This window comes from Hahella sp. NS-SX17 (genome assembly GCF_057367735.1).
Genome location: NZ_CM170632.1, coordinates 1,965,001 through 2,080,343, shown reverse-complemented (window position 1 = coordinate 2,080,343; position 115,343 = coordinate 1,965,001). Strand labels below are relative to the sequence as shown.

The following is a 115,343-nucleotide window of genomic DNA, read 5'->3' as shown; positions in this document are numbered from 1 at the left end:
CAGGTTTGACGCTGATTTCTTTCACTTTGCTGCATTTTTGGCAAATCAAGAATTGCGGGGCTGCATGAGCATGATCACAACTAATATGCGCACACACGACATACTTGTTTGCAAGGTTGAGCTTATGCACCAGATTTTCCCCTTTCAAAAACTCTAGAATGCGGTAGACCGACATTGCAGGTATAACCTCGCCGTAACGCTCCTTGCAGAAATTGATCAGTTCATATGCGGAAAGCGCCTTTTTGGATTGAATAAGCCCGGCTAAGACTTGTTTTCGTTTTACTGTTAAGCGTGCGCCATGAGCTTTGCATTGCTGCTCTGCTTTATGAATGATGTTATCAACGTGATTCATGATCACCACCTAATCTCGATCCCAAGTTTATTCCGTTCCAGCGAGACTACGTCTTGCCGAGCTTGACTCACCGCCCTGTTCGTCGCCCTCCAGCTGCCGGCTCTCTCTAAGCGCGCGATAAAATGCATCCATTACTCACTTCTATTGTTTTCTGTTTCTTTGTAGACCGATTACTTTTTCACCATCAGGATACGTTATATCATATCTTTTTATAAGTAAAGTGCGCCATCGAAACAGCGATGGATCAATTATTCGCCTATTCGCCTTAACATGAGCGCCGCACGTAAAACCGTTCTGGAAAGTAACCACGAAAGCCGGCAGATCCGGTGAAGCTTGAATGAAATGCCGCCCAATGGGAGTTCATATACACTTCTATAATCTAGAAATGGGCTGGCGGCCTTGGCCTTCCCCCCTGCGCTCGCCTCGAGTCGTTAAGAGATTCAGGATTGATAAGATGCATGAGTTCATCGCCACGTTTGTATTCTTCTTCGCTGTGATAGATCCAATTGGAACCATTCCCGTATACATGGCTGTGACCGCAGGGATGACGGAACCGGCTAAACGGAGAGTGGCGGCCAAGTCCATCGCCATTGCAGCCGCTGTGCTGGTGTTTTTTGTTATCGCAGGAGAGCTGATCTTAACCAGCATCGACATTCCTTTGTCCGCTTTTCAAGTGTCAGGGGGGATCATTTTATTTCTATTTGCGCTAACCATGATCTTTGGCGAGAGCAAGCCCGAAGAAGAAATCAAAATGATTAACAGAGAGTCCGAGACTGCGACCTTTCCGCTGGCTATTCCGTCAATCGCCAGCCCTGGAGCTATTCTGGCGGCGGTATTGCTGACAGAGAATAATCGATTTGATCTATGGGAGCAGTTTCTGACCACCGCAATCATGTGCCTGGTATTGTTCGTTACTCTCATCTTGATGCTGCTTTCAAGCTTCATTCACAAGTTTGTCGGCACACTGGGAACGAGCATTATTAGTCGGGTGATGGGAATGATTCTTGCGGCGTTGGCCGTGACGAACATTTTGTCTGGAATTCAGGTATTTTTCGGCTTGTAGGAGCGCCATGCCTAGTTCAATCAATTTCAAGCACTTATATTACTTCTGGGTGATAGCCAGGGAGGGTTCGCTAGTAGCAGCCAGTCGAGAACTGAGTCTGGCGCCGCAGACGTTGAGCGGTCAGCTGGCGTCTCTGGAAAGCCAACTAGGAGGGCTTTTATTCAAGCGTCAGGGCAAGCAACTGGTGTTGACCCATCTAGGTCATACTGCGCTGAAATACGCCGATGAGATGTTCAGGGTCGCTGAGGAGCTGAAACATGTGACCTCAATGATTACAACTCAGCAGGCCATCAAGGTTTCCGTGGGTATTTCAGCATCAATTCATAAGCTGTTCGCCTATCGGATGCTGGAGCCGGCAATGAAGCTGGAGCGTCAGGTGGATTTCAGCTGCCAAACAGGACAGGTTGAATATTTAGTGCAGGAGCTGGATCACCATCGGTTCGATATTGTCCTGGCTGACCGCTTGCCAACGATACAGCGAAGCAGCTCCATCCACTGGTACAAACTTGAAGAGTCGACCATCAGCCTGTTTGCAGCGCCCTCTCTTGCAAAGGATTTGCGCTCCCGGTTTCCTAAGAGTCTTCACGGCCAGCCTTTCCTGGCGGCTACGCTGGAATCGCCATACTTTCATCAGTTGATGCAATGGTTAAATAATCAAGGCATCAAGCCTGTTGTGCGAGCAGAAATTGATGACAGCGCTCTGATAAAAGTTTTTGGCGCCCATGGCTTGGGAGTCTTCGCCGCTCCCACCATCGTAGCGGACGAGGTATGCAGACAGTATCAGGTTGAATCGATCGGCAACATAGACGTGGTAATGGAAAATCTGTTTGCGATCACCAGAAGTCGTCTTTCGGGCAATTTGGCTGTCGAGGCGATCTGTAAACGCTACCAGCGCTGACGCCCTTGCAGTGGGCTCGAACGATATTTGAGTGAGTCATTAGCGTCGTCTACTTCATCATGAGGTTCTCACCTGCAAATAGATCGAAAAAGACGTATTAACGATACCAGATAATCTGATTTTATCTGAGCATGAGTTATCGCAGACTGCCTGTGTCGAACACATAGGGGAGAATCCGAGATGAAAACGATTCATAAATATCGATTGCAAAGTGGAGCGGTCATTAACACCCTGAATTTACGTCAAGGTTATCGTATCGTTCGCTCAGAGTACTTATTGACAGAAAAAGCTGTTTTTATTTGGGTGGAAGAGCCACTTTCCGTCGCTGTGCCTTTCGTTGCTACAGAGTTCGTTGTCGTTCTAACCGGGGAGCCTGTGCCAATGAACTACGTATACAGAGATACGGCACTGGATACCTTCGGCCCCGAGGCCTTCCATGTTTATGAAGTTCCTTCGGGAGAGCAGCAAACCATAGGCTCCAAAGAAAGGGGCAAACTACGAGCAGCCTGAAAAGGCTGCTTTAACGACTTCGAGGATGAGGTGAGTATGAAGATCGACAATAACGACAGGCTGATTGGTTACCTGCAGCATATTATCCACTGGTCTGTTCGGGTATTGGCAATTCTCATGGTGTTTGTGATTGTCATGGGGGTCGTGGATGTTGCCTGGACGCTTTACCAGAAGCTAAATGCGCCGCCTCGCTTCATACTCACTATCTCAGATATGCTCGCCACCTTTGGCGCTTTTATGGCGGTGCTCATCGCGATTGAGATCTTTATCAATATTACCGTTTACCTGCGGGAAGATGTCATTCACGTCAAAATTGTATTGGCGACAGCTTTGATGGCCATTGCGCGGAAAGTAATAATACTGGACACGGAACAAGCCGACCCCATGTACATTCTGGCTTTGGGGGCAGTTGTTCTGGCAATGAGCGTCGGATACTGGCTTATTCACCGATTACCCGACTCAAGGCATGTCGGTGAGTAATGTTGTGGACAAAGGCACCCAAGGACCCGATGTAAGTCTGTGTTTATTCACAACGCGGCTGACGCCTTATCATTTCTACGCGTGAAAGTATTGGTGCGCCAGGACGGAGTCGAACCGACATTGCAAGGTTGAAAACCTTGAGTCCTCACCATTAGACGACTGGCGCAATGGAACGTGGATATTTGCGTATTGGAGAGGTCGGCGGGATTTGAACCCGCGATCGTCAGCTTTGCAGACTGATGCATTACCGCTCTTCCACGACCTCTATTTGATATTAACTTGTCAATGATATTGGCGTGTTAATCATCAGGCGCATGGATGCGCCTGCGCGGCGGCTAGCCGCGGGAGACAGGGACTGACATGTGCAAGCCCTGTCGTTGCAGACAAATAGAAGGAAGCTATTTGTCTGCCTGATTAATAGTGCCGCCTGTCGGACTCGAACCGACAACCTATGGCTTATGAGGCCAGTGCTCTAACCGATTAAGCTAAGGCGGCGTAAAGTGGCTCTCTTTCGCAGACGAGCCGGATTCTGAAGGTATGGCTGCCAGCCAGAATCTATGGTTGTTATAGCGAGCGGCGTGCCAACTTATTTTTACCTCACCAAATCGCATCATAAGAAATTGTTTTGTAACGACTTATAAAATTACCGAGCAAAAAACACAGCATTGGACGTAGCTTGTACGCGCCGCAATTAATATCATGCTTGATATCAAAATATTGCCTTGGATACGCCCCAAATTTCGATGAACAGCAAAAATATCGTCCTATCCATTCTCGGCACGACTTTGGATGTCGTGTCCAAGCGTCGCGGTAAGTTTGAGAAGCGCTGGGAGCGCTGGCGGCCGAATGTCTCCATCACTCAACGCGCCGAGGTCTTCCCGGTGGATGAGCTGCATTTGCTCAGCGCCGGTAAAGACATGGCGCTTGCCGAAGAAGTTTCTGCGGACATCAATGTCGTTAGCCCAAATACGCATGTCGCCATCCACGATGTTAGCTTTACTTCCCCATGGGAGCTGGAGGTCACCTATCTGCAGTTGCGAGACTTTCTTTCCGACTTCAGGTTTGACCCCAGCGCCAATTATTTTTTCCACATCACGACCGGCTCGCATATTCAGCAGATTGTTATCTTCCTGTTGCACGAATCGCGACTTTTTCCTGGCAAGCTGTTGCAAACAGCGCCACCGAAAGAAGGTTCGACCGAGCCGCGCCACCAGATCATCGACCTGGATCTTTCCAGATACGACGCAATTGCGGAGCGGTTTCGTAAAGACCATCTTGAAGGCGAAGATTTTCTCAAATCCGGCATTCAGACCCGCAACCCGGCGTTCAACCGGATGATTCAGCAAATCGAACTGGTCGCACAGCGCTCTATCGCGCCCATGTTGATCACCGGTCCGACCGGCGCCGGTAAGTCCCATATCGCACGCCGTATCTACGAGCTGAAGAAGAAACGCAATCTGGTAAGCGGCGACTTTGTGGAAACTAACTGCGCCACCCTGGTGGGCGACAATGCTATGTCCACCTTGTTCGGCCATAAAAAAGGCGCATTTACCGGGGCCGTGGATAAGCGGGACGGCTTACTGAAACGCGCGGATAAGGGCATGGTGTTTCTTGATGAAGTCGGCGAGCTGGGGCTGGATGAACAGGCCATGCTGTTACGCGCCATCGAAGACAAATGCTTTCTGCCCATGGGCGCGGACCTGGAGGAGAAAAGCGACTTTCAGCTGATCGCCGGCACCAATAAAGATCTTCGCAAAGAAGTACGAGAAGGTCGCTTCAGAGAGGACCTTTTTGCGCGCATCAATTTGTGGACTTACCGCCTCCCCGGTCTGGCGGAGAGGAAACAGGACGTTGAACCCAACATCGAGTACGAACTGGATCGATTTGAGCGTAACCATGGCGAGAGAGTGGCGTTCAACAAAGAGGCTCGCGCCCGCTATCTTGAGTTCGCATTGTCTCCTGAAGCGCTTTGGCCCGCCAATTTCCGCGATCTTAACGCCAGCATCGTGCGCATGGCCACCCTGGCGGACAAAGGGCGCATTAAGACGGACCATGTGGACGAGGAGCTACAGCGACTGCGTTATTTATGGTCGCATGCAGAATCGCCGGCGATGGCGAGCAGCTTATCTCTGGATGATTTTCTGGCCCAATATCTCGACCTCGAACAGCTTGAGCACGTTGATTACATTGAGAAAGTGCAACTGAAAGCCGTCATCGAAGTATGCAGAAACTGTCGGGATGGCGCAGAGGCGGGACGCACTATTTACAATGCATCCCGGCTTCGCAAAAAACAGACAAACGACTCCCACCGATTGCGTCAATATCTGGCCAAGTACGGCCTTCACTTTGACAGCATCAGGCAAGTCAATTCAGTCTGAATGGAAATAGCGGCAGCTAGGGTTTACGCCAACTGGCGGTAACGCTGACGCCACGATAGCTATGGCGTCCGCGCAACCCGATAAACCATACGCCGGGTTCGGGATTGGGAAACACGCATTGCTCTTCATTGCCGTCTATAAAAGGGCGGCAGTCATATTTATTCGGTGTGGGACGCACATCGTCGGCGACATAAAGGTCCACATCCCCCGTCCCACCAAAGCTCCTGACCACCATTTCGATGGCGCCGCGCGGTACTTCAAAGCGATAGTAGTCCCATTCGTTCTCACCTCCTCGCAGATTCTCCAGCCTTAACACGCCCCGCTCCGGCAGCGGCAGATCGCCATTCAGCGCCGCCAGCGCCCGTGCTGCGTCAGCGATGCCTGCGCCGCATCCACCGTCGCAATCCCCAGGCAATGGCCTCGCCCCCAATTTGATTGCGCTTTCGATCCGCCCCGGCGTGGCTCCAGGGTCAGCTTCATACAGGAGAGCCGCTATCCCGGCCACATGGGGCGTCGCCATACTGGTGCCTTGATAGAACTGATAGGACTCCTCCCCCGGCACAGTCAGGCCTGCATTCCAAATGGACAAAACCCCATTGCTGAGCACCTCAGTTTCGCCGCCCGGCGCAGAGACGTCGACTTTGCGGCCAAAATTGGAGTACCAGGCGCGTGCGCCCGCTTTGTTATTCGCAGCGACCGCTACAACGCCCTTACAGTTCGCTGGCAGAAACTGACGAACATCCGCATTGGCGTTACCAGCGGCGACGACCACCGTGACATTACGCTGACGCGCCATGTTAATGGCCGACTGCATGGTCCCGCCACAACGTCCCTGCCCTGTCAGGCTCATATTGATGACTTTGGCGGGATGCAGGTTCTCCGGCGCGCCATCCACCGAAACGCCTACAGCCCAAACCAGAGCGTCCGCAATATCCGACAGATAACCTCCGCATTTGCCCAGTACGCGGACCGGCAAAATACGCGCGTTAAACGCCACGCCAGCAACCCCGACCTGGTTATTGGTGACGGCGGCGATCGTTCCAGCCACATGCGAACCATGCCAGCTTGAGTCTTCCGCTTCCGCTCCATCGTAACATTCGTTTTGCGCCACCCAGTCCCCTGGGTCGCTGGCGTCAGCGTCGCGCCCGTCGCCATCATTGGCGACAACTGGATCGCTGATAAAGTCGTATCCGGTAACGACATTGGCGTCCATATCCGCATGGGTGACGATTCCCGTATCCAGCACCGCCGCCACGACGCCTGAACCGGTCGCCATGCTCCATGCAGCAGGCGCGTTGATGCCCGCCACTGCATCAAAATATCCCCATTGCTCACCATACCGCGGATCGTCAGGCGCAGCCGCCTTATGCAGCAATATGTCCTCCTCTACATCCAAAATGCTGGCGTCGCTGAGTAAATCTTGTTGCAACTGCGCCAGCTCAGTCTGCGTCAGCCGGCGTTTAGCCTGATACAAGCGTCGAGAGCCAACCGCGAGAGGGCGTAGATAATCAATGCTTTGCAAGGCGCTGCGCGCAGCGGGGGAGATTAAAGAGAAGGAAGCAGAGGATGGGGACGTCGAAACGTCGCCTGCATAGTGAATAATAAGTCGCTGCGGTCGGAGAGCGGAGTCTTGCGCTAAAGCGCCCTCTCCCTGAAGTCCTGTCAATACTACTGCCGTCATCAACAACAAAGCTAATCTCATAACAATCATTCCTTGACTCAAGTTGCATAAAATACTGCAGTGAACAGCCAGCGCTTCCCTACTTCCGAGGATGTACAGTAAACCCGACGCCCGGAAAAGCTGACAGTTCGTTGACTCTACGAAAAACTTATGACGCGCTCAAGGCGACGTCTGAACGCCTCGCAGGAACTGAGAATATAAGAATCTGTTTTTGCGCCAAATATTTCTTTATGACCTTAAAACGGCGCGACTTATAACCGAAACAAAGCACCCGATCACGATAAATTATTAGAGATTAATTTTCCGTTACCTATAATCTTTCGCCTTTTTATAGTCCGCGATCTGTATCTGTACAGAACGGGTTGGCTCTTAATCATTCGTGGAATACAGAAGTAATATGTCCCAAGCATCTCCCTTAGCTTTGCTTCCGCTGGCGCTGTTTCTGGCGCTGTTTGTCGGCAGCGGCCTCTGGTATCAGTCAGAGGGCGTTGAGTACGCCTTTTATCAAATCTCCGCGCCGGTCGCGATCCTGCCCGCTATTCTACTAGCGGTAATGATGGCGCGCGGAACCTTGAATGAGCGCATAGAAACCTTTATCAAGGGCGTCGGCGACAACACAATCATCACCATGGTTCTGATTTATCTGCTGGCGGGCGGTTTCGCCAGCGTCGCCAAAGCCGTGGGCGGCGTGGACGCTACAGTTAACTTCGGACTCAGCGTGATACCGCCTTCTCTGGTATTGCCAGGGCTGTTCATCATCACCGCTTTCGTCGCTACCGCCATGGGCACCTCCATGGGCACCATCGCCGCTATCGCCCCTATCGCGGTGGGCGTTGCTGACGCAACGGAACTCCCCATGCTACTGACTATCGGCACCGTAGTAGGGGGCGCCATGTTCGGCGACAACCTGTCTATTATTTCCGACACCACCATCGCCGCCACTCGCACCCAAGGCTGCGAAATGCGCGACAAGTTCAAACTGAACTTTATGATCGCAGCGCCAGCGGCGGTGCTGACCTTAATCTGGTTGTACTTCCAGAGCAGTAACGCTGTGGTGGAAGCGCCCAAAGACTATGAGTTGATCCGCATCCTGCCCTACGTCGCCGTACTGGCGCTGGCGGTATTGGGCGTCAACGTCATGCTGGTGCTGTTCAGCGGTATCGTGCTGGCAGGTGGAATTGGTCTGTTCATGCAGCCTGACTACAGCGTGGCGTCCTGGTCCAAGGACATCTACGCCGGCTATACCGGCATGCAGGAAATTCTGATCTTATCGCTTTTGATCGGCGGCCTGGGAGCCATGATGAAGTCTCAGGGCGGCCTGGACTGGCTGGCGAAAACCATCGACCGCATCAGCAGACTGGGCGGAGCCAAACAACACACCAGCCGCGCAGGCGAACTGAGCATCAGCGCCACCGTCGCCCTGACCAACGTCTGCACCGCCAATAACACCGTCGCGATTCTACTATCCGGCAGTCTGGCGAAAGATATCGCCGACCGTTATCAGGTCGACCCACGCCGCAGCGCCAGCCTGATGGACATTTTCTCCTGTGTCGTCCAGGGCGTCATCCCCTACGGCGCACAGGCCCTGCTGGCCTCATCCCTGGCCAAAGTCTCTCCAGTAGAACTGATCGGCAACATCCAATATTGCTGGCTACTGGGACTCATGGCGCTGATATCGATTGTCATCGGATTGCCTAAAGGCAAAGTCCAAAGTTAATGACTTGAATTGGAAGCCCGCTGTTGCGGGCTTTTTTTATTAGGCCATCGCTTTACTCAACCCAAGACTCTGGGGGCAAACCTAGAATTACCACATCAGAATAGTAAGATACCACTTTGTTTACACGCACTCATGACCGTTACATCAAGTCAGGCAGAGGCTCAGGCTTCAGTCGCCCATCATTATTTCTAATCAAGCATTTATTTTGCCACCCTCTCCGTCCAATCCCGCATCATTTTTGTCAAAAACCACCAACGGCCTAACCTGCCTCTGCGGGTAAACTGGGTTTATTGGCTGAGTATATTTGGCTGTTGGTGATTGATAATACGAGGTAGGCATATGTTGAACTACAAAGCTCCGCAGCGTGATGTGGCGTTTGTGATGGATGAACTGTTGGGTTTCTTCGAGCATTACGAAAAGCTGGGATTCGCGGATGCGACGCCGGATATGGTGCAGGCGATCCTGCAGGAGGGCGGTAAGTTTGCGGAGAATATCCTGGCGCCGCTGAATGCGGTGGGCGATACAGAGGGCTGCTCCTGGAATGACGGCGTCGTGACAACGCCCAAAGGGTTTAAAGAAGCTTATCAACAGTATGTAGAAGGCGGCTGGCCAGCCATGTCGCAGCCGTTGGAGTACGATGGTCAAGGCTTACCCTATTCGCTGTCGAGCATTCTGTCCGAGTGGTTCTCTGGCGCCAATCACGCCTGGGCCATGTACCCCGGACTGAGCCAGGGCTGTGTTGAAACCATCCTCGCCCACGGTTCGGATTCACAAAAGCAGCGCTTCTTACCTCATCTGATTGCAGGACGCTGGACCGGCACCATGTGTCTGACTGAACCCCACTGCGGGTCAGATCTGGGGCTGCTGAAAACCAAAGCTGAGCCGCAACCTGACGGCGCTTACGCCATCACCGGAACCAAAATTTTCATCTCCGCCGGCGACCATGACCTGTCCGATAACATCGTCCATGTCGTCCTGGCCCGTCTGCCTGACGCTCCTGCGGGCACTAAGGGGATTTCCCTGTTTATCGTCCCCAAGTTCAATGTGTCCGATAGCGGTGAAATCACGACGCCCAACACCTTATCCTGCGGTTCCCTTGAGCACAAAATGGGCATCAAAGGCAGCGCCACCTGCGTCATGAATTTTGACGGCGCGCGCGGTTATCTGATCGGCGAGCCTAATCGCGGCCTCAACTGCATGTTCACCTTTATGAATGCAGCGCGCGTCGGCGTAGGACTGGAAGGTCTGGCCGCCACGGAAGCGGCGTTTCAGGGCGCGATCAGCTACGCTCGCGATCGTTTGCAGATGCGCTCGCTCAAAGGCCCCGTCAACAAGGATAAACCCGCCGATCCAATCATCGTGCATCCTGACGTACGACGCATGCTACTGACGCAGAAGGCGATTCGTGAAGGCGGGCGCGCCCTGGCGATGTACTGCACCCAGCAGATCGACCTGACGCTATACAGCGAAGACACTGAGGTAAAAACCGCCGCCGAGGCGAAACTGGCGCTGCTGACGCCAATCGTCAAAGCCTTTTTGACGGAAACCGCGCAGGAGTGCACAAGCTACGGCATGCAGGTCTACGGCGGCCACGGCTTTATCAAGGAATGGGGCATGGAGCAGCTGGCCAGGGATACCCGCATCTGCACCATGTATGAAGGCACTACTGGCATCCAGGCCATTGATTTGCTGGCTCGAAAAATCATTGGCAGCAAAGGAGAGTTGCTGCGTCAGTTCACCGATGAGATACGCGCGTTTTGCGAAACTCAGAACGCCGCCCGCCACTTCAGTGTCTGGACGGACGCGCTGCTACAGCACTTGGATGAATGGCGGCAAATTGCTCAGGGCGTTGCGGAAAAGGCGCAGGCCAACCCGGATGAAATCGGCGCGGCGTCAGTCGAATTTCTGATGTATTCCGGCTACGTTTGCCTGGCCTATTTCTGGTTGCGCATAGCAGTGACAGCCAAAGGCAAACTGGAGGCGCACAGCGGCGACTCTGACTTCTATCAAGCCAAACTGCACACGGCGGAGTTTTACTTCGAACGCCTGTTGCCCCGCACTCGCTCACTCGCAGCCAGCGTCAAAGCTGGCGCGGACAGCCTGATGGCGCTGCCGGAAGAGTTGTTCCACCTCGACTGATAAGCGCATCCGGGCGCAATACGCGCCCGGTTTTATCAGACCCCGGACGCCTCGTCTTCATCGACGAAGGTCTCTTCTTCGCCGTTATTGAACTCTTCCATAAAAATCTGCCAGAACGCCAGGAACAACGCGGTCAGTACTGGCCCCAGCACGAATCCATTCAAGCCGAATAACGATAAACCGCCCAGGGTCGACAACAGCACGAGATAGTCAGGCATTTTGGTGTCGCGCCCCACCAGAACCGGGCGTAACACGTTGTCCACCAGTCCTATGACAAAGAAGCCGAACAGCACCAGCACAACGCCTTTGAAAACATCGCCGCTGAAAAACAGATATGCCGCCGCCGGCCCCCATACCAGGGCGGACCCCACCGCCGGCAACAAGGACAGCACCACCATTACTACCCCCCACAAGAGCGCGCCTTTGATCCCCAGCGCCCAGAAAATCAATCCTCCCAGCGTACCCTGCACAATGGCCACCACCAGGTTACCTTTCACTGTCGCCCGGGAAACTTCCGCAAACTTCTGAAAGAGGTGCATTTCGCGGGTGTCGCCCAACGGCAGAGCTCGGATTAAAAGTTGTATCAGACTGCCGCCATCCCGCAGAAAGAAAAACGTCAGATATAACATCAACACAAAACTGACAGTGAACTGCAGGTACTCTTGACCAAAGTTGAACGCTTGCGTGGCGAAAAACTTACTGCCGGTCAATGCCGCTTGCGACAACATCTGTTTGACGTTGCCGAGGTCAATCTCGAAACGCTCAGCCAGCTCCTGGATCACTGGCATGGCCGCCCGCGCCTTGTCCACCAAAGCCTGCAGCTGGATCTCACCGGAGCTTACCTGCTGATACACCCTGGCTCCCTCCTTCGCCAGCATCGTCATCATTACCGCCAGCGGAATCACCACAATCAAGAGACTGGCCAGGAGCGTCAGCAGGGCGCTGATATTGTCCCTCCCTGGAAATCGCCGAATCAGCCAGCGATGCAGCGGCGCGAACAGAATGGCCAACATCGCCGCCCAGAATATGGCGTAAAAGAACGGCATTATCAGCAGCCCGAACCCAAAGGTCACAGCCAGCAACAGCAGCAAAAAGGATCGGTCTTCGAGTTTTCGTTGCATTCAGGAAATTCTCTTAATGGGCATTTCGAAAGATGGGCGCTGATAATCTCATGTTTTTATTGCCTGCGCATCCAAGGGAACACTAGGCGCACCCCACTCTCCCCATCAAAATATGACATATTTTTACTTTTTTGACGGGATTCACCGAAGAAGGCCGCTACTGAATGTAAGCAACAATAATTACGGGATACGACATCATGTTCAGCAAACTTCTTAAAGCCCTTATCCAAAAAGACGATTCCGTGACCACGCTGCCTTTCGACAGCCTGCGCAAAGTGGCGGCGGCCCAAGTAAAGGTTATCAGCGATCAACAGAAGCAAGCTCCTTTAAGCTTTTGCACCGTCAGCACTGGCGAAGTCAAAGACCTCGCCAGTCTGCAAGGTTTCTAAACAAGTTCCAGATAGCGCTGAAGCCGACATCAGTTAAGCCTGCGGCTTCAGCTCCGCACACAGCGCCAATAACGCAGCCGCCAAGGCTGGCTTCTCACGACCATGAATGCGCGCCGTACAATTAATTCGATAAAGCGTCCCGCTTGGCTTTTGCTGAATACTCTCCAACGTCGCTTCCAAGCGAATTTCATCGCCGCTCCGCACTGCCTCAAGAAAACGTACTTGCTCCAGGCCATAATTAATCAGCGCATAACCGTCCTCTGGCGGAGAGATCAACTCATATAACAACCCCGGCAACAGCGACAACGCCAAAAAACCATGAGCGATGGGCTGGCCATATGGACTCTCCCTCCGACAACGCTCCTTATCCACATGAATCCACTGCCTGTCACGAGTGCAATCAGCAAACTGATCAATTAACGCCTGATCTATTTTCACCCATCGACTTTCTCCCAAACTTTCACCAACGAGTAGTTCCCGCATCGATTTCGTCATGGTCCAAACTCCTTTTCACCTCTCATGTAGACGAACATGTAGACATAGTCTAGCTGCGACGCCGGGATTGCATAGAAAAGTGAAAAACTTTCTCTTTGTTCGTCAATCCGTCGCACAGCTCTCAATGGGAAGCGGGGGATTTCATTCATAACGCCCGTTATGCGCAATTCACTCCCCTCATTCACAACTTTCGTCATAATTCGAAATTTCATCAAATTTTCATTGACAGATAATTAATGACGCCAATACAGTAAAAAATACGTGCAATTTAGAAAATTTACGAAAATATTCAACCAAAGACGAATCTGAATATTTTCCGTTATGTCTGACGACAAGCGCCCTTTGGATAATGTCAGAGAGCGCATTTCTTCACATTGAACGGACAAGGAAACCACCACACTAAAGGGAGCCAGCATGGAGCCGGTTTGTATTGAGGATTGGGAAGAACTTACCAAACGCCGCCTAGCGCCACCCTGGAACACCCGCACGCTGGCCCAGATTTTCGCCCGCAGATTTGGAAGGATTAAACCATGAGCGCGATGCAACCTCAGGATGAGCGCGAGGAGCTGCCGCTGCATGCTTCCCTGGCGGACCCATGCCTTAACTCCACAACCTTACTCAACGATATCGCCAGACAATATCCCGATGCGATATCGTTCGCGTCCGGACGCCCTATTGAAAAGGACTTTGAACTCAACGATATCGGCCGATATCTGCAACGCTACGTCGAGCATCTCACTCATCATGAGCATCGACCGGAAAACGCCATCATTACTCAGCTGTTTCAAGCCGCCCCGCCGGAAGGGCATATTCGCGAGCTCATCGCCGATATGCTGAAGAAAACCGACGGCGTTATCTGTCGTCCCAAAGATATCGTTGTCACCTCTGGCGCACAGGAAGGAATGATTCTGATGCTGCGCGCCCTGTTCGCCGCCCCTCAGGACATCTTGCTGGTTCCACAGCCGGCGTACGTCGGTATTATCGGGGCCGCCAGACTGCTGGACATTCGGATCGAAACCTTCAACGTCCGCGATCACGGCGTGGAGATCAGCGAAATCGAGAATAAAATTCAGGCCCTGGAGGCGGAAGGCCATAAGGTCAAAGCGCTGTATATCAACGCCGATTTCTGCAACCCAACCGGCGTTTCGCTACCACTCAGCCAGCGCATGGATCTGGTCTGGCTCTCCCACACCTACAACTTCAGGGTGCTGGAAGATAATCCTTACGGTATTTTCGGCGCGGCGAGCGCCATCAAGCCGACACTGGCGTCGCTGGATAGGCACGGCCGCTCAGTGGCGTACCTGGGCTCGTTCTCAAAAACCCTGTTTCCCGGCGTACGCATGGGCTTTATTGTATCCCGGCGACTGGCGGAAGCCCTTACTAGAATCAAAAGTATGCTGACGCTCAACACCTCGCCGATCTGTCAGGCGGTGGTCGGCGGCATGTTGTTGGAGTGCAAAGGCGATCTGCGGCTGCACTGTGAGAACCGGATTTACTTCTACCAGAACAATCTGAAGCACCTGTTACAGCAGCTTGAGGCTGCTTTTCCGAAAGGTTCGTCATTGCGTTCGCAAGTCACCTGGAACAGGCCGGATGGAGGTTTTTTTCTAGTGCTCAAGCTACCGTTCACTGTCAGCCTGAAGCAGCTTAGAGCCTCCGCGGAACAATACGGCGTACTTTGGACCCCGATGGACATGTTTTACTCGTCGCCGCGGAAGTCCAATGCAATCAGGCTCTCATTCAGTTACCTGACGCCGGAGCAGATCAGCGAAGGAATTTCCCGCCTGCGAGACTTTATCAAGGAATGTCTGGCCCAGCGCGCGCCTGACCTTCACACGGTTTGAAGACTATTGTTCGGGCGCCACAACGCTATCAGATGTCAGCGTCATCCTTTTCGGTAATGACTTGATAGCCTCGAAAATTTAGTGGCGTCCTGCCTTCGCGGGCCAGACAGCAAAGCTGATGCGTCGATTTTTCACTCATAAGTTTATTTGCAGGAGTCAATTATGCCCGTCGTCACCATCGCGCAATCCCCCGGCCGAACCTTGGAGCAGAAACGGGATTTAGTGAAAAAAATTACCGACGCCTTTGTGACCAGCTACGGGATAAAGCCGGAGTCGGTCACGATATTTTTACAGGACTATGACGACAGCAATTGGGGAAAAGCCGGTTTGTTGCACGTTGACGCCAAAGCCGGCAAAGACGGTTAAAGGCTTCTCCGACCAAGCCACATAACTATCTATTTTAGCGGCGTTTTTCTCCCCCCCGACCAGCCTATTGCCAACAACGGGCAAAAAGGTTAAAAATTCACCAACTACTATAAAAAATCTCCGCAGTATCAGGTCTGATTCCCCGCTCCCCGCAGCGGATTCGACCCGCAAACACTGACCGTGCGCCGGTCCAGCACGGGTGCGCTCGGCCACCGCTTGGCGACGCCATTTTGGTGGTATGACAGTTGGCTGACCCAGGATTGTTAACCAACCACACGAGAGAAATGGACCATGAAAAAGCTATTGGCCACGCTCTTAATTGGCGGCGCTTGGACCATCGCCGCCAATAGCTACGCTTATGACTGCACAGGCGTAGCCCCTTTTGAAACCGGCGCTATTGGCGCCAGCGCCATTCGTCAACATCACGACAACGCTTATCGCTGCAACGTCGGCGGCTGGTGCGGATTAGGCGGTGCCTATGAACCCGGCGTAGGCTGGGCCTGGGAGCAGGCCTGGAACGGGCTCGGCGCCTGCGATGGCAGCTCGCCTCCCGATGATGGCGGCTCCGGTGACGACCCCGGCGCCTGCGACGCACCGCAGTATTCCGCCGGCGCCAGCTACAGCGCAGGTCAAATCGTGCAGAACATTGGCAATGACTACCGCTGCGACGTCCCAGGCTGGTGCTCATCCGCCGCCTGGGCGTATGAGCCTGGCGTCGGCAGTAGTTGGAGTTCCGCCTGGACATTAATTGGGCCTTGTGGAACAAACGACCCCGACAACCCTGATGATCCCGGCCCAGGGCCGGATACGCCATTCTGCGCCAGCGCCTGGAGCGCCAGCAAAATCTATCGCGCTGGAGCCGTGGCGGCTTATCAGGGCGGCGTTTACCAGGCCCAAGTGGATGTCTGGGGCATTCCCCCTAACGATCCTACTTATCCTGATCGCTGGAAACTGGTGGGCGTCCCAGATGACAGCCTGTGCCCAGTGCCTATTCCCAACGACATTGACTACGGCGATCCACAGCCTGTCGACGGCAACCCCAACGCCAGCGTCAGCTTTCCTGGCGGCGCCATCGGCGCAGCGCGCATCTCCAATACGCCGTCCACCGGTACGCCGCGCTCTTCTGTTCCGTCCACCGATCCGGGTGGGGATCATCCCGGCTTCGACGCGGATAACGGGGCCAGAGTCTCCAAACTGCCTCCCGGAACCGTGCCGTTACAGCACAATACTTATTCCCTGCGCGCGGGAACGGAAGTTGTCACTTACATCGGCGATTGGGCGATCTATGGTCGACGCTATGATTTCACCAAACTTCCTGTGAAAAACCTGCATCGTATCGTCTACGGTTTTTCCGGCATCTGTTATCCAGACGCCTCCGATACCCAGGACCCCGGATTCCCCACGTCCGCTCCCGCAGCGGTGAATCGCACCTGCAATCAAAGCAGTCTGCCTGACGGCGCCATGGCCATCGCCGATTTCGAAGCGGCCTTCGTGCGCAATGTCGGCGTTCCCGGCAGCGTAACGGGAACGGAGAGCATGTATGAGCTGGAGCCGGCCAGCGTCGGCGGCGTATTCGGCGTGCTCTATAAACTGAGAAAAGAAAATCCGCACTTGAAGCTGGATCTCTCCGTCGGCGGTTGGACCTTGTCCGAAGGCTTCGGCTGGATGTCGCGGGATGACGCCAGACGCAAAGCCTTCGTCGATTCCTTGATCCACTTCTTGCAGCGCTTTGACTTTGACGGCATCGATATTGACTGGGAGTATCCCGCTTCCGATGGCGCTGTTCCTGACGCGGATACGCCGGAAGACGCCGCCAATTATGTGCGCCTGTTGAAGGAAATTCGCGCAGCGATGGATTGGCTGGGACAGAAAACCGGCAAACATTATCGCCTGTCCTCGGCGATTCCTGCAGGAACCGGTCGTCTGGACCTGATTGACTGGCCCGCCGTGCATCCCTACATGGATCGCTTGTATGTGATGACTTACGATCTTACCGGCGCCTGGGAACGTGAGCTGAGCAACCACACGCCCATGCAAGTCAACCCGAGCGCACGGGGCTCGTCCGCCAATACATCCGTCACCACCGCGATGTCTTATTTGCAGGGCAAAGGCGTCCCCAACAACAAACTGATGGTCGGCGTCGCCAATTATCATCGCGCCAAACGCCTCAACAGCGCAGCGGATATCACCGAGTACAGCAACGGCGTCGCCGGAGCCACTACCCACCAGCCCAATCAGGCGCCGGGAACGACCAATTTCATTCTCGCCATCGCCGGATACGGTAGCTGGGAGGCAGGGGTCCTGGAAGGGTACGATATGTATCAAAGCTTCCTTGATCCCTCTTTACGCCCCTACAATGGATACAAACTGTATACCGACCAGGCCTCCAACACCGACTATCTCGTACAGCCCGCCATCGGCTCCTTCATCACCATAGAATCGCCGCGAACCGCCGCCCTGAAAACGCAATACGCCAAAGACAACGGCTTCGCCGGCGTTTTTTTCTGGATGGCGGAACAGGATAACGGCTACAACCTCAACGCCGTCAACCACGTTCTCGGCAATACTCTGGTGAACGACGTCGCCAACGGCAAACCGCAAAACCAAATCCCGGTCTGCGGTGAAAATATCAGCGCCAGCGAATGTGAAAACTTAATCAAAAGTCTGCGCTGACCAATGTGACCAACGGCCCTCGCAAGAGGGCCCTGCAAAGGCTTTATTCTGTTTAAAACAGCATCCAAATAAACCGGATCACTCTGATCAGAATCGCGAGAGGAAGGATCACCATCAATAGTTGGAGGTGGATAATGAATGCGATTCCGCCCTCGTTTACATGAGAGGTGCTGACAATAAACAGCGCCGTGTAGATCGCCATGAAGATCAGCCCTGGCTGCACAAAATCAGCGCCCCAGACGGCCATTACAGGTAGTAGGAATTGCAGTAACAGAAGCAGGACAAAGTTTGCAGTAGACAAATAATCATACGTCCTTGTCCGCCGCCAGAATATCTCAAACATCCCAAATATAACCGTGTAGACGCCACAGGCCAGCAACGCCCAATCGGTCCAGTCCGTCAGCCAGGGCGCAAGATATTGTTCATAGATATTCATGGGGTACTCATCCTTAGGCAAAGATAACGACAACGCTCGTCTGAGTCGCTCGCAATGCTAACAATTGCAAGGGCCGGCCACTTTACTCGATAGCTATCAGGGCGTACATCCACGCATTGGACTATTCGATCATCACTCTTACTTTCTCTTTCCTGACTCTCTCCGCCTCTCACAAACTGAGAGGAACCGCACATTTTGTATATAAAGTTCAGGATTTAACCCGATTCGCCATTTTTTTGACGATTTGAGTTGACCAGGTGTGACGTTTTACAGTCTTTTTCATCTATAGCCATCTACTATTGATCATAAGTTGACATATAACGAAGGAAGTGACCGATGGCTGCTCAAATCCCCCAAACCAGATTACTGTCCACCGCGATTTTAGCCGCGACGCTGGCGTTACATGGCTGCGGCGGCGGGGCGGCGGGTGAAAGTTCCGACAGTGGCTCCGTTTCAGTTCAAGGAACCTCATCCTCACAAACGGAAAGCACAAACTCGGCGTCTGATTCCAGCTCACAAACATCCACTCAAACAGACGACACCAGCACAACGACCACTGACGACAATACCGTGGACAATAGCCAGGCCAGCTCCGGCTCTTCCACACAAACTCAGCAGGACACACAACAGACAGACCAACAAGATCAGGCCCAAAACGATTCTCAAGACGCTGGCCAGGAAAACAGCGTTGAGCTGGATATCGTCATCAGCCTGCAACCTGGCTCACAGAGCGCTGACAAAGGCGGCGACGTGACGCTCAACGTTAGCGCGTCAGGCAGCGGCGCTTTGAACTATCAATGGCGTAAAGACGGCGTCGCGATCACTGACGCGGTCCAGTCGCACCTGACTCTGTCCAACCTGGAAGATGAAGACGCTGGCGTCTATGACGTCATCATCAGCAACGCCACAGGTTCAGTTACAAGCAGCGCCGCGACCTTGTCCTTGACAGTCAACCGCAGTGTGCGTCTGGCCTGGAGCATGCCGAACACCCGCGAAGACGGCAGCGTATTAGCCCAACAGGAAATTTCCGCCTACCGCATCTACCACACAACTGAAGACGGCTCTTGGGGCGCCAGCGTGGAAGCTCAAGCGGATGCGACAGACTACACCTTCGGCGGCCTGGGCAGCGGCGTTCACTACTTCGCAGTCACTGTAGTGGACACCTCAGGCATCGAGAGCGACTTCTCCAACATCATGAGCAAGCAGATTTTCTGAGCCCTCGCGAGCTCGCCTTACCGACTTTTCCCAACGATGTCATTAGGGGTCTTTGGCCCCCTTTTTTGTTTGCGTCTGCGATTGAAAACGATGCCCGCTTTTTACAAGTCAAACTCTTCCCGCCGATTTACTCTGGCCCCACATCATTCCTCCGCACCTGGGACATTCTCGGTTAAGCAGAGTGCATTAAATTTCTGTAAAGAGTGCGCTTATTGACTAATCAGCGATTGCCATGGAGGCCTTTGAAGCCGCTTGAAGCCCTTCTGTAAATCCCTGCAAACCCTGGGTTTCATGACCAAATTGAAACTTGCTGACGATGGCTTTCAGCGGCTAAAAATAGCGTGACCTTAAACTGTCATTTTCTTCGATTAGTTTGTACTCTACTGATTGTGAATGAGAAATCTAATTAGGGATATAACGATGAAACAGTATTTCACTTGGCCGAAGTGTCTACCCTGGATCGCCGCGGCCGCGCTCAGCGCAGGAGCTACCGCAGCGCAGGCCAAGCAACCGGCGGTCGCCACCGCAGCCGCCGACCACCCTATCGTCATCGGCCATCGAGGCGCCCCCGGATACCGTCCTGAGCACACGCTCGCCAGCTACTGGCTGGCCATTCGCCAGGGCGCGGATTTTATCGAGCCCGACCTCGTGCCAACCAAAGACGGACACCTGATCGCCCGCCATGAAAATGAACTTGGCGGCTCCACTGACGTAGCGGATCACCCTGAGTTCGCCGATCGCAAAACCACCAAAATGATCGACGGCGTCGCCATGACCGGCTGGTTCAGTGAAGACTTCACCCTGGCGGAAATCAAAACCTTGCGCGCCAAAGAGCGCATTCCAGATGTGCGTCCCCGCAACACGCGCTTCGACGGTAAATTCGCTATTCCTACACTGGAAGAGATTGTCGGAATGGTGCGCCTGATCGAGCACAACACCGGCAAAAAAGTCGGCATTTATCCAGAAACCAAACACCCCACCTACTTCGCCAAAGAAGGCGAGTTTCTGGACGGCGGCAAAATTAATATGTCCATCGGCCGCAAGCTGATCGAAACCCTGGTCAGCGAAAACTTCACAGATCCCACGCGGGTTTACATCCAGTCTTTCGAGGTTGAGAACCTGATGGAGCTGCAGAAGGACATCATGCCCAGCAACAACGTGGATTTGCCGTTGGTGCAGTTGTATGGCGACTTTGACGACATTTACGTGCAGCCGGACAGCAACTTCTCCCGCCCCTACGACATGTACTACAACGCGAAAAGCGGCGCAGACGTAGCCTCTATTTACGGAGAGCTGAACGACCTGATCGCTGGCGGCGTCACCGACACGACAGGTTACGGCAAACTGGTCACCCCGGAAACCGTCTCCTTTATCGCGAATAATTACGCAGAAGGCGTCGGCCCTTGGAAAAACAGCTTCCTGCTGCGCGCCAGCCTGGATGAAAAGCAGGACCCCAATGGCGACGGCGTGCCTGAAGTCGGCAGCAAACTGACCGGCGGCGTTCACCCCTTCCTACAGGAAGCCTTGGCGAACGGGCTGGAGGTTCACCCCTACACATTACGTGTGGAGGAACAGTTCCTGACCATGCATCCGAACGATGAGCCGCAGACGCTGACTGGAGAAGCCATTCAAATGCTTGGCCTTGGGGTAAGCGGATTCTTTACAGATAACCCTGACCTGGGCGTCAGAGCGCGAGATATGTTCCTGAAGATCAACGAAGAAAGGCCGAGACGCGGAAATAAGAAGTAAGAAGTAAGAAGTAAGAAGTAAGAAGTAAGAAGTAAGGCTAATCATTTCAGGGGAGGATCAGCCTCCCCTCTCCCATGGCCAGCTAGTCCCTGAATTTGGGTTCACGCTTCTGCATTTGCGCCATCATGGCTTCCTGAATATCCTCGCTGATCAACATCGCCGCATTCCAGGTAGCAACGTAATTCAGGCTGTCCGCAACACTGTGATCCCGGGTGTACTTGATCATCTCTTTTGTGCCGCGGATAGCCAGCGGCGACTTGCTGGCGATAACCTGGGCCGTTTCCATGACGCCCGCCATCAAGGCTTCAGGGGATTCATAGACGCGATTAACCAAACCAATGGCGCGCGCCTCTTCCGCATCGACTTTACGACCGGTATACGCCAGTTCCCGCATAACGCCATCGCCAATAATATGAGGCAACCTTTGTAAAGTACCTACATCCGCGGTCATGCCGATATCAATTTCTTTGATCTGCAGATAGCCTTCCGCGGAGATATAGCGCATATCGCAACTCGCCACCATGTCGACGCCACCGCCAATACAGCCCCCGTGCAAGGCGGCCAGCACTGGCTTGCGGCATTCTTCAATGGCGGAGAGACAGCCCTGCAGTTTGAGAATCAGACGACGCAGCTCTTCACGGCGACGACCGTCGCACTTTTCCTTGCCGGTCATCACGGAGGCGAAGTCCATCAGGTCGATACCAGAGCAGAAGTGTTTACCCGCCCCCTTGAGCACGACCACTCGTACAGAACTTTCCTGGTCCGTCCGGCGAAACGCCAGACCAATTTCCTCCCACATCGCCATGTTCAGCGCATTGGCTTTGTCAGGACGATTCAGCTCAATGATGGCGACGCCGCCTTCCTGTGTAACGCTAAGTGTTGAGTATTCTGACATTATTAGTTATCCACTCTCTTTCTATTATTGATGTCGCCAGTTCTCCGAACTGGCCAGAAGCCCTGGCTGAGTCTGGGCGAACCCTCGACCCGGCAAGCCTTCAAAAAAGCGCAATGGGCGCGGCGTGCTTAGAGCCACCCCCAGCATTTGTTCTTCACGCCACTGAAATAGTCCGTACGCACAATGAGCGCCTTCGGCGAACTCCGCCATGGCTTTGTCATCGCGCAGACTGAAGGGCGCCCCGGACAGCAATTCCGACATGGTGGCCCCACGTCGTTTCACTTCCGCCTCTTTCAACGTCCAGATGCGAAAGAAACAATGAGCCTGCCTCTCTTCAGGTTGTCCGCACACCCACTGATATTCCTGCTCTGTATAAAAACGACGCGCCAATGCCTTGACGTTGCGTCGCTCCGCCCGCTCAAGATCGACCCCCACTGGAGACTTAGCAATCGCAAGCGCCACCCACGCGCCAGCGTGGGCGATGCTGAAGCACCACCCCGCGTCTTTGTCACTCAGAAAAGGCTTGCCCTTCTCGCTGATGGCGATAGCCACGCCTGAAGGTTTGCAGTTTAGCCTCTCCGCCAGCAGGGTTCGGGCCATCGCCCTCCCCAATAAGTAGCTCAAACGTCCCTCGGGAAAGCGAAATGAAGACAGGCGAACATCTTCCCCCTGAGCCAACATAGCGCTGTAACAGGCGTCAAGATCCGGGTCAATCTGACGAATGTCTGCAAGGTAGATGGCGCAATCAGGATGGTCGGCAGTAGACACGTTAACTAATCCGGGAGAATAAAGGCCTGTTATATAACAGATTTAAAGGCGGGTGTAAGGGCTTGCGCCAAACTTTCCAACATTTCCGTCTGGGCGGGCCCGTGTTCGCCGCGCCTTTTCGATAATTGAAGAGGGTAGAGAATTGTTTTGCAGAAGGGATAAAAAACAGGGACCATCCAGGTCCCTATTCACACAAAAGAAAGCGTTCAGCTACCTCTTTTGACGTTATGTTGTTTTGTGCGGCTGACCGCTAAAGGCGGCGGGTTACGGTGGAAACGCGCAATGCTTCTAGAGCGCTCATTTCAAATTCCACTGGAGGAGCTTTGGCTTCCGCCTTTTTCTCCTCAACTTGCTTACCGGAACGTTTCTCGCCGACGATCCGTCCCATCAATGTTTCACGAAGACTTTTCAACATGGACTTACTAGCTCACTACCGTATCAATACAACAACGCTTAGCTTTTCGCGAACGTTTATATTGCCACTGAGTCGGCTCGTTTTCCGTGAGAAATACGGCGTTATAAACCCTAACCACGTCACATTTCCGCCCGAATAGGGCAGAATGTGACCATTTTGGGCGCCCCCGTCAGGCTGCCGAAGAAAGATCAAGATAGTCTTCAAGCTCCTTGCGGAAGGCGGCTTGCACCCCTAAACGCATCATCATCCAATAATGACCGGCGATCATCCTGTCGATAAACAGGCTTTCCACCGGCGGCTGAAAGAAGTCCATATACTTGAATACAGTGGTGGCCTTGGACGCCACTTGCTTGTGCAGATTGGAGTTGGCGAAGTCGAACTCTTCGTCACTACTGCGAAACGGGCGAATGAAAATATCCCGCCACATCGCGTAATAGTCCTGCTCCACCGCCGGCTTTCCACTCACCCTGACGCCCAAATCAACCAGATAATTATCGAGCGCGTCATAATCCGCATTCAGTCCTGCGGTTAAAGCCTGACTGTAGGCATGAACAATTTCCGGCTTGAGCCGTTTTACGCAGCCAAAGTCATACATGATGATTGAGCCATCGGAGCGAAACGCAAAATTGCCAGCGTGAGGGTCGCCATGAATCGCGTTAAACTTGAACAACTGATCCGCCATGATGCGAAACAGACGTCGGCCGATCAGATTAATGACCTCCTGTCCATAAGCCTCAGCGCTGACGGCGCTGATATGATCTCCTTCCACGCACTCCATCGTCAGTACGCGCTTACTGGTGAGCTTGCGCACCACACTGGGTATGATCAAGCCCTCGTCTTTAGCATGAAAGCGCTGGAAGTCAGCTATGTTGCGGGCTTCATTCTCGTAATCCAGCTCTTCGTTGAGGCGTTCGCGAATTTCCTCGAACAACTGATCCACACTTTCTTTCGGCAACTTGAGTAATCCGCCCAGCTTCAGCGTCAACTTGAGCTGTTTGAGATCAGAGTCTACAGATCGGTCCACGCCCGGGTACTGCACCTTGACGATAACCTCATCGCCCTCCAGAGTAACCGCCTTGTGAACCTGTCCTATAGAGGCTGCCGCGTAGGGCTCCTTGCTGAACTCTTTGAACAACTCTTCCGGCGGCGCCCCCAGCTCTCTTTCGATCTGTTTGGCGATCACCTCGTAATCCATAGGCGGCGCTTCTTTTTGCAGACGTTGTAACGCCTGAGAGAATTCTTTGGGTAAAAAATCCTGGGTTTGGGAAGCAATCTGACCCACTTTCATCACCGCGCCTTTAAGTTCGCCCAAGGTGTCGGCGATCTGATTGGCCATCTTGTCGTAGGCGCGAGCCTGGCGCTCTTCCTTGTCTTCCTCATTGAAGGCGCGTCGAACCCGTTCCGCCGCATAACTGCCCGCCACGGACGCCGTCATGCCGGCCAGCTTCAGAAACCGCTTGGTCCTGGTAGCCGGCGCTGTTTTTTGCTTGCTGTCGTCCTTTGTCCGCTTAGCCAAAATTTACCTCCACGGCGATTAAACTCTCTGGCGGAACTAGCATACTCCATACGTTAACCCGGGTTAACAAGGTTTGCTTTACAAGTTTTTCAGACAATAGTGGAAGACGCCAGTTCTAGCCTGATATTGCATTAAAAAGAGAATGACTGCTGCGCCGATTGGCGGGCAGGAAAGATCAACCGGGATTATTGCTGGACAGCGGGCCGTTGCGGATTTTATTGATCAGGGAGTCGTAGCGGGAAAGAAGAGATTCGATCTGCTTAAGGTCCTTACGGATCTTGTCGCTCTGCAACATGTTTCCACCCAGGTTGAATTCAACCTCATAGTCAAAACAGCTACAGACCTTCTGGCGGTCTTTGACATTGATTTCGACTTTGTTGATCGCGATGTCGCCGAAGTCCATGGGCAGCTTGATAGAAATCACCGCCTTGCCTCCGACCTGAAGGTTTTCATCGGTGCGCAACAGCATGCCTTCCGCGGAAAACTGCAGAATCTGCACCTTTACCCACTCCCGCGACAACAGTCCTCGCTTGATTTTCAATTCAGCATGCAGGTGGGTAGCTGGATTTTTCAACCGACTCCTTGGGGACGCCTTCATTTCTGGTTCTCGCGACAAACGACCGCCGAAACTCTAACCAAACGACCGTTTAAAAGCAAAAAAATGTTGATAGCGCCCACTTTCCCTAGCGGTGACTTTTTATCACGTCAGAACTCCGGCCTAAGCCTTTAGGGACGCGCACTTCGCTGAAATCGCTCGTTATTTTTCATAGGTCGTTGCGCGGTTGCGTCCGCCTTGTTTAGAAGCGTACAACGCGTTGTCGGCGCGCTCGATCCATTCTTTATGATCTTTAATCTTTTTATCCAGTCCAGCCAGACCAAGACTGATAGTAAAACGGATGTCGCGCCCCTCATGAGTCACTTCGAGCCCTTCGATTCGGGAACGCAGACGCTCAGCAAAGTTCATGGCGTTAGTGCAGTCCGTGTTCACCAATATCACGCCGAATTCTTCGCCGCCGTAGCGACCGGCGATATCGGTACTGCGCATGGTGTCCCGCAATGCGCCAGCCACCACGCGAATGACTTCATCGCCCGCCGGATGGCCAAAGGTGTCGTTGACCTTCTTGAAATGGTCGATATCGAACATAATCAGGGTACTGGCTTCATTGGTGCGTTTCACCCGCTGAAACTCTTTCACTAATTGCTCTTCCCAATAGCCGCGATTATTAAGCTGAGTCAGCCGGTCGATGCGACTGAGCTTTTCCAGCTTGGAGTTGGCGGCTTCCAACTGACGACGGTTACTGGCGATATCGGTAACGTCGTAAATGATCAGACAGATGTTCTGCACCTCACCGTTGGGCGAGACCAAAGGCGTGATCGTAATGTTCTGATACATGAACTCTTCCGTCCCGGTGATCGGACGGTAGTTTTTAAATCGAAACAGGAAGGGACGCTGCTCCCAGGTAGTAAAGGTGCGGTTCTTGAGCAGGAATACGGATTGGGTTTTATGCTTGAACCACTCCTCAGGGATTTCCTTGAAGATATCGAACAACACCTGGTCCTTCACCACATGCGGCCTCATCCCGCTATGGTTTTCCATGAAGCTGTTCCAGACGTTGATGCGGTATTCCGTGTCCAGCACCACCAATCCGACATCGATGGTCTGGAGCATATCCATCACCCAGTGAAATTCAGTAATGTCGAAGTGATTCTCAGCCATGGACTTATCGTTTTCCTTATATTTTTTATTACATACGCCAGATATTACGTACGCCTTTATATTAAGTACGCCACTTTATCGCGAAATACCGGGAGCGAGTCTTCCGTAAAAAGCAGCAGCAGGTCGCAATTGATGTTGTAGTTCTCAATGCTGTAGCAAATCTCAATGGCCAGGGTTTTGGTCCAGCGCCAGTTGTTGTTGCTCAACAGATCACCGACGTTGACATGCTGCCCCAGCACCACGGGATGCCCCTGACTGAAAGCGATGTCCAACTGCTCGGCGATGCCTTTAATACAGGCGCCAATGAGCACGGAGGACACATCCATCAATAACTCCAGTTCGACCAGTTCATTCAGCTTGCCGTCATAACGCATCAGCTTCGCCATATCCTTGAAGCTGGAGTCATGGAACAGCAGAAAAGCTTCTCCCGCGATGCCAGAGCCAATGAACCCCTGACACACGGCGGAGTAAGTGTCATTATCCTCCGTGGCCTGCAGCGCCATTTGCAGCTCGGATATTTCCAGCAGGTTCACGCGCGGTATCGGCAGCAAAACAAACACATCCAGTAAGCGCGCCAGCAGGTCAGCCGCCTGCCCCATGGCGACGTTAGCCACTTCCTGGAACGCGTCGAACATGGAAATGGCGCCCTGATGAGCTGCGGCCCGGTCGATCACGGGAGCGGCAGGTTTGGCGGGCTTGTCGGTTTCAGTATAAAGGCCGGTCTTCTGCAGGATCGCCGCCAACTCATCGCCGTTGATCGGCTTTTTAATGAAGTCGAAGGCGCCCAGCCCTATGACGCGTTTTTTAGCATCGGGCTGAATATCGCCGGAGACGACGATGACAACCGTCGGCAACTCTTCCTTGCTGATCACTTCCAGTGTCTGATAGCCGTCCATAACCGGCATATTGAGGTCAAGAAACAGCACATCCCCCAGCCCCTGATGAATCAGATCGATTGCTTCCTGGCCGTTGGCTGCAAAACTGACTTCAACATCCCAGCCCGCCGGCAGCGACCTGGCCATCTGCTTGCGCGCCACGCCTGAGTCATCGCAAATAAGAACGGGAATGGTCATGTATAAGTCCAGTTAAAGTTGTCTGGGTGTTCGATAGCGGTTATTTGAATATGATTACTGATTCAAGTGAACGGTTTCCACCTGTCTTTCGTCAGCAGCCAATTTGCAGGCGGTGAAAATATCCCTCAGGTTGGCTCGTGATTTCGAAATTAAAGGCGCGCTCTTGCCGATATCCTGTAGTTAAGTAAAGATCATCTTGCCCTTATTGGCAAAAAAGAGCCGTCCACGACTGCTTGGAAAATTTAGAAAAATTGCCCGATGGCGCTTATAATCCGCCCTTTGCTTGCGCCGCGCCAAGGTTGTCGCGCGCCCAGCCGGATTCATTCAGCATTAGCCCCGGACCAGACCGCCATGACAGATTCAGATTACTATTTCCGTTTCGGAGGCATCGCCCGCCTTTACGGCCGACGCGCGCTGGAGCGCTTTCGCAACGCTCACGTCTGCGTGATCGGCATTGGCGGCGTAGGCTCCTGGGCGGCGGAGGCGCTGGCCCGCTCCGGCGTAGGGACCATCACCCTGATCGATATGGATGACATCTGCGTCTCTAACACCAATCGGCAAATTCACGCCCTGCAGGACACTGTCGGACGCACCAAGACCGAGGTGATGGCGGAGCGAATCAAAGCGATCAATCCTGAGTGCGACGTCCGCACTGAATTCAAATTCGTCACTGAAAAAAACGTAGCGGAGCTTATAGGCCGCGACTACGACTTCATCATCGACGCCATCGACAGCGTGCGCCATAAGTGCGCCATCATCGCTTACTGCCGACGCAACAAAATAAAGATAGTCACCGTCGGCGGCGCCGGAGGTCAGACCGACCCGACTCGCATCGAAGCCTGCGACCTCAGCCGCACTTATCATGACCCGCTGCTGGCGAAAACACGCAAACGCCTGCGCCAGGAATATAACTTCCCCGACAACCCACAGCGACGGTTCGGCATTGAGGCGGTATTTTCCACCGAGCAGCAGGTCTATCCAGATGCGGAGGGAGAAGTCTGCCAAAGCAAACCGGGAAATATAGAGAGTACGCGTCTGGACTGCGCTTCCGGCTTCGGAGCCGCCACAGCGATCACCGCCACCTTCGGTTTTATCGCGGTGTCGCGGGTGCTGAAAAAGCTGCAGGAAAACGCCGACAGGCAAGTCTGACGCGCCCTGCCGACACCTCTGGAGAGACAGCTGGAAGCCTGCTCTCCCTAGCGGTTTTCCAGCAATCGCCTATGCTTAGACTATTAGCGCCCCTTCGATTTCCGGCCTCCGCCGAGCGCTGACTTCCGAGGCGCGCCCGACGCCCTGGCATACTGGATTGGATGTTATGATCAAAGCTGTGACGACCTTCCTGGTTTGCATCATCCTGACGTTCTCCATGTCCCTCTCCAGGGCGGCGGAGACCATTTCCATCAGCACTGGCGACTACTCTCCCTGGACCGTAGAAAAGTCCACCTATGGCGGCTACGTTAACCGGCTGGTGCAGGCGGCGTTCAAGCGTAAAAACATTGAGGTGAACTTTATTTATCTGCCCTGGAAACGGGCTTATGAGGACGTACGCACTTTACGCGTTCACGCCAGCTCATTCTGGTTCTACAACGAAGAAAGAGGCGCTGAATTTTATCAAGTGGGGCCGGTCTCCTGGCACAACGAAGTCTTCTTTCACCTCAAATCCAACCCAATCCCCAACTGGAGCGAATTCTCCGACCTGAAGCCCTACCGCGTCGGCGCCACCATTGGCTACACCTACTCCGACGAATTCTGGAAAGCCGCTCGTAATGGCGTATTCGGACTGGAAGAAACCGCTCGTGACGACATCAATTTTCGCAAACTGCTGCGCCGCCGCATTGACCTCTTTCCCATTGATGAAATGACCGGCTGGCGCATCGTACGGGAGCAGTTCGACGCTGGCATGGCGGACCTGTTGACCACCCTCGCCAAACCGCTCACCACAACCCAGGGCTTCATCCTGTTTTCCCGCGCCCATCCAGACAGCGAGCGCCTTTCCTCCCTGCTGCAAACCAGCCTGGAGGAAATGGAAAAAGACGGCCTTTACGACAGCTATATGGATGACATGCTCAAAGGCCAGTTCTAGTGCTTATTTCAAACTTGTTTTTTTGCCTCTGACGCTTTTCTCCCGCTCGCCCAGCACTTCGTTCACCGTCGGTACGGCTGTGCCGCCGAACTGCATTTCATCCCAGGTAATCTGATCCTGGAAGTCCTCTTTGGGAATATTCGCCTGAGCGTCATGCGGACGCACGGGTTCACTCTGGGCGTATCGCACTACCAGGTCGGAAATCGCCGTCAGCGCATCAATATGCGTACGCTCGTAGCCATGGGTGGCGTCCGTGCCGAAGGTAACCAGCGCATGTCGAATATCATGCCCCGCCTGCACCGCCGACACCGCGTCACTGTAGTAATAACGGAACACATCGCGCTGGTGCGGGATGTTGTGATCCTGGCATAAATGAATCAGATGTCGAGTCAAATGCCAGTCAAAGGGGCCCGAAGAGTCTTTCATTGCGATAGTGACGCCATGTTCTTTGGCGTTCTGCCCCTCCGCCACCGGTCCGATATCGATACCGACAAATTCAGTGACGTCCGCTTCAATCGCATGCCCGACGCCGGAACCGATTTCTTCCGTGAGGGTAAATATCGGCAGACAATCCATGGCCAACGGCAGATCGTGCTCCACGATGGCTTTCAGTCCCGTCAATAGCGCCGCGGTTCCCGCTTTGTTGTCCAAATGGCGTGAGACGACGAAACCATTGGGCAGAAATTCCGGATTGGGGTCAAAAGCCACAAAGTCACCCACGCAGATACCGACTCTGAGGGCGTCTTCTTTAGAGTAGATGCACTCGTCCACACGGATCTCTACGTGATCCCAGGTCACGGGAAGTCGATCCACTTCTTCGTTGTAACGGTGCCCCGCCGCATATAAAGGCAATACCGACCCCCTGAAGCAGCCGCCATCGCTGAAAATGGTCACTCGCGAGCCTTCCGCGAACCGGCTTGACCAGTGCCCGACAGGCGTAAGGCACAAGCGGCCGTTGGGCTTGATTTCACGCACCATGGCGCCAATGGTGTCCAGGTGAGTAACCACGGCCCGCTGCGGCGCATTCAATTTGCCTCGCAAGCGGCCTTTGATGGTGCCGCGCCGGGTCAGCTCATAATCAATGCCCAACTCGTTCAAACGCTCGCACACGTATACAACCGCCCCGTCCGTGAAGCCGGTGGGACAAGGTATGGCCAGCAGTTCAAGCAAGACTTTGGTGAGGTACTCAGAGTCCAGTGTGTAGCCTTTCTCTTCTATCATAACTTCGCCTCTAGGATACATGTCGTACGCTCCGCGTCAGCGGGAACAGCAAATCAATAAAACGTTGCGCCGTCGGTTGCGGCGCGTGATTTTCCAGTCCGGGACGTTCATTGGCTTCAATGATGACATAGTCCGGGGATGCATGGTCTTTAACGATGAAGTCCATGCCCACCACCGGCGTCTGCAATGCTCTGGCGGCTTCCTCCGCCGCCGTCCGGAGTTCAGGGTGAAGGTCGTCCGTAACGTCAATCAGTGTGCCGCCGGTATGCAGGTTAGCGGTACGGCGTACGAACAGGTGCGCTTCCACCGGCAACACGCTACCCCAGTCATAACCTGCTTCGCGAATGCAGCGTTCAGTTTCTTCATCCATAGGTATCTGACTTTCCCCCCCTGTCGCAGCGGCGCGACGGCGACTCTGCTTTTCCACCAGAGTGCGGATGCTGTCGCGTCCGTTGCCGTAAATTTCCGCAGGACGGCGAATGGCCGCCGCCACGGCTTCAAAGTCGATCACCACTACCCGCAGGTCAAAACCCGGGTGGTAGGTCTCCAGCAGAACCGAGGAAGAAACGCTTTCCGCCTTGCCGATGGCGACGTGCAGGTCATCCACATTGCGGATATCCACGGAAATGCCTTTGCCCTGCTCGCTATCCAGGGGTTTCACCACCACCGCGCCATGATCGGCGAGAAACTCTTCCGCCTGCTCCCGCGAATGATAGAGTTGGTAAATCGGCGTCCGCAGGCCCGCGCGGGCGCATGTGCGATGCGTGAGCATCTTGTTCTGACACAGGGACATGGACAGCGCCGTCGTCATGTCCGTGAGGGATTCGTGACAACGTATGCGGCGGCCGCCAAAGCTGAGCGTGAAGAGGTTATTGGCCTCGTCGTCGATCACCACTTCAATGCCCCGACGCATCGCTTCATTGACGATGATTTTCGCGTATGGATTCAGTTTGGCGGACGGCTCCGGACCCACAAACAGTTTCTCATTGATCGCATTCTTCTTTTTCAGAGCAAAAGTCCGAATGGCCTGAAATCCCAGCTTTTCGTAAAGCGCCTTGGCTTCATAGTTGTCATGCAGCACGCTGAGGTCCATGTATTGGCATTCCCGCGTCTGAAAATATTCCGCCAGATAACGCACCAGCGCCTCGCCGACGCCTGGCGTCTTACTGTCCGGAGACACCGCCAGACACCACAGGCTGGAGCCCTTGCTGGGATCGCCAAAGGCTTTGATATGGTTCACGCCCATCACCGTGCCGATGATCTTGCCGCTGCCCAGCGCCTCAGCGACCAGATAGACAACGTCTTTGGAATGGCGATGCGCAAGCACATGCTCCACCGGCGCACAGACCATTTTTCTCTGGGTAAAAATAGCGTTCAACGCCTCCACATCCGCCGTACTGCTGGCCCGTCTGACGGTAACCCCCGGCAGGGCGCGCGTGCGAGGACGGTACTGGCTCATCCACAAGCGCATGGTGTCGGAAGGGTCCAGAAACAACGACTGCGGCGCGTGGCTCAACACCACATGTGGGTCCGCTACGTAAAGGGCGATATCACGGTCGCCGGTGGATTCTTCCGCCAGACTTTTCGCCAGCTCTTTCGGGCTTTCGAACGTATTCGCCAGCAGCAGACGCCCCCAGCCGCAGTGAACGCTCACATTCCTGGGAGCGTCCGCTTCTGCGTCGGCGCGTATATGTTCCGCCTGCAGGGATTCGTATGACGGCATTTGTTTGCGCAACATCCTTTCATGATGATGGCGGGGTGTAATAGCCATATTAATGTAACCTTTCGTGCCTGAGGTTGCTTACCGCAACGTCTGTGCGACGCTGCGGGCTTTACGGCTGAATAATGCTTACCGTTATAAATTGTGGCGCTGCAGCCAGAGCTCAAGCAGGCCAAGCTGCCAGAGTTTGGAGCCGCGCAACGGCGTAATATGCATATCGGGCGACAACAACAGGTTGTCCACATAAGCCTGATCAAAAAGACCGCGCTCCCTAGCGCGTTGCGTGGACAGGGCTTCCTTCACCCACTCCAGGATAGTTCCGCGCAGATACTTCAGCGCAGGCACTGGAAAATAGCCTTTGGGGCGGTCGATCACTTCGTGAGGAATGACTCGACGCGCCGCCTCTTTCAAAATCCATTTGCCTTCATCCCGTACTTTCAATGGCGACGGAATGCGCGCCGCCAGTTCCACCAGCTCGTGGTCAAGGAACGGCACCCGCGCCTCCAGGCCGGCGGACATGGTCATGTTGTCCACCCGCTTCACCGGATCGTCCACCAGCATCACGCTCATATCCAGCCGTAGCGCCTTATCTACCGGATCATCGGCGCCGGGACGCAGGAAGTGCTGTTTAACGTATTCGCCAGCGTAGTCCGGCGCTATCCAACGGCGTTGCACCGTCTGCTTGTACTCTTCGTAACTGCGATCAAAAAACGCTTCGCGATAACTGGCGTAAGGGTCTTGAGCGCCTACCAAAGGCGGATACCAGTGGTAGCCGCCGAACACTTCATCGGCGCCCTGCCCGCTCTGCACCACCCGGCAATACTTGCTGACTTCCTGGGACAACAGATAGAACGCCACGCAATCGTGACTCACCATCGGCTCCGACATGGCGTCGATCGCCTTCGGCAACGCCGAGAACATACGGTCTGACGCGATCTGAATCTTGTGGTGACGAGTGTTGAAGTGGTTGGCGATGATATCGGAGTAGTGGAACTCGTCTCCTTGCTCTCCACCAACCGCGTCAAAACCGATGGAGAAAGTCTGAAATCCGTCCGGAACCACTTCCGCCAGCAATCCGACCAACAGACTGCTGTCGACGCCGCCGGAGAGCAGTACGCCGACCTCAACCGCTGCGTTATTGCGACGGCGCACGGACGCGAACAAGGCCTCCAGCAGGCGATCACGCCAATCCTCGGCTGTCAGCGCTTCATCACCCGGCTGTAAACCGAAAGCCAGACTCCAATAACTACCCGTATTGATATTTCCGGCGTTATCCAGCTCCATCCAGGTTCCCGGTTGCACCTTGTATATGCCTTCGAAAATCGTATCCGGCGCCGGCGTGACGGAGTGGAAGTTAAGGTACATGTTCAGCGCTTTCGGATTGATCGTCGCATTGAAGCCAGGCGCTTTCGCCAACGCCGGCATAAATGAGGCGAAACGCAGCATCTTGGCGTCATGCTGAAAGTAAAGCGGTTTAATGCCGAGACGATCGCGCGCCAACAGGGTCTTACCGCTATCGCGCTCCCAGACCGCCAGCGCAAACATGCCGTTGAAACGGCTCAGGCATTCCCTGCCCCAGGCGTGATAGGCTTTCAACACCACTTCCGTGTCGCCGTCGGAATAAAACTTGTAACCCTGTCCCTCCAGCTCGGAGCGCAATTCGCGGTGATTATAGATCGCGCCATTAAACACCACCGCCAGCCCTAACGCAGGGTCATAGAGAGGCTGCTGGGAAGCGTCGGAAAGATCCATGATTTTCAGACGCCGGTGGCCGAATGCGATATTGTTTTGAACGAAGACGCCTTCAGCGTCCGGGCCGCGGGGGGTTTGAATGTCGTTGGCGAGTCGGATGAAATTTAAATCGGGCGAGTGGTTGTCGAAGCGGATCTCTCCGCATATGCCACACATATGAACTCCTTGGTTTGTTCAAACATATAGCTGATCAATATTAGCACACATTTACTTTGACAACAAAGTAAACGCAGAGCATAGATCCATCTATACTTCTGTTTTTAGGTAATTTTAAAATTTTGTCATGTAATATTTATGTCACAAATTAAAAGGTGGATAGCCCAACAAGTATGAAGGATAATATGAGTTTTTCCATTGAAGTAATTTTTACCCATGACTCGACACGATGAAGTATTAGTCCTGATACGAAGGATTATTCGTGCAGCGGACCTCCGATCCAAGCAATTGGGCAAAGAAACCGGACTCACCGCGCCGCAGTTATTAATTCTTCGTTCTATCGGCGATTCCAGAAACACAACGATGAGCCAGGTCGCACAGAACATCAGCCTGAGCCAGGCGACAGTCACCAGTATTGTAGACCGGCTGGAAAAGAAAAGTCTGGTGGCGCGTATTCGCGATTCGGTGGACAAGCGCCGGATTTACCTGGTGCTGACGGATGAAGGCAAAGAAGTGCTGGCGGGCGCTCCCCGGCCGCTGCAGGAGCTGTTCACTTCCCGCTTCGACAATCTGCCGGAGTGGGAGCAGTATCTGATTCTGGCCAGCCTCGCCAAAGTTGCGGATATGATGGACGCTGCGGATATCGACGCATCACCGTTGTTGGCGGTCGGCTCCGTCACCTGAGGAGAGTCGCAAGAGGCGTCAGCCGCTTGACCTGAAAACGAAAACGCCCGGCTTCAGACCGGGCGTTTTGTCTTCAGCGTTTCAGAATCAACCGCCGAATTTCGCTTTCGCCTTGCGACGATAGGCATGCAGCAACGGCTCGGTGTAACCGTTAGGCTGTTCACACCCTTTCAGCACCAGATCACAGGCGGCTTGAAACGCCACGCTGTCGTCAAAGTTTGGCGCCATATTGCGATAACTGGGGTCGCCGGCGTTCTGACGGTCGACAATCGCCGCCATGCGCTGCAGGGTTTCCAGCACCTGCTCCTTTGAACAAACGCCATGGCGCAGCCAGTTGGCGATATGCTGACTGGATATGCGCAACGTGGCGCGGTCTTCCATCAGGCCCACATCGTTGATGTCAGGCACTTTGGAGCAGCCCACGCCCTGATCGACCCAGCGCACCACGTAGCCCAATATGCCCTGGGCATTATTATCCAGCTCCTGCTGAATATCCTGCGCGGACAAAGTCTGGTCGCCCAGCAATGGAATGGTCAGGATATCGTCTAGAGACGCCCGCGTACGGGAAGCGATTTCCTCCTGACGCGCCGCTACACTCACCTTATGGTAATGCAACGCATGCAAGGTCGCCGCCGTGGGAGACGGCACCCAGGCGCAATTGGCGCCCGCCTGCGGGTGGCCAATCTTGGCTTGAAGCATCTGCGCCATTTCATCAGGAATCGGCCACATGCCTTTGCCGATCTGCGCCTTACCTTTCAGACCCGCCGCCAGACCGGTATCCACGTTCCAGTCTTCATAGGCGTTGATCCATGGCTGCTGCTTCATCGCCGCCTTACGCACCACAGGACCGGCTTCCATGCTGGTGTGGATTTCATCGCCAGTGCGGTCCAGAAACCCAGTATTGATGAACACCACCCGATCCGCCGCCGCTTTAATGCACGCCTTCAGATTGATAGTGGTGCGACGTTCTTCGTCCATGATGCCGACTTTCAGAGTGAAACGCGGCAATCCCAGCGCATCTTCGATGCGAGCGAACAGATCATTGGTGAACGTCACCTCTTCCGGGCCGTGCATCTTCGGCTTAACGATATAAACGCTGCCGGTCTTGCTATTGCGCAGAGGGCCTTCGCCTTGCAGGTCGTGGATGGCGATCAGTGACGTCATCACGCCGTCCAGGATGCCTTCTGGAATGTCTTCGCCATTGCTGTCGAGCACGGCGTCTATCGTCATCAAATGACCGACGTTGCGCACGAACAACAGGCTGCGCCCGGGCAGGCTGAAACGCTCGCCATTAGGGGCGACGTATTCGCGGTCTGCGTGCAACGTACGAGTAACGGGTTCGCCGCCCTTGTCGAAGGTTTCCGCCAGGTCGCCTTTCATCAGACCCAGCCAGTTGCCATACGCCACCACTTTGTCTTCCGCGTCCACGGCGGCCACAGAGTCTTCACAGTCCTGGATGGTGGTCAACGCGGCTTCCATCAGAATGTCTTTGACGCCAGCGGGATCGGTTTTACCGATAGGGCTGGCAGCGTCGATCTGAATTTCAAAACGCAAGCCGTTATTTTGCAGCAGAATACCTTGAGGAGCGGAAGCTTCGCCGACGTATCCGGCCAGCTTGCTTTCATCCAGCAGGCCGACACTGGAGCCGGACTGCAGTTTCACCGCCAGGCGTCCGTTCTCCACGCTGTAGCCGATGGCGTCTTTGTGACTGCCGGAAGCCAAGGGAGCGGCTTCGTCCAGAAACTTACGGGCGAACTCGATAACCATGGCGCCGCGCACCGGATTGTAACCTTTGCCCTTTTCCGCGCCGTTTTCTTCGGAGATGACATCAGTGCCGTACAACGCATCGTAAAGGCTGCCCCAGCGCGCATTAGCGGCATTCAGGGCGAAGCGGGCGTTCATCACCGGCACTACCAGCTGCGGACCGGCCATAGTGGCGATTTCCGGGTCCACATTGGCGGTGGCGATCTGGAAGTCTTCCGCTTCCGGCGCCAGATAACCGATGTCTTGTAGAAATGTTTTATAGGCCGACAGATCGACCTTACCTGGGTTCTCGCGGTGCCAGGCGTCAATCTGCGCCTGCAGTTCATCGCGTTTTTTCAGCAACGCCTTATTTCTGGGAGCCATTTCATTGACGATGGCTTCCAGTTCGGACCAGAACTTATCCGCAGAAACGCCAGTTCCGGGGATCGCTTTTTCATTTACAAAGTCGTACAGAACCTTAGCGACCTGTAAGCCGCCTACTTGTACTCTATCTGTCATAGTAAGCCTCAACACACTCTCTTGTGGTTTCCTGAATCCCTTCGCGCATCGACAGACCTGTGCGACATGACGTCGCAAAGATCGCCGCAGACGCTTCATTACGGGTCCCCATCCGTTCCGAAGCAGGCGAAGAGCGCGTCATTTTACGTGAAAATACGTAGATAATCATGTGCAAAAGATTACTAGCAAATTTACGGCCCAGGTAATCGGGCGTAAGGATTAAACTGCCGCAAAGGGATGGCCGGATGATTATCCGTAGATAGGGAGAGCTTAAAGCGATCTATCGCCTATATAAAAGAAGCGATGACAGTCGAGCAGGAGTGCAAGGAGAAAGCGGAAGGAGCGAAGGCTCCCGCCGCGCGGAGATATCCAGCAAGGTCTGTTAATCGAACTGCCCCACCTGGTAGCTGCCTGGCTCATATGCGAACGACTTCGTCAGGCGGTTCCAACTATTGATCTGGGCGATAGCCAGAGCGAGATTCGCCGCCTGCGCATGCCCAAACAGACTGATTACCTTTTCCATCAAGGCGTCCTCCATTTTCTGCTCCGCCACCAGGGTCAATGTCTCCGTCAACGCCAGCGCCGCCCGCTCCTTGTCGTCAAAGCAAGCCATTTCCCGCCACACCACCACGGCGTTCAATTTCAACGGGTCGAAGCCAGCCGCCACCGCGTCCTTATAGTGCATGTCGACACAGTAAGCGCAGCCGTTAATCTGCGACGCCCGCAGGCGCACCAGCTCCAGCAGCTCTTGGGAAAGCCCGGTTTCACGCACATAACTTTCCACCGCCATCATGGCCGCATACAGGGGTTTGGGGATTTCCGCCAGGGCGATACGAGTGCTCATCATCGTGCTCCTTCTGTTAGTTAACCATATCAACTTGAAACAGGTGCATTATCAATCTATGCGTGAAACTTGAGAATAAGGCCTATAATCAAATCTGTTTTGCACAAGACGCAAAGCCATTCATTCTTCACAAGCAGTATAATTCCGCCATGTTCGACGAACTCAAAACTTTTATAAAGTGCTGCGAATGCGGTAGTTTCTCCGCAGCTGGCAAGGCGCTGCTCCTGTCGCCCTCCTCCGTCTCCCGCCAGATCGACAGCCTGGAAACCAAATTGCAGACCAAGTTGTTTCAGCGCACGACAAGACAGCTTATCCTCAGTGACGAAGGCCGCTTTCTCCTTGAGCGTGCTGAAGATATTCTGGCTCAGCTCGACGATACCGTCGCGTCTCTGCAACAACTGCGCAGTGAGCCCGAGGGACGGCTGCGCATTTCAGTTTTAGAAACCTACGGCCGATTACGCATCTCTCCCCTGTTGCCGAAGTTTCTCGCGCAACACCCCAAAGTCAGCATCGATATTGAGCTGGAGAATCAGATGGTGGATCTCTACCGGGATGCTGTGGATATCGCCATACGAATCGGGCCGCCAGAGGACTCTCGACTCAAAACCAAGAAGCTGACGGACGGCCGCATGTTACTGTGCGCCAGCCCTGATTACGTGAAAAGGTTTGGCGCGCCACAAGCCCCTGAGGAGTTAAAGCGCCATAACTGTTTGCTGATCAGTCGCGGGCGCAGCCAAGTCTGGTGGCGTTTTCAGAAAGGCCAGGAACACCGTCGCGTACAGGTGCAAGGCTCACTCCGATCCGCTGGCGGCTCTCCCTTGCTGGAAAACGCCCTGCATGGGGTGGGAGTAACGCTGCTCACTCAGTGGTCACTGCAACCCTATATAGATGAAGGACGTTTATTGCAGCTGCTGCCGCAATGGCGCGCCTCTCTCTATCCTGAGAATGGCGGGGAGATTTATGCAGTCTACATCGATAATCATTACATGCGGCCTGCCATCCGCGCATTTTTGGACTTTCTTGGCGCTCATGTCGCCCAATATTAATCCGGCAGACAAATAGCTTCCTTCTATTTGCCTGCAACGGCAGGGCCCGCGCATGTCAGGTGGAAAGCTTAATCCGCTGATAAGCGACCTTTTCCCCGCAAAACCTTAAACATTTCTTCTTGCTTACCCTTTTCAGAATTCCTTCTCGTGAACTAATCGGCGCCTTTGTCCCAATTAGTTCACATATCCCAAATGGACTAGATCTCAGTTCAATAAATAGCCAATTTTTTGACGCATTTTTGTACGTTTTATGTGCGTTTTACAACTTTTGACTAAAAATTAAACCGTAGAATGGCCCCATCAGTTACGAATCACCATTCATCTGGGGGAACAACAAAATGACTACTACTAAATTCACAGCAAAAGTTTTCAGCGTCATTCTGGCTAGCGGTCTGTTGGCTCAATTGGCTCCTATGGTGGAAGCCGCTTCCTGGAAGCGCGCCAATAAAACACAGGTCAGCGCTGTAAACCCTTTGCAAAGTAGCGCAACAAACACCACACAAGAACAAACTGTCGCGGTAGACATCAACATTACTTTTCAACCGATGTCTCAGTATGTTTCCGTGAACAACCTGACTACGCTGAACGTCGCCGCCACTGGCAGCGGAACTCTGGCTTATCAATGGCGTAAGAACGGCGTCGCTATCCCTGACGCAGTCAAGTCTTACTACGATATCAGCGCAGCGACCATGGAAGACCAAGGAGCCTACGACGTCATTGTTTCCAACAGCACGGGCTCAGTCGTCAGCAACAGCGCGCAAGTCACAGTATTTGTCGACAGAACCGCCAACATGTTCTGGCAGCCGCCCACTACTCGCGAGGACGGCAGCGCGCTGGCTCTGGAAAACATCTCAAGCTATCGCATCTATGTAACTAACGAAGCGGGTTCTCTGGAAGCGACTTATAACGTGCCTGCCGGTCAGTACTACCACTACTTCGACAATCTGGAGACTGGCACGCACTACTTCGCCATCACCGCGATTGACACTGACGGCGTTGAAAGCGACTTCTCCGAGCTGATGAGCAAAACCATCTTCTAAACTGACGCTTATCTGGATCAGAAAACGTAACGACCAGAGAACATAACGATCAGAAAACACAACGAAAAGGAGCAGACGGTATTCCCGCCTGCTCCTTTTTCTGTTCATCCAAGAGTTTAGAATTTAAACAACCCAACAGCCGTGCGGATGTCGCTACTGACTTCATTTAACCGTGAGGACATGTCCGTGGTGGCTTCAGCCAATCCATTGATCTCATTGGTCTGTCCACTCAGATTATCGATACTGCGATCAATGCTCTGCACCGCTTCGCACTGCTCCGCCGTCGCCTGCGCGACTTGATGATTCAATTCGTGCATACGCGCCACAGCGCCAGAAATAGCTTCCAGCGCTTTGCGACAGTCGTCGATCTTCGCCACGCTGAGCTTGCTTTCGTTCAGGCTGACGCCAATTTCGCCCACTGCGCTCTCCGCATCCCGCTGAAGGTTTTGCACCACGTCCTGAATTTCCGTGGTCGACTCATTGGTGCGTTTAGCCAGGCTGCGCACCTCATCCGCCACGACGGCGAAACCACGCCCCAGTTCTCCCGCCCTCGCCGCTTCGATAGCGGCGTTCAGCGCCAATAAATTAGTTTGCTCGGAAATGCCGCGAATAACATCCAGCACGCCACCGATGGCTTCCGTACGCTCAGCCAGTTTGCCGATAACTTCACTGGCGCTTTGAATGCGATTGGAAAGGTCTTCAATTGAACGCACCGACGCCGCCATCGCGCTGCGTCCCGCTTCTGTGAGATCAGTGACTTCTTCCGCAATATGCGCGGCGCTGTCCGTGGTTTCCTGAATGCCTTTGGCTGTCGCGGTCATCTGGTTGGTCGCCGCCGCCACCATGGAGGTTTCCGCCTGCTGCTGGTTCACTTGGTCCGCCAGCTTCAGGCTACCGTCAGCCCCTTCCGCCGCCACCCCTTGCAGCACTTCAGTGGCCTTACCGACGTCGCTGATCAGACTGCGGAACTTAAGCAACATGCGGTCCAGCGCCTCGGTAATATCCTGCAATTCGTCCGCGTTGTCGTAATCAATAGTGCGGGTCAGGTCGTTCTGCGCTTCGATATCGGAAATCACCCGGGTCACTTTACGCACCGGACGCACCACAGACCAGATGAAAAACGCGCCCAATAACAGACAGGAGATCATCATAAAGCCGAGCCCGGCCAGACTCGCCCGGCGCGCATCTTCAACAGCGCCGCCAATCGACAACGCGCCCTCCTGAACCAGGCTCCCCTGATGCGAAACCTTATCCGCCGCCGCCGCTACCCCCTCCGCTGAAGTTTTCTGCGCCGCCTCGTACTCGCCGCGAATCTGGTTAAGCATGGTAATGAACTTAATAGCCTCTCCCCGCGCCCGCTCGCTCATGGATTTACCCATGGTCATGGAACGCTCCTCATAGAACCCGAACATTCTCACTGCGAAATTTTGATAACGGTCCAACGCATCCTGAATCTTCTTGAAGCGCTCCTCACGCTCCGGGTCATTCGCCGCCAGATCAGCCAACATTTTTTTGACCCTTCCGTAAGTCGTCTCCCCCAGACTCAGAGAGTTGCGATCCGCCGCCAGCGAGGCGTGAAAAAACCAGTACTGCAACTCGCTCAACAGCAGCTGCGCCTGGGTAATAGCCGCCACCCGGTCATAGATTTTCTGCTGTTCCGCCATCAATTGGTTTTGCTCCCTCACCAACTCATTCTGGGCGTCAATACTTTGCAGCTGCACAGAGACCGTGTCGGAAATTTCAGTGATGCGGAGATTCAAAAAATAAGACGACGTCGCCGAGATAAGAATGAAGATCAGAAACAGCAGGATAACGCGCGCCTTAATGGTCATTAATAAGCGCAATGACGTAGGTAACTTCATGACCAACCTCTACAAATTTATTTTTTTTGGTGTGTAACCTACTAAGTATAGACCGCGCCAGAGGGCTTATCCGGCGCAACGGTAATAAGTTGTGGAAGCAACCCCGTCAGTATGACCAAAGGCCGTATGCGCGATAGCGACAGAAGGAAAAGAGTATGGATTTGCGGCAATCAAAGAGAAGAGCGAACAGGGAAAGAATCGAAAATAGAAACGGGCGCGATGCGCCCTTTCCTATCAAACGACCGAAGTGGCGACATCCAGTCCAAGGGACAAGGACAGCTCAACGCGGTCGCCGGATTGCAGACGTCCGACGCCTGCTGGCGTGCCGGTAAGCGCGACATCGCCGGGCATCAGTGTGAAGTGTGAGGACATATAGGCCAGGAGAGGCGCTATTGCAGTGATCATGTCCGTCGCCTTGCCGTCCTGACGCAGCTCGCCATTCAGGTACATGCTGAAGGTCAGATCCGTCAGATCGTCTTCCCTCGTCACTGATACGAATTCCGACAGCGGACAGGCCCCGTCGAAGCTCTTGGCGATTTCCCAGGGAAGACCTTTTTCCTTCAGAGCGGATTGCAGGTCGCGCCGGGTCAGATCCAGGGCCAGCCCGACGCCGATAACGGCGCTGCGCGCTTCCTCCGGCGTCGCGTTTTTCAACGGTTTGCCGATAAGCAGGGCGATTTCCGTTTCATAATGCACGTCCCCCTCAGGGATAACGAGAGGGCCTCGAATATCCGCCACCGAAGAGCCCGGCTTGATGAACAGGATGGGGGTGGTGGGCACTGGGTTGTTTAGCTCCCGGGCGTGCTCAGCGTAATTGCGTCCTACACACACCACTTTGCCGATTGGGCTCTCAAAATCGCCGCCGCCAATAAAACGCGCCTTGACCATAGCAAACGCTCCGTTTTCCCGTTTAGATATCCAGCACTTTGCCGGGGTTCATCACATTGTTGGGATCAAACGCCACCTTGATCGCCTTCAGGTAAGCGATCTCCTCTGGAGCGCGGGTGTATTGCAGATAGTCCTTTTTCAACAAGCCTACGCCATGCTCAGCGGAAACGCTGCCTTGATGACGCTGCACGGTTTCAAACACCTGAGTGTTCACCGCTTCGCATTTGGCGAAAAACTCTTCCTTGGCCAGTCCTTCCGGCTTCAGGATATTCAGGTGCAGGTTACCGTCGCCAATGTGGCCAAACCAGATAATTTCGAAATCCGGGTAGCGGCTGGCGACAATTTCGTCGATTTCCGTCAAAAACCCGGGAACTTTGCTGGGAACAACCGAAATATCATTCTTATAAGGCGTAAACTTGGAAATGGTTTCGGAAATATCCTCGCGCAGACGCCATAGGTTTTTAGCCTGGGTTTCGCTCTGGCTGATGACGCCATCCACCACCCAGCCGTTTTCCATGCATTCTTCGAATACGCCCATGGCTTCTTCCAGGGTTTCTTCCGTCAACGATTCAAACTCCAGCAGCGCGTAAAACGGCGCTTCGCCTTCGAAAGGAGCCGTCACATCGCCGTTAGCCAGAACATGACGCAGAGCTTTATCGGAGAAAAATTCGAAGGCGGTCAGGTCGATGCGACGGGAAAACGCCTGTAAAACATCCATCACATGATTGAAATGGCTCAGACCGAGCACCAGCACCGTGAGGTTTTTAGGCTGGCGGGTCAGCTTCATGGTGGCTTCGGTGATAAAGCCTAAAGTACCTTCCGCGCCGATAAACAGGTGGCGCAGATCATAGCCGGTGTTGTTCTTGGCCAGACCTTTGTTGAGTTCCAGTATATCGCCTTTGCCGGTAACCACTTTCAGGCCGGCCACCCAATCGCGACTCATCCCCCAGCGGATCACCTTGATGCCGCCAGCGTTAGTGGACAGGTTGCCGCCGATCTGGCTGGAGCCTGCAGAGGCGAAATCCACGGGGTAAAACAGCCCCTGTTCCTCGGCGAAGTTCTGCAATTGCTCGGTAATCACTCCGGCCTGACAGACTAACGTGCGGTCAGCGGGATTGAAGCCGCTGATTTTGTTCATGGCGTCGAACGCCACCACCACCTCGCCAGAAGCCGCTACGGCGCCGGCGCTCAACCCCGTGCGTCCACCGGACGGCACCAGGGCGAAACCCATTTCATTGGCCGCCAACACAATCGCCTGCACTTCTTCCGTAGTTTTGGGCAACACGACGGCGACGGGATCGGGCTCGTATTTCTTGGTCCAGTCCTTGCCGTACGCCTGCAATGAATCCGCATCCGTCAGCACTTTGCCGGAGGCGACAATGGCCTTAAGCCTTTCAACTATCTGTTCCGCCGCAACCTTACTCATAGAATTTCTCAACAGCACCTTGTAATCAGCGTCCGGAAAACCGCGTCGCTACGGCAAGCGCAGCCTTTCTCCCACTGGGTTGGAGAGACATTGGTCAACCGGCGATTTATATGAATATGCGAGTTCAAAAAGCGGCGATTATGGTATCATACGCGCCCTGCGCTGTAGATCCCTGATGCGATTTATGTCTGAATCCGGGGGTTGGTCACCCACAGCAGAGCCAATAATGCTAAGCGCCTGTGGCGGAGCTTGTCGGCGCCGTTCCCAGCCTAAAACCAGAATAACGATTGAGGCGGCCCGGGAAGCCTTTCTGATTTAAGAACTTAGCGGCGGAAATAAGTGCGATTACACAAAAGGTCCGAACCGATATGACACAGACGTCCTTAGACAAGAGCAAGATCAAGTTCCTTCTTCTCGAAGGTGTGCACCAGTCTGCGGTAGACACCCTGCAGGCGGCCGGCTACACCAACATTGAGTATCACAAAGGCTCTCTTCCCGAACAGGAACTGAAAGAACGCATCGCTGACGCCCACTTCATCGGAATACGCTCCCGCACCCAGCTCACTGAAAACGTGCTGGAGGAAGCGAAAAAGCTGATCGCTATCGGCTGTTTCTGTATCGGAACCAACCAGGTCGACCTCGACGCAGCGCTGGCGAAAGGCGTCGCCGTCTTCAACGCCCCCTACTCCAACACCCGCTCAGTCGCCGAATTAGTGCTGGCGGAAGCCATTCTGCTGTTGCGCGGCATTCCTGAGAAAAACGCATCGGCGCACCGCGGCGGCTGGTTGAAGCACGCCAAAGACAGCTATGAAATCCGCGGCAAAAACCTGGGCATCGTCGGTTACGGCAGCATCGGCGCACAGTTGAGCGTCATGGCGGAAGCCATGGGGATGAAAGTTTACTTCTACGACGTCTCCACCAAACTTCCCCTGGGCAACGCCACCCAAGTGGATAACCTGAAGGAATTGCTGGCCATCAGCGACATCGTCACCCTGCACGTGCCAGAGACGGCCAGCACCAAAGATATGATGGGCGCAGCGGAATTCGAAGCAATGAAGGACAAGAGCATCTTCATCAACGCCTCCCGCGGCACCGTGGTGGATATCGACGCCCTGGCGGACGCGCTGCGCGCCAAGAAGCTGCTCGGCGCGGCTATCGATGTATTCCCGGTAGAGCCTCGCTCCAATGACGAAGAATTCGTATCCCCCCTGCGCGAATTCGACAACGTCATTCTGACGCCTCATGTCGGCGGCAGCACCATGGAAGCCCAGGAAAACATCGGTCGCGAAGTCGGCGAGAAGCTGGCCAGGTATAGCGACACCGGCGCCACCGTAACCTCCGTCAACTTCCCGGAAGTGTCTCTGCCTTCGCATCCGCAGAACCACCGCCTGCTGCACATCCACGAAAACGTGCCGGGCGTGCTGTCCGAGATCAACAGCGTATTCTCCGACAACGGCATCAACATCTGCGGTCAGTACCTGCAGACCAACGATAAAGTCGGTTATGTGGTCGTGGACGTGAACAAGGATTACAGCGATCTGGCGCTGCAAAAACTTAAGTCCGTCAAAGGCACCATTCGCTGCCGCGTGCTGTTCTAAGCCCCTCAGCGCAGCAAAATTCGACGCGGCTTGAGCATCTTGTACATAGAGAAGCGGCAGCGTCAAAAAAACGGGCGCGGTGGATAACCATCGCGCCCGAGCTTCTTCTCAGAGAGATGACTGTCAGTCCCCACCCGTCGTATCTCCTGTCTCAGGTTCAGTTATACGCCTCCTGCTTACTTCCGCCTATCCACAGTCCCGCCTAAACCAAAGTTTAGGGACAAAGAAATATCGATTTTATTGTTGCGCTGGGCCAGCATTACTACACTGGAAATCAAAGCGTATACGCGAGTTCGGCAAGGGGAAAAACATGGAAAGCACTCATTGCGCTGACGTTCGCGCCCTTCTGGTCGATGACCATCCGATAGTGATCGACGCACTCTCTACATCACTGCTGGCGCTAAAACTGTGTAATTGGATAGACAAGGCCAACACGCTGGCGGAAGCCAAGGAAAAACTGGCCAACGACGCAGACTTCAGCCTGGTGTTGCTGGACCTGCACCTTTCTGATGCAGAGGGCGTACACGCCATGATGACCCTGCGTGAGTTCTATCCCGACATTCCCATCATTATCTTTTCCGGCGACGACTCCACTGAAACCATCGCCAAGGCGTTTGAATATGGCGTACGCGGTTACGTGCCGAAGAACTCGCCAGTGGAGGTCGTAGTCAGCGCGGTCAAAGTGGTGCTCGCCGGCAGTTGCTACATTCCCCCGCACGCAATTCGCATGCTGGGCTTCGAGCCGGCGACCGGAACGGCGGCCATCGGCAATACCGCCGTGGAATCCCGCCCTTATTTCTCTCCCCGCCAGGAACAGGTGTTCCACTACTTGCTGGAAGGCATGCCCAACAAAGTCATCGCCGCCCGTCTGGATATGGCGGAAGGAACGGTGAAAACTCACATGAACACTATTTTTAGAGCGCTTGGCGTACGCAACCGCGCGCAAGCGATACTAAAAGCGCGGCAACTGGGAGTGATCTGAGCCCCTGACCGCAGTTAATGCTGCGACACCGATTCAATCCAGGTTTGCAATTGGTGCGAAGAGATGGGTTTGGTGAGAAAGCTGAACCCGCTCGCCTGCAGCTCTTTTACCCGCTCCGGCTGCACATTGCCGGACACCAGCAGCATCTTCTCCTTGGGCATCTGCCGTGACAGGCTATCGGCGATATCCAGTCCGTCTTCGCCTTTGCTCAGCATATCGTCGAGAATCAGCGCATCCGGCCACCCCTGGCTGCGATGACGCAGCGCCAGCAACTCATCTTTGTTGGCGACGATTTCATAACGGCATCCCCAGGCGTCGAACTGAAAGGAAAGCGCTGACCTCACTAAGGGATCGTCCTCCACCAGCCAGACGTTGATATCGAGAAAAGCGTTGTCCGGCGCATCGGCGTCGCGATGGCTGGGCGTCAGGCCAGAGTATTCCGCCAAGGGCGCGTAAAAGGAAAAACGCGATCCCTCGCCCGGTGAAGACTGCACCGTGAGCCCTGCGTCAAGAATCTCATTGATGCGACGTACAATCGCCAACCCCATGCCAATGCCCTTGTCCCGATTGCGACTGGGATTATTCAATTGCACAAAATCCTCAAAAATACGCACTTGGTCGTCCCGTTCGATACCCGGTCCGGTATCGCTGATGGTGAAAGCGACCCGGCGCCCCTCCACCGACGCCGCCACACTGACTTCGCCTCTATGAGTGTAACGGATGGCATTGGAAATCAGATTGTTAAGCAGGCGACTCAACAGCTCCAGATCGGAATACAGGCTCACCTGCGTATAGCTGCAACGCCAGGCCAGTCCTTTGTCCTGGCACAGCGGCAGGAATTCCGCCTCCAGCGGGCGCATCACCTCATCCAGCGACAGCGCCTTCATATTGGGCTGAAACTTGCCCGCCTCAAAACGGGACAAATCCAGTAAATTATTGAAAAGGGTGCGCAATACTTCAATCGCCTGTCGTTGTTTGCTGACAATTTCCTGCGCCGTCTCACCCATGGGCTGATAGGAAAGCGTGTCCGTCAGCAGCGACACGGCATATAAAGGCTGGCGCAGATCGTGGCTGGCGGCGGCCATGAAGTATGTTTTGGCTTTGTTCGCCTCCTGCGCCGTCGCCAATGCTTCCTCCGCTTTTTTGCGCTCCGCCTCGACCTTGTTCAAAAGCGCGTTTTTCTCAAAGCGCATGGCGACGCTTTCCGCAAAGGTGCGGCTGCTTCGACGAACGGAGCTGATCATCAACAGCGTCAGCGTCGCCAACGGCGCGGCGATGCGAAGCTCATCCACGCCTTGCAAAGACCAGTACAGGATCGGCTGCCCCATCAACAGGGGAATGGACAGCAGAAAAGAGCGATAGTCGGAGGCCAGATTGACCATGGCGCCCACCCCGTACAAGCTGATGGCCAGCGTCATGAAAAAGGCGACATTATCTGTCTCCACTGCGCCAAGACTCCAGATACCGGTCCCGACCAGCGCCTGATTGAGCAGGCTGCTGCGCAACAGCCTTCTGTCGCTACGCAGGATTTCCGGGAAGGTCATGCTGTCCAGGCGGCCCATGATCTGACGGCTGATCTGCAAACGCAGCACTTGCGCCGCGGCCACCGGCCCCACCCACAGCAAAATGCGCGACAAGGGAGCCTGATCCCAGAGCATGAACAAAAAGATCACCATGAGCAGGAAGACGCCCTGTACCGCAGGCAGCGTCTGTTGGCAGCGGATTTTGACCGACTCGATGAGGTGGGCGCGCTCAAACTCCTCCGGCGCCCTCCCTATGCGAGTGGAATCATCGACTTTCTGCTCTTGTCTCACCTTGCTCTCCGGGCTGGGTTGAGAACGCGTATCATCCATCGACGAGCGTCACGCCTCGCTCTCTTAATCTTAGAAGACTTTGAGTGCGCCGCTGCGATTCGATTTCAGTTTAACAGCAGAATTTTTGTCGATTGCAAGTAAACCTAGGTTTAGTCCTGTCGTTTATTCCTTTCTGTGTATTCAACCTGTATTTTGATTAAAAATTAACCAAATCGAATTTGCGCTGTACTCTGATACAAGCAGTCCCCTAACAATAATGACCAGATCGATGCGAAAGCCGAACACATCCCCTTATCGGTCAACATCCTGTCGATCACCACAGTGCGACTGACGCACTGACGTAGCCCTCCACCCTGGAACCAGAGCGGCGAAGTCCAACGCTTTCGAGCGCCTGAACTCACAGTCGAAACGCCGCCGAACGGACATCAACCTCATACCAAGTCCTTTGCTAGGGAAGGAGTTCCGGTCATGCACTCTTATCTTTCCGAACCACTCGAAGCCTTAATCAAAGACGCCCGGCCAGAAACCCGGGTGCACGACACCGACGTGCTGGTTATCGGCTCAGGTTATGGCGGCTCCATCGCCGCCATGCAACTGGCGGGCGCCAGGAAGCCTGAAGGCGATTCCGTGTCAGTCACAGTACTGGAGCGAGGCAAAGAATATCGTCCAGGAGATTTTCCAGAAGCCCTGGGCGATATTCCCGGCCACATGCAGTTATTAAAGTCCGGCTCCAACCGGCCGATCGGTTACGCCGACGCGCTTTATGACTTTCGTATCGGCGCAGACGTGGACGTTTTAGTAGGATGCGGACTTGGCGGAGGCTCTCTGATCAACGCCAACGTCGCCCTGGAGCCAGACTCAGACACCCTGACCCAAGCCGCCTGGCCGCGAGAGTTTCGAGAGCATCCGCTGCTGCTGGACGAGTATTTTCAGGAAGTGCGCAGACTGCTTGGGGTTAACCCCCAGGATCAGGCCGCGCGCGCCACGCTGAGCAGTCTCCCCAAGTTTCAGGCGCTGAACAGGCTCGCGAAAGCGGTCAAGGCGTCGGTTGAACCAGCGCCATTAACCGTGAGCTTTCATGCGGGAGCCAACGCCATCGGCGTTGAACAGTCGAGTTGCAATCTCTGCGGCAACTGCGTTTCCGGATGCAACCAAGGCGCGAAGAGTACGCTGACCATGAACCTGATTCCTCTGGCCAAAGCGCGAGGCGCCAAATTCTACACCGGCGCCACCGTCCTGACTATGGAGCCCATCGCCGCGCCGGAAAGCGCAATGGTCGAGAACGCCAACGCAAACCCGCGACGCTGGCGGATACGGGTGCGGCGCACCGCTACGGAAAAGAACAGCCTGGCGGACGAGGTGTATTGGATAGAGGCCGCCATCGTCATTCTTGCAGCCGGCGCCCTGGGCAGCGCCGAGATCCTGTTGCGTTCCCGTGACTCCGGCCGGTTGCGGCTGTCCGACAGGCTGGGAAAACGTTTTTCCACTAATGGAGACGGCTTCGCCTTGAGTTATGGCCAGGCCGCTCCCGTCAATGCGATAGGGAAATCTGATCAGGATCTGCGTCGCGCCCAGGAAAGCGCTGTCGGCCCCACTATCACCGCTGTCGCGCGCCCACTAGCGCGTCACCCGCATACAGGAGCGGAGGTGCGCTTAACCCTGGAGGACGGAGCCGCCCCTTATGGCGTGGCGCGCATTGTTGGAGAAATCGCCACCACCGGCGCGCAATTGAACCGTTTGACCAACATGACGCTCCCCGCCTGGTTCCTGAACGCCAGTAAAAATGGCGTATTCAAAGACCCGCTGGCCCATCATCCCGGCGCTATGGACAACTCGCAAATCCTCTTGATCATGGGAGACGACGGAGCCGCCGGCGGCCTTTCCCTGCGCGCCAGCGACAATCTGGCGCAACAAACCAATGCTGACTTTTCCCGTATCCGCGTCGACTGGCCCAAGGCGGCGGAGAATGCCTGCTTAACCGCGGCGGACGCCCTGTTACGGGGTCAGGACAGAAAGCAAGGCTTCGACGGAGGCCAGTACGTCCCCAATCCGCTCTGGAAAACCTTGCCGGACGACGCCACTACAGTCATGAGCGGACAGCTTCCCGGCGGCCGCGTCATTACCGTGCATCCATTAGGCGGCTGCGCCATGGGCGATGGTCCCGACACTGGCGTCGTCAATCATTACGGCCAGGCTTTCAAGGCCGACTCAGGCGCCGAGAGCGTCGCCGCCCCCGCGCTGCATGAGGGACTTTATGTGCTGGACGGCTCCATCCTGCCCACTGCCCTGGGCGTCAATCCGTTCCTGACCATCGCCGCGCTGTCTCTACGCGCCGCCGGGGCGATCCGAGAGCAACGGGGCTGGCTCGCTTCAACCCTTGCGCAGGTCTCACGCAACGCCGCCAGGACACAGCAGCTGGCGCAGCCTGTACCGGACAAGGCGCCAGTCAAGCCCAACCAGACCGTAACGCTGAGCATCAGCGAGCAAATGTTCGGACGCCTGCAGGAACAAGACATAGACGCCCCCTTACCCAAGTGGGTGCAAACCTGGATCGGGCAATGGGCCGCTGCCCTCCCCGCAGAAGCCCGCCCCGCCCATAGCGACGCGACGCGGCTCACTGGCGATCAGGGACTGATTTTCAAAGTGGAAACGCAGATAGACGACCTGCATGACTGGCTGCAGAAACCAGGCGAGGAACTGAGAGCGACGGCAAAGCTGTATTTGAATCCGTTAAGCGCGGAACAAACCGCCAAGATGCACATCTACGGCCTGCCTCCTGAACTGTTGAAAGACGCCATTCCCATCGCCATCGGCGAGGGCGTAGTGCGTCTGCTGCACTGCGACACTCCCGGCCCCTGGACCACCGCCTTGCGCGGCGTTCAAGCCCTCAACGCCTATCGAACGCGCCGCCAGTCTCTCTCGGGATTCGTCATGCGACAGCTCAAGCAGCGACTCAGCCACTGGGACTCGTCACAGGACGCTCCTGCGCCTGGGTTGTCCGAACAGGCCAGGGGTTTCTGGACGGTCGCCAAACACCATGCGCAATACCGTCGCATGAGTTATGACTTTCAATTCAGGCCTAACGCAACGAATGATCGCAATCCCCGCTTCGAGGCGCGCCCCGGAGAAATGATCCGTCTGCGAGGAGAAAAACGGCTGGCCTGGAAGAATGGCGCACCCAGGCTTTGGCGCGCACTGACCAATCTTCCCATCGAGCTGTCTCACGAACGTCATGGCGCCGCCGCGACAGGCTCACTGTACGTGGACATGGAGTACATGTCGGAAAGGGGGCTGACCCAAGTGGTCAAATCCCCCAATCTGCCGGAGTCCGCCATGGCGGCGGCGGGATTGGGCATGTTATTCCTGCGTTGCCTGCTGCAAACACAGTTCTGGGACTTCGGATCGCCCCACTATCCCAGTAAATCCATCACGTCCAACCCGCATCCCCGGGCGCTGCGCGTCGCGGATAACCGGATAATCAGCCCCCAGCGCACAGAACTCAGCGTGCCTTTAAATGATGCATCCTCAGAGCAGATCAGCCTCGTTCTCACCCGTTATCCGCAAACTAACGCTCAGCGGCCAGGTCAGCCTGCGCTGCTTATTCACGGCCTCGCTCAGGGCAGCCTTATCTACTGCTCCGAAGCAATTCCGGAAAATCTGGCGGTCTACCTGTGGCGCGCCGGCTTTGACGTCTGGCTGCTGGACTACCGCCTCAGCAACGCCCTCCCCGCCCCCGTTCCCATGCAAGGCTGGAGCATCGAAGAAATCGCCCGCTACGACATACCCGCCGCGGTGGGCCACATTCACAGGGTTAACCCGGGTAAGATCAACCTGTTCGCTCATTGCGTCGGCGCCACCGCCACCACGATGGCCATTCTCAAAGGCTGGTTGGATGACTCCGCCGATCCCTTTATTGGTCGGGTGGCTTTCAACGCCATTCACCCCTGGATCATCCCATCTCCGGTCAATCGCAGTCGCGCCAAGTTGGGCAGCTTCCTGCGCGACTCCATCAATGACGCTCAGCTCAACCCCATCCCTCACCCCAATCCCAGCGCTTTCGACTCCATGTTCGACCGTCTCGCATTCTCATTCGCGCGCCTGGGTGAATTGCAGGAGACGGAGGAAGGCAGAGCGCGCAACAACGGCGAGACGCATGCGCACAGCGACCATGCGCCCGATGGCGGCGTAGAAATATCTCAAGGCATCTGCGACAAAATGAGCTTTCTGTATGGCCGGATGTGGCGGCACGACCAAATCTCCCCCGCCACCCACAAAGCCTTTCAAGACATGCTGGGACAGGCCCCCGGCGCCGTTTATCGTCACCTGTATTACTTCGCGCAACAGCAAAGGGTCACGTCAAAGGACGGTGAAAACAAGTTCCTTACCCCTTCCGCCGTGCGCAAACACTGGCGTTATCCCACCCTGTTCATTCATGGCGAGCAAAGCAAGGTCTTCAATCCGCAGTCCGCCACCCGCTCAGCCATCCGCCTCAGCGAGATGCTGAAAGGCCACACGCCAGCCCCGCCAGTCCTGCTCAAGCGAGTGCCTCATTACGGCCACATGGATGTTATTCTGGCGCAAAACGCTTACCAGGACGCCTTCCCCAGTCTGCGCGCCTTTTTCAGCGAGGATACGGAGCGCCTGCGCCATTCCGCCGGTGATAACGCAGCCCTCCATCATAGGCTGTTCGACCGCTATGGCGCCGCCGACGACCTTCACGCCGTCAACGCCAACCTGTTCAGCGCAGGACCGGTCATCCGCGGCGCATGGATTGACAACGCCGAGCTCGGTCGGCCCCGCATTGTCTTGCGAATATGGGCGGAGCTTTCCGACCTGGCCGATCTGGCCGACGCGCAGGCCAAGCTAACCCAACGTCTGGCGCTGGAAGGCGCAGAGCTGGTTCAATGCCAGTTCTGCGCCGCCAATGATCCCCACCATTTGCTGCTGGATGTAGCGGTGAAAGTCGATGCAGCCCAGGAACGTGATCTGCGGGTCCGCTTCAGCCTCACTCAGCGCCAGTTCGATCCAGAGACGCAGCAGGCGTTATCGCAGACCTTGCGCATTCCCGCCTCCGCGGGCTGGCTGCGACGTCTGCGCGAACGGTGTCTGCATCGCGGCGCCAGTCCCGCCATGCGCTTTCTGGTGGGATCATGCCGCTATCCGGGCGCAGTGCTGGAGCGGGATCTCGCCGACCAAGCGTTCGTCGGCATGGGACGTCAGATCAGGGGCGACGCGCAGTCGCCCGGCGCGGACTCGGTGTTTTTTATTGGAGATCAGATATACGCAGACGCTACAGCCGACTTGTTCGACAATACGGCGCTGAAAGAACGCTATATCACAAGCTACCGGGAAGCGTTCAACTCGCCCAATATGCGTGAGCTGTTGCAGCTCGCCCCCACCCACTTCACCGTGGACGACCATGAGTTCAGCGACAACTGCTCGGGTCGGCCGCCGCAACGGGAGGCGCATCTCAAGGAACGCGAACGCTTTGACTTCGCGCTCCGCGCCGCACGCAGTTTTCAATGCAGCGGGCGACAGGCGGACGCCATGCTCTGGTACCCGCTAGGCGTCAGCGCCCAAAGGGAGTTCGATTGCCCCGCGTTCGTCATGGACACCCGCACCGAACGGCGCCTTCGCAGCGCCGGCGACGATGGGGCGCAGGCGGAAATGGTCGGCGCCCAGCAGCTCGCCGCGCTGGCCGCCTGGTTAATGGAGGCGCAACGTCTGGCGCCGGAACGGCCCAAGTTTATCTTCTCCGGTAGCGTCATCGCGCCAGTAGAGAAGCGCCTCGTTCAATATCCTGACCTGTGGCGCAATCACGATGGATGGTGCGGCTATCCCCATACCTTGGCGGCAGTGATGACACTGATCTACGAGCGACAGATCGCCAATGTCGTCTTTGTTGGCGGCGATCAGCATCTCTGCGCTCTGGCGCGCATGACCCTGGCGAACCCTGCGGATCAGACGGTGTCGCACCGCAAGCCCGTCACCCTGTGGCAAATCATATCTTCCGGTCTGTACTCACCGCTGCCTTTCGCCAACGCCAACCCTAAGGACTTTGAATGGGAAAGCCCCATCTCCGTCCCTATGCACGGCTCCCAGTTGCAATTACAGGCGGAAGCGCGTTTGTTGCGGGCGGATAAATCCCAGTTTGTGCGCGTGGACGCCGGGCCTGCTGGAGAGAGCTGGACGCTTGAAGTCCGCGTCTGCGATCCGGAGGGCTCCGTAACGCCAGTTGCGCAGCCGACTGAGCTGAAAGACAGTGAATTGACGGATGGGAACAGAGCCTGGCGCATCAGACTGACGGCTAACGTCGAGACGGAGCCGGGTAAACCAGTGCGCCCAGAACCGGCGTAAGCGCTGACTGAAAAAATAAGGGCGGCAAAAGAGAAAGAAGGGAAAGAAAGGCTGCGACGGCGAAAATCGGGGCCGCGCAGCCAAGGCAATGGAAACTATGACTTTAACAGGAGGAGAGCGGGCATAGTTTCCACACCGAGGAAAAAGGGTCTTTCGACCCAAAAATGGGACCAAGACTTACAATCAAATCTCAGTTGCGCGCCCATCCCTGGACGCCGGGGTCAGTCGGCGGTCACCGCCTCGTCCACTTCATGATCCACACCCTTCATGCGCCTACGCAGAATAGGGCCGATGATGTAGGGAGCAATAAGACCCACGCCAGCAACACACCAAAGCGTGATGGACAGACCGCTACCCCAGAGGATGCTCCAGTCGCCGTCCGACAACGTCATGGCGTGCCGCAGGTTTTTCTCCATCTCCGGCCCCAACAGAGTGCCCAGAATGACAGGCACCAGAGGGATCTCGACCTTGCGCAACACATAGCCGAGCACACCGAAGAAAATCATGAAATACAGGTCAAACACGCTGTGGCTGATTGAATAGACGCCGACAAAAGCGACCATGGTGACAATCGGCAACAGGTATTTAGGCGGCACGGAGAGCAGCTTCACAAACACGCCGACCAGCGGAATGTTAAGCAACAGCAGCATCAGGTTGCCGATCAGCAGCGCAGCGATAACGCCCCAGACAATATCGCCATGCTGCTGGAACATCAGTGGGCCGGGGGTGATATTCATGGATATCAACATCGCCAGCAGCACCGCCGTGGTGCCGCTACCCGGCACGCCCAGCGTCAGCATGGGCACCAGCGCGCCATTGGCGGCGGCGTTGTTGCCCGCTTCCGGCGCCGCGACGCCGCGGGGGTCGCCTTCTCCGAACCTGGCTTTCTTGCCCAGCATCCGCTTTTCCAGGGTGTAGCTGACGAAGCTGCCCAAAGAAGCGCCGGCGCCAGGCAGAACGCCCGCCAGAAAACCAATAACGCTGCCGCGCAACGAAGTCGGCATGATGTTGGCGAAATCCTTGAACTTCATCTTCAGTTTGTTCATTGCGATCATCTTGCGGCCTTCGCCCGCATGCGCCTCAATGAAAAACAGCAACTCCGATATGGCGAACAGGCCCACGATCAGAATGATGAAGTCCACGCCTTCATACAGCTCCAGCGTATTGAAAGTAAAACGTTGCACGCCGGTGTTCATATCGATGCCCACCGTCGCCATCATCAGGCCCAACGCCGCCGCCAGGATGGTTTTAACCGGATTCTTGCCGGTTATCCCGCCCAGAGTGGCGAACGCCAGCACGAATAGCGCGAAGTATTCCGCCGGACCAAAGGTCAGCGCGAAATTGGCCAGCCAGGGGGCCAGCAGAATCAAGCCGATCGTAGCGATAACGCTGCCGATGAAGGAGGCCACCGCCGAAATCGCCAGCGCTTCCGCGGCTCTGCCGCCTTGCGCCATGGGATAGCCGTCCAGACAGGTCATCATCGCCGGCTCATCGCCGGGAATATTCAGCAGAATCGACGAAATACGTCCGCCGTACATGGCCCCGGCGTACACCGAGGTCAACATGATCAAGGCCGTTTCCGGTTTCAACCCGAGGGTGAACGCCAACGGAATCAGGATCGCCACGCCGTTGGCGGGCCCCAACCCTGGCAGTGCGCCTATCAGGGTGCCCAGGAAGCAGCCGAGGAGCGCGAACATCAGGTTTTCCGGCGTCAGGGCGACAGCAAAGCCCTGCATCAGAAAGTTCAAGGTTTCCATCAGCTTACCTCCAGTACGCCCAGGGGCAACGGCAATTCAAGCACGTAGTTGAACAACACGAACACCACGACGCCGCCAATCAGGCCGGACATATAGGCCGGGAACTTGCGGGCGCCCATGCGCCAGCTCAGTGTGCCAACCGCCAGAGTCGTGGTAATGATGAAGCCCAGCGGCTCCAGCAACACGCCATACAGCGTCAGCACCACCACCGCCACCACCATTTCCACGCCAGTGCGGTTCCAGGGCCAGTGATTGTCCGGGTCGGGACGCAGCATCAGGTAGAGACTGCTCAGACCAAGCACTACCGACAGCAGAATCGGGAAGGTCTCGGGCCCGACCGATTCATTGCCGCCGAAGGGCTCAGGCAGCTGATGCGCGCCCCAGCCGTACGCGACGGCGAGGACGAGCATCACTAAACCGAAAATACGGTCATTCATGGCGCTTAACGGATCAAGCCAATTTCTTTAGAAAGCGCTTGGATGTCCGAGATTTGCGCTTTCACGAAATTGTTGAATTCAGCGCCGCTTTTATGGAACGGCATCAGTCCATTTTTCTCCATCAAGGATTTCCACTGCTCGCTGGCGTAGATCTTGTCGATAGCGGAGGTCCAGTACTCTTTTACATCAGCCGGCGCGCCGCCAGGGATGTAGAAACCGCGCCAGTTAGGTGCGACAGACTCAATGCCCTGTTCACGCGCGGTGGGGATATTGGCGAATTTACCGGGCAGACGGTCTTCGGACAGCACCGCCAATACACGCAGGTCGCCGGATTCGAAGAAGCCCTGCACCTCAGTGATGTCGCCAGTGAACGCGTCAACGTGACCGCCTACGACCTGAGTCATGGCTTCGCCGCCGTTGTTGTAAGACAGGTAGGGGATCTTCGGCAGATTACCGACGCCCGCCGCTTTCGCGCTGATCAGCACTTTCAGGTGGTCCCAGCCGCCATTGGCGCTGCCGCCTGCGAATTTAACGGAGCGCGGATCTTGTTTCAGCGCCGCCATCAGATCGCTCAGGCTTTTATAGGGAGAGTTCTTGGAAACAGCGATAACGCCATAATCAGCGCCAATCGCGCCAACCCAGTTAACCATTTCCGCGTTCATGCCGGGATACTGGCCCTGGGCCAGGCGAGTCGTTGTGGCGGTGGATGCTGCGACAACCAGGTTCTGGTCGTTCTTACGCTTGCTCACGGTGTGCGCGAAGGCGACGCCGCCGCCTGCGCCAGCCATGTTAATGGTCTGCACGTTGCCGGGAACCAGCTTCAGCTCCTCCATCACGTTGCCGACGCTACGGCAGGTGAAATCCCAGCCGCCGCCAGGGTCCGCAGGGGCGATACATTCAACTTTGCCTTTTGGTTCGTAGGCCATGGTCAGGGTGGCGCTGACTGTCAGAGCGGCGGCCACAAGCATTTTTATCGGAGTTCTGATTGTCATTATTGTTACCTCACACAGGTTACAGGAATTGATTCGATCGCAAATATATTGGTTTTGCCCTTTTGGGGCTACCGGCGTCCGCCGTCCTGCTTATTAAGCCGGCGGGATTCCAAGGTCTGGGGGGTGGGATTGTCGAAAAAGATACGTTGTGTTCAAGTCACGCTCCTATTATTTTTGTTGCGCTTTATGTTTAGTCGCTCGTTGCAGCTTTCGAAACCTGGTTTCGATTACCTCTCCGGCGACCTATGCTTGATATGGAACAGGTAATGACTGCATCCTAACTGTTAAACCTGTCATTAACCTGTCACGTCCTGATTCGAAAAAAGTGAAGTCGGCGCATGCATATCCTTGTTGTAGAAGATTCAGAATTGTTGGGCGAATCCATCCAGGCGCGATTGCAGAAAATGGGCCATGGCGTAGATTGGGTGAATAACGGACGCCAGGCCAACGGTTTGTTGCAGCATCAGCAGTTCGATCTGATCATATTGGATCTCAACCTGCCGGAGCTGGGCGGCGAGCAGATTCTGACGGAGTTGCGCAAGCGTAAAGACACCACGCCAGTGCTGATTCTCACCGCCCGGGAACAGGTGGATGACCGCATCAAGCTGCTTGACGCCGGCGCTGACGACTACCTCACTAAACCTTTTGATTTCGGCGAACTGGAAGCGCGCTGCCGGGTGCTAATGCGGCGCAATCAAGGCTTCTCCAGCAACCTCAGCCGACACGGCAACCTGTCTTTCGACCGCTCCGCCAAAGCGGTGTACGTCAATGATGAAAAGCTGGACCTTAAGAACCGCGAGTTCCGCCTTCTGGAAGTCTTCCTCGGTCACCTGGGCCGGGTCATGAGCAAAGAAGAGCTGGCCGACCGCCTGTTCGCGTTTGATGAATCCCCTGGTCCCAACGCCATAGAGCTTTACATTGCGCGCCTGCGCAAAAAGCTCGCGGACGCCTCCGTTCAGATACGCACCTTACGGGGACTGGGGTATCTGGCGGAATGCGATGATGACTGATTCGCCGTTGCGTCCGGATCAACCCGTCTCATTACGTAACCGGTTGATCCTGGGGGCCGTGGCGCTGATTCTGGTGCTCGGCACGCTGGCCATCATCGCTATCGATGGTTATGGCAAGCGGGCGGCGGAATTATCTTACGACCGGCTGCTGGCCAGCGCCGCTTTCCAGATTGCGGACGCCATTCATGTGCGCGACGGCGTGGTGGATGTGGACTTGCCGGTGGCGGCCTTTGAAACCCTGGCGCTGGCGCGGGATGATCGTGTGTTCTATCGCATCAGCGGCCCCCGCGACGCCTATCTCACTGGCTACGCCGACCTGCCCCGCCCCGAGGCGGATCAGGGATTCAGCAAAGGCGGCGCGCGCCTGATTCAGCAGCGCTTTTTCACCAGTCGCTACCTGGATGAACCTGTGCGCTTCATCGTATTGCGCCGTTTATTGACGGAGGCGGACATCACCGGCTACATCACCGTGCAATTGGGGCAGACCATCAACGCCCGCGCCGACCTGGCGGAAGACATCACCGGTAAAGGCCTGCAGTTAATCGCCATTGCTTCCGTCATCGCACTGGGGCTGCTGGGCTACGGCATCAAGCGCGCCTTCTCGCCTCTGGATCAGATCGAACGGGAGCTGGCTGCGCGCAACCCGACCGATCTGACGCCCTTGCACGTCACGCCCATCAAGGAAACCTGGCGCTTACAGCAAACCATCAATCATTTCATGCGGCGCCTGCAGGACACGCTGGACCGCATGCAGCGCTACACTGGGGAGGCCGCCCACCAGATCCGCACACCTCTGGCCGGGTTGCGCGCAGCGCTGCAGAACCTGCGCGACCATCCCGATATCGACGACCCCAAGCCCGTGTATAACCGCATCATGCAATCCGTGGATCAGCTCAACACCACCGTGTCGCAACTGCTCAATCAGGCCACCATCACCCATCGCCTGCAAAGTGAGGCATTGCGGCGCATCGAACTCAACAAGGTGGTGAAAGAGGCCTGCCTGGAGCTGGCGTCGCACGCCATTAACGAAAAAGTGGAACTGGCTTTTGAGGCGGACGCCGAGGACACGACTTTGCTTGGCGACGCTTTTGCGTTGAAGCAACTGTTCCGAAATCTAATAGAAAATGCGGTCAGATACAGCCCGGTCGATGGTGTGGTGGAAGTGCGCGTATATCAAAACGCAAACCGTTTTTTTGTGGAAGTGAAGGACAACGGCCCCGGCATTCCCGTTGAATTCCGCGACAAAGTGTTCGCCCGCTTCTACCGCACGCCTGCCGCCGCTGGCGTCGGCAGCGGACTGGGGCTCGCCATCGTGCGGGAAATTGCGGAGCGCCATAATGCGGAAGTGGGACTGATGGATAACCATCCCCAGGGCCTGACAGCGCGAGTCGGTTTCCGCAAGGAGAACGTCCATGGCGAATAACCGCTTCGTTTTTTTTCGCGCCGGCTCGCTGTTTTGGGCGCTCCTGTTGTTCGCCGTCATCAGCGCCGCCTCCGCGCAGGCGGCGCCAGGTCCGCTGCCGGTCGTGCTTTACCCTGCGCAACAGAAGCCGGTCAGCATACTCAATATTCATGCGGTGCTGGATTACGTGGTGATGAATCCCATCATCAAGGCGTTTCAGCAGCGTTATCCCAATGTGGAAATCCGACTGATTGAGTTTGAGACCGCCGACCTGTTCCAGCACACCGTGGAAGGCTCCTCCCATACGACGGAGCCGTCGGACGCCATTGTCGGCGACCTGCTGATCAGCTCGGCGATGGACCTGCAGGTGAAGCTGGTCAACGACGGCTATGCGCAGCGCTATGAGTCGCCCTACACCCGTCGCATTCCCGACTGGGCGAAGTGGCGTAACGAGGCCTTCGGCTTTACTTTCGAGCCGGTAGTGACCGTGGTGAACACCAAGTTGCTGCCAGGCCCGCCGCCGCAGGATCGCCAGCAATTGCTGGAGTTGATCCGCAGCCAGGGCGAGAGTCTGGCGGGGAAAATCGCCACCTACGATATCGCCCGCAGCGGCGTCGGCTACCTGTTCGCCGCCCAGGACAGCCAACAGGCCACCACCTACGGCCGGCTACTGGAAGCCTTTGGCACGCACTCGGTGCAACTGGCCTGCTGCACCGGCGATATTCTCGACGGACTGGCTTCCGGGCAATACGCGATCGGCTATAATCTGCTGGGATCGTACACCAAGGCCCGGCTGGCTTCGGCGCCGAATCTGCAAATGATTCTGCCGGCGGACTACACTCTGATCATGACGCGCATCGCCTTGATTCATAAACATGCGGTCAACACACAGAACGCCCGGGATTTCCTGGACTACCTGTTATCCCCGGCCGGTCAGCAGACTCTGGCCAGCGAGTCGAAACTGTATCCCATCGACCCGGGCGTGCATGGCGAAGTCACTGCGGACTGGCTGAACAAACATGCGCCGGGACCGCTGAAACCCATTACCGTGGGACCACAGTTACTGGTTCCGCTGGATAAATTAAAACGGCAACGCTTTCTAAGCGAGTGGCGCCGATCTCTGGAACGCGAAACGAAACAATGAAAGACACTGATTTAGTCGCCAGACTGGGCAAACGCATTCAACAGCTCAGGAAGTCAGAAAAACTGACCCTGGAGCAACTGGCGCAGCAATCCAACGTCTCCCGCTCCATGCTGTCGCAGATCGAACGCGGCCAGGCGAACCCCACCTTCGCCACCCTGTGGAACCTCACCCGCGCCATGGGCATCGAGTGGTCGGAACTGGTGGACGAAAGCGAGGGCGTCTCCCACACTCCCATCGAACATATCATCGCCGCGCAGACGCCAAAGATAGACAACCCCCAGGGCGGCTATCACCTGAGTATTCTCAGTCCGCCCCATCTGGTGGGCTCCATAGAGTGGTACGAGCTGCGCATGCGGCCGCAGGGCAAGCTGGAAAGTCAGGCCCATACACAGGGCTGCATGGAGCACCTCACCGTACTGAGCGGTCAACTCGAAGTGGTCAGCGGCAACCAGTCGCAACGGCTGGCGCAGGGCGACACCGCCCGCTATCACGCCGATGTCGCCCACACCATTCAGAATCACGGCGACAGCGACACCATCGCTCTTCTTGTCGTGATGAATCACAGCCATCGCTAGAGCCAGTCGCCGTTTTGGCGCGGTCACGCGATAACCTTTCCACTTAATAAACAACTGTTCCGCTTAACAATACGGTTAGGCTGCGCAACGCGGCAGGGAGGCCGCCATGGCCCTGAATCAGAGGGCTGGGTATATTTTTCCCTATTGCTTTGCGACCTTTTTTCCACTATACAGGAAATACGTCCGATATAAGGGAAAATTCCAATGAACCAGACTTTCCAACAACAATTACAGCAAACCCTTGATGAGATTGAAAAAGCCGGCCTGTTTAAAAAGGAACGGGTGATCGACACTCCACAAGCGGCCGCCGTCAAACTCGCCGGAGAAGCTGGCGATAAACAAATTCTCAATCTCTGCGCGAATAATTATCTGGGCTTGGCGGACAACCCGGAAGTCATCGCAGCGGCCCATGAAGCCCTCGACAAATACGGTTTTGGCATGGCTTCCGTGCGCTTTATCTGCGGCACGCAAACGCTGCACAAAGAGCTGGAGCACAAAATCGCAGAGTTCCTGGGAATGGAGGACAGCATTCTGTTCGCCGCCTGCTTCGACGCCAACGGTGGCCTGTTCGAGCCGTTATTGAGCGCCGAAGACGCTATCGTCTCCGACTCCCTGAACCATGCCTCCATCATCGACGGCATCCGTCTGTGCAAAGCCAAACGCTACCGTTTCGGCAACCGTGATCTGAATGATCTGGAAACCCAGCTGAAGCAGGCTCGCGCCGACGGCGCCCGCAATATTCTGGTGGCCACCGACGGCGTCTTCTCCATGGACGGCTATATCGCGCCTCTGAAGGATATTGTCGCCATTGCGCGTAAATACGACGCCCTGGTGATGGTGGACGACTGTCACGCCACCGGCGTCATCGGCCCCCAGGGCAAAGGCAGCGCCGCCTACAACGGCGTGGAAGTGGACATTATTACCGGCACGCTGGGTAAAGCCCTCGGCGGCGCAGCCGGCGGTTTTATTGCAGCGAGCCGCAATATTATCGAACTGCTCCGTCAACGCGCCCGCCCTTACCTGTTCTCCAACTCCCTTCCCCCGCCTGTCGTCGCAGGCAGCCTGAAAGCCCTGGAAATTTCCATCGCCGGCGACCATCTGCGCGACAACCTGCGTGAACACGCCGCGTTTTTCCGTAACAGTCTGAGCGAAGCCGGCTTCAAACTGCTGCCCGGCGAACACGCCATCATCCCGGTCATGCTGGGAGACGCCAAGCTGGCGCAGGACTTCGCGAAAGCGCTGTATGAGCAAGGGGTATACGTCACTGGATTCTTCTATCCGGTGGTGCCGCAAGGCCAGGCGCGAATCCGCACCCAAATGAACGCGGCGCTGACCCGCGAACAACTGGAGCAGGCGGTGGCCGCCTTTACCCGCGTCGGTCAACAACTTGGGGTTATTGGAGGCTGAACCATGCAGTCGTCAACCATGAAGGCGTTGGTCAAAGCGCAATCCGCTCCCGGACTCTGGCTGCAGGAGCAGCCGGTTCCCGAATGCGGGCCCAACGATGTGATCATCAAGGTCAAGCGCACCGCGATCTGCGGCACCGACATCCACATTTACAACTGGGACGACTGGGCGCGCAACAACGTCCCGGTCCCTCTAACCACCGGTCATGAGTACAGCGGTGAAATAGTGGAAGTCGGCAGTCATGTGGATGGACTGCATATCGGACAGCGCGTGTCGGGAGAAGGTCACGTAGTGGGCATGCTCAGCCGCAACGCCCGCGCAGGACGTTTCCATCTGGCGCCGGACACCAAAGGCATCGGCGTTAACCTGCCCGGCGCTTTCGCCGAGTACCTCTGCCTGCCGGCGTTCAACGTCGTGCCCTTGCCGGACGCAGTGAGTCTGGAGCTTGGCGCGATCCTGGACCCGCTGGGCAACGCCGTACATGCGGCCCTGGCTTATGACCTGGTGGGAGAAGACGTGCTCATCACCGGCGCGGGCCCTATCGGCATCATGGCCGCCGCCGTAGCGAGATTCGCCGGCGCCCACAAAGTGGTGATCACCGACATCAATGACTACCGCCTGGAGCTGGCGGCCAAGGTCGCGGATGTGGAGCCGGTGAACGCGCAACGGGAATCTCTGCGCGACGTCATGGGACGACTGAAAATGAAGGAAGGCTTCGATGTGGGCCTGGAAATGAGCGGCATTCCTTCCGCCCTCAACGATATGCTGGATGTGATGATGATGGGCGGACGCATTTCCCTGCTGGGCCTGCCGTCCAAGCCGGCGGAGCTGGATCTCAGCAAAATCGTGCTCAAGGCGCTGCAAGTCAAAGGCATCTACGGCCGTGAAATGTTCGAGACCTGGTACAAGATGCTGGCGATGCTGGAGGCGGGACTGGACATTGAACCCATCATCACTCACCACTTCGAATACGCCGACTACGAACAAGGCTTCGAAGCCATGCGCAGCGGCCGTTCCGGCAAAGTGGTGCTGCGCTGGTCAGACTGAGTTTTCCACGCACCGCACAGAGAGCGACGATGTCGCTCTCGCTTACTTTTACTAGCCTCCTTTACTGACCGCCTCTCACTGACAGCGATTATTGCCGTCCCGCAGCCACTGGGTTCCATCCAAATACAGCTTGTTATTGGTCAGCGCCAGCGTGAAGGTGACGCGTTCTCCCCCTGGGCCGGATTCATTCCAGTCAAAGCCCGGCGTGCTGCCCTGCATGCTGTAGCCGGGGCCGTATTGCAGAATTAGTCGGCCCTGAGCGTTCATCGAGCCCTGCGCCTCCCATCTGCCGGAGCCCTGACTGCCTGTGGCGCCGCTGGCGCCGCCGCCATAGCCCCCACTGGCGCCGGAGCGATAGAACTCGCCATTGCTGCATAACCAGATGTGCTCTTCTTCGTGATAACCGGAGCCGGTGTAATAGCGCACGATATGGCGCCCTCGCATGTAGGCGCTCCAGCCGCCGTCGCCCCCGCCTTGCGCCAGAGGTTTCGGCGCGGAGAATTTTACCGAGGAGGCCACGGTCTCCGCCACTTTCCAGACCTGCGCGGCAGTGCTCTGATCCGCGACCGCAATCAACGCCACGGAGGTGGAGCCTTTGCCAGTGACAGCGCTGATGCGGCCTTCCATGTTGGGCAAATTGCCGATGCTGTAATCCGCCGTCAGACGACCATTGCGTTTTTGCGGCGCGCTTTTCGGGTAAAGGATAACGGAAGCGTCCAATGGAACCGGTTGCGCCATCTGTTGCATCAGCGCCTGCTCGCCGGACTGGTCGATATACACGAAGATATTGGCTTTCAGCGCCTGGGACTCCAGTACAAAGAGTTCCGATCCCGCCGGCCAGGCGCCCTGCCAGCCGTCAGGAATCTTAAACGACAGGCCCAGTGAGCCGGACTCAATCAGGGTTCCGCCTTCGTACAACTGGTTTTGCTGAACTTCCACCGCCGTCGCGGAGGTCGCGCACAGACTGCAATACAGCCCCATGGCGACCAGTAGAGATTTCGCTGTCACGCCGCTCATTTCGCTTCGCCTCATGCTGAGTCCACAGCGCGCGGCGCGGTCTGGCGCATCCTTCATCCAGCCGCATCGGACGCCGCGGAGATGATGTCGGAATGGTCAGGCTACAGCGTTTCTTTCTTGCTGAGCCTGATCGCCTCAAACGCTCCATCGCGATTCAACTGGGTTCCCCAAACCCGATGACTGCCCTGATGATTGGAGGCGCGGAAAGTGATGGTTTCCCCAATGCCCAAGTCCACACCGTCAAAGGACTCAAGGGTGTTCACTAGCGACTCCGTATCAAAATGGCGACCCGCCTGCTCCAACGCATGGAAAAACAGGGTCGCCACTATATAGCCTTCCAATGAGATAAAATCCGGTTGCTCGTTGGGATAGAAGCGACTCAATGCTTCCCGATAGCGCAATACGCCCGTGGCGTAGGAATCATAGGGCGGCGCCACCTGGGACACGATAACGCCCTCTCCGTATTCCGCGCCCAGTTCTTTGAACTGCTCAGCCAAAGCCCTGGCGCCGACGAAGGACACATTGGCGAAAGGTCCGGTGAAGCCCGCCTGCCGCAAGCGCTTGGTGATTCGCGCACTGGCGGTATAGGTGCTGATGGCGACAACCGCCTGAATATCACTCAACCGCCCCAGCATTCCCTGGGCGGCGCCTTCAATTTGCGCCGTATTGCGCTGGTAGCTGAATTTAGCGATCTCATGCGGGCGCACGCCATAGTCGGACAGGGCATCCTCCACGCCCTTCAGACCGTCCTGACCATAACCATCGTCCTGGTAAAACACGGCGATCATCCTCGGATCGACCTCTTTCTCTTCCACGAAATAACGGATTAACGCGCTGGTCTCATCTTCGTAACTGGCGCGGTAGTTGAAGACATAGCGCTCTGGAGGACTTTTGCGCAACAACGCCGCGCCGGAAAAGGTTCCGAACACAATCGTGCGGTCCTGCAAGGCTACGGGCAGAATCGCTTCCGCAGTGGGAGTACCCACATTCCCCAGCATCGCGAATACGCCATCCGGCTGGATGAATCTTTCTGCGTTCTGACGCGCCGCCACAGGCTCATAGCCATCGTCCAGCGCACGCAGTTCTATATAGCGTCCGTGAATGCCGCCCTGCTCATTGATCTCCCGGATGCGCAGGTCGACGCCCAACTGCATGGCCCGCCCCAGCTCTCTGGCGCCGCCGCTGAACGCCGCGCTCATTCCCAGGGCCACGCGCTCTTCACTGACGCCGCGAGGCGCCTGCCAGCCCGCCAGTTCCGCCCCCCAGTCAAAAACGCTGTAACGCACTACCGGAACGGCGTAGCCGACGCCGATCAACAGCAACAGGATGGCCAGTGCGCCCCACAGCCCCAACCTGGAGCGTCTGCCGGCGGACTCCGGCTTCATTGCCGCGGCGGGTAAAGGCGGCGTTCCCTGAGGCGCAATGGTGGTGTCGCCCTCATCGTCCAGTACCGGCGCCACGGGGTGAGTATACCCCTGCACACCGAACGGCGGCGGCTGCGATCCAAGATGCATGGGCTCAGCCAGGGTGGAAGCCGCCACTACGATTGGCTGACTCATTGAACGTTCATCTACGCTATGACCAGGATCAATGCGGGTCGCCGTATCCATTTCTTCAATCTGGCCCAGGGCGCCGGCGGCCTGAAAAGCTTCATCATACTTTTTGGCTTTGCCCAGACTGAGATGCTTTTTCACCACCACCCGTTTACCGCTGAACAACTTGGCGCAGGCAGCATCGCTCATACCCAGCGCCGCTTTAAGCTTCTCCTGGGTTTCTTGCAAGTCTTCATCACCCCGGATTTCGCCATAGAACACAAACTGATAGACGTCCGGGTTCGGCGGAGCCATTTCCATCGCCTTGGAATATTCTGCGATAGCGGCGTGAGCGCGGCCCTGAATGTCCCTGATCATCGCCTGTGCGTCTGGATAGCGTTCGTCCGCGCGCAACGCCATGGCTTTCAGAATTACCGGCTCCAGCGCTTTATTGCGGGCGTCGGTCAAGCGATTTTCCCGCAGCGCCGGCGGCGGCCCCGCGCATTGCCGGTTCATGATGTCCTGAGGGCTTTCGCCAGTGTAGGGGCGCTCGCCTGTAATGCAGTAATAGAGAATCGCGCCCAACGCATACAGATCGGCGCGTCGGTCAATGTTGCGCACGCCTTCGATCTGCTCCGGCGCCAGATAACCCGGAGTGCCCATCACCATGCCCAGGCGGGTGTATTTGAGATCCCCCTCCCCCAGCGGCTTGCTAATGCCGAAATCCAGTAACTTGGCGACAGAGTGGTCGCCGGATACTCGCGCCACAATGATATTGCCGGGCTTCAGGTCACGGTGCACGATGTTCATCTGGTGCGCCGCCTGCAGGCCTGCGCCAATTTGCTCCATCAGCCAGACTACGTTCTCCAGAGGCAGTCCGCTGCGCTTCTCCACCAGATCGGACAGATTTTCTCCACGCAGGTATTCCACCACCAGATACATCATGCCATCGTCGGTGTTGCCGAAGTCGATCACATGCATGACGTTGGGGTGATTCAGTTGACTGGCGATGCGCGCTTCACGGAAAAACAGCTGAATGAAGTCATGGTCGTCCATGCCCGCCCGCAGCAGTTTTACCACCACCAGACGGTCCAGCGACAACTGGCGCGCCACATAGACGAGACTCATGCCGCCTTCCGCCAGACGGGATTCGATGCGATACATGTCCTTCAGCATTTTGCCGATAAGCGGATCGCGACGCTGCTTATCCACCAATGTGGCCCCATCGGCGGGACAGTAATCGCCCTGGGGAAAATCCGTACTGCAAATGGGACAAACCTTCATAGACTCCCCGAGTCGCAAACTACTGAACTATCGCTTCAGGTTCGTGTCCGGGCCAGGAAAATAACTGCCCGGACGCAGAAATAGAAATGAATGCTAGGGAGTATAGACAGGGAATAGCCGCAGCGCGAACGCCGCGGCGAAAGGGTTAATCTCTTCTGCTGGCTTTCCATTTTTTGTTGACGCACAGCCTTTCCGCCTCGCGGCCGAGCTCATGTCCCGCCGCCTTGATCTGTGGGGTGAGGCAGCGCATCAACTCCAGATCTTCGTTATGCAGAGCCAGTCGGCACCAGCGCTGCAGCTCCAACGCGCATTCCGCGATAGTGGGCAACCCCTGACTTTCCGCCGTCGCCACAATGCCGCAGGCGATATCCCGCATCATTGCAATCATGCGAGAGGTTTCCATCAGCGTGGCGCAATCCAGACGGGAGCCACTGGAACTGATCAGAGACATACTGTCGGCGAGATGCTCCAGAAACTTGTTTCTGACGACGTCAGCCGCGAAGTCTCCCTCCTCAAAATCCATAATTCTTTCTGCGTTCATTTCGTTTCTCCAGCGCCATGAGCATTGAGCTGGGCCAGGTTTTCTTTCACCGAAAGGATGTAGTTTTCGATAATCCGCGTGGAAGCCTGTTGATTTTCAAACTGCTCCATCAACTGATCGACAATGTTGAAGATGCTCTGTTCCGACTCAGTGTCCAGATCCAGCCCCATGATGGAGCTTTGAATCGTCCACTTCAGGTCCGAAAAACTCTGGATGGAATGCGCGCCGCAGTCCCGCACCATCTTCATAATGTTGTCCAGCAACGTTTCCGTACGCCTCACCGCCCGCTGCATGATGCCTTGACGCACCATTTTTTCCTGAGTCTCCCGTACTAAATTCGACAGCACAAAGTTCGCCACTTGCGCCAGACGAGTGAGGTCGTCCAGATGCGCTTCCGTCTGCGCTTGTGTCATGGTCAGACAGATAGAGAAGTAAGGAAAGTTCACCAGCGTGTACTGATCGAAATTCACAATACGATCACGCTGCAACGTCAGCGTGGTGATGACGTCGAACTGCAGGTTGGTAACGTAGTTTTTTCCGCCGAACACATAATGTTGCTCCGGCAGGTTGAGAATGAATACGTAAGGCAGCTGATATCCGCTCAGCGCGCTTTCCATGGCCTGCCCGATTTCAGAGGGATCGCGCGTCTCCGAACAGCGTTCGAAGAATTCGATCATGCCGCCCAGAAAGCTGTTGGATCGCAACAGCCCCATCGCCATCTGATTCACACTGGCGAGACTTTGCTCCAACTCAGCGATCCTGACTTTAGCGCATTCCAGCTCGTCTTGCGGTGCTGCGACCGCCACCAATGAAACAACTGAGTGTGCTGACATAACCCCTCCTGAACTTTAAGTGCTCAGAATACGCACTTTGCCTGAACAAAAGGATTCGTACGCTTACTGAAATATCAGCGGGGTTCTCAGTAGTATTACCTAAAACAAGAGTCCAGCCGGAGGTATGGCGAGCCCAGTTACCCGACGCCGTTCTCTTCAGCTGTCAGCGGCAGCACTTTGACCAGCAGATCTTTGATGGAGGAGACGTCAAACTTGGCGAGTACATTGCGGCAATGCGTTTCAATGGTGCGGGGACTGATGAATAGCTTGGCTTCCATCTCCTTGGTGCTGAGTCCTTGTAACAGCAGTTCGTATATCTGCTTCTCGCGGGCGGTCAACTGCTCGATGCTGCGCTGGATATCAAGACGCCTCATGTAACGCTCGCGATGTAGTTTCTCGTGCGCGACGGCCTTTTCCAGCAATGGCCCAACGTCAGTGATGCTGATAGGTTTAAGCAGAAAATCGAAAGCGCCGCCCTGCAAAGCCTCTTTCACCACAGGTACGGTGGAGTAGGCGGTCATCAGTATCAGCGGCGGCAGGTAGCCTGTTTCTGACATTCTGTTCAGCAAGTCCAGCCCCGTCATGTCCGGCATCATGATGTCAGACAGAATCACGCAGTGATGATCGTTATGGAACTCAGACAAAAACGCCTTGGGGTTGCCATAAGACTTGGACTGATAGCCGTAAGATTCAAGAATGGCCGACAACAGATCCGCCTGCATCTGGTCATCTTCGATGATGTATACGCACGTATCTTTCATGGCGTTCTTGCTTATCCCAAGCAGAAAAACATGGATGGGCCTTTATTGTTATTAATCAGGCAGACAAATAGCTTCCTTCTATTTATCTACAACGAGAGGGCCTGCGCAGGTCAGCCCCTGTCTCCCGCGGCTAGCCGCGCAGGCGCATCCATGCGCCTCTTTATTAACAGCCGCCCCAAAGCGCCATCCAATACGGAGCGGCCTCAGTTAATTGATAACTATTGGACAGAGTAGAGGTAATGTCAAAGCGAAGCGCCCAACATTTCATCCCAGAACTCCTGCGCCAATGGGGACAACAGTTGATTGCGCAGGCGAATCAGATAAATGGGAACCTGACTGCGGGAAGGAAAGTTCTCCACCCGTAAAAACGTCAGCTCTCCCCGCTCCAGCTCGGCATCCACCATATGTAAAGGAATTCGCGCCCAGCCCATGCCTGAAAGCAGCAATCCCTTCTTCATTAAGAAATCATTCACATACCAGCGATGCCCGCCGGGAATGACATTGACGTGGTCGAATGGCGCCAGCGAGCCGCTATCGGCGATCAGAATATGCGGCCGGTTGCGTAACTGCGCATGCCTCACCACTCCGTCCGCTCCCGCTTCGACAAACTCAGGCGCCGCCACGGTGATCTGGGTGACCCGCGCCACCTCAGTGAACTCGTAGCGGTCATCCAGGCCGACTTGCGGTCCAATCGCCACTTCCGCCTTTTCCAGCAGCAATTGCTCCAACACCCCGGACAAATGTTCCGTATGCAGCTGCAGGCGCATTTCCGGGTGACTCCTGGCGAACGCCTTCAAGGTGTCCAGCCCCGGCAGATGGGCGCACATCGCGCTGAGGGAAATGGACAACTCCGGCGCTTTTCCCTGAGCCAGACGATGTCCTAGCATTTCCAGGTCATGGGCTTTGGACAGCAGCGCCTTGGCCTCCCGATAAAACGCCTTGCCCTCAGTGGTGAGCGTCGGGCGATATGACTCTCGGTTGAATAACTGCAGATCGAACATCTGCTCCAAAGCCGCCACCGCCGCACTCACCGTGGACTGGGTTTTGAACACAGCCGCTGCGGCGGCGCGAAATCCGCCATGTTCCACCACTGCTACAAATGCGCGCAATTGCTCGTTGGTCATGTTCATTCTCCCGCCAGCGCAGAACAATCGAGATGATCGATCAACTCAAGCGATTTATATCGTTATTTTACGTTCATATATCGGAGTAAGCTTGGCCCGTCAAGATCTGAGAGGGTTGTATGGACTTTGATACCGCATTCTTCTGTATTCTCGCCGCCGGCTTCATCACCGGCTTCTCAAAATTCTCTATTGGCGGCATGGGGCTGCTCATTCTGCCCATTATCGCCATTGCTTATCCTGGCCCCGAGGCGCTGGGAATTCTCATTCCCATGTACATCGTGACGGACATCCTGGCGGTCAAAAGCTACGGTCGACATGCATCCTGGCCAATTATTATGCGCTTGCTGCCGCTGGCGTTTATCGGCATCGGACTCGGTATTGGGCTATTGTCGGCCATTAACCCGCAGCAGTTCACCTTGCTTCTGGGCGTCATGATCGTACTGATTCTGGCGCTGGGCCTGTGGCTGGATTATCGGCCCTCCGCCCTGCTGCGTCACCCGGCGTCCACCCAGGCGATGGGATTGTTGTCCGGATTCGTCACAATGACGGCGAACGCCGCCGGCCCGCTGCTCAGCCTGTATTTGATGGAACAGCGTTTATCTAAAGAGGCGTATGTAGGCACCCGGGCGTGGGCGTTCATGATCCTGAACAGCGCCAAGGTTCCGTTGCTGATCGCGGCGGGATTTCTAAACCAGGACATCGCCTTGCGCAGCCTCGCTGGACTGCCAGGGCTTCTCATCGGTTCTCTGGTCGGATATTGGCTATTGAGAAAGTTGAACCTCAATCAGTTCAAATGGCTGATACGGGCAATGGCGGCGATCGCCGCGGTCAAGATGCTGGCGTTCAGTTGAGCGGCTCCCGTAAAGAGGGCCGATGCGCCTGGAACGTCCCGGAGTCAGCGTCGTCGCTGCCTCTCCGGGCGCCCATCGCCATACAGCAAGACTTACTTGATGGGGAAGACGACAACAATGCCGTCGTCGTAACGGCGATGGTTATAGTAGCTGTAACGTTTATCCCATCTGCGCCCGTCATGGTGTCTGTAATAACGATGATGGCGGTGGTGGCGATGATGATGTTTATGACGCCCGCCGCGATGATGTCGCTTGTCATGATGACCGTGTTTATGGTGACTGTGTTTATGATCATTGTCATAGCGCTTGCCGTCATGACGGCCCCCATCGTGAGCCAGCGCCGAGGTGGACGCGCCGGCTATCGCCAGCCCCAGGGTCAATAACAACATGGGTAATTTTTTCATTCTTAATTCCTCGCAGGTTTGTCGATCACGATTGTTAAGATAAACCGGCTAACGTGAACCTTAACTGAATGAAAATCGGGATGTTTATCCATCTGTCGCCCCCCACCGTCACAACCATCTTGGCAAAGCGTGCGCCTGAGGCTACATTGCAATGGGCGTATCCCGCCGCTCTCGAAAAACGACAAATACACTGAGAAAAGCCCATGAAAAAAGCGCTTAAATCCACCGCGCAGATACTGCTCGCCCTCGTCGTTCTGGCGGTCGTCGCCGGCTTTTTCCTGCCAGACTCGACGTATGTCGAACGCAGTATCCTGATCAATGCCCCGCAACGGCAGGTCTTCAACTTTCTTAACAGTTATCGCCACTTTAACGACTGGTCGCCCTGAGCCAAACTGGACCCGAACGCCAAATATCAGTATTCAGGGCCGGAGAGCGGCGTGGGCGCAAAAATGAGCTGGCGTAGCGACGACCCCAAAGTAGGCCAGGGTTATCAGGAGATCGTCGCAGTCAAAGAGGACGAGGAAATTCAAGTGACGCTGGACTTCGGCGACAACGGCCAGGCCTCCGCGTTTTACCGCCTGCAGCCCGTCGACGATGGCGTGAGAGTCACCTGGGGCTTCGATACAGAACACGGCCTCAACCTGTTCAACCGCTACATTGGCCTGCTGCTGGAAAGACTACTGGCGCCCATGTATGAAGAAGGGCTGCAAAGCCTGAAGCTGCGCCTGGAGAACCCGGGCGCCTCCAGCTGAGACGTCAGCGATAACGGGCGTAGATTTCCCGCGCCCATCGTAATTGCGGCTGCAGATCCTGCACCGATTGCGTCAGCGCCTGCGGAGGGTTCTGGGGCCAGGGGATATCGAACGCATCCGGTTGCAGAAACGGCGTCAACAACGCCGCTGCGGTCAAATCCGCACGGGTGAAATAGCCTCCCACCAGATAGCCGCCGCTTCCCACTCGCTCGTTGATGCGGGTTAGCGCAGCCTGAATCCTGCGCAAAGAGTCCGCCGCGGTCTCGTCGTTGATGCGCATATGCTTGCGCATGATCTTGCTTAACTTGCCAAAGCCAAGGCGCAGCACCCATTTACCATACCAGGGGCCGCGGTGCGCCAGCATGGGAATCACCTGATCCGGCCTTTCTAGCAGGTAGTGATAACAATAACAGCGAATAGGTACGCCAATTTCTCTGTCCAGATATTTTTCCCATTCCAAGGCGGCGGATCTGGCTCCCGGCTCCACCGGCGTCAATGGCTTGTCTGAAGTCAGCCCATCGAGATAGTTAATGATTTGCGCAGAGCCCTGCACCACTTTTCCGTCATGCTTCATCACAGGAACCGTCGACTTCTCCGCCAGCTTCTTAATAACGCGGATGTGCGCGCCGGGCATCAGGTTCTTCACCCTATAGTCCAGCCCTTTGTAGTCCAGCGCCCATCGCGCTTTCTCGCAGAAATGGGAAATAGGGAACTGATAGAGAGTAATCATGCGTTCATCCAGAGAGAGTAATAACGTAATCAGGATACGCAGCAAAGAATATGAATATAAGACGCGTTGACAAAATTATAATAAGCAGACATATCCTTTATTGACAGTGGAACGCCTCGCTTCTATCTTCAAATTATCCGTTTTCTTCAAGGCTGTTCATCGCGTGCGTCCTTGAACGACACGCCTTCCAGCCAAACGTTGACAAGGTCGGAGGCAGGTTGACAAGGGTATTCTGAACGGAAGGAAATTATGGAAACCACGCCGATGGATGACGACGTCATCAGCTTTGTGCAGGATGAGCCGGACTTGCCGGAACATGCCACGCACGAAGCTTGGAAAGTGCTCACTGTCGATGACGATTTCAATTACCAACGCTCTACTGAATTCGCGCTCTCAGGCCTGAAAATACTGGATCGTCCCCTCCAGCTGCTACGCGCATACAGCTACGCTGAAGCCTCCAAACTGCTTTCTGAACACGCCGATATCGCTATTGCGCTGGTGGATGTTGTCATGGAAACCGACGACGCCGGCCTGCGACTGGTGCGCGCGATTCGTGAGGTGCTCGGCAACGCGGAAATCCGCCTGGTGCTGCTGACCGGCCAGCCCGGGATGGCGCCGATGCTGGACGTGATGAAGGAGTACGACATCAATGATTACTGGACTAAATCTGAGCTGACCGACTCCCGCCTGCAAACCGTACTAACCGGTTGCGCGCGTTCCTACATCCAGATTAGGGAAATCGCGCGTGCGAAACGGGGCTTGCAGTTAATCGCCGAATCCAGCGACTCCGTTTACTCCGCCAGAAGCCTGCAGGAGTTCTCCGCACGCATGTTGGCGGAGCTGGCCAAACTTTTAGGGCTGCCTCCCGACGGGCTGGTATGCGCCAAAGCCTACACCACTTCCAAACCTGAAAACCGGGAGTGCTACATCATAGGCGCTGCAGGTATTTACTCGAACTGTGTGGGCAAAACCCTGATGGAGTTCGAGGCGCCTAATGTACGCGAGCACTTGCACCGCTGTCTGCAGGGGCGCAAATCCATTCATGAAAAAGACTACACCTGCCTTTTTTTCCTCGACCCCATCGGCGCCGCCGATTACGCCGCCTACATCGAAACGGGCCACCCACTTGACTCCACCGAGCAGGAGTTGATCCGCGTATTCAGCCTGAACATCGCCAATGGCCTGCAAAACGTCTCCCTGTTTAGCCGCCTGGAACGTCTGGCGTATGAGGACGACACGTTGCGTATCCCCAACCGCAATGCGCTGCTGCGAAGACTGAGCCAGATTCTGTCCCGCTCCGACAGAAACCTGTACCAGCTGATGCTGGTGGATATAGACGGCTTCGCCAGCATCAACTCGGTGCTGGGCGCACGCTATGGCGACTCGGTGCTGAAGTTAGTGTCGAGCCGGCTCAAGGAAGCCTTCAATGCAACCGTGCAAGTATCACGGGTCAAAGATGACCTGTTCGCCGTGTTGGGACGGGTCAGCGATGTCTCCTCAGATATGTTGGAAGGTCTGTTCAATGGTTTCTCCGCCAGTGAGAAAAGCTTGAAGCTGCTCAATATCAGCTCGGTGATCTACCCGCTGAATCATCCGGACAGTTCCCCGCCGGAAGTCATAACCCGCGCGGGCATCGCCTTGAAACAGGCGAAAAAGCGCGGCATACGTCAGCACAGCAGGTATGACCCGGAGACCGAAGCCGCCGCCGCGAGCCGCTTTCATCTTTTGCAGGCTTTACAGGACGCATTGACCCAACAAAGCATTTTTGCCGTTCTGCAGCCACAGGCGAACCTGGAAACCCAACAGGTCACTGGCGTCGAAGTGCTGGCGCGCTGGCGCATGGAGGACGGGACGAATATCCGACCAGATCAGTTCATTTCTCTGGCGGAGACTTCCGGTTTGATCCTGCCCCTCGGCCAACAGATTCTTACGCAGGGCTGCGCCGCCTGCCACAGACTGCAGGACGCCGGTTATCGCGATATGCGTATCGGCGTGAATTACTCCGTTATACAGTTCGAGCAGGACGACATGGTGGATACATTGATCCGCAGTGCGGAAGAAGTGGGCATCCGACCGCAGCAAATCGAAGTCGAAATTACAGAATCTACGGTCATGCACAACTTCTCGCTGGTGCGCGATAAGTTGGAGCGATTAAGGGAAATCGGGGTCGCTGTCGCCATTGACGACTTCGGCACCGGCTTTTCTTCCTTGTCCTACTTGAGCCGCCTTGCCGTAGACCGGCTGAAGATTGACAAGTCGTTCATCGACAAGGTCACCACAGACAATGGCGCCGCCGCAATCGCCAAGACAATTATCCAACTGGGAGAAAGCTTCAATCTCGACATAATTGCCGAGGGAGTGGAAACCAAAGAGCAGGCGCAGTGGCTGCTCGATAACGGCTGCAAGAATGTACAGGGCTATCTGTACGCCCGTCCGATGGCTGTGGACGATCTGCTGCAATGGCTGGCGCAACGACGCTGACGCAAAAATTATGGCTATCCAAGAACTGTCAATATTCGCCATACGCAAACGCCTGTTGAAGTTCATTGCGCCGTGGAGCGCCCTTCTGCTGGCGCTTTCGTTTTTCCTGTATGACTACTTGCTGGACCACAAACTGTCGCCTGCGCAAGAGGCCGCCTCCGCATCGCTCACCTCCGCTTATGAGACCATGGCCAGAAATTTCGGCGATCTGGCCACAGATATCCGCTTTCTGGCTCACAACAAAGCTCTTCGCAGCGCAGACCCCGACTCCAAGCAGGCTGTCGAGGAACTGATGCAGAACTTCGCCGAAGCGGCCGCAATTTACGACCAGATCCGCTGGATGAGTCCCAGTGGCGACGAGCTGGTGCGCATCGAACTGTTCGGTTCTCAAGCCATACGCATTCCTGGCGAACAACTCCAAAAGAAAGCGAGACGTTACTATTTCGAAGCTGGCATGAAGCTAAACGCCGAGCAGATTTATTTCTCCCCCCTTGATCTCAATATCGAGCATGGCGCCATTCAAATGCCGCGCAACCCCATGCTGCGGGCCGTCACCCCCGTCTTCAACGAGCAGGGTGAACATAACGGACTGGTGGTGCTGAATTACAAGGCCAACCTGATGCTGCAAGCCCTACGTAACCTGCACCTGCCGACGAATTTGCGTCTCCATTTGCTGAACGCCGACGGTTACTGGCTGCTCAGCGACACGCCGAAAGAAGAGTGGGGCTTTATGTTCAAACGCAGTGAGCTTCGTTTCGGCGTTCGCCACCCTGATGGATGGGAGCGCATTAATAAGTCGAACTATGGAAAGTTCACTGATGATCAAGGGCTGTGGCTGTTCACCACCTTCTCCCCCACCTCCAACCTGAGACAGAATGAGCAATACTGGAAACTGGTGGTGAATGTAGAAGCGTCTGCGATAATCGCATTACAACGGGAGGCGTTGGCGGCCACTCTGGGCGTAGTAACGGCGCTCTGGGTCATCCTGTTTTTCGTTTCCGTCCGTATCGCCAAAGCTGACGCCCTCCGCGATAGTCTGAACGCCCAATTGCACACACGCAGCAGCGAACTGGAGAATTCCAACACCTTGTTACAGGAATCGCTGAATAACCTGATGCGCACTCAAGACGAGCTGGTGCGAGCGGAAAAACTTTCTTCCCTGGGAATGATGGTGGCGGGCGTCGCCCATGAACTGAATACGCCCATCGGCGCTTCTCTGGTCACGCTGTCCTCCATGCAACGACAAATGGAAGAGTTGAGAGCCGCATTCACGCAGGGACTGCGACGCTCGGACATGAACGACTATTTCTCCAAATTCGAGCAAGGCGCAGGCATCATCCTCAGCAACCTCAACCGCTCCGCGCAACTGGTGCACAGCTTCAAACAACTCGCTACCGACCGGGCCGGATCGGAGCGGCGGCTATTCTCATTAAAAGTATTGATCGAGGACATGCTGCTGACCACTTGGCTGCGCATCCACAAAAACGCCCATCAGCTGGTCACGGATATCGACCCCGAACTGGAGCTGGATAGTTACCCCGGAGCCTTAAGCCAAGTACTGGAAAACCTGGTTAATAATGCAATGAAACACGCCTTTCAGGACATGCCGCAAGGGCGAGTATGGTTATCCGCCCAGCGCCGCACCGAGCTGCTTGCAGAAATAGAAGTTCGGGACAACGGCGCCGGCATCCCGCCTGAAATCCTGCCCAAAGTTTTCGACCCTTTCTTCACCACCAAACGCAACCAGGGCGGCACCGGTCTGGGACTGCACCTGACGCACCAACTGGTCACCCACGTACTGGGCGGAACCATTAACATTTCCAGCGCACCAGGACACGGCTGCGTAGTAAAAATAGAACTACCGCTACACGCCCCTGCTACAACGGAATCAGAGGAAGGAAAAGAAGAGGAAAAAGAACCCGGCTTTGGATCTCGTGATGCGTCTATAACTTATTAGAGCCAACGGAAAATATCTGCGACATGAACATATTAAGCCCAACTGGAGACAGATCCACTCCCTTGGGCGTTAACTCTTGGAATAGCGCTTGATGACGTCACAGAGTCCTTTGGCCAGCTCGGTAAAATCATGTTCTAAACCTGAACTTGTCACTATTTTCACAGCGCCCTCATTTTCATAAACCCGAATCAAAGTATTAATTTCTTCTTTTATCTCAACAGGAAGCGTACTTATTTTTTCAGGGCGCTTTTCAAGAATTATCAGCTCGGCAATATCCAGAGCGGCGCTGGTTTTGTCGCACCTGTACTCTTCAAAGTCTTGCACTATATCTTCAATTTTCACCTTACCCTCGCTCCCTGAAATACTTGTTTTTGAGCGTACTGCTATATTTCGCCAACTGCAGCAAAGCTTTCATAAATAATATGCTTCATAGATCGAAACCTTGGCGTCTACTTACGCTCTTTCGCCAGCGTTAAGCGCATCGTATGAGGCTAACCAGTTGTAACCACTTGCCTAACATAGTTTGAGAATAACCAACACACGCTCTCTAATGAAATGCTCCCATCAAGCATCACGTTTCATCAAAGCTCATGCACTAAAACAAGCATTATGATGGGCTGGCCTCTCAAGCATCAAAACTTAGGCGCTATTTCAGCGAAACGCTTCCAGTTATTCAGGGGGATTGCAGAGTTTCCAACCATTATTTCCCCATGATGAAAACCAAACTTTCCGCCGCACTCTATCAGACTAATCAACGGATCAAATATATCTGGGTAGGCTAAAGCTGTGTCTCGACCTTCATCGACGCCTTCGCTCCACTCCAGGTAGCATTCACATGAGCGCCGCACGTATGCATTTTTAATAAGGTCAGCATCTTCCGCTATCGCCATGAACTCCGCCATCGCATTAGCAGATTGATTGCCGCTTATCCCTAAAACTTTCACCGGCTTAAAAAATGGAGAGGCTAACTCTAGTCCAAGCTCATTCGACATCACCGCAACTCGTCGCAAGTACTCAGCTATCCATTGCGCATGACTTTCAGGATCGCCTGACGTCATCCAATTGATGCACTTTAGTCTATTCAGGCTATTGGACACGTTTCTGTATTTAATATTTGCCACTATCTTTACCAACTTAATGTATCTTCAAATCCTGGAAATGATCCCCAGTCTGGTTGAGGAGGAGCAAGATCATGAGCTCCAGGAGGAGTTGAGTTAAATCTACCCGCTCCACCTAAGGCACTAGCGTCCCATGCGGCTGGATTACGATATGGCGCCCCTTGAGACATTAATACTCGCTCTCCCAATTCATGATCTGAGAGTTGTCTAAACCATTCTTTTTGACCAGCGGTTAGCTCTTGTTTCTGAGCTAGCTCCCATGCATGAGCAATCTCATCGTCAGCAGCAAATCTTTTCAATTCCCATCTCACGTCATCTAGAGGAAGGTTGTGCTTTCCAAAGAACAAGTGTTTTTTCAATGCTGTCGTTTCTTGAATAGATAAGCCAGTGTTAGTCGATACTATGGGAACATCATCCATATACGCATTTCTAATCCGACTATAAGCAGCTTCTGCTGCCTCAAAGATATCATCAATCTCCCCTGCCCCAGTAAAGTGCGGCTGTTTGCTACTAGAGGTAGAGTTAGCGGCTAAGTTTGCTTTTCGTATCTCTGCGCTTAGTAAAGCGGGGTGTCCCATTACTGCAGTAATAGCCCCAGCATAGATCTCTTCCAACTCTCCCAGCCTGGGTGGAATTTCGGTGACAAACGAGCCGACGTCTTCCAATGCTACGCGTTCGCTTAATCCTTCCAGTGAGCTGACTTCGATGCTGCGTCTGGCGGCGATGGGGTCTGAACTGGCGTTGATCAGATTCTTACGGATGTCTCTGATCTTGTTATCGAATGCTCTTACATCGTCAATCGGGCTTCCCCGTTCAATGACGCGTAGCCCCTCCAGCATCAGTTCCGCTCGCTCCTTCGGTATAGCATAGTACTTCCCGAAAGGACCACCTCCGCCTGTTTCCAGTGAGTGGTAAAACTCATCCCCCAGCTTTTCTTCCATCGCCAGAATAGCGGAGGCGTCTCCTTCTTTTTTCGCCTCCCAGAATTCCCTGTAGACTTCCTCACGCTCATCCTCGGTCAGCCTGGTCGCCTCATCAGGTTCTGTTTGCCCAATATCAGGCGTTTCAGATTTTTTGGATGGCGGAGGGAGATAATTGCGGCGTTCTGCGGGGACACTTTCCCACCACAAATTACCATTCAATGAGGGAATGTCCTTCAGTAGTCCGTTTAACATTGGCGGCGGCGGAGGCTCTGGATTCGCCCGCGCTATCAGTCGCTCAGCCAAGACAGGATCTGAGTTTGTAGGAAAGACGCCTTCGTCTCCTTCACTTGCGATCGGGCTAAATGGTTTTTTCCCGTCTTTAAACACCAGAAGAATGTCGCCGCGCTCAACCAGCCTGACGAAATCTTCCTTCCATTTCCGAAAGTACGGCGTCCCTCTCCCGGGAAAAGCGCCAAAAGCAGAACGAAAGTGGGAACCTGAGAGGTTGCCGACAATTTCGCCGACCTTCATATCATTGTTCAAACAGCGCTCAGCGTAACTGGCGGCGAAGAATGGAGACTCAACAAAAGACAAGTCAACAATGGTTAAATCTGTCCAATGTTTGAACTCGTACTGACGAGTGGAATACATGCAAATACATCCCTGTTACTCCGCCTTTAATGCTCATGACAGGTATTACGGCGAAGGAAAAATAGAAACAAACCGTTACAATGCAAGTTTATTTTAATTTCCGTTACCGCTTGGATATATCATTCGGAGGGCATAGTACTCTTGACTGACAGCTTCGATATCTGAAGTGTTTGAGAGAATCTAGCGTGTAGCTGCTGCGGACTCCACTATGTTCACCCGGTGCGCTCTTCTCTCACCGCAAACCAGAGTTGTTCCAGGAGTTGATTGATATGCGCGGCAAGATGCAGTCGTTGTTCGATTTCCGTTGCGCTCAAGCTTGCGCAAACGGGCAAGGCGTATAAATCATCCGCTTCCAGGTCATGGTGTTGCAGGAGCGAGGCCATGTCCAGCCAGGGCCAGCCCAGGCCGGCGTATTCCCAGTCCAGCACGATCAGCTGTCCTTGATCCAGACACAGGTTGCCTGAGTGCAGATCATGGTGAGTCAGCGCCATGGTGTCGTTGGGAATAGCGGAAAACGCATCTTCAAGTTGCTGCAGACAGGCCTGATGCGCGGCCACAACGGCGCGCTCCTGAAGACGACGTCGATAGAGCGCCATCAGGGCCTGATAATCGAATGCAGGACCTTTCGTGACGCGCTGCAGATCTGCGACGAACGCCAGTAACTGCTCGACGGTCTGTTGCGAGGCGACGTCCTGAGCGCCGGCTTCGGTCAGGCTGGCGCCATGATGCGTCATCAACAGCCAACCTTCCCGCCACGCGTTACAGAGCACCCGCGGAGCCCAGTCAGCGCCCTGAATCCGTTGCAGCACGTCCGCCTCAAGACGCCGGTCAACACCAAAGGCGCGCAAAGAACTGGCGTTCAGACGAAGCACCAACACGCCTTCTGAGCCCTCTCCCCGAAACAAGACATTACTGTGGCCGGACGCTGGCATGAGCCGCCAGTCCACCTCGCTACCCAGAAATACGTTGGCGGCCTGCAGGCGCTCAGCCTGCGACCGCCGCTCTTCCGGGTTTGATGTCTGAACTTCGTCGCTCATGCGGTTCTCATTGTCAGATTGTCAGAAGATGATTAATGAGTGGTCCAGGCGCCCGCCGGAATTCGAGCGTATACACAGGTATTACGAAACCGCCCCTGATTATTCATACGTTCATTTCTCAACACGCCTTCAAGCTGAAACCCCGCACGCTCCGCCAGTTTGCGGCTGCGTATGTTACGCTCGTCCGTGGAAAGATACACCTGGCTGGCCGCCAGTTCCCGCAGTGCGTAATCAGCCAGCGCCTTCACCCCTTCGGTCATATAACCGGCTCCTTGCAGACGCGCGCAGCCCCAGTACCCTACTTCATAATGACGCAGACCAGAGTTGGACTTTCGAAGCCCGCAAACGCCAGCCAACTCGCCATCTTCCTTACGCAGCAGCAACAGGTTCACTTCTTCGTCCAGCAGGTAGCGAGCATAAGCCTGTCTGCACCAGCGAGCGGTCTCCTCCACACTCGGCGGCGGCGTCATCCAGTCCAGCCAGGGTTGCAACTGATCCAGCGACTCAATAATCGCCTGATTCAGCATCGGCCCGTCTTCCGGACTCACCACCCGCAGCGTCAAACGCTCGGTTTCCATCTTTGTAAACGCCATCCTGTTTTGACTCCTTGTTAAGGTCTGCTCGATTTACACAGTCGCCGACATGGTTTCGTCATTGCAAAATATCCGCGCCCGCGTAGATTGTCCCACCGCTTTTGGTTAGAATCCGGGCAGTCTCATCGGGGCGCCTGACTTCACTGCGTTTATTCGATGCGCGATTGCGCTCGAACACGCGCCAGTCAGGCTGAGAGTGTACCCGTAGAACCTGATCCAGTTAATGCTGGCGTAGGAAATGAGGCCGGCCAATCCCCTTCCGGATGAAGCCGCCGCTTCCGCGCCTCGCTGTTTAGAGGAGCCTTCATGCACAACCTGTTCACCCGCACTGTTTCACTTTCCCGCGCTGCGCGCTCGCTTATCGCCGCTTCAGCCGCCGTATTCGCCGCCAGCGCCAGCGCGGCGGAAGAATTAACGGTCTATACCTACGACTCCTTCGTCAGCGAATGGGGCCCCGGCCCGGCGCTGGAGAAGAGCTTCGAGGCTTCCTGCCAGTGCGATGTGAAGTTTGTCGCCCTGGAAGACGGGGTCAGCATTCTTAACCGGCTGCGCATCGAAGGCAAGAACGCCAAAGCGGATGTGGTGCTGGGCCTGGACACAGGGTTGATGGAGGAGACTCGCAATGAAGGACTGGTGCAGCCGCACGCCGTCGCCTTTGACGCCCTGACGCCGGAACTGAAGTGGAGCGACAAAGACTTCGTACCTTTCGACTACGGTTATTTCTCTTTCATCTACGACAGTCAAAAGATCAAACAACCGGCGCAATCCCTTCAGGAGTTAGTGGACTCCTCTGCTTCCGTCATCTATCAGGACCCGCGCACCAGCACGCCGGGTCAGGGCATGATGATGTGGATGAAAAGCGCGTACGGCGATCAGGCGGAAAACGCCTGGAAAAAGCTGGCGCAGCATACCGTCACCGTCACCAAAGGCTGGTGGGAAGCCTACAGCATGTTTCTGGAAGGCGACGCGGACTATGTGCTCAGCTACAGCACCTCTCCCGCCTACCACCAGGTTGCGGAAGACAAATCGCAATACAAAGCGGCGCTGTTCAACGAAGGCCATGTGATGCAAGTGGAAGTCGCCGCCATCGCGGCTAACAGCGAGAAGAAAGCGCTGGCCAACCGCTTTCTCGACTTCCTGATTTCACAGGAAGCGCAAGAAATCATTCCCGTCACGAATTGGATGCTGCCGGTTCGCAAAGGAGTCAAGCTACCTGACGCCTTCGATACGCTGATTCAACCCAAACCCATTGAATTAACGCCGGAGTACATCGCCGCGAATCGCAAACAGTGGATTAAGGAGTGGCGCAGCGCCGTTTCTCAATAAGCGCCGCCGCTCACATTGGTTTCTCCTTTTTTCACGCAGGCTGTATTTAGATGAAACAGGGCGCGTTCATGACAGGAAGGTGGGCCGGATGGCCCGCCCTGTGTTTTGTCGCCATCGCAACGGCCCTGGCCTTCGCCGGTCTGATTGGATTCAATCGCGGCGAGTTCGACTGGAGCTATTTCAGCGATCCCTATTTTCTCGCCATTCTGCGCTTCACGCTATTGCAGGCGACACTGAGCGCCGCGCTCTCGGTAGCGCTGGCCTGGCCGGCGGCGCTGGCGCTCAGTTATCTCAAAGACAGCCTGCATAAGCGCGTATTTCTGAGTCTGTGCGTACTCTGCTTCGTGATGCCGACGCTGATCGTGATCACCGGCATTATCAGTCTGCTGGGCCGCTCCGGCAGTCTCAGCCCTTTGCTGGGCGACGACTGGAGCCTGTATGGTCTGAGCGGCATTCTGATCGCGCATGTCTACCTTAATCTGCCCTTCGCAGTGCGCACCCTGTACCTGCGCTTGCAATCCATTCCCGACGCCAGTTGGCGGCTCGCGCGCCAACTCAAGTTCACCCGCATGCAGCGGTTTCGGCAGTTGGAGTGGGCGGCGACACACAGCGCCACCTGGTTGCTGCTGGGATTTATTTTCGTTATTTGTTTCAACAGCTTCGCCGTAGTGCTGGCGCTGGGCGGCGGGCCTAAAGCCACCACGCTGGAGGTTGCGATCTATCAGGCTCTGAAATACGACTTCAATATTTCCGAAGCTCTGGCCCTGGCCTGGGTGCAATTATTGATCGCCGGCTCTGCGTTTTTATTGGTTTCATTCTGCGGCAAGGTATCCTGGCTCAGCCCCGCATCGGCGCCTGCGCAGTTACGCCCGTCGGCAACACGCGCTGAGTCGCTGGTATACCGGACTGTTTACGCCGGTTGCTGGTTGTTTCTACTGGCGCCGTTGCTGGCGCTGACGCCACGCGTCGTCGCGGGCGGCGCCACGATGGATTTCTGGAGTTCCCTTAGCCGCCCCCTACTGGTGACGCTGGGGCTCGGCGCCATATCCACCCTGTTATCGATCAGTCTCGCCTACAGCGCCTTGCGTCCCTATCGTCGCGCGCGCCTGCAGGGTTCATCCGCCGCACTATGGCTGGACTGGCTCACCTCCCATTCGCTTGCGGTGCCCGCCATGGTGCTGTCCGTGGGTCTGTTTGTGCTGCTGTTGCCCCATCTGGATCTGGATCATTGGGGGATGTGGCTGGTGGCTTTGATCAATGGATTGATTACCGTTCCTTTCGCCGCTTCGCAACTGAAGCCGGCGCTATTGAACTTCGACAGCCAATACCATCGTCTCGCTCACTCCCTGAAACTCACTTCAGGGCAACGACGGCGCATTGAGTTGAGCTACATGGCGCCCGCCATTCGCACCGCCGCCGCATTCGTGGCGATGTTAGCCATGGGGGACGTAGCGATCTACTCGATTTTCGGCAGCCAGGACTTTGTCACCCTGCCCTGGCTGATTTACGGTTACGCCAGCACTTACCGCCTGACTGAAGCCTCGCTGGCCTCCATGGTGTTTCTGGGCGTCTGCGGCCTGCTGATTTTTTATCTGGAGAAACAATCCCCCCGTCATGCTTGAAATTCGCGCACTTCAAATTAAACGGGGCGCCCGCACCCTGCACTACGATCTGCAAATCGCTTCAGGGGAAGTGATCGCCTTACAAGGCGTCAGCGGCGTGGGAAAATCCACCCTGCTGGAGGCCATCGCCGGTTTCGTCGCGCCCGAGGCCGGTCACTTGTCCTGGGACGGCGTCGACCTGACCCACTCGCCGCCGGAGCAACGGCCGGTCGCCATGCTGTTTCAGGATTACAATCTGTTCGAACATCTCACCGTCATGGCGAATTTAAAGCTGGGTGTGGACACGGCAATGCATCCTGATTTACCTATGCAGGCCCAGGCTTTAGGAATCGCCGACCAGCTGGACAAACTACCTGGTCGCCTCTCAGGCGGCCAACGTCAACGGGCCGCACTACTGCGCACCATGCTGCGACCAGAGCCGCTGATTCTACTGGACGAACCCTTTTCTGAGCTGGATGCGGACACCCGCCGCCTCGCCACAGAGTGGACACACACGATGGCGGAGCGCTTCGGCAAAACGCTGTTGATGGTCACCCACCAAAGTGAAGACGTCAGTCGTCTAGCGCACCGAGCGATTCATCTCGACGACACGGAGTCAGGCGCAGTTTAGGCAATCACAGCCGGTCCGCCGTCTTGCTCAACACGTCGGCATAAACGCCGCGCAACGCGCTCCAGGCGTACTCCCGCATATCGCAGGGGCGTGTGGATGGAGCCTCCAGCAACAAATCAACAGCTTCCTCAATATCCTGATAGCGGCGCCTCTGCGGAAACAGTTCAGGATAACTCAGGCGATCTGGTGTTACCGGCGCGCACCCAAGCGCCGCCGCTTCCATCATCGCCAGTCCCTGAAACTCATGCTGCGCCGTGGACAGCGCCGCATGGGCGCGACTCAGCCAGCGCCAGTAGGCTTCGCGACTTTCCGCATAATCATCGAACAGCAGATGCACAGCGAATTCCTCCTGCAGTTGGCTCCAGGCGGGAGGCGCCTGTCTAAAGCGACGTCCGAGCAAGACGAGCTGAAAGTCATGGGTCCTCGCCCGCAGCCGTCGCAAAATCATGAGCAAGTCATCTACGCCTTTGTCGTATTCCACCCGATGATTCCAGGCGATGGTCAACGGCTGATCGCCGTTCTCCTCGCGTGGAAAGCGCAATAGTTCGTCTTCCAATGGAACGGGAATCACTTGGCTTTTATCGCGAATGCGACGACACAACTCTGCGTCCACCGCATCCGGCAAGCGGGCGATCAGACTCTCCAGGCCAGCGAGAAAAGATTCCAGGTTGAACGTCGTGTTGAAAAGCACACGGTCGGCGGCCAGTGCCGCGTAGATATTCACCATGGCCGGATCGATGCTGTCATGCTGTTCGTCGGAACAGGGATAGGCCAGCTGATTTTCATGAAAGTAAACCAGCAACGGCGTCGTCGCCAGATTCGGATATAGACCTCGCAGAGTGGCGACGTCCGCCATGGATGTCGCCACAATCAGATCATATGACCGCTTCAACGCCTCATCTTCATACAGGCTCCAACTGATCGGCGCCCCGCGAATACGCCAGCGAAAAAACCGTGGCGGCAGAGTAAGCGGCGTCCATTCATGCTCAGGCAATGCGGCGGCCAGCCCCAGTCGCCAGCGCTTGTGGCTGTCTATGTCGTAGGCGGATAGCATCAATATTTTCATTATGGCTCCATTTTCCTAACGCTGGCGACGGCGCTGCGCTTCAGCGCCTGAGTGCGGACTGTATAACTTTCCCCTGGTCTCGTCATTCCACAAACTTTTACGGGCGTTCTCCGAATTTTACGATAGACTTTTATTGAGCGGCGCTCTCAAAATCGACGCCAGCGGAGCCAATCCATCCCGTCGCCTGCGAAACGCCGCAACATATAAGCAAGCAAATTCCCCTGGCCTGAATTTCAACAGACCTTCGTGATACTCACAGACGTGAGCAGGTTGACGCAATGCCTCTGTTGACGTTAAGAGACCTAGCCATAGGCTCTCTCAAACCATTCTCCAATCATCTCTATGAGGGTGACTGCGTCGCTCTGAGCGGACCCTCCGGCTGTGGTAAAAGCCTGCTGTTGCGCGCCATCGCGGATTTGGACCCGCATTCAGGCGCCTGCTATTTACAAGGAGATCCCTGTGAACAAATACCTGCGCCCGAATGGCGACGCATGGTCATGCTTACGCCCAGCGAAAGTCGCTGGTGGCGCCCTACTGTCGGGGACCATATGCCAGCCGCCATGCCGTTATCCTGGTATGAAAAGGCCGGCTTCAATCCGGATGTAGCGGGCTGGGAAGCTGGCCGTCTCTCCAGCGGCGAACGCCAGCGCCTTGGTTTGATCCGCACCCTGTCCCGCGGGCCTGCCGTTGTGCTTCTCGATGAGCCCACCGCCAATCTGGACAACCGCAACCGTGAACGTGTCGAACGCATGCTGACAGCCTATCTGGCCGAGCCGGGCCGGGCGATCTGCCTGGTCAGTCACGACCAGGAACAATGCCTGCGACTGGCCAATCGCTTCTGGAACATCATCGACGACAAAGTAAGAGAGCTGAGCGAGCTCACTCCCACTTTTCAGGTTTGAATATGATCTTTTGAGCTGAACAATGAGCATTATCCACTTAACGATCTGGGATCTTGGTTTCTGCGCTTTGCTGGTATGCAGCCTGGCCTGGATCAACTGGCGACAGGCGCCCGACCTCAGTTCAGTCCTTTTGATCGGGGTCGCGCGTCTGACCATACAACTGAGCCTGATCGGTATGGCCCTGAAATTTCTCTTCGCCCAGGCCTCCCTGCCGTGGGTCCTGATGGTCAGCTTTTTCATGGCCGCCATGGCGGGGCGCGAAGTCGGCGCGAGGCAAGAGGTTCGTTTCACTGAAGGCTGGACATTCCGCATCGGTCTGATCGCTATGACAGCGAGTTCGTACTCTATGATCCTGATCGTTCTGCTGGCGCTGATCCAACCCGATCCCTGGTATCAGCCGCAATACGCCATTCCTCTGCTGGGCATGATTCTGGGCAATACGCTGAACGGCGTTTCCCTATGTCTGGATCGCTTGACCGCCAGCGCCAGGAACCAGAAAGATCTTATCGAAGGCCGCCTCATGCTCGGTGAACCGGCTGAAGAAGCCATTCAAGATCAACGCCGTCAGGCCATGCATGCGGGAATGACGCCCGCCATCAACGGCATGGCCACCGCTGGGGTCGTCAGTCTGCCCGGCATGATGACAGGCCAGATTCTCGCGGGCAGCCCGCCAGAAACCGCCGTCGCCTATCAAATCATGATATTTCTGATGATCGTCGCCGCTACCGGCTTCGGAACCTGGTTTGCAAACAGACTCGCCATCTGGCGCCTCTTTGACGAGCGCCATCGTTTACGCCTAGACAGGCTGGCGTTGAAATAAAGGGCCCCCGCTGTCATCAGAACGTCATCCGTCAACGCCAAGATCGGCCGGAGTTCTTTACGCTCCCGTTTCGGGCTATATTAGATGTATGACCAGATTAGATGTATGACCAGTCGTCAGACGCCCGACTCGGGCCAGACTCCAACCTAGCGAACTCGATAACGAATATGCTGACCATCGATATCAGAGCGGCCACTTGCGCCGACGCAGCTCCCATATCCCATTTAATGACGCAGTTAGGCTACGCCGTCTCTCCCCAGGAGGCGTCGGATAGAATCAACCAGATTGCCGAGAGAAGCGGTGAAACCTTTATCGCAGAAAAAGATGGCGTCGCTGTCGGCTGCATTCAGGCCAGTATGGACGTACGACTGGCGGAAGGCTGCTTCGGAGAAATAATCAGTCTGGTGGTGGACGAAAACGGCCGAGGTTTGAGCGTGGGCAAACAGCTGGTGACTGCTGCGTCAGAATGGCTTCTGGCCCGCGGTTGCAATCGCCTGCGGGTGCGCTGCAACGCAGTAAGACTGGAAGCGCAGGAGTTTTATGGCAAACTTGGCTTCGAACATATGAAACAACAATCCATTCTGGAAAAAAGCATCGGTTAACCTATCACGTGACTACCCTAGCCTCCCCCCAAGCACTACTGCCTCACATTGAAATTGAACCCCATAAACCGGCGGACGCCGCCTTCATCATGCTGCACGGGCTCGGCGCCGACGGCAACGACTTCGCCCCGATCGTGCCGGAGCTGCGTCTGCCTGAAGACATGGCGGTGCGCTTCATCTTTCCCCATGCGCCATCTATCCCGGTCACGATCAATGGCGGTTACGTCATGCCGGCCTGGTACGACATTCTGGAGATGAATATCGAACGCAAAGTGGACGAAGCGCATTTACAAGCATCCGCCAACGCGGTGCGCGCATTAGTGGACCGAGAAATCGAGCGCGGCATAGACAGTCGCCGCATTATCGTGGCGGGTTTTTCCCAGGGCGGAGCGGTCGCCTATCAGACCGCACTGACCTATCCAAAACCCTTGGCGGGCCTGATGGGGCTTTCCACTTACCTGGCCACTGCCGCGACCCTAAAGCCAGATTCAGCGAATCACAACATTCCGATTCGCATTTGTCATGGAACTATGGACTCCGTCGTCCCGGAAAGTCTGGGGAGAGCAGCTCTCAGCCACTTCCAAGGCATGGGCTATAAGCCTGAGTACAGCACCTATCCGATGGATCACAGCGTATGTCTGGAAGAAATCCACGATATTTCGGCGTGGATTCAGAAAGTACTGGCTTAATCATTGAACCGGCGCACTAAACGCGCCGGTTTGGTTTACCTCAGGCGTTCACACGCCTTACCAGCCGCTTAGAGCGCAGCCAGCGCCGCCTCATAATCAGGCTCATCTGCAATTTCCGCCACTTGCTCGGTATACAGCACTTTGCCGGATTCATTGATCACCACAACGGCCCGTGACAGCAGTCCTTTCAGAGGACCGGTCATCACTGTTACACCATAACGATCACCAAACTCGGCATTACGAAATACAGAGCCGTTGTCCACATTTTGCAAACCTTCCGCACCGCAGAATCGCACCATGGCGAATGGCAGGTCAGCGGAAACGCACAGCACAGCGGTGTTGTCTTTCTTGCTTGCTTTCTCATTGAACTTACGAACGGACGTGGCGCAAGTAGGCGTGTCCACACTGGGGAAAATGTTCAGCACCAGACGCTTACCGGCGTAATCCTTCAGCGTCGCTTCTGACAGGTCAGGTTTGACCAGAGTAAAATCCGGCGCGCTGGAGCCCACTGCAGGCAGGTCGCCTTTAGTTTCGACCGGGTTGCCTTTTAAGGTGATAGAAGCCATGTTTTATCCTTTTCGACAGGTAAGTAATTGAACGGGAATCCCTGAATCCAGCGGGAAGGCAGGGCCGCTTACAAAGCTAGCACAAATCCCATTGCGGAGAGATGAAATCTTGGCAAGCAGCGTCCAAGCAGAATGAGAAACGGCTGTAGACCTTTGACCGGCTGAAAAATGGCCTATTCAGTTTAATCCCGCCGATCCGCTATGCTAGCGCCCTATGAAAAATAAAATACTCTCTCTTACACAAACATCCGTATTGCTTGGCGCTGTTGCGTTCAGCACGCACAGTTTGGCGGACTGTCAGGCTCAGGCCCGCACCGATATGGAGCGCCTCTACTGTGAAATTCAGGACAAAGGCGAAGGAGGCAGTCTTCCCAAGCTGGAGGATTTCCGACGTAATGACCGCCAGATTCAGGCGTTGTTACTAAAGCGTCCCGCCGCCAAGTTAGGGCTGTCGCTCCCAAGCGCAGGCCAGTCACAAAAAGCCCGAAAAACGGAAACCGCCGCGACAAAGCAGCCTGCAACCGCCTCCAGGCGCGACGCCTCTTCAGCGCCCTCAAAAGAAACACAAAGTACATCGCCCAGCGCCTTACCCGCTACCAACGACTGCCTACTTTATAAGGACCAGATAACCTGCGGCTCACGACAGTACCATCTGGCGACCAACAAACAAAACAAGCTTCTAAAAAACGGCGTACTGGCGGAAGACAACAAACTCAACCTTCCCGCCTTCCAGGGCGATCCCAACAACGAAACGGCGGTTAAGGACTACCTGTCTCAGGCTTACCGGGTGTACATACCTAAGATGCTGGAAATCGGGCTGGGCGATGCGACGATGAGCTTCACCAAGTTCTACTATTCGTTCAAGGATATACAAAAGCAGAACCTGAGCTTTTCCGACCGCTTTGAAACTATGTACGGTTTTCTGAAACGGGATAAATCCAACATGGCGGTTAAGCCACGCTATTCAAAAGAATTGCCGACAGACATTACTCAATGCAATGGCCTGTCAGACGCCATCATCGTCTGCGATAACGGAAAAACTAACTGGGTTTACGTTCGCCAGTCCTGAGCGCACCCGCGCTCAGCCTTCACTCAATTCGACGCAATCATAAACGCCTGTGACATTGGTAAAGTGCAGCACCAATGTGTGAGACAAACGCTTCTCTGAATCATGCAAATGGTACTTAAATCGAGTTTGCTTACCGGTTTGCAAAAAAGCGTCGTAGTCTTTCAGCAATTCCCGTACATCACTGACCACCTCTGTACTCCAAGTCGCCTTGAAGGGCCCCAGCACTGCCCCGCCCTTTAAACAGACAGTGACTTCATGGTTGGTCAAACCTTTGTTTTTGGTTGTCATAGTTCGTCCTCCGCTAAGATTTTTCATCCTGTGTTCACTATAGAATATAAACCCTTCCACTATGCGAAAAGCCCACCGTTTTCCCCTTTTGACAATAGTCAAAGTCGTGGATAGCGCTACTTTTCAGTCCACAACGTGCGACTTTACCTGACTTACTATCGCTTTTGTTCAGCCCAGGTTCATGCTGGCTTGGCATTGAGGTTGGCGGCACTTGTGTCCTCGACCTTTGTCAGCAACACAAAAAGTGAGGTATACGCTATGGCGATAAAAATGATCTCTACCTTAACAGCAAGCGCCTGTTTGCTGTTTGCATCCACCAGCTTCGCGGCTGATAGCATGCAACATTTCTCCCAAGCCGCGACTCATTCCGCGCAGGCGACGACCAACACTGTCTCCGGCGGCGTTAAGCTGGCGTCAGGCGCAGCAGCAGTTCCATTTAAAGCCATCGCTGTAGTCGGCGAAGCCAGCGCCAAAATCGCTGAGCCTCTGTGGAACAGCGCTACCGGCAAGAAAAACGAATCACTGGAAATATCTGACGAAAATGTAACCGCAGGACCCGCGCCCGCGTTAGCCGTCGCTGCTCGCTAAGTAAACGTACAAGAGGCTTACCATGCCCACATTAGGCTCCATATCGGGAGCACGCATCACATTCGCTGCGTTAGTCCGGCTTGTGGCATTGACCGTAAGCCTCTTTTTGTTTCAACCCTATGCTTACGGCGGAAGCCGTCAGCAGGAAGGTCCCTCCCCTTTCACCGCGGAAGAGATCGCCGTTTTTGCGAAAAAAGTCGAGAAAACCGCCGCAGCGCGAAGCGCCTATGTATTCTTGCTGGCCAGGCAAGGCGTTCCTGACAAGGACCTGCCGGAAGGGGTGGAGTTCACGCATACGGGGCTCGCTGTCTATTCCACTATCACTACCGAGCAGGGAGAAACGCTGAAGGGATACGCCATCCACAACTTATATCAAGATGATGACAATCCTCGTCGCAGTCATCTGGCGATGGATTATCCCATCGACTTTTTCTCAGGCGCCCAAGTGTTAAAAGCTGGCGTCATTATACCTACTCCGGCCTTGCAGCAGCGGATATTACAAAGCCTGGAGTCGGGCATTCTGCAAAGCGTGCACAACAAGAATTATTCGATGGTGTCCAATCCATTCAACACCAAATATCAGAATTGTACGGAGTATGTGCTGGATATTCTTTTCGCGTCGATCTACCAAACTGACAGCATTAAACAGATCAAGGTCAATCAACATGCGTGGTTCCAGCCGCAAGAGATCAAACTTGGACCGCTGAAAGGGCTGCTTGCGCCACTGATAGCGAAAGAGTTCCGAACATCCGACCATTCTGGCGGCATCAAAACCACCACTTTCGGCGCTATCGCCGATTTTCTGAAAAATCAGTCTCTGGCCGAAGAGGTGTTAGTGGTGTACCCCTGATTTGCGGCGCCGATCCGTTTAAAAGACTTCCTGGCATTTAGTATCGATTTTCGATACCTGACTACGAGCATCCCAACACCCGACAAGCGTTGATAGCCGGACGCCCGAAAATACTCCATGATGGCTTCCACGACAACATCTCGCTTATGCGGTATTTAACGCTTACCCTCGGGAAGACATTATGAAACTGATCAACGATTATCTCAGCCGTCATGGTCATGCGCCTTTCAAGTTTGGCCAGGGCCGTATTTCCGGATACATTTCCGCCACGCTTGGCATTCTCAGTTTCCTTGCTGTTTTGTGTTTCCATTTTCCTGAATATCTGACCACGCAGGAATTGCGTCAGGTATACACCGAGCAGTTCGCTCGCACTCTTTTGCTGGCAGCGCTTTGCGCCTCTTTTATACTTGGACTGCTCAGTTTCCTGCTGAACCAGCAGAAACGCCTCAGCATGACTGGCGTGCTGTTTTCCACTGCTGCAGTGGTTGCAGGCGGCGCGGACATTCAGCTCAACAGCATTGGCGAAACACCTTACTCGCTGGGTCTGGACTGGTTCATTCTGGCTCTGTTCTTCTCCGCACTCGTCTTTATTCCCATGGAGCGCACATTCGCGCAAAAGCCGGAAACGCATACCCTGCGTCCTGAGTGGCGCACCGATCTGGCTTACTTTTTTATGAGCCATATGCTGGTGCAGTTCATTCTGATTTTCACCACATCCTCCTCCACGTATCTGGTTGGCTGGGTAGCTTCTGATTCCCTGCGTGACGCCATTCAATCCATGCCCGTCTGGGCGCAGTTTCTGCTGGCCGTATTCATGGCGGACTTCTCCCAGTACTGGTTCCACCGCCTGTACCACACTGTGCCATTTCTGTGGAAATTCCATGCAGTGCATCACTCCAGCAAGCACATGGATTGGTTGGCCGGTTCCCGCGTACATTTGGTTGAAATACTGATTACTCGCAGCGTGGTTATGGTTCCTCTGTTCCTGCTGGGCTTCTCCGCCGAGGCATTGAACGCGTACGTTATTCTGGTGGGAGTACAAGCCGTACTGGCGCATGCCAACCTGAACTTCAACTTCGGCTTCCTGAAATACATTCTGGTAACGCCGCAGTATCACCACTGGCACCATGCGGATGATCCTGCTTACGCGTATAAGAACTATGCGATTCACTTGCCGATTATTGATATGCTGTTCGGCACCTTTAAACTGCCTGGCAAAGAATGGCCAAAAAGTTACGGACTGCTGAACAATAAAACCGTACCTAAAGGCATCGTGCGCCAGCATATGTTTCCTTTCGGATACGACGAATAACTCAACCTATTGATGTGTCCCGGAAAACCACAGTTTTACCGGGGCTCTTCAGGCTTATAATAGGACGGATTCATTCAATGACTGGAAGTATGCTTCTGATGATAAAAACCAAAAAACTCATTTATTCCCTGCTATTGATTCTTGGCGTCGCTTTCAACGCTTCCGCTGCGTCCAAAGTGGAAATTGACGCCAAAGTGAACGCCGCCCTGAAAGTCTTCTACAACAAAGTTCCTTCTGGGCAAGAGCTCGCTTCCAAAGCGCAGGGCGTATTGGTATTTCCTGAAATACTGAAAGCCGGCTTCATTGTCGGCGGCGAATACGGCGAAGGCGCACTGGTGAAAGGCGGCGTGATTCAGAGCTATTACAACATAGCTTCCGCATCCATCGGCTTTCAGGCGGGCGTGCAGGAGAAAACCGTCGTAATGCTGTTCATGACATCCGATGCGCTTAACAAATTCACTCGAAGCGAAGGCTGGGAAGTCGGGGTTGACGGCAGCGTCGCTATTGCGGAGTTCGGTGCGGGCAAATCAATTGACACCAACACGATTCAAGAACCAATCATTGCCTTTGTCGTATCCAACAAAGGCTTGATGGCGGGAGTCTCTCTGGAAGGCTCCAAGGTTACGCCCATTGTGAAGTAATCATTTTTACTTCGAAGCCTATGAGTAAGGGCGGATACACCGCCCCTTACTCCAGCTACAGATCGTACTTTTCCTGAATCTCCAACTGCGCTTCCAACCCCGCTTCATCCCCCAGCTTCTCCAATAAGTCCGGCCAGATCAAAGGGTGCTCCAATTCTGCTGAAAAACCGCTCAGCATGGTGTTTACGGCCCCCAAATTTACGCCGACAGGGGCGGCGATGTAGATATAGACCCCAGGCAATTCAACGTCATCCTCCAGATACAGGACATAGTCTTCATTGCTCCGCCGGTCAAAATGCACCTGCAAGTCGGCAAGACTTTCTTGTAGTCGCGCCAGGTTTTCATCACCAGGATGGGCGCCATCAATAGCGAAATAGTCATACTCTGGGGCTTTAAGGATATGCACGACGGAAAACAGCAAAGTGTAATACCCTTCGCTATCACGCATAACTCCGTCTTCATCTTCCTGATCCAGTTTGTTCAACGGCGCAGCGTCAAACACCACTTCACACCCGAAACGTTGAGGCTCGCCCAGTCTGGCCAAACCGATGACGCGAGCCGTGACCGGGCCATTGCGCACCGCCAGATAATCCCGCGTCTCTCCATCTGCATCCGTAAAGCGAACTCTCACATAAATGCCGTCTTCATCGATAGGTCCTTCGCCTTCGGGAACATCCATCTCCAAGACTTGCATGGATTCCCTAACGCAAACCCAGTCGCCAGCGATAGTCGCAGGAACCATGCGGTCCCAATGCAGATTGATTTCCTCCGGGTCCAACTCAGTCAGACGCGTCCACCAGTTAACGGACTCCTGATAGCTACCGAGTTTCATCGCCAGCCGCGCAGCGGCGGCAATAGCGAAACCTGCTTCTGGTGAGCGATCGATCAATTTACAGACATGCTCATAGGCCTGTTGCGGATCGCTATTAGAGTAGAAGCGCATTTTCAGCCAGCACAAACGGCAAAAAAGGTCATCTTCTAAGGTCGGGTCGATTTCCGCACCGAATTCCCGCAAAAACTCATCCGTATGATCCTGATCAATGAGAATATTGCCGTAAGTCATCAACAGCCTTGGAGTCTGAAAACCGGATTTCTCCCGCAATACCGCAAGCGCCGCCTCACTCCAACCGCTGGCGTCCAATAGCTGGGTGTATTCGAGCAATACTCGCTCGTCGTCCGGCCACTTCCGCAAGGCGTCCGCAGTCATTTCCAGCGTCGCTTCACGGGTTTCCGCCTGTTGTTCAAGGAACTGTTCGATTTCGGAGAATTCCCATGGCGTTCTTTGCGCTTCGGCCTGAGTGACTGCTTCATCTAGAGCAACCAGTTCTTCTGTGGCGCCGCAATCCCGGTGCAATTGCTGAACGGCATCCGCCACTCGCTGGGCGCATAAGCGGGCGATAGAGACGGCGCCACGGGACAGCGCCAGCCGAGCCTGCACCAATCCAAGATTGACGGTATCTCGCCAGGCTTTGCTATCGAAAAGCTCCGTCAACATAGCGTTAATCTGTAAGTCCAGCTCTTCCGAGTTGGCGCTGGCTTGCTTGGAGGCCAACACTTCCTTCGTCTTGATCCAGGGCTCAAAAAACGCGGGGGACAGCATGGTCTCGTCGTAGCTTACCAGTGCTTCCTCCGCCTCTTCCGCACGCTCCAGCAACGCCAGACACCAAGCCAGATAGTTCTTTCTGCGACGCTCGAAGTGTTCTCCTCCGCCATCATTTCTGGCTTTACGCGCCAGCTTTTCCGCTTCTTCGTATCGATGCAGTCCAATCAGGGCGTCCACCTGGCAAAACAGCATATCAGTGTGATCAGATGAACGATGGCTGGCAGTCAACGCTTTTTTCTGCTCGTGGATAGAGGCCAGCGCGTCCTCGAAGCGCCCCGCATCAATCAACGCACTGTTGTATTCGCTGCCAATGCAGGTGAAACACGGCCAGGTCGCATCGATTCTGCTCAAGGTTTCCTGCGCCACGGCCAGTCTTTCCTCTACATAGCCAGGGCCGTCGGTAATCGCATAACAACAGGCCAGATCCTGCACTGCGCAAATGCTCTGCGGACAATCTCGCGTTTCTTCGCGATGGGCGAACTCCAATAGATCTACAGCCTCCCCCAGCATGGCCTGCCCTTTACGCCGGGTCAGCACCTGACTTTGCAAATGCCAGTGTCGAAAATAGATTTCCAGCCATTTATCACCAAGCTTGCGCGCCAGGCTTACCGCTTCTGGATAGAGGGCGTCCACTTTATGGTGCTCATCATTGACAGAGTAATGGGAAATGTCATAAACGAAGTCCGCCAGGCGATCTTCGCCGTTATCTCTGAGCGTCGCGACGCGTTCATGCACCCATTTCCAAATATTCATTGTTACCCCCCTTGCGTGATCGCCAGCAACGCCTCACTGAAGCGCTTAAGCTCGTCAGAGAAATTCGAGTCGCTATCGTCGACCTGATGGGTCAACGACTCCATATACGCCCTCACCGCCACCGCCAGGTGGCTCGCCGCGCTCTCTGGCGTTTCCATCATCGCCGCAATCAAAGGCGAATTCAGGTTGACGTACAAACGCCGCTCCACTTCCGCTGAGATCGCCTGCGTATGCAAACGCGCCAGACTCAGAGCCGCCGAGCCGATGCGCTTGTCCGCCTCATCCCGTTCAATCCGCTTTTTGAGAGCCACATCCTGGTCATGAATAACCACCAGCGGCACATGGGCGGGTTCGAAACGCGCACAGGCCAAGGCCTCATTTTTGCGAAGCAATAGCGACGTTAGCTTGTCGCGGGTCGCCGTATCTACAAGCTCCTCCGTAAACAGCTCGGTCTCCGCATCATCGCTCCCCAGAATATGGGACTTCACCTGATTCCAATGGGCGTACTTCTGACAAAAACCGGAGGCCGCATACAAATAACCGGAGACCAGCGGTTTCATCTGCGCCCGGAACAGCAGTTCTTCCTGGCTGTTCTTGTCTTCGTTGCGGATATAAATCACACCGCCGCTCTGTTTGAGATAGGCGGGGAGCGTGACGTCGCCGATAGTGGTTGGTATTTTCAAATCATTCTGCATGACCTCAAACAAACGGTCATCGCTTAACGCCGCCCCCAATAATGTCTGATTGTGACGACTGAGAATACGTCGCCAGACGCTGCTTTCATTGGCGGCAATCGTTCTCAACCCTTCTATGAGGGTTTCAGCCAGAAAGTCCCGGATCTCATAGAAGCGCTCATCTTTCTGAATATCTTCACGGCTTGCCGTAGGCGACAGCGCAGCGCACTCCACCACGGCCCCTGCGAATCCCGCCCACAGCGGCAGTAGCTCACGGCACTCGCCAGTAATGAACATACTGCGCACGAATACAGAGATATTGCGGTAATCCGAAGTGGCGTAGCCTCCACGATCCTGCACCCAAAGTACGCCCTTGAGGCCCCAGGGATTGGCTTCAGGAATAGGTATGGCGCAGAGTGGCTCAAATGCGCCTTCAAAAATAGCGGCGAACTCCAGCCGGCGTTTCTTACGTTGCAGATCCGAAGTAGAGGCGTCCAGACGCCAGGGGGCAACTAGGTTGTTGATTTGTACGTCGTCGTTATTCAGGAATATGGGAAAGCGCAACAGGCAGCAGTAGCGTTCGATCAACCCTTGCAATAGATCGCTTTCCGCAAGGTGGTGGAACTCCTCCCGCAGATGAAGCTTAACGGTCGTGCCCACTTGCGCTGGCGTGGTTGCAGTGATGGCGAATTTTTTACCGCCAGCGGTAGAGAAATACCATGTGTTTTCCGGCGTTTGGTATGAAGTGGTCCAGACTTCTACTTTCTCCGCCACAACATAGGCGGATAAAAAACCTAGCCCGAAATATCCCACCATATCCTCATTGTGAGAGCTATCCCGCAGCACACGAGTGTAGCCAGAGCCGATAGTGGCGAGGTATTTCAACACTTCCTCGTAAGTGAGACCTGAACCGTTATCGGTAATAACGATATGGTTGCGGCCGCTGTCCGCTTGGATACGAATTGCAAAATCAGCGTCGCGGCCGGTCTCCAGTCGAGAACGCACGCAAGCGTCATGCGCGTTTTGAATGAGCTCCCGGATTGCGACTGCGGGGGTGGAATATAAGTTGCGGCCCAGCACCTCCAACAGTCCGTCGAGGTCAACCTGGGTTTGATGAAGTTCACTAGCCATGAAGTAACTGCTTTTTATTAGTTGGAATCTATCAATTGTGCGCCGACTTGGCGAGTATGAAGCCTCGGTCGCCGCCCACGAAATTAATGCTTCAGTATGTGTGTTTGATTACGGGATCACGTCCATTATGAGAGTAGGTCAACTTTGCAGGAAGGATGCTATTTAACCGTTATTTCTCCCTGATTTAAAGGCATCTCAGCACATAAACGTCGGGTTAGGCCTTCCAGCATGTCGCCGCCTTGCCGCCAATAATGCCAATACAGCGGCACTTTCTGTTCATACCCGGGCGCTACCTCCACCAGCCGCCCCGCCGTCACTGACTCCTGCGCCTGAATTTCCGGCATCATGCCATATCCCAATCCAGCCTCGGACATGCGTATAAAGCCTTCAGATGACGGACATAGATGAAAAGGAAACGCTCCCTGATAGCCCAGGCTCTGCATCAAACGGTGTTGTAATTGGTCGTCGGGTCCAAAATTGATGACCGGCGCAACCGCCAGCGCATCCGTATTCACACCTTCTGGAAAGTAGCGCGCCATGAAGTCGGGACTTGCGTAGGCCCGATATACCAAAGCGCCCAGATAGACACAACGGGAGCCCTGCACCGCCTGCTCAGCGCTGCATACGCAGCCTGCCACATCGCCATCACGCATCCGTTTGAGTCCGATGTCCTGATCTTCAATCACCAGGTCCAGCAATACGCCTTCGCGTTGACAATATTCGCCCATTACCGGGAACCACCATGTGGCGAGACTGTCCGCATTTATTGCAATGCGCAGCCGTAAGGCCTCCGCTCCCAGCGTGGGAACGTCCTGTAGCAGATCATGTTCCAGCAAACGCACCTGCTGCACATGGTTAAGAAGACGCTTCCCCAAATCCGTAGGCGCAAGTCCTGGCGACCGGATCAACACTGGCTGCCCTAACCTCGCCTCCAGCAATTTGATACGTTGTGAAATAGCGGATTGGGAAATACCCAGCAAAGCGGCGCCCTTCTCAAAGCCCTGGCCTTCCACTATCGCCGCCAGCGCCTGCAGTAACTTGTAATCCAGCATAATCAGTTTTTCTAATGTGACGTTAGGATTATTTGTTTTATTAATAATCATAAACACCCTAATCTTCAACACAGACAAACGCAAGGCGCCTGCGACAACCTGAATCACAACAACGTACATGACTATAAACGCTCAAAACGACAAAACGACAAAACGACAAAACGACAAAACGACAAAACGTTTATAGCGGCAATGTACATCAAAAAAGGGTGTTAACTGCATGTGGCAAAGCTATTTCAACGGGTTTAGCCTCTCTCTGGGAATTATCGTCGCCATAGGCGCGCAGAACGCATTCGTATTAGCGCAAAGCCTGAAACGAGAGCATCACTTTCCCGTCGCTGCAATTTGCGCGCTGGCGGACCTGTTGCTGATCGCCGCCGGCGTATTCGGCATGGCGGCGTTACTGAGGGAATTCCCGCAGGTTGCGGAGTGGGCGCGTTGGGGAGGCGTGATTTTTCTCACCGCTTACGGCGCCTTTTCCGTCAAGCGGGCACTCTATCCAGGTCCAGGACTGGAAGCGGAAGGCGCCGTCAAACGTAACCTTGGCATTGTCGTAGCGACCACCCTGGCGGTGACGCTCCTCAATCCACATGTGTATCTGGACACGCTTTTCCTGATCGGTTCAGTGGGCGCTCAACAGTCCGCCCCCGCCGCTTACGCAGCCGGCGCCGCCTCAGCCTCGATCATCTGGTTCTTCGGTTTGGCCATCGCCGCCGCCGCGCTGTCGCCCTGGCTATCACGTCCTTCATTCTGGCGACTGGTGGATGGATTAATCGCAGTGCTGATGTGGCGCATCGCCTGGGGGTTGTTTCAGAACGGCGCGTAATGCGCCGTTTTTTACGCACGTCGGGAAATAATTTCGGCGAGGATCGAAATCGCAATCTCCGGCGGCGATTTACCGCCGATATTCAGCCCAATGGGCCCTTTGACGCGATCAATCTCGGTCGCACTGACACCTTCCGCCGCCAACCGCTCTCGACGTTGGGCCTGCGTCCTCAGGCTTCCCAATGCGCCAATATAGAAGCAGTCCGTGCGCAGCAGGTTGCGCAAAATGGGCAGCTCCCATTCATGATCGTGGAATAACAGCGCCGCCGCCGTCCAGGCGTCGCTCCAGCCCTCCTCGAAATGGTCCGGCGCACGCAGTCTGGTCACGCCAGGCGGGGCATATCCAGATGCATCCCCGGGAGAGACCGCCAACACTTCGTATCCCATCGCAGGCGTCAGCATCAACAACTGTCGAAATATCTCTCCCCGCCCAAACGCCAACAGGCGGGTGGTGGGGTTATAAACCCTGACAAAACGATCGCCGCTCGCATAGGAGTCGGAAGCCTGTATTCCTGAGCAGGCTTCCAGATGCAGATACGCGCCATCACCGCTGGCTGCGCGTTCCAGGTCCATGCACAACAACGCTGGCTGACGCTGCAGTTGCCGATCTCGCACTGCGAACAACACATCAGCGCCCACATTTACGTCAATCAGCACATCGATCCCGGAGCCGCAAGGCAGCCGAATATCGAAGAAAGGAGAGTCTTTACCGTAACGCAGCTTGCGATTGCGTCCGTCCGCCAGAGCGGCGACCGCTTCATGGGTTAACGCCGCCTCAACGCAACCTCCCGAAATCAACCCTACCGCCACACCGTCCTCACGCACCGCCATTTGACTCCCCAGCGGGCGCGGCGAGGAACCGTCGACGCCCACCAGAGTAATCAACGCCACCCTGGCGCCCTGAGCCAGCCAGGCGCAGGCCGCAGGTATCACGTTTTCCACAAACATCGGCGTGCTCATATCAGGCGAACAGATTCTTGAAGGGAAGACTGCGAGGGATTTCTCCTGTCGCGGCGAACAACGCATTGGCTACCGCTGGCGCGGCGACCGGCGTACCTGGCTCGCCAACGCCGGTGGGCGGCTCCGCCGAAGGCACAATATGCACTTCCACATCCGGCATCTGATTCATGCGCAGCACTTGGTAGTCATGGAAGTTGGATTGCTTGACTGCGCCATCCTCCAGAGTGATCTCACTCACCAGCGCCGGCGACAGCCCGTAACCTATGCCTCCTTCCATTTGCGCCCGGATAATGTCGGGATTGATAGCGAGCCCACAGTCCACCGCACAGGTGATCTTCACAATGCGAAAGCGACTGTCGTCCACCGCCTCGATTTCCGCCACCTGGGCCACATAGGAATTAAAGGACTCGTGCACCGCCACGCCGCGAAAGCGCCCCTTGGGCAGAGGCTTATCCCAGCCGGCTTTTTCCGCCGCCAGTTTCAGTACGCCCTGATGACGGGGATGACCTTCCAGCAGTTTCATACGGTAGGCGACCGGGTCCTTACCGGCCTCCTTGGCCAGTTCGTCGATAAAGGTCTCCGTTGAATAAGCCGTGTGGGTCGATCCGACCGAGCGCCACCATAGAACGGGTACGCCCTCTTTGATCGTGTGTAAATCCACCTGCATGTTGGCGATGTGATAAGGCAAGTTGGAGGCGCCTTCCACGGATGTAGGATCAACGCCGTCTTTTATCATGCCTTCAAACCCAGTACCGGAAACTATCGACTGACCGACAATGCGATGACGCCAGGCGGAGGGGTAACCGTCCGCCCCCAACGTCGCGGATATCTGATGCACATACATGGGACGGTAATACCAGCCACGCATATCATCTTCACGGGTCCACACCAACTTGATCGGCACAGGTTCCGGGTAGGCGTTGGCGATTTGCGCAGCCTCGCCAATGTAGTCGGAGTGAGAGTTGGCGCGACGTCCAAAACTGCCTCCCGCCAGTAACATATTGATCTTCACATTTTCCATCGGCACGCCCAGGATCTGCGCGACCTGCATCTGGTCTCCCGTTTGAAACTGGCAGCCATACCAAAGCTCAGCGCCATTCTCTTTCTTCTGAATCACGCAGTTCATCGGCTCCATCGCCGCGTGGGCCAGGAAGGGAAACTCGTAGATGGCGTCAAATTGCTTTTCCGCCTTGGCGTACGTCGCATCGAAGTCGCCGTTGCGCACCACTGGCGTCCCCGGCTTATTCAGCTCTTCGCGGTACTCCTTGAGAATAGTCGTTGAGCTTTTACGAAACGCAGCGCTGTCATCCCACTCCACTTTGAGGGCGTCACGGCCTTTTTTCGCTGACCAGAAGTCTTGGGCCAATACCGCCACGCCAGCGGGTATCTGCATGACCGACACAACGCCGGGAACCTTGCGCGCCTCCGAGTCATCAACACTTTTGACTTTACCGCCCGCTTTGGGTGAATGGGCGATTAAAGCAGTCAGCATACTGGGAAGTTGTACATCTTGAGTAAAGATCGCGGTCCCATTGGTTTTACCCGGATCTTTACGCACCAGCTTCTTACCAATCAGGCGAAAGTCTTTGGGATCTTTCAAGGTCGCCGTTTCCGGCACTGGCTGCATGGCCGCCAGTTCCGCCAGATCTCCGAAGCTGGCTTGCCTGGATGTCCCATTGTGGCTAACTCTGCCGGATTCGACTTTGATCTCCGCAGCAGGAACCTTCCACAAAGTCGCCGCCGCAGCGACTAACATAGCTTTGGCTTTGGCGCCCGCCTCCCGCATCTGCTGATAGGAGTTCGCCATGGCGGTGCTGCCGCCAGTGCCCTGGAATGGCCCCCAGAAAAGGTTGTTATAACGCTTGGCGTCCGCCTCCGCCCCTTCGACGACGACCTGGGACCAGTCCGCATCCAACTCTTCCGCCAGCAAGGTCGCAAGACCCGTGTAGGTTCCCTGCCCCATCTCAATGTGCTTGCTGATAACGTACACTTTGTTGTCAGGGCTGATGCGCACGAATGCGTTAGGAGCGAAGTCTGCATTAGCCGCCTCGCCCGCGGTTTTCCCCGGACCGGACTCCGCTGCGCCGGCCAAAGAAGGCAATGATAGCGCCAACGTCAGTCCCGCTCCGCCCAAGGTGGATTTGCTGATAAAAGAACGACGGCTCAGGCTGGGATTCATGGTTTTCATAGAGCCTCCTTACGCTATCTTTTCCGCTGCGGACTTGATCGCAGCGCGAATGCGGACATAGGTGGAGCAACGACAGATATTGCCTGACATAAAGCTGTCGATATCACTATCGCTGGGCTTGGGATTGCTTTGCAAAAGCGCCACCGCAGACATGATCTGCCCAGACTGACAGTATCCACACTGTACGACCGCTTCTTCTTCCCAACTTTCCTGCACCGCCTCGGCGACCTTGGACTCCAGCCCCTCTATCGTGGTGATAGACTGCCCCTTCACTGATCCAACTGGCGTCACGCAAGAACGAATCGCAGAGCCGTTCATATGCACTGTACAGGAGCCGCATTGCGCCATACCGCATCCGAACTTGGTTCCAGTCAAATGCAGATGATCCCGGATCGCCCACAACAAAGGCGTATCCTCAGGCACATCCAGCGAGCGCTTTTCTCCATTAATAGTCAGTTCGATTCCCATAATCGCCCCCCACAGAGTATTCGTTGATTCTTTATATCCCTGACCCGGGATGTGGTTGATAGGCATACACAGCTCAGTAAAGTGTAGTCCTTGTCAGACAAGAGCAACTACATCATTCCTGCGGGAGACTTGCCTAATACTGCGGAATTGGGGGAAGAGAAAGAAGTAGAAAGGGGCGGAAAAGAACTTCCCGCCCGAAGAAAAATTTAACGTTAATCAGTCACAACAGGAACGTAGACATTTATTTCAATGCGTTCGTCTGACTTTGTCACAACCGTATAATCGCCTTCGCCACCAAACACCGCGACTGGAGCGCCTTCATATTCCTGTTCTGCAACCTTCTCGAAAGCGGGATTCAATTCCGTCAAGAGTGTCCCGCCATCTTCTATCCCCGAAACAGCCAGAAGGCCGCTGCTTTTCGTCCAGGTAGCGCCTTCTAACGAACTCAGAGGCAAGCTAACGGCATTGGTCAGCTGACGCCCCACCTCCTCAAAGCTGTATACAGCCCTATCGATAAGCAACAGATCTTTGAATGAGTTGTATGCTAAAAAGCCGGCTGATACCGGAGCATCGACTTGGGCGATGTAATTCAAATATCCAGAGCTGGAAAATGAAATCATGAGTTCAGGAAAGTCGTGCGAGAAAAAGTAAAAGGCATCGTCTTTGCCCGAAGCATACCAACCATTCGAGGCTGGCGGTGCACTGGTAATCAGACCTTTAGCCAGAATGCGGCCATTGTTGTCATACAACCAGGCGCTTTCTGACATTGGAGGCGCCATTACAATAACCACATTTCCTCCGGCTATTATAGTGGTGGGATTACCGACCATGTATGCAAAAAAGCGATTCTCATTTTCCTCATCGAAGTATCTGACTTCACCATTCTTGTACAGAACATAAAGCCGCTTAACGCTATCGGAATAACTCATATCGACGACAGGCTGACTTAAACGCCATGGATTTTTATATCCATGGTCGACAGCGGACCAACGATAGATGGCGTTGCGATCGCCATTCAGAGCAAACACATCCCCTTGCCGATTACCCTGAACGATCGTCACAACAACCTCAGAATGCATTCTCGCGATATCACACAGACTGACGTCCATGGGCGAGCCATGCTCAATCAAAGCGCATGACGAATCATTGGGATAGTCGTCCAGGGACAATCCTGTCGTCGTATCAGCACCGGTGAAGCCGGGGTTCCATTCATCGGGATAACCGTCATTATCAGAGTCTTTAGACGCGGAGATGTCCGCTGGAAAAGCATCGTCACGATTTGGTACGCCGTCGCCATCATCGTCCAGACGGATATCGTAGCTGTAAATAGATGTTTCACCGCCATCTTCAACCACAAGCGCCACTTGATTTCCGGCGTCAACCAACGCCTTTGCAACTCCCGGGTATATCCGGTAATCCACTACCTGACGTGTATCGTCCCACCTAATGAGATAGGTTTTTCCCTCATGAATGTAGGTCGCCAGAATATGTCCTTCAAGCCAGAGAGTCTGCTTGTATTTGTACTCCCCAAACCCGAAGGCGTCAGGATCAGGATCAGTAAAAGGACTTCTAAGCTTAGTTAGGGCGGAGTCTCCGTCTAAGTCATGAATTTGGGCCCGCAGATCAACCAGCGCTCCCCCGTCAGGACTCAACGAAAAATCTCCGTCTTCCAGGCACCTCGCCAACTCGGAGGAGTGCTCAATTGTCGCGGCATCCTTGTTGTAGCGTCTCCAATAGAGACCGCCTTTAGTCACATAATCACCTGATCCGCAGAAATAGTATTCCGTGCCCGGAAATGTCTGGTAACCAAAGAAATAAAGACGGCCAGTCTCAGAATTCCATTGCAGAGTGTATAGCTGATCATCAATAGAAGTACTGCTCTTAACTTGCCCGACTGCGTCCAATAAATAGAGAACATCGGGGCTGTAGTAAGGATCACGGCCACCAGGGACCACAACCCACAAATCGTCGCCGGCCGCGACAAGTTTAATGATATTAAGGCCAGGCTTAGCGAAAGGGCGTTCTGTTTTATCTTTAGTAATATCGATCGCCGTAATTTCGCCGTTCTGATGCCCTAAAAGCAGGCGTTCATGCGATGCGGAATATTCAAGATCGGATATTGGATTTAACAGCGTAATAGGATTGATATAGCGCTGGGTAGTCAGGTCCCATCTATATATCTTGCTTGCATCCTCACTACTCAGGACATACAAAAGACCGGAAGGCCCCGCCTTAAACCTATCGGGAGAGCTTGCTGGCTCCCAATCTTTAGTTCGGCAATCTTCAGATAGATCAGCTTGTGTTCCGACAGGGGCGTCACAGGGATTAGATGGATTGCTCGTGTCGCCAGAATTATCTCCTTGCCCCCCGCCTGTTTCCACGCTTCCGCTATTGCTGTTATCGGTAGCAGAATTTCCGCCTCCACCACCGCAACCAGGCAAACAAATAAGCGCTCCCAAGAGCAACAAAACAGACAAATAACGGGGCAGCATCATAACTTTACTCTAACTTCCACAGACTACATTTGAATAAAAAGCGCGCGATTCTAGCATGCAGTGTACTAAGTAGACAGTGAAAACAAGATAGTTCATCACAGTAAAGTGATCGCCTTAACATAGGGGTCACGGCGTTTGCGCCAGCTAAAGTTTGCAACTATTTTAAATCAAAGCCTTTTTCCCCGTTTCTGCTTTACGGCGATTAAGAAAGAGGATTTAATTCCGTCCCTGACAACTTGTCCTTTTTATTACTCTTCAGCACTTCAGAATTTCATACAGGAAGGGATGAATGGAACCAACGCAAACCTATCAGGCCCATGCGTTTCACGAGCAATTCAATAACGGCAGAGCTTCTGGCTCCCTGACGGTGTCCGGCGGGTTCGTCGAGTTCTCCAATGGCGAGAGTAGCGTTCGCTTTCCTGTCACCGGCGCCCAGGTCAAAATGGGCGGAGCCAGCGACAGGCTGGTTTTTATCACTCATCCCGACTTTCCCGAGTGGAGCCTCTACACCAGCGACCGCGGCATCCTCAATCACCCTGCTCTGCATCAGGATAATCATCTGCAGGGCCAGCTACGCAAGGCGCGTAATGTACGTCGTATTAACTGGTCAGTGCTGGTCATTGTCGTGGCGTTGATCATCGGCACGCCGCTTTCTATTGTCGTTTTTATGGATAGCATCACCGCCGTCGCCGCAAAGCAGGTTCCCGCTGAGTGGGAGGAGAAACTGGGTAAGACAGTGTTCGGGCAATATCAGATTGAAAACGACCTGCTCGAATCAGAGGAAGGGAAACAGGCTATCGCAGATCTAACCGATCCGCTGATAAAAGCCGTTAATGACAAACGTTATTCCTACAAAGTTTATGTATCCAACTCCTCCGACATCAACGCATTCGCCTTGCCTGGTGGATATATCGTTATTAATTCTGGACTGATTCTAGCAGCGGACAACGCCAGTGAAGTTCTCGGCGTCATGGCCCACGAAATTTCACATGTCACTGAGCAACATGGCGTGCGCAATATCATGGGGGCCGCCGGCACTTATGCTCTCGCACAGGCGTTGCTCGGCGACGTCAGCGGGCTATTGGCGACGGTGGCCAACGCCGCGCCGCTGTTGCTTAACCAGAGTTATTCCAGAGGTTTTGAGTCAGACGCAGACGCCAAGGGGCTGGAATTGTTAACTCGCGCCAATATCGACCCTAAAGGCTTGATTACCTTCTTCGACAAAATCATAGAAGAAGAGAAAAAGCGTCTTGAACAGATAGAAGATGGAGACGCCAGAGACTTAATGAAAGACACCATGGGCTTTTTAAGTTCCCATCCCGCCACAGAAGATCGCATTGCCGACCTTCAAGATCAGATCAGCGATCAGGACGGCGAGTACCGCAACCTGGAACCAGAGTTCCAGAAGCTTAAGCAACTGGTGAAAGAGTTTGTAGCTAAACAGTAAAGCGGCTCAACAAGAATTCGAAGAAATTAAGATATCGATAACGGAGACAGCGCATGAAGGCAGAAATAAAAGGAGGCTCCGCGTTCGGGTACGTGGACGTCGAACTGGAGCCCGGCGAGCAGATCACAGCCGAGTCCGACGCTATGTCCAGCATGTCGGCGGACCTGGATATGGAAACACGCACCAATGGGTCGTTTTTTGTCGCCATCCTAAGAAAGTTTCTAGGGGGCGAAACCTTTTTCATCAACCGCTTCAGCAATAACACCAGCGGCGTGCGAAAGCTGACCCTGGTGCAGCCGACTCCAGGGGAGGTGCGCTGCGCTGAATTAAATAATGAAACCTTGTGTTTCCAGCCAGGCGCCTTTCTGGCCGCGACGGAAGGCGTTACGCTTGGTGTGCGCTGGGCGGGATTCAAATCCTTCATCGCCAAGGAAGGTCTGTTCAAGCTGGTCATCTCCGGTACAGGCAAGGTCTGGTACGGCGCCTACGGAGCCTTGTTGGAGAAAGAGGTTGACGGGGAATATATCGTCGACACTAGTCATTTAGTAGCGTACGACCCAACTCTCAGTCTGCACGTCCAATTGGCGGGCGGTTTGTTTTCAAGCTTCTTTGGGGGCGAAGGGCTGGTGACTCGAGTCGAAGGTAAAGGCAAAGTCATCATTCAAACCCGCAGCATTTCCGGTCTGACTGACTGGATCAACCCGAGACTTTACTAAGGGTCGCACTATGGACATTGAACTTATCCATCGCCCAGGAAACACTGCGGCGAAAGTCAAACTGGCTCAAGGCGAAATCTGCACGGCGGAGTCCGGCGCAATGATCGCCATGAGCGGCAATATGGACGTCACCACCACAACGCACAAAAAGCATGGCGGCGGCCTGATGAAAGCGATAAAGCGTATGGTAGCAGGCGAGTCCTTGTTCCTTAACCACTTTGAACCCAAGTCTGGCGAGGGCGAAGTCTGGTTCGGAGCGACTCTTGCCGGAGATATGATGACTTATGAGCTGGATAACGAGAATTTGATCGTTCAGGGCGGCTCCTTTATGGCTTGCGAGCACACGGTCGAAATTGACCTGGGATGGCAGGGTTTTAAATCCATCCTCTCAGGAGAAAGCGTTTTCTGGCTGCACATGAAAGGTAAAGGCAAAGTGCTGCTGAATTCTTTTGGCGCCATTTATCCGGTCGAAGTGGACGGGGAATATATCGTAGACACCGGACATATCGTCGCCTTCAATGAAACTCTGGATTTTGCGATCACCAAAGCAGGTAAGAGCTGGATACACTCGTTTCTCGGCGGCGAAGGCCTAGTCTGTAAATTCCACGGCCAAGGTACGGTCTGGTGTCAATCACACAACCCTTCCAGCTTCGGATCGGCGATGTCGTCGGGCTTGAAACCGCGTAAAGCTTAAGGAGAGTGATGATGAGCACAGCAGCATACCAAGTCACTGTGACAGGTGAGTTGAATCCTGGCGTTACCCGGGAAAGCGCGGTGGAGGCTTTCGCCAAATTGTTCAAGGTCGCGCCAGAGACCGCCGAGCAGATATTTTCCCGCGCCCCGATGATCGTGAAAAAGGGCATAGATGAAACCACGGCGGATAAAATTCAATTGGCGTTGACTAAAATCGGCGTACAAAGCCAGGTAGGAATGAGCGAAGCGCCCTCTTCCACCCCCATTGCAGCGGAAGAGCCGCAGCCAAACAATGAGATTATCAGGCCAGTTCCGCCTCCTCCTGAAGCAGTACCACAGGCTGCTCCCCCCAGCATGGTTGAGCCTGAAGCGAGCATCGATCAGGAGCAGGATCAGCCGGGCTTTAAATTCAAAATTGAAGGGAGTCCAGACTTCGCCTTCCTGACGGTGCAAGTGCCCGGCGGAAAGACACTCAGGGTGGAAGCCTCCGCAATGGCGACCATGGACACCAACATGGTCATGAAGACCAAGGCGAAAGGCGGCCTGGGCCGCTTCTTAACCTCCGAGTCCATTTTCATCAATGAGTTCACCGCTCAAAACGGTCCCGGCGAAATTGGCATCGCGCCAGCGTCTCCGGGAGATCTGGCGCACGTATTTCTACAGGGAGAAACGGTCTTTCTGCAGAACTCCGCATTTGTCGCCTCCGACATGGGCGTGACGGTGGAAACCAAATGGCAAGGGCTGACCAAAGGTTTCTTCTCAGGCGAAAGCCTCTTCCTTATTCGCTGTAGCGGCGATGGCGACCTCTGGTTCAACACTTACGGCGGCATGATTATGCTGGATGTGGATGGCGACTATGTTGTGGACACCGGAAATATCGTTGCGTTTACGGAAGGGCTGGAATACAGCATAACCAAAGTAGGCGGCTATAAATCCCTGTTCTTCTCCGGCGAAGGCTTTGTCTGCCGTTTCAGCGGCAAGGGCAAGGTATGGATACAAACTCGCAGCGTACAAGCTTTCACCAGCTGGGTTTACCCATTCCGTCCGGTACAGAGCAAGGGATAGGCATCTCCTTCTCGACCCTGCTTCACTTGTCGCATTAAGGGCAGGTGAAGCTTATTCAGACGCTGAGCACTGAGCGATAAGAGTGAGTGATGACAGGGAGAGAAGGGCCTGGAGCGAGCTTATGTTTCGGCCTGGGCTAAATGACAGGCATAAAAAAACCCGCCACAAGGACGGGTTCTTCGTATTAAGAGCCTGACGACGACCTACTCTTGCATGGGAATCCACACTACCATCGGCGCTGGACTGTTTCACTTCTGAGTTCGGAATGGGATCAGGTGGTTCCAGTCCGCTATGATCATCAGGCAAAACTGTTAAGCTTTGTCTTAGTTCTAGCTTGTCTAGTTGGCGCTTGGTCAGAAGACCTTTAACTTGGATAAGCAGTTATACTCAATCAATACCGGTAAATTACTTCGGTGTTATATGGTCAAGCCTCTCGGGCAATTAGTACTGGTTAGCTCAACGCCTCGCAGCGCTTACACACCCAGCCTATCAACCTCGTGGTCTACAAGGGCCCTTTAGGAGGATCAAGTCCTCAGGGAGATCTTATCTTGAAGGGGGCTTCCCGCTTAGATGCTTTCAGCGGTTATCCCGTCCGAACGTAGCTACCGGGCAATGCGATTGGCATCACAACCCGAACACCAGCGGTTCGTTCACTCCGGTCCTCTCGTACTAGGAGCAACTCTCCTCAAATCTCCAACGTCCACGGCAGATAGGGACCGAACTGTCTCACGACGTTCTAAACCCAGCTCGCGTACCACTTTAAATGGCGAACAGCCATACCCTTGGGACCGGCTTCAGCCCCAGGATGTGATGAGCCGACATCGAGGTGCCAAACACCGCCGTCGATGTGAACTCTTGGGCGGTATCAGCCTGTTATCCCCGGAGTACCTTTTATCCGTTGAGCGATGGCCCTTCCATACAGAACCACCGGATCACTAAGACCTACTTTCGTACCTGCTCGACGTGTTTGTCTCGCAGTTAAGCGCGCTTATGCCTTTACACTAACCGTACGATGTCCGACCGTACTTAGCGCACCTTCGTGCTCCTCCGTTACTCTTTTGGAGGAGACCGCCCCAGTCAAACTACCCACCACACAGTGTCCTCGACCGGGATTACCAGTCAGAGTTAGAACCTCAAACATGCCAGGGTGGTATTTCAAGGATGGCTCCACGAGAACTGGCGTCCTCGCTTCAAAGCCTCCCACCTATCCTACACAAGCAGGTTCAAAGTCCACTGTGAAGCTATAGTAAAGGTTCACGGGGTCTTTCCGTCTAGCCGCGGATACACTGCATCTTCACAGCGATTTCAATTTCACTGAGTCTCGGGTGGAGACAGCGCCCCCATCGTTACGCCATTCGTGCAGGTCGGAACTTACCCGACAAGGAATTTCGCTACCTTAGGACCGTTATAGTTACGGCCGCCGTTTACCGGGGCTTCGATCAAGAGCTTCGCTTACGCTAACCCCATCAATTAACCTTCCGGCACCGGGCAGGCGTCACACCCTATACGTCCACTTTCGTGTTTGCAGAGTGCTGTGTTTTTAATAAACAGTCGCAGGGGCCTGGTATCTTCGACCGCCTTCCGCTCCAGCCGCAGGGCTTTCACGTACATGACGGCGTGCCTTCTCCCGAAGTTACGGCACCATTTTGCCTAGTTCCTTCACCCGAGTTCTCTCAAGCGCCTTGGTATTCTCTACCTGACCACCTGTGTCGGTTTGGGGTACGGTTTCGTATTGCCTGAAGCTTAGAGGCTTTTCCTGGAAGCTGGGCATCAATCACTTCACTCTCTTAAAGAGAGCTCGTCATCACCCCTCAGCATTGTGTGTCCGGATTTGCCTAAACACACTGCCTACAGGCTTAAACCTGGACTACCAATCCCAGGCTGACCTAGCCTTCTCCGTCCCCCCATCGCAGCAATACAAAGTATCGGAATTTTAACCGATTTCCCATCGACTACACCTTTCGGTCTCGCCTTAGGGGCCGACTCACCCTGCGCCGATTAGCGTTGCGCAGGAACCCTTGGTCTTCCGGCGTGCGGGTTTTTCACCCGCATTATCGTTACTCATGTCAGCATTCGCACTTCTGATACCTCCAGCAGACCTCTCGATCCACCTTCATCAGCTTACAGAACGCTCCCCTACCACTCATCCATTGGATGAATCCGCAGCTTCGGCGCCATGTTTGAGCCCCGTTACATCTTCCGCGCAGGCCGACTCGACTAGTGAGCTATTACGCTTTCTTTAAAGGATGGCTGCTTCTAAGCCAACCTCCTAGCTGTCTGTGCCTTCCCACATCGTTTCCCACTTAACATGGACTTGGGGGCCTTAGCTGGCGGTCT

97 protein-coding genes, 3 tRNA genes, 2 rRNA genes and 1 riboswitch (2 of these 103 only partly in view) are annotated in these 115,343 nt (G+C 54.9%); of the genes, 49 read left to right on the top strand and 53 right to left on the bottom strand.

Annotation, left to right across the window (positions count from 1 at the left end; all coding sequences use genetic code 11):
- On the bottom strand, positions 1-352 hold the 5' portion of the coding sequence (locus tag AC2IBB_RS09420; RefSeq protein WP_486332622.1) for a Fur family transcriptional regulator. Its footprint begins 110 nt before the window's first position; only the first 352 of its 462 coding nucleotides appear in the window; its start codon is at positions 350-352; its stop codon lies beyond the left edge, outside the window.
- A gap of 454 nt (positions 353-806) precedes the next feature.
- Between AC2IBB_RS09420 and AC2IBB_RS09415 the strand changes: the two genes are divergently transcribed.
- From AC2IBB_RS09415 to AC2IBB_RS09400, 4 genes are all read left to right on the top strand, one after another.
- Positions 807-1,415: a MarC family protein gene (locus AC2IBB_RS09415; protein ID WP_486332621.1), complete on the top strand. Its 609-nt coding sequence runs from the start codon at positions 807-809 to the stop codon at positions 1,413-1,415.
- A gap of 7 nt (positions 1,416-1,422) precedes the next feature.
- Complete coding sequence (locus AC2IBB_RS09410; RefSeq protein ID WP_486332620.1) at positions 1,423-2,313, top strand: LysR family transcriptional regulator; 891 nt, start codon at positions 1,423-1,425, stop codon at positions 2,311-2,313.
- Between the two features lie 180 nt (positions 2,314-2,493).
- Positions 2,494-2,823 (top strand): DUF7352 domain-containing protein, encoded by a 330-nt coding sequence (locus tag AC2IBB_RS09405; RefSeq protein ID WP_486332619.1) that lies wholly within the window; start codon positions 2,494-2,496, stop codon positions 2,821-2,823.
- Between the two features lie 36 nt (positions 2,824-2,859).
- Positions 2,860-3,303, top strand: coding sequence for a phosphate-starvation-inducible PsiE family protein (locus AC2IBB_RS09400; RefSeq protein WP_486332618.1), 444 nt, complete (start codon positions 2,860-2,862; stop codon positions 3,301-3,303).
- Between the two features lie 91 nt (positions 3,304-3,394).
- On the opposite strand, the gene AC2IBB_RS09395 is transcribed toward AC2IBB_RS09400, so the two are convergent.
- The 3 genes from AC2IBB_RS09395 to AC2IBB_RS09385 all read right to left on the bottom strand — a co-directional run bounded on the left by AC2IBB_RS09395 (position 3,395) and on the right by AC2IBB_RS09385 (position 3,798).
- A tRNA-Glu gene (locus AC2IBB_RS09395) sits at positions 3,395-3,469 on the bottom strand.
- 24 nt (positions 3,470-3,493) lie between these two features.
- Positions 3,494-3,568 (bottom strand) — tRNA-Cys (locus tag AC2IBB_RS09390).
- A 156-nt stretch (positions 3,569-3,724) separates the two neighbouring features.
- Positions 3,725-3,798 (bottom strand) — tRNA-Ile (locus tag AC2IBB_RS09385).
- Positions 3,799-4,046: 248 nt separating this feature from the next.
- Between AC2IBB_RS09385 and rtcR the strand changes: the two genes are divergently transcribed.
- Positions 4,047-5,681 carry an RNA repair transcriptional activator RtcR gene (gene rtcR, locus AC2IBB_RS09380; protein ID WP_486332617.1) on the top strand — a complete coding sequence of 545 codons (1,635 nt, stop codon included), beginning with the start codon at positions 4,047-4,049 and terminating at the stop codon, positions 5,679-5,681.
- 16 nt (positions 5,682-5,697) lie between these two features.
- Here rtcR and AC2IBB_RS09375 read toward each other — a convergent pair whose 3' ends face one another.
- Positions 5,698-7,383, bottom strand: a complete 1,686-nt coding sequence (locus tag AC2IBB_RS09375; RefSeq protein ID WP_486332616.1) for a S8 family peptidase — start codon at positions 7,381-7,383, stop codon at positions 5,698-5,700.
- 376 nt (positions 7,384-7,759) lie between these two features.
- Here AC2IBB_RS09375 and AC2IBB_RS09370 point away from each other — a divergent pair, with 376 nt between their 5' ends.
- Both AC2IBB_RS09370 and AC2IBB_RS09365 read left to right on the top strand, forming a co-directional pair.
- Positions 7,760-9,079 (top strand): Na+/H+ antiporter NhaC family protein, encoded by a 1,320-nt coding sequence (locus tag AC2IBB_RS09370; protein WP_216739618.1) that lies wholly within the window; start codon positions 7,760-7,762, stop codon positions 9,077-9,079.
- Between the two features lie 339 nt (positions 9,080-9,418).
- Positions 9,419-11,218: an acyl-CoA dehydrogenase C-terminal domain-containing protein gene (locus AC2IBB_RS09365; protein ID WP_486332615.1), complete on the top strand. Its 1,800-nt coding sequence runs from the start codon at positions 9,419-9,421 to the stop codon at positions 11,216-11,218.
- A gap of 35 nt (positions 11,219-11,253) precedes the next feature.
- Here the strand turns inward: AC2IBB_RS09365 and AC2IBB_RS09360 are convergent, their stop codons facing one another.
- Positions 11,254-12,339, bottom strand: coding sequence for an AI-2E family transporter (locus tag AC2IBB_RS09360; RefSeq protein ID WP_486332614.1), 1,086 nt, complete (start codon positions 12,337-12,339; stop codon positions 11,254-11,256).
- 197 nt (positions 12,340-12,536) lie between these two features.
- On the opposite strand from AC2IBB_RS09360, the gene AC2IBB_RS09355 reads away from it, so the two are divergent.
- Positions 12,537-12,728, top strand: coding sequence for a hypothetical protein (locus AC2IBB_RS09355; protein WP_486332613.1), 192 nt, complete (start codon positions 12,537-12,539; stop codon positions 12,726-12,728).
- A 33-nt stretch (positions 12,729-12,761) separates the two neighbouring features.
- Here the strand turns inward: AC2IBB_RS09355 and AC2IBB_RS09350 are convergent, their stop codons facing one another.
- A complete protein-coding gene (locus tag AC2IBB_RS09350; RefSeq protein WP_486332612.1) occupies positions 12,762-13,223 on the bottom strand; it encodes a MaoC/PaaZ C-terminal domain-containing protein in 462 nt (153 codons plus the stop codon).
- Positions 13,224-13,753: 530 nt separating this feature from the next.
- Between AC2IBB_RS09350 and AC2IBB_RS09345 the strand changes: the two genes are divergently transcribed.
- The 3 genes from AC2IBB_RS09345 (at position 13,754) to AC2IBB_RS09335 (ending at position 18,106) form a co-directional block, all read left to right on the top strand.
- Positions 13,754-15,067: an aminotransferase-like domain-containing protein gene (locus AC2IBB_RS09345; protein ID WP_486332611.1), complete on the top strand. Its 1,314-nt coding sequence runs from the start codon at positions 13,754-13,756 to the stop codon at positions 15,065-15,067.
- Positions 15,068-15,229: 162 nt separating this feature from the next.
- Complete coding sequence (locus AC2IBB_RS09340) at positions 15,230-15,433, top strand: tautomerase family protein (RefSeq protein WP_486332610.1); 204 nt, start codon at positions 15,230-15,232, stop codon at positions 15,431-15,433.
- 291 nt (positions 15,434-15,724) lie between these two features.
- The gene (locus AC2IBB_RS09335) at positions 15,725-18,106 is read left to right on the top strand and encodes a glycosyl hydrolase family 18 protein (protein ID WP_486332609.1); all 2,382 of its coding nucleotides are present in this window, start codon (positions 15,725-15,727) and stop codon (positions 18,104-18,106) included.
- Positions 18,107-18,158: 52 nt separating this feature from the next.
- Here the strand turns inward: AC2IBB_RS09335 and AC2IBB_RS09330 are convergent, their stop codons facing one another.
- Positions 18,159-18,542, bottom strand: coding sequence for a hypothetical protein (locus tag AC2IBB_RS09330; RefSeq protein ID WP_486332608.1), 384 nt, complete (start codon positions 18,540-18,542; stop codon positions 18,159-18,161).
- Positions 18,543-18,878: 336 nt separating this feature from the next.
- Between AC2IBB_RS09330 and AC2IBB_RS09325 the strand changes: the two genes are divergently transcribed.
- Positions 18,879-19,757: an immunoglobulin domain-containing protein gene (locus AC2IBB_RS09325; RefSeq protein ID WP_486332607.1), complete on the top strand. Its 879-nt coding sequence runs from the start codon at positions 18,879-18,881 to the stop codon at positions 19,755-19,757.
- A 420-nt stretch (positions 19,758-20,177) separates the two neighbouring features.
- Positions 20,178-21,506, top strand: coding sequence for a glycerophosphodiester phosphodiesterase family protein (locus AC2IBB_RS09320; RefSeq protein ID WP_486332606.1), 1,329 nt, complete (start codon positions 20,178-20,180; stop codon positions 21,504-21,506).
- 82 nt (positions 21,507-21,588) lie between these two features.
- On the opposite strand, the gene AC2IBB_RS09315 is transcribed toward AC2IBB_RS09320, so the two are convergent.
- The 7 genes from AC2IBB_RS09315 to AC2IBB_RS09285 form a co-directional block, all read right to left on the bottom strand.
- Entirely contained in the window at positions 21,589-22,401 is an 813-nt protein-coding gene (locus tag AC2IBB_RS09315) for a crotonase/enoyl-CoA hydratase family protein (RefSeq protein ID WP_486332605.1), read from the bottom strand.
- Between the two features lie 24 nt (positions 22,402-22,425).
- Positions 22,426-23,169, bottom strand: a complete 744-nt coding sequence (locus AC2IBB_RS09310; protein WP_486332604.1) for a 4'-phosphopantetheinyl transferase family protein — start codon at positions 23,167-23,169, stop codon at positions 22,426-22,428.
- Positions 23,170-23,419: 250 nt separating this feature from the next.
- Positions 23,420-23,584 carry a hypothetical protein gene (locus tag AC2IBB_RS09305; RefSeq protein ID WP_486332603.1) on the bottom strand — a complete coding sequence of 55 codons (165 nt, stop codon included), beginning with the start codon at positions 23,582-23,584 and terminating at the stop codon, positions 23,420-23,422.
- Between the two features lie 169 nt (positions 23,585-23,753).
- A complete protein-coding gene (locus AC2IBB_RS09300; protein ID WP_486332602.1) occupies positions 23,754-25,100 on the bottom strand; it encodes an ABC1 kinase family protein in 1,347 nt (448 codons plus the stop codon).
- A gap of 175 nt (positions 25,101-25,275) precedes the next feature.
- Positions 25,276-25,674 carry a hypothetical protein gene (locus AC2IBB_RS09295; protein WP_486332601.1) on the bottom strand — a complete coding sequence of 133 codons (399 nt, stop codon included), beginning with the start codon at positions 25,672-25,674 and terminating at the stop codon, positions 25,276-25,278.
- Between the two features lie 183 nt (positions 25,675-25,857).
- On the bottom strand, positions 25,858-26,817 hold the full coding sequence (locus tag AC2IBB_RS09290; protein ID WP_486332600.1) for a GGDEF domain-containing protein: 960 nt from the start codon (positions 26,815-26,817) through the stop codon (positions 25,858-25,860).
- 56 nt (positions 26,818-26,873) lie between these two features.
- Positions 26,874-27,890 (bottom strand): response regulator, encoded by a 1,017-nt coding sequence (locus AC2IBB_RS09285; RefSeq protein ID WP_486332599.1) that lies wholly within the window; start codon positions 27,888-27,890, stop codon positions 26,874-26,876.
- 351 nt (positions 27,891-28,241) lie between these two features.
- Here AC2IBB_RS09285 and tcdA point away from each other — a divergent pair, with 351 nt between their 5' ends.
- Positions 28,242-29,039 carry a tRNA cyclic N6-threonylcarbamoyladenosine(37) synthase TcdA gene (tcdA, locus tag AC2IBB_RS09280; RefSeq protein ID WP_486332598.1) on the top strand — a complete coding sequence of 266 codons (798 nt, stop codon included), beginning with the start codon at positions 28,242-28,244 and terminating at the stop codon, positions 29,037-29,039.
- A 166-nt stretch (positions 29,040-29,205) separates the two neighbouring features.
- Positions 29,206-29,973: a substrate-binding periplasmic protein gene (locus AC2IBB_RS09275; protein ID WP_486332597.1), complete on the top strand. Its 768-nt coding sequence runs from the start codon at positions 29,206-29,208 to the stop codon at positions 29,971-29,973.
- Between the two features lie 3 nt (positions 29,974-29,976).
- Here the strand turns inward: AC2IBB_RS09275 and AC2IBB_RS09270 are convergent, their stop codons facing one another.
- The 3 genes from AC2IBB_RS09270 to AC2IBB_RS09260 form a co-directional block, all read right to left on the bottom strand.
- Positions 29,977-31,194 (bottom strand): osmoprotectant NAGGN system M42 family peptidase, encoded by a 1,218-nt coding sequence (locus AC2IBB_RS09270; protein WP_486332596.1) that lies wholly within the window; start codon positions 31,192-31,194, stop codon positions 29,977-29,979.
- Positions 31,195-31,204: 10 nt separating this feature from the next.
- Complete coding sequence (gene ngg / locus AC2IBB_RS09265) at positions 31,205-32,965, bottom strand: N-acetylglutaminylglutamine synthetase (protein ID WP_486332595.1); 1,761 nt, start codon at positions 32,963-32,965, stop codon at positions 31,205-31,207.
- Between the two features lie 84 nt (positions 32,966-33,049).
- Positions 33,050-34,822 carry an N-acetylglutaminylglutamine amidotransferase gene (locus AC2IBB_RS09260; protein ID WP_486332594.1) on the bottom strand — a complete coding sequence of 591 codons (1,773 nt, stop codon included), beginning with the start codon at positions 34,820-34,822 and terminating at the stop codon, positions 33,050-33,052.
- Between the two features lie 216 nt (positions 34,823-35,038).
- Between AC2IBB_RS09260 and AC2IBB_RS09255 the strand changes: the two genes are divergently transcribed.
- Entirely contained in the window at positions 35,039-35,506 is a 468-nt protein-coding gene (locus AC2IBB_RS09255) for a MarR family winged helix-turn-helix transcriptional regulator (RefSeq protein ID WP_486332593.1), read from the top strand.
- Between the two features lie 87 nt (positions 35,507-35,593).
- Here the strand turns inward: AC2IBB_RS09255 and AC2IBB_RS09250 are convergent, their stop codons facing one another.
- Positions 35,594-37,768: a malate synthase G gene (locus AC2IBB_RS09250; RefSeq protein WP_486332592.1), complete on the bottom strand. Its 2,175-nt coding sequence runs from the start codon at positions 37,766-37,768 to the stop codon at positions 35,594-35,596.
- 382 nt (positions 37,769-38,150) lie between these two features.
- Positions 38,151-38,615: a carboxymuconolactone decarboxylase family protein gene (locus AC2IBB_RS09245; protein WP_486332591.1), complete on the bottom strand. Its 465-nt coding sequence runs from the start codon at positions 38,613-38,615 to the stop codon at positions 38,151-38,153.
- A gap of 146 nt (positions 38,616-38,761) precedes the next feature.
- Between AC2IBB_RS09245 and AC2IBB_RS09240 the strand changes: the two genes are divergently transcribed.
- Positions 38,762-39,658, top strand: coding sequence for a LysR family transcriptional regulator (locus AC2IBB_RS09240; RefSeq protein WP_486332590.1), 897 nt, complete (start codon positions 38,762-38,764; stop codon positions 39,656-39,658).
- 338 nt (positions 39,659-39,996) lie between these two features.
- Complete coding sequence (locus AC2IBB_RS09235) at positions 39,997-40,698, top strand: immunoglobulin domain-containing protein (protein WP_486332589.1); 702 nt, start codon at positions 39,997-39,999, stop codon at positions 40,696-40,698.
- Between the two features lie 116 nt (positions 40,699-40,814).
- Here AC2IBB_RS09235 and AC2IBB_RS09230 read toward each other — a convergent pair whose 3' ends face one another.
- The 3 genes from AC2IBB_RS09230 to AC2IBB_RS09220 all read right to left on the bottom strand — a co-directional run bounded on the left by AC2IBB_RS09230 (position 40,815) and on the right by AC2IBB_RS09220 (position 44,874).
- A complete protein-coding gene (locus AC2IBB_RS09230) occupies positions 40,815-42,560 on the bottom strand; it encodes a methyl-accepting chemotaxis protein (RefSeq protein WP_486332588.1) in 1,746 nt (581 codons plus the stop codon).
- A gap of 234 nt (positions 42,561-42,794) precedes the next feature.
- Positions 42,795-43,448 (bottom strand): fumarylacetoacetate hydrolase family protein, encoded by a 654-nt coding sequence (locus tag AC2IBB_RS09225; RefSeq protein ID WP_486332587.1) that lies wholly within the window; start codon positions 43,446-43,448, stop codon positions 42,795-42,797.
- A gap of 22 nt (positions 43,449-43,470) precedes the next feature.
- Positions 43,471-44,874 carry an FAD-binding oxidoreductase gene (locus AC2IBB_RS09220; protein WP_486332586.1) on the bottom strand — a complete coding sequence of 468 codons (1,404 nt, stop codon included), beginning with the start codon at positions 44,872-44,874 and terminating at the stop codon, positions 43,471-43,473.
- Positions 44,875-45,242: 368 nt separating this feature from the next.
- Here AC2IBB_RS09220 and serA point away from each other — a divergent pair, with 368 nt between their 5' ends.
- Both serA and AC2IBB_RS09210 read left to right on the top strand, forming a co-directional pair.
- Positions 45,243-46,472 (top strand): phosphoglycerate dehydrogenase, encoded by a 1,230-nt coding sequence (gene serA, locus AC2IBB_RS09215; RefSeq protein ID WP_486332585.1) that lies wholly within the window; start codon positions 45,243-45,245, stop codon positions 46,470-46,472.
- 310 nt (positions 46,473-46,782) lie between these two features.
- Positions 46,783-47,454: a response regulator gene (locus AC2IBB_RS09210; protein ID WP_486332584.1), complete on the top strand. Its 672-nt coding sequence runs from the start codon at positions 46,783-46,785 to the stop codon at positions 47,452-47,454.
- Positions 47,455-47,468: 14 nt separating this feature from the next.
- On the opposite strand, the gene AC2IBB_RS09205 is transcribed toward AC2IBB_RS09210, so the two are convergent.
- Positions 47,469-49,307 carry a sensor histidine kinase gene (locus AC2IBB_RS09205; protein ID WP_486332583.1) on the bottom strand — a complete coding sequence of 613 codons (1,839 nt, stop codon included), beginning with the start codon at positions 49,305-49,307 and terminating at the stop codon, positions 47,469-47,471.
- A gap of 429 nt (positions 49,308-49,736) precedes the next feature.
- Between AC2IBB_RS09205 and AC2IBB_RS09200 the strand changes: the two genes are divergently transcribed.
- Positions 49,737-55,625: an alpha/beta fold hydrolase gene (locus AC2IBB_RS09200; RefSeq protein ID WP_486332582.1), complete on the top strand. Its 5,889-nt coding sequence runs from the start codon at positions 49,737-49,739 to the stop codon at positions 55,623-55,625.
- Positions 55,626-55,846: 221 nt separating this feature from the next.
- Here AC2IBB_RS09200 and AC2IBB_RS09195 read toward each other — a convergent pair whose 3' ends face one another.
- The 3 genes from AC2IBB_RS09195 to AC2IBB_RS09185 are packed head-to-tail and all read right to left on the bottom strand — an operon-like array spanning position 55,847 to position 58,811.
- On the bottom strand, positions 55,847-57,382 hold the full coding sequence (locus AC2IBB_RS09195; protein ID WP_486332581.1) for a tripartite tricarboxylate transporter permease: 1,536 nt from the start codon (positions 57,380-57,382) through the stop codon (positions 55,847-55,849).
- A complete protein-coding gene (locus AC2IBB_RS09190; protein WP_486332580.1) occupies positions 57,382-57,819 on the bottom strand; it encodes a tripartite tricarboxylate transporter TctB family protein in 438 nt (145 codons plus the stop codon). The genes AC2IBB_RS09195 and AC2IBB_RS09190 overlap by 1 nt, the downstream gene beginning before the upstream one ends.
- Before the next feature lie 5 nt (positions 57,820-57,824).
- Entirely contained in the window at positions 57,825-58,811 is a 987-nt protein-coding gene (locus tag AC2IBB_RS09185) for a Bug family tripartite tricarboxylate transporter substrate binding protein (protein WP_486332579.1), read from the bottom strand.
- A gap of 338 nt (positions 58,812-59,149) precedes the next feature.
- On the opposite strand from AC2IBB_RS09185, the gene AC2IBB_RS09180 reads away from it, so the two are divergent.
- The 6 genes from AC2IBB_RS09180 (at position 59,150) to tdh (ending at position 65,396) form a co-directional block, all read left to right on the top strand.
- Entirely contained in the window at positions 59,150-59,821 is a 672-nt protein-coding gene (locus tag AC2IBB_RS09180) for a response regulator transcription factor (RefSeq protein ID WP_486332578.1), read from the top strand.
- On the top strand, positions 59,811-61,244 hold the full coding sequence (locus AC2IBB_RS09175; protein WP_486332577.1) for a sensor histidine kinase N-terminal domain-containing protein: 1,434 nt from the start codon (positions 59,811-59,813) through the stop codon (positions 61,242-61,244). Before AC2IBB_RS09180 ends, AC2IBB_RS09175 begins: the two co-directional genes overlap by 11 nt.
- The gene (locus AC2IBB_RS09170; RefSeq protein ID WP_486332576.1) at positions 61,234-62,367 is read left to right on the top strand and encodes an ABC transporter substrate-binding protein; all 1,134 of its coding nucleotides are present in this window, start codon (positions 61,234-61,236) and stop codon (positions 62,365-62,367) included. The genes AC2IBB_RS09175 and AC2IBB_RS09170 overlap by 11 nt, the downstream gene beginning before the upstream one ends.
- Positions 62,364-62,942: a helix-turn-helix domain-containing protein gene (locus tag AC2IBB_RS09165; RefSeq protein ID WP_486332575.1), complete on the top strand. Its 579-nt coding sequence runs from the start codon at positions 62,364-62,366 to the stop codon at positions 62,940-62,942. The genes AC2IBB_RS09170 and AC2IBB_RS09165 overlap by 4 nt, the downstream gene beginning before the upstream one ends.
- A gap of 204 nt (positions 62,943-63,146) precedes the next feature.
- On the top strand, positions 63,147-64,349 hold the full coding sequence (locus tag AC2IBB_RS09160; RefSeq protein ID WP_486332574.1) for a glycine C-acetyltransferase: 1,203 nt from the start codon (positions 63,147-63,149) through the stop codon (positions 64,347-64,349).
- Between the two features lie 3 nt (positions 64,350-64,352).
- Positions 64,353-65,396 (top strand): L-threonine 3-dehydrogenase, encoded by a 1,044-nt coding sequence (gene tdh, locus AC2IBB_RS09155; RefSeq protein ID WP_486332573.1) that lies wholly within the window; start codon positions 64,353-64,355, stop codon positions 65,394-65,396.
- 75 nt (positions 65,397-65,471) lie between these two features.
- Here tdh and AC2IBB_RS09150 read toward each other — a convergent pair whose 3' ends face one another.
- The 6 genes from AC2IBB_RS09150 to AC2IBB_RS09125 form a co-directional block, all read right to left on the bottom strand.
- On the bottom strand, positions 65,472-66,413 hold the full coding sequence (locus tag AC2IBB_RS09150; RefSeq protein WP_486332572.1) for a hypothetical protein: 942 nt from the start codon (positions 66,411-66,413) through the stop codon (positions 65,472-65,474).
- Between the two features lie 101 nt (positions 66,414-66,514).
- Positions 66,515-69,229 carry an ABC transporter substrate-binding protein gene (locus AC2IBB_RS09145; RefSeq protein ID WP_486332571.1) on the bottom strand — a complete coding sequence of 905 codons (2,715 nt, stop codon included), beginning with the start codon at positions 69,227-69,229 and terminating at the stop codon, positions 66,515-66,517.
- Positions 69,230-69,374: 145 nt separating this feature from the next.
- The gene (locus AC2IBB_RS09140) at positions 69,375-69,770 is read right to left on the bottom strand and encodes a hypothetical protein (protein ID WP_486332570.1); all 396 of its coding nucleotides are present in this window, start codon (positions 69,768-69,770) and stop codon (positions 69,375-69,377) included.
- Positions 69,767-70,603: a hypothetical protein gene (locus AC2IBB_RS09135; RefSeq protein WP_486332569.1), complete on the bottom strand. Its 837-nt coding sequence runs from the start codon at positions 70,601-70,603 to the stop codon at positions 69,767-69,769. Before AC2IBB_RS09135 ends, AC2IBB_RS09140 begins: the two co-directional genes overlap by 4 nt.
- A gap of 137 nt (positions 70,604-70,740) precedes the next feature.
- Positions 70,741-71,364: a response regulator transcription factor gene (locus tag AC2IBB_RS09130; protein WP_486332568.1), complete on the bottom strand. Its 624-nt coding sequence runs from the start codon at positions 71,362-71,364 to the stop codon at positions 70,741-70,743.
- Between the two features lie 242 nt (positions 71,365-71,606).
- Positions 71,607-72,488 carry a LysR family transcriptional regulator gene (locus AC2IBB_RS09125; protein ID WP_486332567.1) on the bottom strand — a complete coding sequence of 294 codons (882 nt, stop codon included), beginning with the start codon at positions 72,486-72,488 and terminating at the stop codon, positions 71,607-71,609.
- A gap of 119 nt (positions 72,489-72,607) precedes the next feature.
- Here AC2IBB_RS09125 and AC2IBB_RS09120 point away from each other — a divergent pair, with 119 nt between their 5' ends.
- The gene (locus AC2IBB_RS09120) at positions 72,608-73,339 is read left to right on the top strand and encodes a sulfite exporter TauE/SafE family protein (protein WP_486332566.1); all 732 of its coding nucleotides are present in this window, start codon (positions 72,608-72,610) and stop codon (positions 73,337-73,339) included.
- 92 nt (positions 73,340-73,431) lie between these two features.
- Here AC2IBB_RS09120 and AC2IBB_RS09115 read toward each other — a convergent pair whose 3' ends face one another.
- Positions 73,432-73,743 carry a hypothetical protein gene (locus tag AC2IBB_RS09115; protein WP_486332565.1) on the bottom strand — a complete coding sequence of 104 codons (312 nt, stop codon included), beginning with the start codon at positions 73,741-73,743 and terminating at the stop codon, positions 73,432-73,434.
- A 203-nt stretch (positions 73,744-73,946) separates the two neighbouring features.
- Here AC2IBB_RS09115 and AC2IBB_RS09110 point away from each other — a divergent pair, with 203 nt between their 5' ends.
- Together AC2IBB_RS09110 and AC2IBB_RS09105 are read left to right on the top strand one after the other, a co-directional pair.
- Positions 73,947-74,129: a hypothetical protein gene (locus AC2IBB_RS09110; RefSeq protein WP_486332564.1), complete on the top strand. Its 183-nt coding sequence runs from the start codon at positions 73,947-73,949 to the stop codon at positions 74,127-74,129.
- A 51-nt stretch (positions 74,130-74,180) separates the two neighbouring features.
- On the top strand, positions 74,181-74,495 hold the full coding sequence (locus AC2IBB_RS09105) for an SRPBCC family protein (RefSeq protein ID WP_486332563.1): 315 nt from the start codon (positions 74,181-74,183) through the stop codon (positions 74,493-74,495).
- A 4-nt stretch (positions 74,496-74,499) separates the two neighbouring features.
- Here the strand turns inward: AC2IBB_RS09105 and AC2IBB_RS09100 are convergent, their stop codons facing one another.
- Positions 74,500-75,225: a glutathione S-transferase family protein gene (locus AC2IBB_RS09100; protein WP_486332562.1), complete on the bottom strand. Its 726-nt coding sequence runs from the start codon at positions 75,223-75,225 to the stop codon at positions 74,500-74,502.
- Between the two features lie 249 nt (positions 75,226-75,474).
- Between AC2IBB_RS09100 and AC2IBB_RS09095 the strand changes: the two genes are divergently transcribed.
- Together AC2IBB_RS09095 and AC2IBB_RS09090 are read left to right on the top strand one after the other, a co-directional pair.
- Positions 75,475-77,706: a putative bifunctional diguanylate cyclase/phosphodiesterase gene (locus AC2IBB_RS09095; protein ID WP_486332561.1), complete on the top strand. Its 2,232-nt coding sequence runs from the start codon at positions 75,475-75,477 to the stop codon at positions 77,704-77,706.
- A 10-nt stretch (positions 77,707-77,716) separates the two neighbouring features.
- Positions 77,717-79,663 (top strand): sensor histidine kinase, encoded by a 1,947-nt coding sequence (locus AC2IBB_RS09090; protein ID WP_486332560.1) that lies wholly within the window; start codon positions 77,717-77,719, stop codon positions 79,661-79,663.
- A gap of 69 nt (positions 79,664-79,732) precedes the next feature.
- Here AC2IBB_RS09090 and AC2IBB_RS09085 read toward each other — a convergent pair whose 3' ends face one another.
- From AC2IBB_RS09085 to AC2IBB_RS09065, 5 genes are all read right to left on the bottom strand, one after another.
- Positions 79,733-80,005 carry a hypothetical protein gene (locus AC2IBB_RS09085; RefSeq protein ID WP_486332559.1) on the bottom strand — a complete coding sequence of 91 codons (273 nt, stop codon included), beginning with the start codon at positions 80,003-80,005 and terminating at the stop codon, positions 79,733-79,735.
- Positions 80,006-80,295: 290 nt separating this feature from the next.
- Positions 80,296-80,721: a hypothetical protein gene (locus AC2IBB_RS09080; protein WP_486332558.1), complete on the bottom strand. Its 426-nt coding sequence runs from the start codon at positions 80,719-80,721 to the stop codon at positions 80,296-80,298.
- Between the two features lie 68 nt (positions 80,722-80,789).
- Entirely contained in the window at positions 80,790-82,355 is a 1,566-nt protein-coding gene (locus tag AC2IBB_RS09075) for a hypothetical protein (RefSeq protein WP_486332557.1), read from the bottom strand.
- Positions 82,356-82,567: 212 nt separating this feature from the next.
- Positions 82,568-83,392, bottom strand: coding sequence for a phosphotransferase (locus AC2IBB_RS09070; protein ID WP_486332556.1), 825 nt, complete (start codon positions 83,390-83,392; stop codon positions 82,568-82,570).
- A gap of 32 nt (positions 83,393-83,424) precedes the next feature.
- Positions 83,425-83,985 (bottom strand): GNAT family N-acetyltransferase, encoded by a 561-nt coding sequence (locus AC2IBB_RS09065; protein ID WP_486332555.1) that lies wholly within the window; start codon positions 83,983-83,985, stop codon positions 83,425-83,427.
- Between the two features lie 116 nt (positions 83,986-84,101).
- Positions 84,102-84,240: riboswitch (TPP riboswitch) on the top strand.
- A gap of 51 nt (positions 84,241-84,291) precedes the next feature.
- Between AC2IBB_RS09065 and thiB the strand changes: the two genes are divergently transcribed.
- From thiB to AC2IBB_RS09050, 3 genes are all read left to right on the top strand, one after another.
- Positions 84,292-85,311, top strand: coding sequence for a thiamine ABC transporter substrate binding subunit (gene thiB / locus AC2IBB_RS09060; RefSeq protein WP_486332554.1), 1,020 nt, complete (start codon positions 84,292-84,294; stop codon positions 85,309-85,311).
- 68 nt (positions 85,312-85,379) lie between these two features.
- A complete protein-coding gene (locus AC2IBB_RS09055; protein ID WP_486332553.1) occupies positions 85,380-86,933 on the top strand; it encodes an ABC transporter permease subunit in 1,554 nt (517 codons plus the stop codon).
- Entirely contained in the window at positions 86,926-87,543 is a 618-nt protein-coding gene (locus AC2IBB_RS09050; RefSeq protein ID WP_486332552.1) for an ATP-binding cassette domain-containing protein, read from the top strand. Before AC2IBB_RS09055 ends, AC2IBB_RS09050 begins: the two co-directional genes overlap by 8 nt.
- Before the next feature lie 4 nt (positions 87,544-87,547).
- Here the strand turns inward: AC2IBB_RS09050 and AC2IBB_RS09045 are convergent, their stop codons facing one another.
- Positions 87,548-88,609: a tRNA-queuosine alpha-mannosyltransferase domain-containing protein gene (locus tag AC2IBB_RS09045; protein WP_486332551.1), complete on the bottom strand. Its 1,062-nt coding sequence runs from the start codon at positions 88,607-88,609 to the stop codon at positions 87,548-87,550.
- 278 nt (positions 88,610-88,887) lie between these two features.
- On the opposite strand from AC2IBB_RS09045, the gene AC2IBB_RS09040 reads away from it, so the two are divergent.
- From AC2IBB_RS09040 to AC2IBB_RS09025, 4 genes are all read left to right on the top strand, one after another.
- Positions 88,888-89,511 (top strand): ABC transporter ATP-binding protein, encoded by a 624-nt coding sequence (locus AC2IBB_RS09040; protein WP_486332550.1) that lies wholly within the window; start codon positions 88,888-88,890, stop codon positions 89,509-89,511.
- A gap of 22 nt (positions 89,512-89,533) precedes the next feature.
- Positions 89,534-90,331 (top strand): ABC transporter permease, encoded by a 798-nt coding sequence (locus tag AC2IBB_RS09035; RefSeq protein ID WP_486332549.1) that lies wholly within the window; start codon positions 89,534-89,536, stop codon positions 90,329-90,331.
- A 167-nt stretch (positions 90,332-90,498) separates the two neighbouring features.
- On the top strand, positions 90,499-90,933 hold the full coding sequence (locus AC2IBB_RS09030) for a GNAT family N-acetyltransferase (RefSeq protein ID WP_486332548.1): 435 nt from the start codon (positions 90,499-90,501) through the stop codon (positions 90,931-90,933).
- An 8-nt stretch (positions 90,934-90,941) separates the two neighbouring features.
- A complete protein-coding gene (locus AC2IBB_RS09025) occupies positions 90,942-91,622 on the top strand; it encodes an alpha/beta hydrolase (protein ID WP_486332547.1) in 681 nt (226 codons plus the stop codon).
- A 68-nt stretch (positions 91,623-91,690) separates the two neighbouring features.
- Here AC2IBB_RS09025 and tpx read toward each other — a convergent pair whose 3' ends face one another.
- Positions 91,691-92,188: a thiol peroxidase gene (gene tpx, locus AC2IBB_RS09020; RefSeq protein WP_486332546.1), complete on the bottom strand. Its 498-nt coding sequence runs from the start codon at positions 92,186-92,188 to the stop codon at positions 91,691-91,693.
- Positions 92,189-92,402: 214 nt separating this feature from the next.
- Between tpx and AC2IBB_RS09015 the strand changes: the two genes are divergently transcribed.
- On the top strand, positions 92,403-93,257 hold the full coding sequence (locus tag AC2IBB_RS09015; protein ID WP_486332545.1) for a hypothetical protein: 855 nt from the start codon (positions 92,403-92,405) through the stop codon (positions 93,255-93,257).
- 12 nt (positions 93,258-93,269) lie between these two features.
- Here the strand turns inward: AC2IBB_RS09015 and AC2IBB_RS09010 are convergent, their stop codons facing one another.
- Together AC2IBB_RS09010 and AC2IBB_RS09005 are read right to left on the bottom strand one after the other, a co-directional pair.
- Positions 93,270-93,545, bottom strand: a complete 276-nt coding sequence (locus AC2IBB_RS09010) for a hypothetical protein (RefSeq protein ID WP_486332544.1) — start codon at positions 93,543-93,545, stop codon at positions 93,270-93,272.
- Positions 93,546-93,724: 179 nt separating this feature from the next.
- Positions 93,725-93,883 (bottom strand): hypothetical protein, encoded by a 159-nt coding sequence (locus tag AC2IBB_RS09005; protein ID WP_486332543.1) that lies wholly within the window; start codon positions 93,881-93,883, stop codon positions 93,725-93,727.
- Here AC2IBB_RS09005 and AC2IBB_RS09000 point away from each other — a divergent pair.
- The 4 genes from AC2IBB_RS09000 (at position 93,882) to AC2IBB_RS08985 (ending at position 96,936) form a co-directional block, all read left to right on the top strand.
- Positions 93,882-94,133, top strand: coding sequence for a hypothetical protein (locus AC2IBB_RS09000; protein ID WP_486332542.1), 252 nt, complete (start codon positions 93,882-93,884; stop codon positions 94,131-94,133). The genes AC2IBB_RS09005 and AC2IBB_RS09000 overlap by 2 nt on opposite strands.
- 22 nt (positions 94,134-94,155) lie before the next feature.
- A complete protein-coding gene (locus AC2IBB_RS08995) occupies positions 94,156-94,983 on the top strand; it encodes a DUF2145 domain-containing protein (protein WP_486332541.1) in 828 nt (275 codons plus the stop codon).
- Between the two features lie 181 nt (positions 94,984-95,164).
- On the top strand, positions 95,165-96,295 hold the full coding sequence (locus tag AC2IBB_RS08990; protein ID WP_486332540.1) for a sterol desaturase family protein: 1,131 nt from the start codon (positions 95,165-95,167) through the stop codon (positions 96,293-96,295).
- Between the two features lie 98 nt (positions 96,296-96,393).
- Positions 96,394-96,936: a BPSL1445 family SYLF domain-containing lipoprotein gene (locus tag AC2IBB_RS08985; RefSeq protein WP_486332539.1), complete on the top strand. Its 543-nt coding sequence runs from the start codon at positions 96,394-96,396 to the stop codon at positions 96,934-96,936.
- Positions 96,937-96,991: 55 nt separating this feature from the next.
- Here AC2IBB_RS08985 and AC2IBB_RS08980 read toward each other — a convergent pair whose 3' ends face one another.
- The 3 genes from AC2IBB_RS08980 to AC2IBB_RS08970 all read right to left on the bottom strand — a co-directional run bounded on the left by AC2IBB_RS08980 (position 96,992) and on the right by AC2IBB_RS08970 (position 102,149).
- Entirely contained in the window at positions 96,992-99,292 is a 2,301-nt protein-coding gene (locus AC2IBB_RS08980; protein WP_486332538.1) for a hypothetical protein, read from the bottom strand.
- Positions 99,293-99,294: 2 nt separating this feature from the next.
- Entirely contained in the window at positions 99,295-101,097 is a 1,803-nt protein-coding gene (locus tag AC2IBB_RS08975; protein ID WP_486332537.1) for an ATP-binding protein, read from the bottom strand.
- Between the two features lie 158 nt (positions 101,098-101,255).
- On the bottom strand, positions 101,256-102,149 hold the full coding sequence (locus tag AC2IBB_RS08970) for a LysR family transcriptional regulator ArgP (protein WP_486333937.1): 894 nt from the start codon (positions 102,147-102,149) through the stop codon (positions 101,256-101,258).
- A 220-nt stretch (positions 102,150-102,369) separates the two neighbouring features.
- On the opposite strand from AC2IBB_RS08970, the gene AC2IBB_RS08965 reads away from it, so the two are divergent.
- Positions 102,370-102,975 (top strand): LysE/ArgO family amino acid transporter, encoded by a 606-nt coding sequence (locus AC2IBB_RS08965; RefSeq protein WP_486332536.1) that lies wholly within the window; start codon positions 102,370-102,372, stop codon positions 102,973-102,975.
- An 11-nt stretch (positions 102,976-102,986) separates the two neighbouring features.
- On the opposite strand, the gene AC2IBB_RS08960 is transcribed toward AC2IBB_RS08965, so the two are convergent.
- The 4 genes from AC2IBB_RS08960 to AC2IBB_RS08945 all read right to left on the bottom strand — a co-directional run bounded on the left by AC2IBB_RS08960 (position 102,987) and on the right by AC2IBB_RS08945 (position 109,085).
- Positions 102,987-103,934 (bottom strand): XdhC family protein, encoded by a 948-nt coding sequence (locus tag AC2IBB_RS08960; RefSeq protein WP_486332535.1) that lies wholly within the window; start codon positions 103,932-103,934, stop codon positions 102,987-102,989.
- Position 103,935: 1 nt separating this feature from the next.
- Positions 103,936-106,122 (bottom strand): xanthine dehydrogenase family protein molybdopterin-binding subunit, encoded by a 2,187-nt coding sequence (locus AC2IBB_RS08955; protein WP_486332534.1) that lies wholly within the window; start codon positions 106,120-106,122, stop codon positions 103,936-103,938.
- A 9-nt stretch (positions 106,123-106,131) separates the two neighbouring features.
- On the bottom strand, positions 106,132-106,590 hold the full coding sequence (locus AC2IBB_RS08950) for a (2Fe-2S)-binding protein (RefSeq protein ID WP_486332533.1): 459 nt from the start codon (positions 106,588-106,590) through the stop codon (positions 106,132-106,134).
- A 212-nt stretch (positions 106,591-106,802) separates the two neighbouring features.
- Positions 106,803-109,085, bottom strand: coding sequence for a hypothetical protein (locus tag AC2IBB_RS08945; protein WP_486332532.1), 2,283 nt, complete (start codon positions 109,083-109,085; stop codon positions 106,803-106,805).
- A gap of 289 nt (positions 109,086-109,374) precedes the next feature.
- On the opposite strand from AC2IBB_RS08945, the gene AC2IBB_RS08940 reads away from it, so the two are divergent.
- Genes AC2IBB_RS08940 through AC2IBB_RS08925 form a run of 4 tightly spaced genes read left to right on the top strand, consistent with a single transcriptional unit; the run spans position 109,375 to position 113,006 of the window.
- Positions 109,375-110,532, top strand: coding sequence for a M48 family metallopeptidase (locus tag AC2IBB_RS08940; RefSeq protein WP_486332531.1), 1,158 nt, complete (start codon positions 109,375-109,377; stop codon positions 110,530-110,532).
- Positions 110,533-110,585: 53 nt separating this feature from the next.
- Positions 110,586-111,248: a TIGR00266 family protein gene (locus tag AC2IBB_RS08935; protein WP_486332530.1), complete on the top strand. Its 663-nt coding sequence runs from the start codon at positions 110,586-110,588 to the stop codon at positions 111,246-111,248.
- 10 nt (positions 111,249-111,258) lie between these two features.
- Positions 111,259-111,942: a TIGR00266 family protein gene (locus AC2IBB_RS08930; protein WP_486332529.1), complete on the top strand. Its 684-nt coding sequence runs from the start codon at positions 111,259-111,261 to the stop codon at positions 111,940-111,942.
- An 11-nt stretch (positions 111,943-111,953) separates the two neighbouring features.
- A complete protein-coding gene (locus tag AC2IBB_RS08925; protein ID WP_486332528.1) occupies positions 111,954-113,006 on the top strand; it encodes a TIGR00266 family protein in 1,053 nt (350 codons plus the stop codon).
- Positions 113,007-113,196: 190 nt separating this feature from the next.
- Here the strand turns inward: AC2IBB_RS08925 and rrf are convergent.
- Both rrf and AC2IBB_RS08915 read right to left on the bottom strand, forming a co-directional pair.
- Positions 113,197-113,309: ribosomal RNA gene (rrf, locus tag AC2IBB_RS08920) — 5S ribosomal RNA — on the bottom strand.
- A gap of 117 nt (positions 113,310-113,426) precedes the next feature.
- Positions 113,427-115,343, bottom strand: a 23S ribosomal RNA gene (locus AC2IBB_RS08915) (it continues 974 nt past the right edge of the window).

Bases quoted from the DNA above. Each gene is read 5' to 3' on its own strand.
- AC2IBB_RS08930 (WP_486332529.1), top strand. From the start codon at position 111,259: ATGGACATTGAACTTATCCATCGCCCAGGAAACACTGCGGCGAAAGTC.
- AC2IBB_RS09400 (WP_486332618.1), top strand. From the start codon at position 2,860: ATGAAGATCGACAATAACGACAGGCTGATTGGTTACCTGCAGCATATT.
- AC2IBB_RS09065 (WP_486332555.1), bottom strand. From the start codon at position 83,985: ATGGCGTTTACAAAGATGGAAACCGAGCGTTTGACGCTGCGGGTGGTG.
- AC2IBB_RS09160 (WP_486332574.1), top strand. From the start codon at position 63,147: ATGAACCAGACTTTCCAACAACAATTACAGCAAACCCTTGATGAGATT.
- AC2IBB_RS09195 (WP_486332581.1), bottom strand. From the start codon at position 57,382: ATGGAAACCTTGAACTTTCTGATGCAGGGCTTTGCTGTCGCCCTGACG.
- AC2IBB_RS09015 (WP_486332545.1), top strand. From the start codon at position 92,403: ATGAAAAATAAAATACTCTCTCTTACACAAACATCCGTATTGCTTGGC.
- AC2IBB_RS08965 (WP_486332536.1), top strand. From the start codon at position 102,370: ATGTGGCAAAGCTATTTCAACGGGTTTAGCCTCTCTCTGGGAATTATC.
- AC2IBB_RS09110 (WP_486332564.1), top strand. From the start codon at position 73,947: ATGAAAAAAGCGCTTAAATCCACCGCGCAGATACTGCTCGCCCTCGTC.
- AC2IBB_RS08950 (WP_486332533.1), bottom strand. From the start codon at position 106,590: ATGGGAATCGAACTGACTATTAATGGAGAAAAGCGCTCGCTGGATGTG.
- ngg (WP_486332595.1), bottom strand. From the start codon at position 32,965: ATGGCTATTACACCCCGCCATCATCATGAAAGGATGTTGCGCAAACAA.
- rtcR (WP_486332617.1), top strand. From the start codon at position 4,047: ATGAACAGCAAAAATATCGTCCTATCCATTCTCGGCACGACTTTGGAT.
- AC2IBB_RS09035 (WP_486332549.1), top strand. From the start codon at position 89,534: ATGAGCATTATCCACTTAACGATCTGGGATCTTGGTTTCTGCGCTTTG.
- AC2IBB_RS09330 (WP_486332608.1), bottom strand. From the start codon at position 18,542: ATGAATATCTATGAACAATATCTTGCGCCCTGGCTGACGGACTGGACC.
- AC2IBB_RS09130 (WP_486332568.1), bottom strand. From the start codon at position 71,364: ATGAAAGATACGTGCGTATACATCATCGAAGATGACCAGATGCAGGCG.
- AC2IBB_RS09320 (WP_486332606.1), top strand. From the start codon at position 20,178: ATGAAACAGTATTTCACTTGGCCGAAGTGTCTACCCTGGATCGCCGCG.
- tpx (WP_486332546.1), bottom strand. From the start codon at position 92,188: ATGGCTTCTATCACCTTAAAAGGCAACCCGGTCGAAACTAAAGGCGAC.
- AC2IBB_RS09005 (WP_486332543.1), bottom strand. From the start codon at position 93,883: ATGCTATCAGCCGCGAAGCTGGTGGATGCAAACAGCAAACAGGCGCTT.
- AC2IBB_RS08995 (WP_486332541.1), top strand. From the start codon at position 94,156: ATGCCCACATTAGGCTCCATATCGGGAGCACGCATCACATTCGCTGCG.
- AC2IBB_RS09120 (WP_486332566.1), top strand. From the start codon at position 72,608: ATGGACTTTGATACCGCATTCTTCTGTATTCTCGCCGCCGGCTTCATC.
- serA (WP_486332585.1), top strand. From the start codon at position 45,243: ATGACACAGACGTCCTTAGACAAGAGCAAGATCAAGTTCCTTCTTCTC.
- AC2IBB_RS08940 (WP_486332531.1), top strand. From the start codon at position 109,375: ATGGAACCAACGCAAACCTATCAGGCCCATGCGTTTCACGAGCAATTC.
- AC2IBB_RS08960 (WP_486332535.1), bottom strand. From the start codon at position 103,934: ATGAGCACGCCGATGTTTGTGGAAAACGTGATACCTGCGGCCTGCGCC.
- AC2IBB_RS09355 (WP_486332613.1), top strand. From the start codon at position 12,537: ATGTTCAGCAAACTTCTTAAAGCCCTTATCCAAAAAGACGATTCCGTG.
- AC2IBB_RS09315 (WP_486332605.1), bottom strand. From the start codon at position 22,401: ATGTCAGAATACTCAACACTTAGCGTTACACAGGAAGGCGGCGTCGCC.
- AC2IBB_RS09000 (WP_486332542.1), top strand. From the start codon at position 93,882: ATGCAACATTTCTCCCAAGCCGCGACTCATTCCGCGCAGGCGACGACC.
- AC2IBB_RS09205 (WP_486332583.1), bottom strand. From the start codon at position 49,307: ATGGATGATACGCGTTCTCAACCCAGCCCGGAGAGCAAGGTGAGACAA.
- AC2IBB_RS08955 (WP_486332534.1), bottom strand. From the start codon at position 106,122: ATGAAAACCATGAATCCCAGCCTGAGCCGTCGTTCTTTTATCAGCAAA.
- AC2IBB_RS09075 (WP_486332557.1), bottom strand. From the start codon at position 82,355: ATGTATTCCACTCGTCAGTACGAGTTCAAACATTGGACAGATTTAACC.
- tdh (WP_486332573.1), top strand. From the start codon at position 64,353: ATGCAGTCGTCAACCATGAAGGCGTTGGTCAAAGCGCAATCCGCTCCC.
- AC2IBB_RS09070 (WP_486332556.1), bottom strand. From the start codon at position 83,392: ATGAGCGACGAAGTTCAGACATCAAACCCGGAAGAGCGGCGGTCGCAG.
- AC2IBB_RS09040 (WP_486332550.1), top strand. From the start codon at position 88,888: ATGCCTCTGTTGACGTTAAGAGACCTAGCCATAGGCTCTCTCAAACCA.
- AC2IBB_RS09045 (WP_486332551.1), bottom strand. From the start codon at position 88,609: ATGAAAATATTGATGCTATCCGCCTACGACATAGACAGCCACAAGCGC.
- AC2IBB_RS09150 (WP_486332572.1), bottom strand. From the start codon at position 66,413: ATGAGCGGCGTGACAGCGAAATCTCTACTGGTCGCCATGGGGCTGTAT.
- thiB (WP_486332554.1), top strand. From the start codon at position 84,292: ATGCACAACCTGTTCACCCGCACTGTTTCACTTTCCCGCGCTGCGCGC.
- AC2IBB_RS09235 (WP_486332589.1), top strand. From the start codon at position 39,997: ATGACTACTACTAAATTCACAGCAAAAGTTTTCAGCGTCATTCTGGCT.
- AC2IBB_RS09305 (WP_486332603.1), bottom strand. From the start codon at position 23,584: ATGTTGAAAAGTCTTCGTGAAACATTGATGGGACGGATCGTCGGCGAG.
- AC2IBB_RS09335 (WP_486332609.1), top strand. From the start codon at position 15,725: ATGAAAAAGCTATTGGCCACGCTCTTAATTGGCGGCGCTTGGACCATC.
- AC2IBB_RS08925 (WP_486332528.1), top strand. From the start codon at position 111,954: ATGAGCACAGCAGCATACCAAGTCACTGTGACAGGTGAGTTGAATCCT.
- AC2IBB_RS09225 (WP_486332587.1), bottom strand. From the start codon at position 43,448: ATGGTCAAGGCGCGTTTTATTGGCGGCGGCGATTTTGAGAGCCCAATC.
- AC2IBB_RS09350 (WP_486332612.1), bottom strand. From the start codon at position 13,223: ATGACGAAATCGATGCGGGAACTACTCGTTGGTGAAAGTTTGGGAGAA.
- AC2IBB_RS09270 (WP_486332596.1), bottom strand. From the start codon at position 31,194: ATGATAGAAGAGAAAGGCTACACACTGGACTCTGAGTACCTCACCAAA.
- AC2IBB_RS08935 (WP_486332530.1), top strand. From the start codon at position 110,586: ATGAAGGCAGAAATAAAAGGAGGCTCCGCGTTCGGGTACGTGGACGTC.
- AC2IBB_RS09340 (WP_486332610.1), top strand. From the start codon at position 15,230: ATGCCCGTCGTCACCATCGCGCAATCCCCCGGCCGAACCTTGGAGCAG.
- AC2IBB_RS09375 (WP_486332616.1), bottom strand. From the start codon at position 7,383: ATGAGATTAGCTTTGTTGTTGATGACGGCAGTAGTATTGACAGGACTT.
- AC2IBB_RS08945 (WP_486332532.1), bottom strand. From the start codon at position 109,085: ATGATGCTGCCCCGTTATTTGTCTGTTTTGTTGCTCTTGGGAGCGCTT.
- AC2IBB_RS09175 (WP_486332577.1), top strand. From the start codon at position 59,811: ATGATGACTGATTCGCCGTTGCGTCCGGATCAACCCGTCTCATTACGT.
- AC2IBB_RS09140 (WP_486332570.1), bottom strand. From the start codon at position 69,770: ATGAACGCAGAAAGAATTATGGATTTTGAGGAGGGAGACTTCGCGGCT.
- AC2IBB_RS09275 (WP_486332597.1), top strand. From the start codon at position 29,206: ATGATCAAAGCTGTGACGACCTTCCTGGTTTGCATCATCCTGACGTTC.
- AC2IBB_RS09250 (WP_486332592.1), bottom strand. From the start codon at position 37,768: ATGACAGATAGAGTACAAGTAGGCGGCTTACAGGTCGCTAAGGTTCTG.
- AC2IBB_RS09100 (WP_486332562.1), bottom strand. From the start codon at position 75,225: ATGATTACTCTCTATCAGTTCCCTATTTCCCATTTCTGCGAGAAAGCG.
- AC2IBB_RS09240 (WP_486332590.1), top strand. From the start codon at position 38,762: ATGTTCGACGAACTCAAAACTTTTATAAAGTGCTGCGAATGCGGTAGT.
- AC2IBB_RS09170 (WP_486332576.1), top strand. From the start codon at position 61,234: ATGGCGAATAACCGCTTCGTTTTTTTTCGCGCCGGCTCGCTGTTTTGG.
- AC2IBB_RS09210 (WP_486332584.1), top strand. From the start codon at position 46,783: ATGGAAAGCACTCATTGCGCTGACGTTCGCGCCCTTCTGGTCGATGAC.
- AC2IBB_RS09405 (WP_486332619.1), top strand. From the start codon at position 2,494: ATGAAAACGATTCATAAATATCGATTGCAAAGTGGAGCGGTCATTAAC.
- AC2IBB_RS09345 (WP_486332611.1), top strand. From the start codon at position 13,754: ATGAGCGCGATGCAACCTCAGGATGAGCGCGAGGAGCTGCCGCTGCAT.
- AC2IBB_RS09080 (WP_486332558.1), bottom strand. From the start codon at position 80,721: ATGACGTCAGGCGATCCTGAAAGTCATGCGCAATGGATAGCTGAGTAC.
- AC2IBB_RS09165 (WP_486332575.1), top strand. From the start codon at position 62,364: ATGAAAGACACTGATTTAGTCGCCAGACTGGGCAAACGCATTCAACAG.
- AC2IBB_RS09230 (WP_486332588.1), bottom strand. From the start codon at position 42,560: ATGAAGTTACCTACGTCATTGCGCTTATTAATGACCATTAAGGCGCGC.
- AC2IBB_RS09050 (WP_486332552.1), top strand. From the start codon at position 86,926: ATGCTTGAAATTCGCGCACTTCAAATTAAACGGGGCGCCCGCACCCTG.
- AC2IBB_RS09260 (WP_486332594.1), bottom strand. From the start codon at position 34,822: ATGTGTGGCATATGCGGAGAGATCCGCTTCGACAACCACTCGCCCGAT.
- AC2IBB_RS09325 (WP_486332607.1), top strand. From the start codon at position 18,879: ATGGCTGCTCAAATCCCCCAAACCAGATTACTGTCCACCGCGATTTTA.
- AC2IBB_RS09145 (WP_486332571.1), bottom strand. From the start codon at position 69,229: ATGAAGGTTTGTCCCATTTGCAGTACGGATTTTCCCCAGGGCGATTAC.
- AC2IBB_RS09415 (WP_486332621.1), top strand. From the start codon at position 807: ATGCATGAGTTCATCGCCACGTTTGTATTCTTCTTCGCTGTGATAGAT.
- AC2IBB_RS09135 (WP_486332569.1), bottom strand. From the start codon at position 70,603: ATGTCAGCACACTCAGTTGTTTCATTGGTGGCGGTCGCAGCACCGCAA.
- AC2IBB_RS09185 (WP_486332579.1), bottom strand. From the start codon at position 58,811: ATGACAATCAGAACTCCGATAAAAATGCTTGTGGCCGCCGCTCTGACA.
- AC2IBB_RS08980 (WP_486332538.1), bottom strand. From the start codon at position 99,292: ATGAATATTTGGAAATGGGTGCATGAACGCGTCGCGACGCTCAGAGAT.
- AC2IBB_RS09220 (WP_486332586.1), bottom strand. From the start codon at position 44,874: ATGAGTAAGGTTGCGGCGGAACAGATAGTTGAAAGGCTTAAGGCCATT.
- AC2IBB_RS09090 (WP_486332560.1), top strand. From the start codon at position 77,717: ATGGCTATCCAAGAACTGTCAATATTCGCCATACGCAAACGCCTGTTG.
- AC2IBB_RS09410 (WP_486332620.1), top strand. From the start codon at position 1,423: ATGCCTAGTTCAATCAATTTCAAGCACTTATATTACTTCTGGGTGATA.
- AC2IBB_RS09030 (WP_486332548.1), top strand. From the start codon at position 90,499: ATGCTGACCATCGATATCAGAGCGGCCACTTGCGCCGACGCAGCTCCC.
- AC2IBB_RS09245 (WP_486332591.1), bottom strand. From the start codon at position 38,615: ATGATGAGCACTCGTATCGCCCTGGCGGAAATCCCCAAACCCCTGTAT.
- AC2IBB_RS09365 (WP_486332615.1), top strand. From the start codon at position 9,419: ATGTTGAACTACAAAGCTCCGCAGCGTGATGTGGCGTTTGTGATGGAT.
- tcdA (WP_486332598.1), top strand. From the start codon at position 28,242: ATGACAGATTCAGATTACTATTTCCGTTTCGGAGGCATCGCCCGCCTT.
- AC2IBB_RS09190 (WP_486332580.1), bottom strand. From the start codon at position 57,819: ATGAATGACCGTATTTTCGGTTTAGTGATGCTCGTCCTCGCCGTCGCG.
- AC2IBB_RS08970 (WP_486333937.1), bottom strand. From the start codon at position 102,149: ATGCTGGATTACAAGTTACTGCAGGCGCTGGCGGCGATAGTGGAAGGC.
- AC2IBB_RS09200 (WP_486332582.1), top strand. From the start codon at position 49,737: ATGCACTCTTATCTTTCCGAACCACTCGAAGCCTTAATCAAAGACGCC.
- AC2IBB_RS09255 (WP_486332593.1), top strand. From the start codon at position 35,039: ATGACTCGACACGATGAAGTATTAGTCCTGATACGAAGGATTATTCGT.
- AC2IBB_RS09370 (WP_216739618.1), top strand. From the start codon at position 7,760: ATGTCCCAAGCATCTCCCTTAGCTTTGCTTCCGCTGGCGCTGTTTCTG.
- AC2IBB_RS09095 (WP_486332561.1), top strand. From the start codon at position 75,475: ATGGAAACCACGCCGATGGATGACGACGTCATCAGCTTTGTGCAGGAT.
- AC2IBB_RS09115 (WP_486332565.1), bottom strand. From the start codon at position 73,743: ATGAAAAAATTACCCATGTTGTTATTGACCCTGGGGCTGGCGATAGCC.
- AC2IBB_RS09125 (WP_486332567.1), bottom strand. From the start codon at position 72,488: ATGACCAACGAGCAATTGCGCGCATTTGTAGCAGTGGTGGAACATGGC.
- AC2IBB_RS09180 (WP_486332578.1), top strand. From the start codon at position 59,150: ATGCATATCCTTGTTGTAGAAGATTCAGAATTGTTGGGCGAATCCATC.
- AC2IBB_RS09285 (WP_486332599.1), bottom strand. From the start codon at position 27,890: ATGACCATTCCCGTTCTTATTTGCGATGACTCAGGCGTGGCGCGCAAG.
- AC2IBB_RS09055 (WP_486332553.1), top strand. From the start codon at position 85,380: ATGACAGGAAGGTGGGCCGGATGGCCCGCCCTGTGTTTTGTCGCCATC.
- AC2IBB_RS08985 (WP_486332539.1), top strand. From the start codon at position 96,394: ATGATAAAAACCAAAAAACTCATTTATTCCCTGCTATTGATTCTTGGC.
- AC2IBB_RS09010 (WP_486332544.1), bottom strand. From the start codon at position 93,545: ATGACAACCAAAAACAAAGGTTTGACCAACCATGAAGTCACTGTCTGT.
- AC2IBB_RS09290 (WP_486332600.1), bottom strand. From the start codon at position 26,817: ATGGCTGAGAATCACTTCGACATTACTGAATTTCACTGGGTGATGGAT.
- AC2IBB_RS08975 (WP_486332537.1), bottom strand. From the start codon at position 101,097: ATGGCTAGTGAACTTCATCAAACCCAGGTTGACCTCGACGGACTGTTG.
- AC2IBB_RS09360 (WP_486332614.1), bottom strand. From the start codon at position 12,339: ATGCAACGAAAACTCGAAGACCGATCCTTTTTGCTGCTGTTGCTGGCT.
- AC2IBB_RS08990 (WP_486332540.1), top strand. From the start codon at position 95,165: ATGAAACTGATCAACGATTATCTCAGCCGTCATGGTCATGCGCCTTTC.